The organism is Arcicella gelida (assembly GCF_034931025.1).
In the GTDB taxonomy this organism is placed as follows: domain Bacteria; phylum Bacteroidota; class Bacteroidia; order Cytophagales; family Spirosomataceae; genus Arcicella; species Arcicella gelida.
In genome coordinates, this window is sequence record NZ_JAYGIL010000003.1 from 57,672 (window position 1) to 173,014 (window position 115,343).

Below are 115,343 nucleotides of genomic sequence, written 5' to 3' on the forward strand. Positions count from 1 at the left end.
TTTTGGTCGAGATGTCCAACTGATAAACGGAAATTACCTTTGTCATTTGCACCAGAAATAGCCACATTATTTGTGAAAGCTGTTCCTGTTTGCCAGAATTCTTGATAATTATTAGGTTGAGGTGTTAGTGGTGCAACATCTGTACCAGTCCACCATTGACGAACCAATCTTCCATCCATTGGTGCTCCCCAGCTTTCATCTGTACCTGCTGTACCACTCAAAGGTGCATTAGGTCCATAAGCCGCTCTGTATTGTGCTATTTGATTAGCATCAGTAATTGAACCACTCCAACCATCATTGTACCAAGTACGGTAACCATTTCCACCGCCATAAGTATTTTGGAAGTTAGGAGAAATGAATGGTCTGTCAGCAACAAAGTTTGAGTTTACTTCTACGCCAATGCCTTTTGTTCCTGCACCGTTTTTAGTCGTAATCAAAATAACACCATTGGCTGCTCTGGAACCATACAAAGCCGCAGCGTTTGGACCTTTCAAAACTGCAATATCTTTGATGTTATCTGGGTTTACTTCTGACAAGCCCGAACCGAATTGCTTATCAAATGACTGTTGAATCGGCACACCATCAATAACCACCAAAGGTTGGTTGTTACCAGAAACGGATGATGAACCACGGATTTGAATAGTAGCCGCAGCACCTGGTCCAGAACTTGTATTTACTCTGAAACCAGCAATTTTACCAGAAAGTCCATTGGCTAAATTTGTTGATCTAGCTTCCACAACACTCTCACCCTTAAGCTGTTGCTGAGAGAAGCCCAATGCTTTTTTATCTCTTTGTACCCCTAGTGCTGTAACAACTACTTCGCTAAGTTGCATGACATCAGGTTTCATTTTTACCGAGATTGAGCTTTGCGAACCAACAGGAACTTCATAAGGAGTCATCCCAACGAAAGTAAATACTAGTATATCTTTGGGCTGACATGCAATGCTAAATTTCCCTTCACTACTTGTATTTGTACCACTTGTAGTTCCTTTGATTAATATAGTTACACCGGGCATTGCTGTACCATCTTCAGCGGAAGTGACTGTTCCCGTAACAGTTTGTTTTTGAGAGAAAGCCGTTGATGAAACCAACAGTATTCCCCACAAGAATAGTAAAATTTTGTTCATAAATGTTTGTTGTTATATGGTTGGTAATTCTATTTAATTCAATTGATTTTGATAAAGGAAATAGTATATCATGCCAGTGATTTTTGGTCAAAGGCTAAAATGATTTCTGAGGAATAAAATTTTAAATCTGTATCAAAACAATAGGAACAATCACTACACTTTCTTGATTAAAAGTGGAAATGTGATTTAATAAAATAGTATAAATTGAAGTGTTGTTTTTGGAAGTAATCAAATAAAGGAACTAGTATTGCTTTGTTCGACTTTCGGAAGTCGGGTAATTGTTGTTTTAGTTTGCTGTGTTTTTTGATATAAGAAATTATACTTAATGCAAAATTCAAAGAGTTTTTAAGAAATGCCTAAATACAGTTTTTTATTTTGCTTTTTGTTGATTTCCAAGTACGATTATAATGAATTTATTCAAAAAACCAAACATAATTTTTAAAAAATGTCAATTAATTGGAAGTAAGAAATTATAATTAGTTAAAATTTTATAATAAATATAATTCTTCCAAGAGTTGTAAAAAGTCATGCTGAAAAGTGATAAAAGTTTTCCCTTTAATCAAGGTCTTCAATCTAGGTTTTTTTATATAAGTGCTTATAAGTTAAACTACTTAATTCTTAGTAAGAGAATACTTCATGATTTTATCAATCAAATTTTAGATTATCTTGTATTCGAAAACAATAACAAAATAATATAATGGAAAATCTATCCTTAGAACAAATGCGTTATCCTATCGGAGTGTTTAAGAAACCCAATGAAATCACTGATGATTTATTGAAATCTTGGATTGAAGATATTGAAGAACTACCTACTTTGTTAAAAAAAGCGGTTGATGGTTTGAGCGAAGAACAATTGGAATTGCCTTATCGCCCTGAAGGCTGGACGCTGAGACAAACCGTAAATCATGTAGCAGACTCTCATATAAATGCCTATTGTCGTTTTAAATTGGCATTAACAGAGGATACTCCAACTATTAGACCTTATGAAGAACAATTTTGGGCAGAATTAGAAGATGGGAAAAATGGACCAATTGAATGGTCATTGACTTTATTAGAAGTACTTCATAAGCGATGGATAGTGTTATTAAAGTCGATGACAGAAGAGCAATTTGAAAGAACATTTGTCCATCCTGCTACTCAACAAGCCAATTCACTTCAAACTGTTACAGGGATGTATTCTTGGCATGGCAGACATCACACCGCCCATATTATTGAATTAAGAAAGCGTTTGGGAATTTAATAGTAAGTTTTATATGGATGAAGACAAATATTTCAATCTTGTAAAAATACAAAATTATACACAAAGAATCTTTTAGTTTTTGACAAGTATCGCCTTTCGTCTTTTTTCTCTTATCTTTAACTTTTCATTCAACAACCACATAAAAGATTTGGTATTAACACTTTGTACATGGAACGTTTCACAGGACTTATTGGAATTGTATTAATTTTAGGAATTGCCTATTTGATGTCGAATAATAGAAAAGCAATCAATTACCGCACCGTTGGGGTTGGTTTGGCTTTACAGTTTGGTTTGGCAGTTTTTATTTTACGGACTGATATTGGGAAAACACTCTTTACAAAGTTAGGAGAGATGGTAAATCAGTTACTTGAAAAAGCTGATAAAGGTGCAGAATTTGTTTTTAGTTCTTTGGTTCAACCAGAATTGATGACAAAAGCGTTTGGTCCTGGGCATGATTTTGTATTCTTTTTTAAAGTAATTCCTACCATTGTATTTGTTGCCGTTTTGGTAAATATTCTTTATCATCTTGGTATTATGCAAAGAATCATTGCCATTTTGGCAAAAGGTATGCACTGGCTAATGGGAGTAAGTGGGGCAGAGGCTCTTTCAAATGCAGCTTCGGCTTTTGTTGGACAAGTGGAGGCTCAGATTATGATTAAACCTTATTTAAAAGGAATGACAAAATCTGAATTATTAGCTTCGATGACGGGGAGTTTTGCTTGTATTGCTGGTGGTGTAATGGCTACTTATATCAAATTAGGAGTACCTGCTTCGTACCTTTTGGCGGCAAGTATTATGGCTGCACCGGGTGCTTTGGTGATTTCTAAAATCGTTTATCCAGAAACTGAAAAATCGGAAACACAAGGGTTTGTTCAACTTGAAATCAAAAAAGTTCATTCTAATTTAGTTGATGCCATCGCTTCTGGAGCTTCTGAAGGATTAAAAGTTGGTTTTAACGTAATTGCAATGTTGATTGGTTTTATCGCTTTGATTGCTTTGATAGATTCAATTTTATGGCATATTGGTTTTTACGTTTTCGGAATGCCAAACCTTAGTATGAACTTCCTTTTAGGAAATGTGTTTTCTGTTTTTGCATGGGCAATGGGCGTGCCTGCTAAAGACACGCAAGTTGCAGGGGCTTTGATGGGAACAAAAATGGTAGTAAACGAATTTGTAGCTTATTTGGATTTAGTGAAATTGAAAGAAACGCTTGATGCTAAAACATTGGCTATTACAAGTTTTGCACTGTGCGGATTTGCTAACTTTAGTTCAGTGGCAATTCAGATTGGTGGTATCGGAGAGTTAGCTCCTGAACGCAGAACGGATTTAGCAAAATTAGGTTTCAAAGCTTTGATTTGTGGTACTTTAGCGAGTTACTTGTCTGCAACTTTAGCGGGGTTGCTGCTTTAAGAAATATCAGAAATTCTATAAAAAAGCCTGACGAAGTATTTGCTGCGTCAGGCTTTTTATGTTACTGGTTAATTTTTAATGTTATCAAGATTGTAATGTAAACCTCTGTTTTCTTTACGAGCTCTGGCATCTTTAATAACCAAGTAAGCTACATTAATCATATTTCTAAGTTCGTTTATTTGAACGGAAATTTTTGATTGTCGATAAAGTTCTTCGTGTTCTATATAAATTAATTCCAAACGGTCATAAGCTCTTTTTAGTCGTCGGTCTGTCCTTACAATTCCTACATAATTACTCATGATAGATTCTAATTCCCTAGCCATTTCTGTTACTAAAACTAATTCTTCTGGGTGTGTCGTTCCTTCGTCGTTCCAATCTGGAATATTGTTTGGAATTATATTTTCTTCAAAGGTTTCAATGGATTTCAAGAAGGCTCTATGGGCATAAACAATAGCTTCAAGTAAAGAATTTGATGCCAAACGATTAGCCCCGTGCAAGCCTGTTGAGGAACATTCGCCTGCGGCAAATAAGTAATTAATATTAGTCTGCGAATACTCATTTACCTTAATTCCGCCACATAAATAATGTTGTGCAGGAACTACAGGAATCATGTCTTTTTCGGTAATTTCTAAACCAAGATTTTCCTTACAGTACTCATAAATCATGGGAAAATGATGTTTAAAATCCTCACTGTCTAAATGACGAGTATCCAAGTAAACATGGTCAACTCCATTTTTTTTCATTTCAGAGTCAATCGCTCTGGCAACAATATCTCTTGGAGCAAGCGAAAGACGCTCATCATATTTTTCCATGAAAGTAGTTTCATCAATATTTTTCAGAATACCACCATGCCCACGTAAAGCTTCAGAAATTAAAAAAGAAGGTTTTTTGCCCGGTTGATACAAAGAAGTAGGATGAAACTGAATAAATTCCATTCCTTCAACCAAACCTTTGGCTCGATATGCCATAGCGATACCATCGCCCGTTGCAATCGTTGGATTCGTCGTACTTTGATAAACCTGTCCAATTCCACCAGTAGCTAAAAGAGTAGTTTTGGCTAGAAAAGTTTCAGTTTCTCCCGTTAAAGTATTAAGGATATAAGCACCAAAGCATTTTTTATCAGGAGTATCTTTTGTTACTTTTTCGCCTAAATGATGTTGGGTAATTAAGTCGATAGCAAAGTAATGCGTGAAAAAATCTACGCTTTTAAATGACTTTACTTTTTCTAATAATGCCCTTTCAATTTCATTTCCTGTTGAATCTTTATGATGTAAAATTCTTTGATCAGAATGTCCGCCTTCCTTCACTAAATCATAAGTACCATCATTCTTTTTATCGAAATTAGTACCATAAGAAATTAGCTCTTTTAAGCGTTCTGGGGCTTCGGTTACTACAATCTCAACTGCTCTTTTATCAGACATAAAATCACCCGCCACCATGGTATCATTGATATGTTTTTCAAATGAATCTTCATCTTTCCAAACAGTAGCAATACCCCCTTGTGCATATTTTGTATTACTTTCTTCTTCAATGGTTTTGGTAAGAATAGCAATTTTAACATCTTGACCTTTTTCTTCAAAATAAGAAGCAATTTTTGCTGTATAAGAAAGCCCTGCAATGCCTGAGCCGATAACTAAAAAGTCGTATTGGGGCATAATGATGAAAAACGGCTTGCCGCCCGCATTTTATAAGTTAATGTACAATTTTAATGTCACGAATAAGCAAAGTTATTTTAAAAACTCTTTTATTGATACTTTAAGTTGGAAATTATCTGTAATAATCAAGCTTTTGAAGCTTCTTAAAACTGCAGTATTATCACTCATTGTGTTTTTAATACTGTTTGAGCAAGAAGATTGTTCACAGAGAATTCTTCTAAAAATTTGCATTTCCCAGCATTGAGGTTTTACTTTGCATCATCAAGTCAATTTTCTTCCGAGGTTTTCAGCCTCATCGGAGTAATTGATTTATAAAGAAGAAGGGAGAGAATAGGCTCTATGAACTTCTGGCAACCTACCGCTCGTAAAGGCAAGGTGCTAATTCCTACCTAAAATGAATAGCTGTTTATTGGGCTTTTTTAGGAAATATAAACCAATTACGATTACTCTCCCAGTCATTTTTCATGCTGTAAAGTATTCGTCAGGTTTACGATTCATTTTCGTTTATCGTCATGATTTTTTCATGACCAAATTTGTCAGCATTATGCCAAAATTTATTAAAATCACTACGGGCAATTATCTAATTGTTCATGGTTTCGACGCCAACAATAAGGAAATTATTGAAGAAGTAACTGTGCCTCAGAAAATGATGAAAATTGTCGCTGTCGGGCGTATTCAATCTATTTCAGAGAAATATGTTTTAGTTATAGGCTCACATGGTAGATTGATGTATTGGGAATATGAGGAGAATTTCGAGGACTTGCAAAAGCAATTATTAGATAACGAGCTTTTGATTGCTTAAAATAAAGGTTTCACCCAAAAAGAGTATTGATGCTCATTTTTATCCATTGAATAATCTTTTTAAATATAATAAAGCCTTCACATTAGAAGCTGGAGGCATTTTGCCAGAAATTGAACTAGCGTATCAAACTTTAGGTAAGATGAACGACGACCACTCTAATGTAGTTTGGGTTTGTCATGCCTTTACGGGTAGTCATGATGTAGAAGATTGGTGGCAAGGTTTGGTTGGAAGAGGTAAACTTTTCGACCCTGATAAGCAATTTATCATTTGTGTCAATGTTTTGGGTTCGCATTACGGAAGTACTGGACCGCTTTCTATCAATCCAAATACTGGCGAGCCTTATTATCATACATTTCCATTTATTACCATTAGAGATATTGTAAATTCATTCGATTTACTTCGTGAACATCTCGGAATTAATCGAATTAGAACTTGCATTGGTGGTTCTTTGGGTGGACAACAATGTGTAGAATGGGCGATTTCTCAGCCAGATTTGATAGAAAATTTGATTTTAATTGCGACGAATGCCCAACATTCACCTTGGGGAATTGCTTTTAATGAGTCGCAAAGAATGTCAATTGAAGTTGATCCTACTTGGAAAGAAAGTAATCCACAAGCAGGAATTGAAGGAATGAAAGCTGCACGTGCTACTGCTTTGATTTCATACAGAAATTATGAAACTTATGGTGTAACGCAAGCTAGAAATGATGAACCATTGGGGAAAGTACATCGTGCAACAAGTTATCAGCGTTATCAAGGTGAGAAGCTAGCACAGCGGTTTAATGCGTACTCTTATTTTGTACTTTCACAAGTGATGGATTCGCAAGATGTGGGGCGTGGTAGAGGTGGAGCAATTCAAGCACTTTCGCAGATTAAATCAAAAACGTTGGTGATGGGAATAAAATCAGACGCCCTTTTTCCAATTAATGAACAAGCATTTTTAGCGAAACATATTCCAGGAGCAACTTTTCAAGCCTTAGATTCTTTATACGGTCACGATGGTTTTTTGATAGAAAGTCAATTAATAACTAAAGCCATCAAACTTTGGCAAAAATTTGTGAAGCTGGATGTCAATCCGATGTATGATTTTTTTAAGAAATTGGAAGAAAAATCAGCAGTAATTCATTAATCAGCAATCCAGAACCTTTGTGTTTCAGGATTTTTTTTGATGAAGTAATTTCCGTTTATACCACTCTTTCGGATTATTTTCTAATATCCTATTGATTAAGACATAAACCACAAGACTACTGAAAGTACCAACTAACGAACCCGCCAAAACATCTTCAGGAAAATGCTGAAACAAATAACATCTTGAATAACCCGCTAAACAAGCCAGTAATAGAAAGAGTAAAGACCATTGTTTTTTGCAAAGGAAGACTGTCAGTAACGTAAAAATCGCAAAGGCAGTAGTGGTATGCCCTGATGGAAAACTCAAATGAATATTAATTTGTAACCCTTCTACAAAATGCCAGTTGACATGCTTATCTGCAAAAAAACTAAGTGGACGAAGAGTATCAAAACTAAGTTTTAATGATGATGAAAGTAGTGAACTCAAAGCCAGCGATGCTATTAACATCAAGGCTTTATCGTAACAAATAAATAAGTAAATCAAAATAATAGCAACAAAAAACCAGCCTTCTCCTAATTGTGTTGCTCCTTGAAAAAAATAATCAGCCCACAAACTATTGTGCTGATTGATGAATAGCATTTGTTCAAATTTACTGTGCGTTAATACCCAAATCAGCACAAAAAGCCAAACAACAGCATAGAAGCCTAAGTAAGAAAGATTGTTTTTGATAATTTGTTTCATAAAACAAAGGTCGTTAGCTAAAAGATATTTGCCAATAAGTACTTGTAATATTTTGTTCAATACTTGTCATTGTAAAAAATAGTCCCTAATTTTGCAGTCTTTTCGATGAAACCAAGTGAATAAGAGCATATTAAATACATTTAAGATTGACATCTTCCGCCTTGAAAACAAGCATTATGTGCATGAATTTGAAGGAGGTGATGAATTCTTTGTGGCATTAGAACAAGATTTAATCGAAAAAGGGAATTTTAAAGCAATCGTTACTTTAGATAAATCAGAAGTAATGATTCAATTATTGTACCATATTGTAGGTTCTGTTGAACTAACTTGTGATCGTAGTTTGGATACTTTTGATTTCCCTATTGACATTACTCAGAAAATGATTTTGAAGTTTTCTGATCATACTGAAGAGATTACAGATGAATTGATGTTGATTGATAGAAATACCCAGTACATCAATGTTGCACAAGATATTTACGAATTTATTGGTTTGCAAATTCCAATGAAAAAACTTCATCCCCGTTTCCAAGTTGAAGAAGAAATATTTTTATCAGATTTTGAGGAAGATGATGATTCAGACGAAGACTTAGAAGATTTAGTTTGGGAAGATGATGACGAAGGTGAAATTGTTTACTCTACTTCAACCGCAGATTCAGAAGATGACGACGATGAAGAGCAAGTAAACGAAGATGAACCAGAAATTGATCCACGGTGGGCAATTTTAAAGAAATTGAACAATAATTAATGATTTGTTTCCATACATGCAAATCACATTTTAAATAAATCAAAGAATCATAAAATAAAGAAATAAGCAAATGGCACATCCTAAACGCAGACACTCGACAACTCGTAGAGATAAAAGACGTTCACACGATTTTGGAACTCCAAAAACAATCACTACAGATCCAACTACCGGTGAAATTCACTTACGTCATCGTGCTCACGTATTTGAAGGAAACTTGTTTTACAAAGGTAAAATGGTTGTAGAAGGTTATGCAGTTCAAGCATAATTAGTTGATTTTGGTAATTGTTTATCACTTAATGTGCTGAATATCAATATTCAAGCTAATATTTGATAAAAAACTATCAGTTTTCAAAACTATTTTCAAACAAAAACGCTGTTTCACACTTCATAAAATGTTATTTTTGTAATTCTGTTAATGAATAACGAAAATAATAATTGAATGAAGATAGGGATTGATGCAATGGGTGGAGATTTCGCCCCAAAAGCTATCGTTGAAGGAATAGTATTGGCAGCTCAAGAATTACCAGCTGATGTAACCATCGTTTTGATTGGCCAGACAGCAGTAATTCAGCAGATTATTGATAACCAAAATTTTACGGGTTCTAACATTGAAATTGTGGAAGCTAATGAAACAATAGAAATGGGGGAACATCCTGTAAGAGCATTACAGTCTAAACCCAATTCCAGTATCGGAGTTGGGTTTAAACTTTTAAAGACAGGAGTAATTGATGTCTTTGCTTCTGCTGGCAATACAGGTGCAATGATGGTTGGGTCTTTATTTTCTATCAAAACGATAGAAGGTATTCAACGCCCTCCGATTGCTGGTTTTGCTCCTCAAATTGATGGTAGCCTTGCGGTGATTCTTGACATTGGTGCAAATGCCGATGTAAAGCCCGAAATGTTGGCACAATTTGGTATTCTAGGTTCAATCTACGCAAAAGCTACAATGGGTATTGAATCTCCAAGAGTTGCTTTAATGAACATTGGAGAAGAACCAGAAAAAGGTTCAGTCATCGTTCAGCAAGCTTACAAATTACTCCAAGAAGAAAGGAAAATCAATTTCGTTGGGAACATCGAAGGGAAAGATTTCTTCAAAGCAAAAGCAGATGTTATTGTAACAGATGGCTTTACAGGTAATATTCTCTTGAAAATGGGAGAATCTTTGTACGGAATCTTGTCTGAAAGAGGCGTTAAAGACGACTTCATAGATCAAACAAATTATGAAGCTGTAGGAGGCAGTCCGATTATTGGCGTAAATGGAAACGTTGTTATCGCCCATGGTTCTTCGTCGGCACTTGCTACCAAAAACATGGTTCATCTGTGCCATCGCATAGTTGAATCTAAGCTTACTGAAAAAATTAAAAAAGCGTTTGCTTAAAGTAATACAGAATGAGCGAATCAAAGGTTTTGAATAATCTATTTGCAAAAATCTAATTTCATGATTTGATTTTTCAAACATTTTGTCATTCGATCATTCCCCATATAACCATGACCAAAATCACTGCAGCAATTACCGGAGTACAAGGTTATGTACCCGAAGATATATTGACCAACGATGACCTTGCAAAATTTGTTGACACCACAGATGAATGGATAATGAGCCGAACGGGTATTAAAACCCGTCATATTCTACGTGGCGAAGGTAAAGGGACATCTGTTATGGCAATAGAAGCAGTTAAAGGTTTGTTAGCCAAAACGAATACTAAGCCAGAGGAAATTGATTTATTAATTTGTGCTACCATATCTCCAGACCATTTTTTCCCAGCGACTGCCAACATTATTTGTGAAGCGGTAGGTATTCCTCACGTTGGCTCTTATGACTTAGCTGCTGCTTGTTCAGGTTTTCTAAATGCACTTGTAACAGGAGCAATGTTTATTGAAGCTGGACGATACAAGAAAGTTGTTGTTGTTGGTGCTGATAAAATGTCTTCTATTGTTGATTATACAGACCGAACTACTTGTGTATTGTTCGGCGATGGTGCAGGCGCTGTGCTGTTAGAAGCCAATACTGAAGGATTAGGAATTCAAGATTTTATTTTGAAATCAGATGGTTCAGGGGCTAATCATTTAATACAGAAAGCTGGAGGAAGTGCTTACCCACCAACCCACGAAACAATTGACCAACGTCAACATTATATTCACCAAGAAGGACAGGCTGTTTTTAAATTTGCTGTAACTAGAATGGCAGATGTCTCAGCCGAAATTATGGAACGTAATAATTTGACTGGTGAAGATGTTGATTTTCTTGTACCTCATCAAGCCAATAAAAGAATTATAGATGCTACTGCAAACCGTATGGGTATTGGTCCAGACAAAGTAATGTTAACTATCCAGAAGTATGGCAATACCACTGCCGCAACGATTCCACTATGTTTATGGGAGTATGAATCACAGCTAAAAAAAGGGGACAACCTAATTTTAGCAGCATTTGGTGGTGGTTTTACTTGGGGAAGTATTTATCTAAAATGGGCTTATTAGGCTAATTAGACCAACATTGTAGCTCGTAAAATTTCTGATATTTATTTATTTTACTATTTATCAATAAAAGACTAATTTTGCGAATACTTTATTCTTAGTAAACAAAATTTATTTAAAAAATAATAGAGATTTTGATTGAATAATTTCGTTTTTACGACATTTACTTTTCAATATCAATAATAAAAATGGCAACTACTGCAGACATCAAAAACGGTTTAGTAATTAAATTCAATAATGATTTATTTTCAATTATTGAATTCTTGCACGTGAAACCAGGTAAAGGACCTGCTTTTGTAAGAACAAAATTAAAGTCATTGACTTCTGGAAAAGTTATTGATAATACTTTCAACTCAGGGGTAAATATTTTCCCTGTACGTGTTGAGCGTAGAGTATTTCAATATCTTTATGCTGAAGAATTTGGTTATACTTTTATGGATAACATCACTTTCGAGCAAATCACGCTTAATAAAGAAATGGTTGATGCTGCTGATTTAATGAAAGAAGGACAAGAAGTTGAAATCCTAATTAATGCTGAAACTGAATTGCCAATCTCTTGCGAGATGCCTCCATTTGTAGAATTAGTAGTAACTTATACTGAACCAGGTATTAAAGGTGATACAGCCAATTCTCCTAAAAAGCCAGCTACAGTAGAAACTGGTGCAACGATTATCGTACCATTATTCATTCAAACAGACGAAAAAATTAAAGTTGATACTCGTACTTATGAGTACGCTGAAAGAGTAAAGTAATCCCTATAACAGTCCAAACATGGAAAATAAAGAAATTCAGAAGCTCCTTGATTTTATTGCACAATCAACGCTTGATGAAGTAAACATCGAAACGTCGGAGTTAAAATTATCTGTGAAACGTTATGGTGCAGCACCAGTAATACAGCAAGTTGCGGCTCCACAAGTTGTGGCTGCGGCTCCTGCTCCAGTTGCAGCTCCTGCTGTGTCTTCGGCTGCTCCTGCGGCACCAGCTGCTCCAGCTGCCGCTCCTGTAGTTGCTGCTAATAGAGTAACTATCAAATCACCAATGATTGGAACGTTCTATCGTTCTGCTGGCCCTGATTCACCTTCTTTTGTTGAAATAGGAAAAGAAATCGCAAAAGGTAAAACCGTTTGTATCATTGAAGCGATGAAATTATTCAATGAAATTGAGTCTGAAATTTCAGGTAAAATTGTTGAAATATTGGTTGAAAATGCAACGCCAGTTGAATTTGACCAACCATTATTTGTTGTAGAACTGGCTTAATTTGAAAATTGAATAGGTTGAAAACATTGCTAAATGTTGATTTCAAGTTATAGATTCTCAAGTTTTCAAATGCTCAAATTGAATCATGTTTAAAAAAATATTAATTGCCAACCGAGGTGAGATTGCTCTTCGCATCATCAGGACTTGTAAGGAAATGGGCATCAAAACGGTGGCCGTTTACTCAACTGCCGATCGTGAAAGCCTTCATGTAAAATTTGCTGATGAAGCTGTTTGCATTGGTCCACCGCCAAGTCGTCAATCTTACTTAAATATTCCTGCCATCATTTCAGCTGCTGAAGTTACTGGTGCTGATGCGATTCATCCGGGATATGGTTTCTTATCTGAAAATGCTGAATTTTCAAGAATTTGTGCTGAATATGGTATCAAATTTATTGGAGCTACCGCCGATCAAATCAATTCGATGGGTGATAAAGCAACAGCTAAAGAAACAATGAAAAAATCAGGCGTTCCAGTAATTCCTGGTTCTGATGGTTTGATTGATACTGTTGAAGAAGCAAAAAAATTAGCGAAAGACATTAAATACCCTGTTATCATCAAAGCTACTGCTGGTGGTGGTGGACGTGGTATGAGAATCATTCGTCAAGAAGAAGAATTTGATAAGTTATGGACAGATGCTAAAACTGAATCAGCAGCAGCATTTGGAAACGATGGTCTTTACATGGAAAAATATGTTGAAGAACCTCGCCATATCGAAATTCAAATCGTTGGAGACCAATTCGGTACAGTGTGTCACTTATCTGAACGTGATTGTTCTATTCAACGCCGTCACCAAAAATTATGTGAAGAAACTCCTTCACCAGCACTTACTCCTGAGTTAAGAGCTAGAATGGGTGAAGCCGCTATCAAAGGTGCTGCAGCTATCGGTTACGAAGGAGCTGGTACAATTGAGTTTTTGGTTGACAAAAACGGAGATTTCTACTTTATGGAAATGAATACTCGTATCCAAGTAGAACATCCAATTACTGAAGAAGTTACGGATTTTGACTTAATCAAGGAACAAATCAAAGTTGCGGCAGGTGAAGCTATTTCGGGACAAAATTATTTCCCTAAATTATTCGCTTTAGAATGCCGTATCAATGCTGAAGATCCTAAAAATGGTTTCCGTCCATCTCCAGGAAAAATCACCAACTTGCACCTTCCGGGCGGTCGTGGAGTAAGAATTGATAGTCACGTGTATTCTGGCTATACTATTCCACCAAACTACGACTCGATGATTGCGAAAGTAATCGTATCTGGACAAACTCGTGAAGAAGTATTACTTCGTATGAAGCGTGCTTTGCAAGAATTTGTTATCGAAGGAATTAAAACGACTATTCCATTCCACATTAAATTGATGGATGACGAACGTTTTAAATCTGGTAACTTTACCACTGCCTTTATGGATGGTTTCGACTTGAGTAATTTGTAAAATTATTCATTATTGATAAAGAGAAAGATGGCTTCAATTGTACGCAATTGGAGTCATCTTTTTTTATGCACTTTATTTAACTATTAAATCACTCCATTTATCACAAAATAATTGCGTTTGTAAACACCAAATTGCATCTTTGAAACGTTTTAACGATAAAAACTCAAACCACCTAAACGTATGAATCGAAAACTGTTTACCTTATTATCTTTAATCCTCATTACTACTTCTGCTTTTACCTTTACGGAAGATGGCAACGACTTCATTGAAAAATTAGTCGCAAAATTTGAAAAATACCATCACGAAAATCCACAAGAAAAGGTCTATTTACATCTCGACAAGCCTTATTACATGGCTGGAGAAACGATTTGGTTCAAAGGGTATTTATTTGATGCTACTTATCATAGGATTGATTCAGTAAGTAGAGTACTTTATGTCGATTTGATTGACGAATCGAAAGGGAAAATAATTATCCAGCGTACTTTAAAATGCGATGGTTCAACTTTTGGGGACATTGCACTTCCTGATTCTTTAGAAGAAGGGAGTTATCAAATCAGAGCATATACCAGTTATATGCGAAATTTCTCCGAAGAATTCTTTTTTAGACAAGAAGTAAAAATTTGGCAAGGCACTACTCAAAATCGTCTTACAGAAAGTAATGCGAAAAAATTATCGGAAGTGGCAGATTTACAATTTTTTCCAGAAGGAGGAAACTTAGTCATGGGAATTTCTTCAAGAGTAGGTTTTAAAGCCGTTAACATTGCCGGAAAAGGCGTTGAAAGCGAAGGTTTTGTATTAAGCAGTTCTAAAGACACTGTCACTGCATTTAATTCTGAGCATTTGGGAATGGGGTATTTTAATTTTGTTCCTGAAAATTTAGATACTTATACTGCTTATATCAAACAAAAAGATGGTTCGTTAAAGCCTTTCCCTTTGCCAAAAGTATATGAGCAAGGCTATACAATGGCAATTGATAACCTTTCTAATAAAGAAAAAATCAAAGTTTTTATTTCAAATAGTTCCCCAATTCCAGCTGAAAAAGCGAAGGAAATAGTGATTGTTGCTCAACAAAAAGGACAAATTTTTTTTGTAGCAAAAGGTTCAGAAAAACTGAAATCATTCGGAATCACTATTCCTAAAGATAGAATTCCAGACGATGGAATTGTACAAATTACATTGTTCGATTCAAAAGGCGAACCTGTATGTGAACGCATCGCTTTTGTGAATAAAAACAAGCAGATAAATCTGAAAATCAGTTCAGATAAAGCAATCTATAAAAGTAGAGAAAAAGTAACGCTCAATATAGAAGCGACCGATAAAGAAGGGAAACCCGTTAAAGGAGATTTTTCGGTAGCTGTTACCGATGGCAATCAAGTAATTCCTAATGCTTTTCAAGAAAATTTATTGACTTACTTACTTTTGAGTTCAGATATTGCTGAGAAAAAATCTAATGAATATTATTCAAGTATCAGAGGTACAATTGAACAACCAGCTTATTATTTTGAGTCAAATAATGAAAATGCAACACGCCATTTAGATATTTTGATGTTAACACAAGGTTGGAGAAGATTCGTTTGGAAAGATATTATTGAAGATAGAAAACCGAATTTTCAACATATTTTAGAAACAGGGCTACATGTTACAGGAAAAGCTTTACGTCCGAATGGTAAGCCAGCCAATAATGTAAGCCTTACTTTAATGCTAAAAAGCGAAAAAGGTACGCCACAGATTCTGATGAGTAATGCTGATTCATTAGGAAATTATGGTTTTTATGGAATAGATTTTAACGATAGTACGGAAGTTTTTGTTCAAGGAATGAAAGAAAAGGGAAGCAAAAACCTGCAAGTATCTATTGATGCTCAGAAAAATGCACCTAAAGTACAAATCATTAAAACACCTTTTAATCCAATGGAATTTGATGCTAGAGAGTTAGCTGATTTCCTGAAAAAAGCAAAAGATGCTGTAGAACTTGAAAAGAAATTGAAACTCAATAAAGTTCAGATGCTGGATGAAGTAGTGGTAAAGGCTAAAAAAGAAACACAGGATTCTCGTAAAATTTATGGTAGAGCCAGTAATACGTTAAAAGTTGATGATAGATTATGTGCTGGGGCTACCAATGTTTTACAAATGTTGCAAGGTAGAGTACCCGGAGTACAAGTTTCATCTGATGGAAGCGGTGGATATAAAGTAGTAATCAGAGGAATAAGTTCAATTAGTTTAAGCAGTGACCCATTAGTTGTTTTAGACGGAATGCCTGCTTCTATAGATATTTTAACAGGCATTAATCCTTGTGATGTAGAGCAAATAGATGTATTGAAAGGAGCTGATGCTACTATTTTTGGCTCAAGAGCATCAAATGGCGTGATTTCAGTACTTACTAAAAGAGGCGGACCAAACTATGATTATTCAAAAGACCCAGCGATGGGTGTATCGATACAAAAACGTTTGGGTTACAATGTTCCAAGAGAGTTTTATGCACCCAAATACGATGTAGAGAAACCTGAACATGTTCGTCCTGATTTCCGTTCTACGCTTCATTGGGCACCTAATGTGCAAACGGATTCTACAGGAAAAGCAACAGTAACTTATTGGAATACAGATGCAAAAGCTAATATCAATATTGTAGCAGAAGGTACTGCATATAATGGAGGAATCGGAATTGCAAAACATACTTACCAAGTAAAGTAATATAAATTCACTTTTTAGATTGAAAAAGCTAGTCAACTTGTTTGTTGATTAGCTTTTTTTATGATTCTCCTTTTCTGAAAGTTAGTCTTTCCCTACCTTTGCAAAAATTATTGATTATGCTCAGAATTATTATCCTGACAATTGGCTTGGGTTTGATATTTTATTTTTCTCCTCAAATAGGACTTTCCCAATATCTCCATGAGTATAAATGGATTATTTTGGCTTTCTTTTTTGCGGTTTCTTACCTGAATCATTTCCTTGCACAATTAGGTTTTGCTAATAACCGTGAAAACTTTGTTCAGTTCTATTTAGGTGGTATTGTAACACGATTAATTCTCAGTCTGATTTTCGTAGGAGTAATTGCTTATATGGGTACAAAAGACATCTATATCTTTATTACCAATTTTTTTGTACTCTATTTATGTTACACAGGGTTTGAAATTTACGGATTGTATCGTAACTTGCGACACTTTTAGAGGAGTTCTCGATACTTTTATTTGTAAAGTGTTGATTATCACTCAAAACGATAAAGATTTTATTACAAGCATATTCAAAAAACAACCATATACTTCCAAGAAGCCGTGATGAAGAAAGTGTATTTTTCAAATATTTTAGCTTTTTTATTTTTGTTCTCTTCAGTAACTTTTGCTCAGCATGAGCACAGTGCTGATACAACAGCTACGCCTACTACTGAAACTAGCACAGAAGCCATAGAAGGCAAGCATGAAGAAACTCATGGCGAAGCAAAATTTGAGCCAGGCAAACTTATCCTTGAACACATCGGTGATGAACACGAATGGCACTTTGCTACGATTGGACATTCACATGTTTCAATTTCTTTACCTTGTATCGTTTATACTAAAGATGGATTAAAAGTATTCTCTTCAAGTAAGTTCAAAAACGAACACCATGAGGCAGTTTCTTATGAAGGATTGAAATTAGATCACCACCACATTGTTGCTGAAGATGGGTCTGCTGTTTATGACTTTTCAATCACTAAAAATGTAGCTTCATTATTATTAAGTGCAGTTCTTTTATTAACAATTTTCTTATCAGTAGCGAAAGGTTACAAAGAACGTGAAGGTAAAGCACCAAAAGGTTTACAATCTTTGTTAGAACCAATCATTATTTTTGTTCGTGATGAAATTGCAAAAAATAACATTGGCGAAAAACACTATAGACGTTTTACTCCGTACTTGTTGACATTGTTTTTCTTTATCTGGATTAATAACCTTTTAGGTTTATTACCGGGTGGAGCTAACTTAACAGGTAACATTGCAGTAACTTTAGTATTAGCAGTAATTGCTTTCTTTGTAACTAACCTTAACGGTAAAAGCACTTATTGGGGACATATTTTTGCTATGCCAGGTGTACCGAAATGGTTATTAATTTTATTAACACCCGTAGAAGTTATCGGTTTGTTCATGAAACCTTTCTCATTAATGGTTCGTCTTTTTGCTAACATCAGTGCAGGACACATCATTTTATTGAGCTTAATTTCATTAATTTTTATCTTTGAAAGTATCGCAATTAGCCCAATCATCGTTGGTTTCTCAATTTTCATGAACCTAATCGAATTATTGGTAGCTTTATTGCAAGCATATATCTTTACCATGTTGACATCAACTTATATTGGTTCAGCCGTTGAAGAGCATCATCATTAATATTCAAACGTTTTTCAAATTAATTTAACAAATAAACAATTACAATTATGTCACTTTTGTCAATCTTAGGAGAAGTTTCTTTAGGTTTAGGTCTTGCTGGTTTAGGTGCTGGTGTTGCAGCTATCGGTGCTGGTTTAGGTATTGGTCGTATCGGTGGTTCTGCAATGGAAGCTATCGCTCGTCAACCTGAAGCTTCTGGAAAAATCCAAGGTGCTATGTTGATCGTTGCAGCATTCGTTGAAGCCGTAGCTCTTTTTGCAGCGGTAATCTGTTTGTTGGTAACGTTGAAGTAATTCAAAACCAACTGATTCGCTTTTATCTCCGAAAAAGCTAGTTTCTCGGTAATCAAAACTGAACCAAAGCAAAATTTGAAAATCAGCAAAGTAAGCATTAGGCTTTTGCTGATTTTCATCTCAAAAACTCAAATGTAGCTAAATCTTTTACAACAGTATTTAAGCCTACATTTTCAGAAAGCATTCATAGAAATTTTCACATACAAAATCACAGACAACGATGGATTTAATTACCCCTGGTCTTGGTCTAATAGTTTGGCAATTAGTAATTTTTGGTCTTTTGTTTTTCTTGTTATCAAAATTTGCTTGGAAACCAATCATGGCATCTTTACAAGAAAGAGAACAATCAATTGAAGATGCTCTTTCTTTAGCAGCAAAAACTCGCCAAGAAATGGCTGAATTGAAAGCTGGTAACGAGAAATTAATCGCTGAAGCACGTGCTGAACGTGACAGAGTGTTAAAAGAAGCAAAAGAAGCTAGCGAAGCAATGATTACTCAGGCAAAGGCAGAAGCACAAAAAGCTGGTGCTGAAGAAATTGAAAAAGCTCGTGCAGCATTCAACCAAGAAAAAGTAGCTGCTGTTGCTTCGTTAAGAAAAGAAGCTGCTTCTTTATCTTTAGAAATTGCAGAGAAAGTATTACGTAACCAATTAGCTGACCGTGCTGCGCAAGAAGCCTTAGTAACGAGCTTATTGGCTGATGCTAAATTAAACTAATATCATTATTGATATTAAGATTTGAATAAAGAATGACGATACTTTGGTATCTAAATTCAACCTCAAAAATCCAAAATCGAAATGTCCCAGCAAACCGTTGCGTTCAGATATGCCAAATCTTTACTTGGTTTGGCAATAGAAAAAGGCGTTGAAGCTCAGGTATATGAAGATATGAAACTCTTCAACCAAGTTTGCGACGAAAATCATCAGTTTTTTTTACTGCTGAAAAACCCTATCGTTTCTCATTACCATAAATTGACGATTCTTAGAAATATCTTCAAAGGTAAAGTAGATGATTCAACAATGGCTATTTTTGAAATCATTACTCAAAAAAACCGTGAAGCTGTATTGCCACTTATTGCTGAAGACTATTTAGTGCAATACGAATTGCATAAAGGTATTCAAAAAGCTTATGTTACCACAGCTACTCCTTTGACAGCGTCTCAAAAAGCTGAATTTCAGCAAATTGTTGCAGGAAATACAGGAAAAACTGTAGAAGTAATTGAGAAAATTGATGCTGATTTAATCGGTGGATATATCCTCCAAGTTAACGACCGTCAGATTGATACTTCTGTAAAAGCAAGACTTAATGAATTGAAAATGAAATTTAATAACTAAGTTTCATTGAAAATCATCTAATAAAACCCGTTAGAATCAATCATTCTTACGGGTTTTTGTGTTTAAGTTCAGTTAGTTCTAAGGATATATCGGATAAATTTTAAATCATTATGATATGAATATTTTAGACGAACTCAATCAAGTATCTATTCTTCAAGTGGCAGAAGATTTGGGATTGGATGTAAAACGGCAACGAATGATTTGTCCATTTCATGAAGATGATACGCCTTCGCTTGTACTTTACCCACATAGCAATAGCTTCTATTGTTTTGGCTGTGCTAAAACAGGTAATAGCATCAGTTTATATTCAGAAGTAAAAAAAATGGATATAAAATCTACTATTCAAGAAATGGCAGTAGAATATATTCCAGGTTTTCAACAAGCTAAAAAGTTTGCTAAGAAAAAACTACCAACAAGTAATTTATTTGAAGTTGCTGCCATCAGACGAGTACAAGAGAAAGAAAAACCTACAGAAGAAATTCACTCGCAGATTTATGAAGCCTTTCGTAATTTTTGTTTGCAACAGCAATCCAACGAATTATCACAATCTGCACTTGCTTATTTAAAACAACGTGGTTTTACAGATAAAACCATTAAAGCCTTTAATCTGTTCGTCATTAAAGATTATACAGAAGTAACATGGTATTTAAAACAGCATTTTTCTACTTTAGATTTACAGGAATCGGGCTTATATAATCAGCGCAATAACCTTATTTTTTACGCTCATTCGTTGATTATTCCGTATTATCGAGAAGGGAGAATTGTTTATTTACAAGGACGTGTCATTGGAAAACCCAGCGAAGGTACAAATCGTTATTGTTTTTTGAGCAATCAGCCGCTAACGCTTTTTAATGCTGATGCTTTGAAGAAAACCAAAACAGACGAAACCGTTTATGTAACAGAAGGAGCTTTTGATTGTATGCGTTTAGTACAAGAAGGTAAAACAGCCGTAAGTTTAGGGACAGCGAATATTTTTAAGAAAGAATGGGCAAAGCTTTTCAAAAGAGTGAATGTAGTTTTTTATTTAGATAACGATAAGGCTGGACACAAAGCAGCCGAAGAATTAGAGAAAATATTTACTCATTTCAATATCTCAAGCACACGGAAAAATCTTCCAGATAACTACAAAGACGTTAATGATTATTATACAGGGAAATTAGGAAGTAACGAACAGTTGGGAATGTTTTGAGAAGCTCTTTTCTTCATTTTTTACTCCGCAATAAAAGATAGAATCTATTGAAATAAATAAATTTTGTATTCGGTAAATCAGGATAAAAAACTCGAAATAATAAGAGAGATTTGGATGTGTTTTTAGTGACAAAGTCCTTAAATAGCTGAAATTTAAGGCTTTTTTGCGTTGAACTTTACAGCTAAAAATTTCTCTAATCCAGTCGGAATTACTAAATTCGGAAACTCAATGAAATTATTAGGTTAGCCATTGACTAGTGCTTGCCAAAATTTAACTTATTTATGGAAGAGACATCGCAAAGCAGTGGTTTTTGGAAGGTATTAACTGTTTTTTTAGCTATTATAGTCGCAATTCTTGCCTATTTGTTGTTTGATGCCAACAGTTTTAAGAAATCTCAAGAAGATGTAATTCGTCAAAAAGTTCAAGCTTTATCCTCAACAAGTATTCGTTTAGATTCAATCGGAATACAATTAGACGCTAAAATTGCTCAAATAAAGTCGTTAGGAGGGAAAGTTGAGGATTTGGAAGCTACCAAAAAGCAATTAGAAAACGATAGAATGCTTTTGAGAAGAGCCAATACATTTTCGCTGGCTCAGTATGAGGAAAGAATTAAAGAATATGTAAGTATTTTAGTTAAAAAAGATACAGAGATTGCAAAGTATAAAAAAGAGAATACTAAATTACTTGAAAAGAACAAAAGTCTTGTTTCGGAAAATGTGTCGTTAAGTAGTGAAAATATTCTACTTAAAATGGTAAAACAAGGGTTGAGTGATTCTCTTGAAGTTTATGCAAAAAGAAATCAAGCACTCACAGCAACAGTAAATTTAGCATCCTCTTTGCAAGCACAAGCAGTAAAAGTAAATGCCATTTCAAAGAGAAATAAAGAACGAAGTAACGGAGTTTATAAGGTATCAAAAATTGAGAAGATTAAAATTGTTTTTCAATTACAACCGAATCTGATTGCTAAACAAAATGTAAAATCGGTTTTTGTAAGAGTACTAGACCCAGACGGAGCTGTAATGTTCGATACAAATGCAGGCTCTGGAAATTTTGAGTTAGCTGGAAAGGAAACTACTTACACCGTTAAAAAAGATATTCTGTATCAAAATAATGGACAAGCTGTTGAAATGATTTATGCAAGAGGCGGAGCGACGAAATACAGAATTGGTCATTATACAGTAGAAATATTTTGCGAAGGATATAAAATTGGTTCGGGAAGTTTCGATGTTAAATAATCAGATAAAAACTTAATAAAAAACATTGCCCTTTCTACTTGAAAGGGCTTTTTTATGGAAAAATCACTCAAAACTTACGATTTTAAAACTAATGAAACCATAGCCTCTATTGGTGCTTCTGGCGGAGTTTGGGAAATTTACTTTGCTTCACAAGTTGATGGATTGACTTTTTATCTGCAAGATATTGATGAGGAATTATGTAATGAAGAAGAAATTAATGAAGGTGTTTTGTTCTATGAGAAATTCTTAGGAAAGTCAATTCAAGGGAAATTTATTCCCGTTATTGGTTCAGAAAAAAGCACAAATCTACCTGAAAATACCTTTGATAAAGTGTTGATTATTAATAGTTTTCATGAGTTTTTATTTCACAATGAAATCTTAAATGATTGTAAATTAATACTGAAAAAAGGAGGGGTGCTTTTTATCGAAGAACAATTAGCCAAATATCAAGGCGAAATTCATGAAGGATGTTTAAAGCAACTTTATTTAGAAAATGAATTGATAGCATTTGTTGAAAACTGTGGTTTTGTTCTTCTACGAATTGTCGATAAGGGAAATGAAGTAAAGATTTTTTGTTTTATCTAAATGCTAAACTATTAATTTGAAGAACTATTTACCTGAGTATCTTGTGGATAAAACTAAAAAAACTAAATTTACGTTAAATGGTATAAAAAAATCATAAAACTATGTATTCAGCATTAGTAATAGCAAGCAAATTTGTGAATAGGGCTATTGATAATGGCAAACCTGTAACGCAAATGAAGTTACAGAAAATGCTTTATATAGCACATGGTTTACATTTAGTGTATTCTGGTAAGCCATTAATCAATGAAAATATTGAAGCTTGGAAATACGGACCAGTTATTCCTCAAGTTTATAATTATTATAAAAACTGGGGAAATCAACCGATTGTAGAACCAACCTTAATTGGAGCTTTATCTAATCAAGCAATTGTTTTAAAATTAGATGTCCTTTGTGATTCAGCCGAACAAGCGATTGATTTAACATGGAATATTACTAAAGATGTAGATGCGGTACAATTATCAAATTGGACACATATTGAAAATTCACCTTGGTTTAAAGTATTTAAAAACGAAGGCTTAGAAAATTTTAGCAATGCCAAAATTGAGAATGACCTAATTGCAGATTATTTTAAAGAAACCTTTGATATAAAAGTTGATGCACATGACGCCTTTGCAACAGCTTGAAGAAAAAGCAAAACTAGCTTTTGGACGAGTTGAAACTAAACCTGATCAATACACTTTATCTAATTTAGATGATTTAGCGAAAGCCACACAAATTCAAGGAAAACAGCAGGATATTTCTGAGAGAAAGAAGTTTGCTAAGTGGATATTTTTTATGGTAGTAGGTTGGCTAATCTCAATTGTTGCTATTATTGTTTTTGTTGGATTGAAGCTTTTAGTGCTATCGGATTCCATCATTTTAGGATTAATTGGTTCGACTACCATCAATGTTACAGCATTTTTCTTAGCAGTTACCAAATATCTTTTCCCAAGTAAATCAGAAGATTGATTAAAAATATCATAAAAAAAGGCGATTCCGTTTAACAGAATCGCCTTTTTACGTTTAATCTAATGTTTACTTCTTACTCAAAGAGCTAATCCAAGTGGCAATTTTCTTCACATCACCTTTTGGTAAATGTGCCATCGGTGGCATTGGAGTAGCGAACTCTGGCCAGTTAGAAGGCTTTGGTTCATAAATCAAGGCTTCAATTTGAGCTACTGTATATTTGCGTTTTGAAATCTCTTGATACGAAGGTCCAACTGCACGTTCGTTTACTTTGTGGCAGGCCAAACAAGTACTTTTGCTTAATAATTTCATCGCCTCAGCATCTGAAATTACACTTGATGTCATTTTAGCTTTTGCTTTTTCACCAGCTGCTGTTGGCATCGCTTCTTTCATTTGATTATCTGGCGTATTTACTTTTGCACCAGCATCAATGCGTTCACGTTGAGCACGAGTTTTGGGTGTTACTAAAGTGATATTTGCTTTAGCACCTTGTGGAATACTATTTAAAGTATAATATGCCGAACCGTGCAATACATTCAAACGAGAATTTGCCGAAAGTACGCCTTCTGGTTTAATGTCATGAATATACCCTTCACGTAAATTATCAACTACAATACGTACTTTCAAACCATCTTCGCTTGCTTTTGCACCTCTTACTGCATTGTCTTTTCTATCTACAATTGGGCTACCATATACTGGATGATACTTGTATGTATAGCTAGAAACGTCATAATTGTTTACATCTTCAGCCGTCTTTTTATCAACTGGTAATGTAAATTCAATTTCAAAGCCATCTGGCATGGCTCTAACTGCTTTCATTTCGAAAGGCATTTTTCCAGAGAATACTAATCTTTCTAAACCGAAAGCTTCTTTCCCTGTAGAACCCCAACCACGATTTGTTCCGCCTACAAACATTGCTTTGTCTGTTCCCCAAGCCATTCTTAATACGCCTGAACGGAAGCCGCTTCTAAAATCGAAAGAAGCACCTTGGAATTTACCATTTACTTTTTCTAAGAATACTCTGGCAATTTTAGACATCCCTTCGTCACCAACGAAAATTTGACCTGCAAAAGGGCCAAAACCACCTTGTGTTTCATCTTGAATGATTTCTGAAGTAGAAACGCCCAATACTCCGTGAGGCAACCATACTGCGGGCGATTTAATGCCCATGTTTGGATACGTAGTTTTGCCCATTTCGTAAATCGTAGTCATTGGCTCATTTTTTACGTATTCTGGTTTTACTCTTGGATTATCTCTTGGATCAACCTTTGAATAAATCATGTCCGCACGCATTTTCACAGGAGAATCTGGACGGTCTGCCCAAGCTAATGAAGCTGGATGACCCATGAAATCACCTTTTTCTACTTGTGAAATAAAACCAGAACCCATCCAGTCACCTTGGTTATCTCCGTAGAAGAATTCTCCGTCAATCATACCGATTCCGCAAGGAGAACGCATACCCGCAGCAAATGGAGTCATTTTACCATCCTCAGTAATTTTCATTGTCCAACCTCTCCAAGGCACAAATGATTTTCCAGCCCACCAGTCAGAATTTCCAAAACCTACGTTTCCAGTTACATAAAATGAACCATCTGGACCGATTTTAGGGCCAAAAGAGTACTCATGATAATGTCCAGAAATTGGCCAAGAATAAACTGTTTCGTAGCGATCAGCTTTGCCGTCGCCATTTTTATCAACCAATTTGGTTAATTCACCTCTTTGCGCACAATACAGATTACCGTTTTTGTAAGCAAGTCCTAAAATTTCGTGCAGACCGCTCGCAAATTTGCGAAATACTGGCGAACTAGAATTTGGGTTTTCGATGATATAAACATCTCCACGACGAGTAGAGGCTGCTAAATCACCATTGGGTAAAGTAACCAAACCACCAACTTCTAACACGATTCCTTCTGGAATTGGAAGTTTAGCAATTTTATAATAATCGTTTTCAGTAGGAGCATCCTGTGCAAAAGCTCCAGTAGTCATTGCCAATGCCAAACCGATTTTGGTAATTGAATGGCTAAATGACTGGCTTATATTTTTGATATTCATTTGATTTTTCAGATTTAAAACCTCATAATTTTGAGGGATTTTTACCACATTACAGAATATTGTACTTTGTCTTTTACTGGAACAAGTAAGATGGTATTGTCTCCAGATTTTTCAATCGTAGCAGCACTTGATACTTTGATAAAATAGCTTTTTCCGTCTATTTCATACAAATCGTCAGTCAATTTTGTGATGCTTTTTCCAACTGCCAAACGACAAAGTAAAGCTGAATTTGCTTCTGGATTTTTAAGCGTTAAAGTACGAGAAAGGTATTTTCCGTCGATAACTCTCACTTGGTCTTCAACTTCTGTACCATAAATCTGATAACGGAAAGTTGGTAAATTATCAGCATCAACATCATAACCTAAAGTACGGAAGTTGGCATTGCTTGCCACTGCATCAGTCAATGAAGTTTTAGTTTCTCCTGAAACAATCAAAGGAACATCACCAAGATTCAAGATTGGACCTCTTGGACGAGAAGAACCATCACCACGATCATCCCACATTGGTGAAGTATTCAAGAATTCTCCTTTCCAGATTTGTGCGATTGAACCATTATCTAAATCATAAGTATAATGTAATTTGGCAGGATTACCCACATTGATAGCATGAACGATACGTTTTTGCTTTTTACCATCTTTGTAAATATCCGAGAACGAACGAAGTAAAGTAGATTCTGGAGCATCCAATAAAATTGGGTCTGAAGGAGTACCTGCTAATACTGAACCTAAAGAATGGAAAGGAACGGCTCTGAAGTTAGGGCCTTGAACTTCCATACCAAGAATTGGCGAAATCCAACCATCAGTTTTATAAATCGTAATTTCAACGGGAACATTTCCTGCTGGTAAATCCATTGATGCGGTACGTTTGTCACGTGAAGTTGTCCACTCGTCTGCAAGTAATTCTTTCCCGTTTACGTTTACATAATATTTACCACCTGCTTGGAAAGTAAAAGTATGTTTACCTGCTTCAGGTACTTTTAAAGTAGCATTGAAGATTTGAGCGAAATCGTTGGTTTTAGTGCCAACTTCCCAAGTAAGTTTATCTAATTTACCTGTAGCATCAGGTTTTTTGCTCAAGAAATCTTTAGGCTCTCTGAAATTACCATAAAACACTTTGTAAGAAATGTCTGAAAGTTCAGCAGGTTTTCCACCTAAATTTGAAAGCTTAAAATTGCGAAAAGCCACTGCACCGTGGTCGCCCTGAATCATGAATGGACCTGTTGGTGCTTCTGTTTCAGAAATTGGACCGCCCGTTGGACCCGTCAACTCAACATTTTCTTGAATGGTATAGCCATTCAATTTAATAGAAAGTACTTTAGCATTAGCGATTTTTTTGCCAGAAGCATCAAAACGTGGTGCTTGGAATGAAATATCCATGTGTTGCCAAAGACCAGGAGCAAGGCAAGCATTTAATCTTGGAGCATGTCCTTCAAAAAGAATTTCTTTTCCATTTTCATAACGACGACGTTTGTAAATACCGCCACAGTCGCCCGTTGCAGGATTTTTTACACCCCAGCTATCTAATAGCTGAACTTCGTATCTTCCCATCAAGTAAAAACCTGAATTAGAATGCACCGCCATCATAAAATCGAAAGATACATCTACGTCTGCAAATTCTGCAACTGACTGTAAATTAGCACGATTTTGAGGATTTGGTAAATTGGCAAGGACACCCTTTCCTGTTGCCAAAGTCATTGTTTCAGGTTTAGTGATGTCTGCTGTTACGTCACCAGCGATTTGCCAGTTTGTTTTGTCAGATGTTTTCCAAAAAGACATATCGTCTAAGGAAACACTTTGCTGGGCATTTGCAAGCATTGGTAAACATAATGCAGAAACAAGCCAAGCTTTCTTCATAATTTGTAAATTGGACATTTTTATTTGGATAATAATTTTTAAAAACGAGCTTAAATATAGCACTCAAAAACTATACTATTATCCTTTATTGAAGAGATTTTCCATATACTTGTACTCATTGTAGCTCATTTGTGTACCTTTGTTTTAACGATATTAATTGAATTTTTCATGGAAAATAAACCATTTATAGCCCCAAATGCTTCGGTAATGGGACAAGTAAGCTTTGGCAAAGATGTGTCTGTTTGGTACGGAGCTGTCATTAGAGCTGATGTAGAGAAAATTAGCATTGGCGACCGTAGTAATATCCAAGATACTGCTGTTTTGCATGCTGACCCTAATGACCCAACGATTATTGGAAACGATGTAACAGTAGGGCATGGGGCAATTGTTCACGGTGCTACAATCGGAGATTCTTCGCTGATTGGTATGCGTGCAACTGTTTTGAATAAAGCCACAATTGGGAAGTATTGTATTATTGGTGCAAACGCTTTAGTGCCAGAAGGAATGCAAATTCCAGATTATTCTTTGGTGGTGGGCATTCCTGCCAAAATCATCCGACAAATTTCACCAGAACAAGCTGAAAAACTTACCTTGAGTGCCTTGCATTATGTAGCGATGGCAAAGAAGCATCAGGCTGGAGAGTTTCCTTTGATTTAGCATTATCAGAAAATCCTCTCTTATTCATTAGGGCTGGACTTAAGTCCAGCCCTAATGAATAAGATAAGTTGGAATATCTCATCGATGACCTGAAACATCTCTCGTGAATCACAAAATAAGTCTTCGAAGACCTCAAACATCTCTCAGGAATCACAAAATATGTCTTCGATGACATAAAATATCTCTCGTGAATCACAAAATAAGTCTTCGAAGACCTCAAACATCTCTCAGGAATCACAAAATAAGTCTTCGATGACACAAAACATCTCTCAGGAATCACAAAATATGTCTTCGATGACATAAAACATCTCTCGGGAATCACAAAATATCTTATCCATCAAATATAAAAAATGGCTAATGATTTTTATGTCATTAGCCATTTTAGCCTCATTAAAGAGCGTCTATATTTTACTTCTTAAATATCCTACCAAAATTTCAAGTCCTTTTTCGAAGTGAATATTGTTTGGAATCACAATGTCCGATGTTTTACGATAAGGTTTTACATATTTTTTGAAAGCAGGTTCAACATGATTATCCCAACGATACATTACTTCTTCTTTTTCGCCATAACCTCTTTCTTGCGCATCTCTTTTGATACGTCTGTCGAGTCTGATTTTACTTTTAGCATCCACAAAGATTTTCAAATCTAATAAATCAGCAATTTCTTTAAAGTAAAAAACGAATAATCCTTCTACAACAATGATAGGCTTAGGTTGAAATGTTATTATTTCAGGAACAATATCGGGATTATTGAAAGTATATTCTTTTCGTTGGAAAGCTTCACCAGAACGAATCGTTTCAACATCCAGAGCATACTGGTGTAAGTCTAGCGATTCGGGTTCATCGAAATTAATATAACCATGTTTATCGATAACTTGCTCGTGTCGGTTTTTGTAATAATTATCTTGTGAAATCAAACAAATCTCATCTTTTGAAAAAGAATGAAGTAATTGATTGAGAAATAATGTTTTGCCCGAAGCACTGCCTCCGGTGATGCCTACGATAAATGGTCGTTGGTCTGGTCTCATAAAATGATTAAAGTCGTTGAAAAATTTTCACAAAGGTCGGAAAAGATTGTTACAACTTGTATTTTAATGCAGACTCTTTTCTTGTTTCATCTCAGAAAGGCGGCTTTTTCCCTGTAATTGTTTTGCCGTCGAGAATCGCCCAAAGTTGATTTTTATAAGTATCGCCCAGTGGAATATTCAGGTCTTTGTCTAAATAAATCTGATTTCCTTCTATAAACTCTATCTTACTTAAAGAAATTATATAAGAACGATGTACTCTGGCGAAAGCCTCTGAAGGCAAAGATTCTTCTAAATCTTTTACATTCAAGAGTGTTACAAACTTTCCTTTTTCGGTATGAATCGTTACATAATTTCCCAAACCTTCAATAAATAGTATTTCAGATAGATTAATTCTTTGGATACGATTATCGGTTTTTACGAAGATAAAATTATCGGTGTTCACTTGATTCCCAGTATTACTTTCTTGAATAGTATTACTGGCAGAGTGTGGAATTTGTACTTTTTGTAAGGCTTGTAAAAAGCGCTCAAAGGCAATAGGTTTGATTAAATAATCAATGGCATTATTATCAAAGCCCTCAATGGCGTATTGCTTGTAAGCCGTTGTAAGAATAAACTTGCATCTGCCTTTTACAAGCTTTATAAAACTAATACCCGAAAGTTCTGGCATTTGAATATCAATAAAAACTAAATCAATCTTCTGAGTATTTACAATATCCAGTGCTTCTAGTGGGTCAATACTGGTTGCCACAAGATTTAATGAGGGAATGCTTTTGATATAACTTCTTAGAATATCAATCGCAGCTTGCTCGTCGTCAATGATTAAACAATTTATACTCATAGTGGTATTTCGGGTGTAAAAATTCAAGCTTTCTTTTTAAAGGATGAATTCTGTTTTTTATTTATTGCAAAAGGTTTCTGATGCTGATTTATTGGATAATATTTTCAGTAAACCATTTAAATAGCAGTTTGTGAATACTATTTTATAAATATTTTAAAGCAATTTCTGAACGTTCATTTTACAAAATTACAGATTGTATGTTAGATTATAATGTTTGAAATGGACAAGTAAACACTGCGAAATGCCGATAAATGTGTTTACCCTTGAAAAGCTCTAGTTCGTCATTTTTTATAAGGGTTTGGTGTAAATAATTTTTGTTAACAATTCTTTAAGGCAAATTTTGAGGACTAAAGTTTTATACATTAAAGTCATTCTCAGTAAATAGAGCGCCTATTATTTTCAACCAGTTTTCATCTAATTAAGATAATAGAAGGCTCGTCGAAAAGATGTGGCCTTTTTTTATTTTCGACTATCTTGAGAAAACCGTTATACTTTCAAAGAAAGGCTTACTTCATAAAAGCCAGCTTCGTCGGTAATCTTTAAACAATGTGAGCCAGCATAACCTAATAAAAGACGTTTTTTAGTATTTTCTAGTCCAATCTTTCCAGAAATTTCCCTTGGTCCTTCTCGTTTATAATTATGAGTCATAAATCGTAATTCATTTTCTTGAACTTCAACCACAATTCTGAGTGGTCTTTCACAATTGTTCAATTCTCCATGTTTAAAGGCATTTTCTACGAAAGTAATCAGAATTAAAGGCATGATTCGTTTCTCAGATAAATCACCGAAAACACTCAGGATAATTTGTAAACGGTTATCAAAACGTAATTGTTGAATTTCTATATAGTTTTGAATATGTTTTAATTCAGAAGATAAAGGTACTTTTTCTACCTGATAATTATCATGTAAAGCATAACTCATGATGTCTGAAAGTAACGTAATCGCCCTTGATAAATTGGTAGAATATACCTTTGCTTGAACATTGAAAAAATGTAAGGTTTTAAATAAAAAGTCTGGATTAATTTGATTTTTAATACTTGAAAGTTCAGACCTTACAATTACTTTTTCAAGCTCATTTGTTTGCCTTGCTATTTCCTGTTTCCTTTTTTCTTGATTCACAATCTTTTCAGCATACCAATACACAAACGCCGTCGGAATCATCATCATTAAATACCAAAATCTTAGCATTACATTGGTACTCCAAAAAGGAGTAGTATTAATGTTCTCTTCTGTTTTAGGCATCAAGGTTCTGTCAATCAGAACGCCCAGATTTGCTATCAGAAAAATAACTAAAATCGTTACCAGACTCAGCATGATAGGCTTTTTTCTGTCAAGGAGCAAAGGGAAAATTACCTTTAGGGATAAATAGAATACCAACATTTTCAAGAGAATGTTATAGAAAATAATACCTAAGCTAGTAACGTTGATTTTGGTGTCGAAATTTGAATAATGTATAAAAGCATGAAATGAAAAATCCAATATCCAATAATAATAGTGGTATCTAATGTTGATAGAATTCATAAGCTTAATTTCAAGAAGATTTTTTGATTGCAATCAGTATGTTCAAATTTGATAAAATGATTATTAAAGTATCCGATGTACAATCGCCTACGGACATCCATCAAATCATCAAAAATGTATTTTTCACTGATCCCTATCTTCCTTTTGTAAGTAATCGTTAGAAATAAATTGTTGGCCTGTGTTTCAATCCAAATGCTTACGGGGCATTGAATATCATTTAAAACACCATTTTTAAAAGTATTTTCAATGAGTGGGCTTATCGTTAATGGATGAATACGTCTGTAATGAATATTTCCAATGATTTCCAGCTCAACATTGAGTTTCCCATCAAACTGAATTTGCTGGATTGCTACATAGTTTTTAATGTATTGTATTTCTTTTATCAAAGATACTTTGCCTTCATTATTGTTTTCTTTAACAGTATAGCGCATCATTTCAGCCAGTAACATCACAGAATCGGATAGTTTTTTTGACATTGGCAATGCTTGGGCATACAGGAAGTTCAAAGAATTATATAAAAAATGTGGATTAATCTGATTTTTGAGAGAGGATAACTCTGCTTCTAAAATTGATTTTTCTAACATGTTTTTTTGTAATTCGGCTTTACTTTGCTCTCTTACATTTTGGATAAAATTGGTAGCAAACCAATATGCCAAAGCAAAATGTATTGATAGATATAAGTTGTTTAAACCAACTGTACAGGATCTATAAAAATTGAACTTTTCGTGAATAATGGCCCTGTAAAAATAAATAACAAAGGCATTACCAACTGAACAAATCACTGCCAAAGTAATTAATGAAAAGAATAATAATTGGTATTTTTTGGTGGGTAATGTTTCTGGGAAAATTCGATACAAGAGTAGGTAGAAACATGCGATAATTTCTAATACAGAAATAATCACATTTTGAAAAATGTGATGGATTTGAGTAAACTTTTCAGGAGTAGTAATGAATCCAGATAAAAAAAAGTACAAAGTATAGGCTATCCAAAAAAATATATGGTTACTCATTTTTCTCATTTCTTACTTATCCTTTCCTTTTCAAATTTACCAAGTAAGGCATGTTGATAGACAGGTTTTGAGCTGAAACGCTTGATTGTTAGTTTAAATCATCACTTTATAAGGCTTAAACTGCTATTTCGATACATTTGTTATTTATTTGTCTATGGATAAATACAATTAAAATGTATGGTTATGTTTAACAAATGACAATTATAATACATAGGTTCGAAAGTGAATGGACTTAAACAATCAGCAATAAAATATCTTAAAATTACCTTTTTTAAATTCTCGACTTCCAAATCGAAACTTCTAAGCTATCTTTGTCGTTCAATTTTATTAGAAGTGTTTTGTATGATTAATAAAGGTTTTTTCAAATAAAAATTATTAGAATTTTTGAAAAAGCGTAACCTTTAAAACATAAAAATGGGCGATTTAAAAATAAAAAAAGAAGACATCATCAGAGCCTTGTCAACAGTACAAGAACCAGATTTGAAGAAAGATTTGGTGACGCTCAATATGATTAAAGACATTGAATTAGGTGTTGGTGAAGTTCGTTTCACAGTTGTACTTACTACGCCAGCTTGTCCATTAAAAGAAAGAATTCGTAAAGAATGTGAAGAAGCAATTCATACGCATGTTGACGAAAACCTAAGTGTTGTAATTGACATGACGGCAGATGTTACTTCATCAAGAGTAGGAACTGCACTTTTACCAAATGTAAAAAATATTATTGCAATTGCTTCAGGAAAAGGTGGCGTTGGAAAATCTACAGTAACCGCTAATTTAGCGATGGCTCTCAAGCTTTCAGGTGCTAAAGTTGGTATTATTGATGCTGATATTTCTGGGCCTTCTATTCCAGTAATGTTTGGTGCAGAGGAGATGCAACCATTGGTTAGCCAAATTGATGGCAAAAACATGATTCAGCCAATCATGCAATATGGTATCAAAATGATTTCAATGGGTTTTCTTGCTCCACAAGACAATCCAGTACCTTGGAGAGGTCCGATGGCGACTCAAGCTTTACGTCAGTTTTTTAGTGATACTCATTGGGGAGAATTAGATTATTTATTGATTGACCTTCCTCCGGGTACTTCTGATATTCACCTTTCTTTGGTGCAATTAGTACCAGTTACTGGTGCTGTAATTGTAACGACTCCACAAAAAGTAGCTTTGGCAGACGCTACCAAAGGATTAATGTTTTTCCGTCAGCCACAAATCAATGTACCTGTTTTAGGAGTTATAGAAAACATGGCATATTTCACGCCAGAAGAATTGCCAGAGAATAAGTATTATATTTTCGGAAAAGATGGCGGAAAGAATTTAGCAATTAAATACGAAACAGATTTATTAGGAGAAATACCTTTAGTACAAAGTATCAGAGAAGCTGGTGATGAAGGGAAACCAGCCGTAATGAGTGATAGTATTATTGCTTCCGCTTTCAAGCAATCAGCTGAATTATTGGCTCAACAAGTTGCTATTAGAAATGCAACAAAAGAAAAGACCAAGCCAGTACAAGTAAAAGTGTAGTTTTTTCTAGTATATTTGAGAGAAATATTACCATTAAAACGCAATAGAGAGTCTTTTATCTGCGTGATACATTTTATGGAAACAACCGTTGAATATCCTTTACAGGAAAAAATAGAAAAAGCCTTAGATAAAATTCGTCCCTACTTAGTAGCCGACGGAGGAAATGTAAGAGTACTTGAGATTGTAGATGGTAACATCCTTCGCCTTGAATTGGTTGGTGCTTGTAGTGCATGTTCGATGTCTGCAATGACTTTCCGTGGAGGAATTGAAGAAACCATTCTTCGAGAAGTACCAGAAATTATTAAGGTAGAAGCCGTAAATATGTAATTCTGCATGAATTAGTCATAAATCAAAAACCCTTGTAGCGTAATTCTACAAGGGTTTTTTCTTAACTTTGCTTTTAAAGATGCTATCAGTACTCAGTCATCGGTTATCAGTTTTTAGATTTTGTTAATCGTCGATTTTTTTGATAGAAACTAATCGTTACTCTTTTTATTTCATCCATTCAACATCGAAAATCAATCCCTTTTTATGAAAATAGGCATCTTCTTTGGCGGACCTGCTCGTGAGCGTGAAATCAGTTTTGCTGGAGGTAAAACCGCAATGGAAAATATTGATAAAACTCTTTTTGAACCGATTCCAGTTTTTGTGGATGGTCTTGGGAATTTTATTGTTTTAAAACCTGAATTAGTATATTCTGCTTCGATTCGTGATTTTTATCCTCCAAAATCTTATCAAGGCGATTACAGTATTTATGTTGAATCTTTAGGGGAATTGTCTGAAGGTGAATTAAATAAAATTATTACAGAAGTAGGTGAACGCATTTCTCCAGAACAATTTTCAAAGAAATTTGATTTTGTGTTTATCGCCATGCACGGCCCAGCTTGTGAAGACGGAAGTATTCAAGGTTTATTAGAATGGTATGGCGTGCCTTATTCTGGACCAAGTTTGATGGGTTCATCTATCGGAATTGATAAAATTGCCCAAAATGACTTAATTCGTTTGGCGGTTGGTTTAGATAAAAAAACAACCAGTATCAGTCGTGAATATTTTGAAAGTAAAGATGCTACCGAACTTTTTGAAGAAGTAAAAGCTTCTGTAGGTTTGCCTTTCGTCGTGAAAGCTCCGCATCAAGGTTCTTCTATCGGTGTGGCTTTTGTGAAAAAAGATTCAGTGGATGATTTCGTGAAAGCCGTAAAACAATGTTTCTTTATCAGAGAAGTATCTTTGGAAGAATGGAACAGTGTTGAACATCAAGAATTCGTTCAAAGAATGGCAAATTTGGATGAAGGAATCGGTTTGCCAGTTTCGATGAATGGTGAAGTAGTGTATCATCCAGCTGAATTATTAATTAAAATTACTTCACATTTTGAAACCTCGCAGGAAAATGTAGCTTTAATTTCAATGAATTCGGAAGATGCTGTTTTGATTGAAGGTTTTGTAAAAGGACAAGAATTTAGTTGTGGTGTGATTCAAAACCCAGATTGTGAATCAGTGGCTTTACCTCCAACCGAAATCGTTGCCAATGTTGAAGTATTTGATTTTAAAGCAAAATATCAATCGTCGGCTACTCGTAAAAAAATCCCGATTAGAACTTCTTTAGAAAACAACCAACAAGTACAAGCGGATGTGAAAAAAGCTTTTGATTCGCTCAAATTTGGCGTTTGTACTCGTATCGACGGTTTTGTCACGCCAGAAGGGAAAGTACTTTTACACGACCCAAATACCATTCCAGGAATGTCGCCGACTTCTATCATTTTTAAACAAATGGCAGAAATTGGCTTGAATGTAACGGATTCTATTACGTACTTCATTCGTCAGTCGATTCGTGAAAGAATGCGTACAGGAAAAAATACTTTCAAATTTCAGCAGTTGTTAACCAAATTGGATGCTGCCATTGCAAACAGAATCGAAGACCTTGACGACTGCCAAAAAGTAGCTGTTATTTTCGGTGGTTTTTCGGCAGAAGAACAAGAAGAAAGTTTTGTAAAAGCCCGAAAAGTATATTCTAAATTGGCTGCTTCTACGGAGTTTTATCCAGTACCCGTTTTTGTGACAGGCGAAAATCATTTGAACGAAGAACTGTACTTGTTGCCAACTAATTTTATGTTCAAGGAATTTGCAGAAGATATTGTGGCTGTTTTAGATGGTTCAATTCATCCTTTGATTGCTGAAACAAGAATCAAAGCCGAAAAAATCACTTTGCATTATACGGGGAAAAAAGTAGGAACAGTAGAAAAAATCACACGTGAAAAATTGACCGAAATGGCAGATTTATCGTCAATTTGTACGGTTGATTTCAGTATTGATTTGCCCGTATATTTATAAAAAATAACTTTATTTTTTACTTCAAAAGCCAGTGAATATGATTTTTACTGGCTTTTTTGCTTTTTGAAACAAATTAATCTAAAAATAATCACTGTATTCGGATAATTTTCGTTGAAAATACTATGAAAAATACAAAATCTATTAATTTTGCATCTTCGTTTGAACAATCTTTGAGTTACAGGTAAATTTTTACTGCTCAGAATCCCAAAATCATGTCTTCCAAAAAAATACAATCAGCTCTTATTTCGGTTTATTACAAAGACGGACTCGCTCCGATTGTCGAATTACTTCATCAAAATGGCGTAAAATTATACTCGACAGGTGGTACGCAAACTTTTATTGAAGAATTAGGCATTCCTGTTACGGCAGTTGAAGACCTAACAAGTTATCCTTCTATTTTTGGAGGAAGAGTAAAAACACTTCATCCAAAAGTTTTCGGTGGTATTTTGTACCGTCGTGACCATGAAGGCGATGTAGCCACGGCTGCACAATACGAAATTCCTTCGATTGATTTAGTAATTGTTGATTTATATCCTTTCGAGGAAACTGTTGCGAGTGGTGCATCTGAAGATGATATTATTGAAAAAATTGATATTGGCGGTATTTCATTAATCCGTGGTGCAGCCAAAAATTTCAATGATGTTTTGATTGTTTCTTCTCGTACCCAATACGCAGAAGTACTTTCTATTTTGCAAGCAAAAAATTGTGGAACGGATTTATCAGACCGTAAGCGTTTTGCGATGTTGGCTTTTGGTACTTCTTCACATTACGATACTGCTATTCATGCGTATTTCAATGGCAACAAAACTGATATTTACGACTTCAAATCGTTGCCACAAAGTACTCTTCGTTATGGTGAAAACCCTCACCAATCGGCTACTTTTTACGGTGATTTAGCGGCTTTGTTTGATAAATTACACGGAAAAGAATTGTCGTACAACAACCTTGTGGACGTTGACGCTTGTATTACTTTGTTGGATGAATTCCAAGAAACTTCTTTTGTTATCATCAAACATACCAACGCTTGTGGGGTAGCTTCTGCTGAAACTGTTCACCAAGCGTATTTGAATGCTTTTGCTTGTGATACAATTTCTGCTTTTGGTGGCGTTTTGGCAACCAACGGAACGGTTGATAAAGCTGCGGCAGAAGAAATGAATACTTTATTCTTTGAAATCTTAATTGCTCCAGACTTCACAGAAGAAGCTTTAGAAGTATTAAAATCGAAGAAAAATCGTATTTTATTGAAACGTAAACCAGTACAAAATTCAAAAATGATGTTCAAAACATTATTGAATGGTGTATTGGAACAAGATAAAGATTTAGCGACTGAAACCGTAGCAGATTTCAAAACAGTAACAACCAAAGCTCCAACTGATTCAGAATTGCGTGCTTTAGAATTTGCATTGAAAATCTGTAAACATACTAAATCAAACACGATTATTTTAGCGAAAGAAGGTCAGTTGTTGGCTTCTGGTGTTGGTCAGACTTCAAGAGTAGATGCTTTGAAACAAGCAATTGAAAAAGCAGCTGAATTTGGTTTTGATTTACAAGGGTCAGTAATGGCTTCGGATGCTTTCTTTCCGTTCCCAGACTGCGTAGAGATTGCACACAAAGCTGGAATTACTGCGGTAGTTCAGCCAGGAGGTTCAATTAAAGACAAAGATTCTGTAGCATATTGCGATGCCAACGATTTAGCGATGGTGATGACTGGTGTAAGACACTTTAAACACTAAAAATCAGGAATTTAAAACGATTTTCATAGAACCTCGCTCATGTTTTGAGCGAGGTTTTTTGCCTTTTTTTAACGAGTAAAATGCAAGCTAAAATTTCATTTCATCAATTCTAAAAAAAAGCCTCATTTTTAGCCCAATTTCTGCTCAAAAAACCACAAACGTTAGATGATTTGATAGGTTTTTTGTATTTTTACTTTTTAATTGGAAATAAAGCAAATTGCGTAATTAAAAGGACACATTACAAAAATCTTCAAAAAATATAAATGAAAATGGAAGGGGTGATTTTGTCGTTTATATAGAAAATATTAACGACATCTAGGGTCAACCTCCCAAAATCAAATAAAATATGTCAGAATTTCAAGAACCAGAAGAAAACAGTAGAGCAAATTATGATGCCGATAACATACAGGTCCTTGAGGGCCTAGAGGCAGTAAGAAAACGTCCATCCATGTATATCGGCGATACAGGATTCAAAGGTCTTCACCACTTAATTTGGGAAGTTGTTGATAACTCAATTGATGAGGCGCTTGCGGGTCATTGTGATACAATTAAAGTAACTATCAATACCAATAATTCAATTACTGTTGAAGATAATGGTCGTGGTATTCCAACGGGAATGCACACAAAAGAGAAAAAGTCTGCTTTGGAAGTAGTAATGACGGTACTTCACGCTGGTGGTAAATTTGATAAAGACACATATAAAGTATCTGGTGGTTTGCACGGTGTGGGGGTTTCTTGTGTGAATGCACTTTCTACGGATTTGAAAGTTACCGTTTATCGTGAAGGAAAAGTATTTGAACAAGAATATAAAATTGGTATTCCGCAATATGCAGTAAGAGAAATTGGAACAACTGAAAATCACGGAACAACCGTTACTTTCAAACCTGATGAAACCATCTTTTCTGTAACAGAATATAAGTACGAAACTGTAGCAGGTCGTTTACGTGAACTTTCATTCTTGAACGCTGGTATCAAAATCAGTTTAACTGACCTTCGTGATATAGATGAAAAAGGCGAACCTAAAACAGATTTGTTTTATTCAGAAGGCGGTTTAAGTGAATTTGTTTTATACTTGGATGCTACTCGTGATAAAATCATCGAAGCACCCATCTATATGGAAGGTGATAAAAATGGAGTACCAGTACAAGTAGCGATGATGTACAATACTTCGTATTCAGAAAACGTAGTGTCGTATGTAAACAATATTAATACGATAGAAGGCGGTACACACGTAGCAGGTTTCCGTGGTGCTTTGACTCGTACTTTGAAAAACTATGCTGATAAATCCGGAGCTTTAGATAAATTAAAAATTGATATTGTTGGAGATGACTTTCGTGAAGGTTTAACTGCCGTTATTTCGGTAAAAGTAGCTGAACCTCAGTTTGAAGGACAAACTAAAACAAAATTAGGTAACGGTGAAGTTTCGGGTGCGGTTTCGGCGGCAATGTCTGATATGTTGGAATCTTGGTTGGAGGAACATCCAAAAGAAGCACGTCAGATTGTAGCCAAAGTAATTTTAGCGGCTCAGGCTCGTCATGCAGCTCGTAAAGCTCGTGAAATGGTACAGCGTAAAACCGTTTTAGGTGGAAACTCTTTACCTGGAAAATTAGCTGACTGTTCTGATAATGACCCACACGTTTGCGAATTGTACCTAGTGGAAGGGGACTCAGCAGGTGGAACGGCAAAACAAGGTCGTAACCGTGCATTCCAAGCGATTTTACCATTAAGAGGTAAAATTTTGAACGTTGAGAAAGCACAAGAGTACAAAATTTACGAAAGCGAAGAAATCAAGAACATGATTACTGCTTTGGGCGTAAGCTTTGGTAAAGATGGCGACGAAAGAGCCTTGAATACTGAAAAGTTACGTTACCACAAAGTAATTATCATGACGGATGCCGATGTTGATGGTTCTCACATCAGAACGTTGATTTTGACTTTCTTCTTCCGTTATATGAAAGATTTATTGGATAGAGGTTATATCTACATTGCTCAACCTCCATTATATCAAGTGAAAAAAGGACAACAAATGGAATATTGTTGGACAGAAACACAACGTGAGCAAGCTATCAAACGTATTGCTGGTAATGGTAAAGAAGACTCAGTTGGCGTACAACGTTACAAAGGTCTTGGAGAGATGAACGCTGAACAATTGTGGGAAACTACGATGAATCCAGATACTCGTACTTTGAAACAAGTAACCATTGAATCTGCGGTTGAAGCTGATCATTTATTCTCAATGTTGATGGGTGACGAAGTACCACCACGTCGTGAATTTATTGAGAAAAATGCGAAATATGCTAAAATTGATGTGTAGTTAATATTAGTCATGATAAAATATAAAACCCACAAGGATTAAAGTTCTTGTGGGTTTTTTGTTGGAATATCTATCAAAACTTTACTTTCCTAAATCTCTAAAATACCTTAACATTTGCCCATAATCCATACCCATTGCTAGGCTTTGGACAGTCATAGCGATGCGTTTCGTTTTAGTCTCAATAGTTTTTGCAGATTCAATCCATTTGCTGTAATAAAATTGATGACTTTTTGGCATTGAATGAAATGCTTTTGAGGCGATTTCATCATCTTCTAAACAAATTAATAGTTCAGGAGAAATGGTTAATTCACTTTTGTCTTCTTCCAAACTTACTTGTACACTTGCTCCTTCGGATTTGCGAATCCCTTTTCTAATTTCTGCATTAATGGGCAAAATAAAATCGCCTTCACCCATTGGAATAAGAGCGACCAATTTTATCGAAAAATCATCTATTTTTCCTTTCACTCTAAAACTTACACGAGTATCCGCTTTAATTTGCTGTGCAATATCCACTGGTACTTCAAAATAAGTCCAACCAGTTTTTTCACCTTTCTTATCAAACTTTTGAAGTATCGCTGTGAAAGTAACCATGAGTTTTTGTTTTTATAAATTAAAGCTAATCGCTAAAACTAGACGCTGTCCTTTTTAGCAGGTTTACCAAATTTATTGAAAAGCCCATTGATAACACTTTTCTTCTGACTTTCTAATAATTTTTTTGCTTTGTCTGCCGCTGCCTTCTTGATACTATCTGCTGTGGCTTTTGCCTTTGCTTCCATTGCGTCTTTGTCTAAAATTTGTGCAGGCAAAGCATCTTTTTTGATATTGAGTTGATCTAATATTTTATCTTTATTCTCATTGATTTGAGCCTGCAAAGTAGCTTTTGCGACATCTTTTAAAGAATTTGCAGTGCTACTTCCTTTAAAGCCAAAAGCAGGATTCTTGAGTGTTCCTCCTAATTGTAAATCAAATTTTACTCTGTCTGTACCTTGAAGGTTTTTACCAGTCCATTTTTGAAATACATTGCCAAAAGCTTCACCAATTTTTCCAGAAGGTACATCCAAGAGTAAATTATAATCCATCGAACCCGTTAAACCGTGGCGACCACTGGCTGTAATTTTATAATCTTCAAATTTAATATCAAATGGTTTTACGCCAAATGTTCCATCTTTGATTTCAAATTGCATCAATAAATTACTCAATTTGGTTTCTTTCAACTTAGCGATTTTCGTAGTTTCTACCAATTTCTGAACTAAAGGGTTACTTTCAGAGATAGTTGCTTGTAATACTTTCATCAAACCATCGCCAGTCAAGGAATTAATTTTTGGCATCATATCTTGTCCTAATTCACCGCCAATTTGCAGTTTAGAAGTAACATTTCCAATTAAATACTGTGCTACGGGCATCAAGTATTTTACGATATTTAAATGTTGATAAGCCTGAGCAATTTCTATGTTTTCGAGATTCAAGGCGAAGTCAAACAATGGATGTGCTAAATTAGAAGTATTGTAAGTTCCGCTAGTAGTAAATTTCCCTCCCAAAGATTGGAAAGCCACATTTTGCATTTTCACAGCACCATTTCCTACCACCACAGCACCTTTAATATTTTGCATTTTCATCTGACTGTACAAGGCTTCTCCAATATCTGAATCCATTACTAATTCAATATTTTTAGGAATTTCAACTACTTGTAACGGTTGAGCAGTTCCACCAGCAGTAGTAGTTTTAGGACTATCCGTCATCCATTCATTCACATTGAATTTATTTGATTTTACGTTCATTTTGCCTTTTACAGTTCCGTTGTTCAAGGCATAATCCATGTAATTAGTAAATGTCCCGTCAGCCACAAAATCACTAGAACCTAAGAAACCTTTTGCATTGCTTACTTTAATGGCTGTAGGTGTGAAAGTCATGTCCGCAGAAGTAACTTTTACACCTTGTGGGTACTCTTTTGAAACAAACTCAAAATTCTGCATTGTTGCTTTTCCAGAAGTAGGCAAACTAGCATAACGTTTTGCCTTTACGTCCGACATTTTTCCTTTGGTTTCTATATCTGCATCTATTTTTCCCTTCAAAGTCATGTCGGTCAAAGGATAGATTTTAGTCATTTTTGTTAAATCTATTTTTCCCTTCGCTTTAATGTCCCAATTGTAATTTTCGAAGTTTTCAATTACTCCATTAGCCGTGAAAGGTTCGCCGTCTAAAACCATTCTCATTTCTGTAATTGCTAGACGAGTAGAAGCTAAAGCGGCGTTGGTATTTACCAAATTAGCCTTTATATTTAGGTCTTGAATGGGTTGAGGGAATTGGTCTGACTTAATGTATCCGTTTGCTAAACTCATAACCGCATTTACTTGTGGAAATGTTTTTGTCAGGGAATCATAAGTTCCTTTTGCCTTTAAATCCATGCTGTAAAGTCCACGCATTTCTAAGCCTTTCATCGGAAAAATCTGCCCTATTTGCTGTAAATCAATTTTCGCAACCACATCCGCATCAACTTTTGATTTCCCCAAACCTTCTATCAAAGCACGTGCATTGATAGGGTTTTTACCCAAATTCATGTTGAATTTCTTAATGTTCAGTACTGAATTGTTCAGGTCATTTGTTGTATTACTTGCTTTTAAATCCAAATTAATTCCCGTAACTGCCGTAGGTAAATCAGGATATTTGAACATGGCATTTTCTACCAATAAATTAAAAGCATAAGTAGGGAATGAAGTGGCGTTCATCGTTCCTTTTACAAAACCATCAAATTGTACATTTCCATCAGCATCAACGTCTTTGAATTTATCTGTGTAGATGTTTGGGACTAATGAAAGTAAATTTTTAAAGGTATTTTCTGGAGATGAATAAGTAATGTCTAAAACAATATTTGAAGTATCAGGCATGGCTACTGAGCCATCAAAATTCAAGGTAAAATCATTTATTTTCCATGAATTTTTAGCGAAAGAATACTTGCTTTTTGCTTGGTCAATATTAATTTTCATATCTGCCGACAATGTTTTGTCGTTCAGATATTCTGTTCCTCCGTAGCTGATAGAAGCTTTTTCAACTTGAGTATTTGTCGTCAAATCATAGATTTCAGCTCCAATATTTCCAGAGCCTTCGTGTGTAATGTTTTGAAGTAACACATAAGCGTTTTTCAGTTTATCATCATAAGTAATTTGTCCGTTAGTCAACTTCCATGATTCAATTCCAATATTGAAATTACTCTTTGTTTTAGTTTCTTCCTGCTGAACTTGTAGTGAATCAGACTTATAAATATCATAATTGGCAGAGCCATCAGGCAATACTTTAACCAAGATTTTAGGACTTTCAATTGCGATTGAATTAATGGCTACTTTATTGCCAGAAATAATTGATTTTAAATCCGCCGCTAAAGAAAATTCCTTCGCTTGTATCAAAGTATCACTTGAAAAAGGCGAATAGCCAACCACACCAAAGTCTGTCAAAGAAATGGTTAATGAAGGAAAATGCTTGAAAAAAGATAAATCAAAATCGTTATAGTAAACCTTTGCTTTTACTTTTTTCTGAATTTCCTCATTGACTTTTGCTTGAATAGTATCCTTAAAAAAGAAAGGAACAGCAAAAAGAACAACAGCCAATAAAGTAATAATCGAAACTAGAATGATGAAGGCTTTTTTCATGGTTTGGGGAGACTTTAGGATTTTAAGACTAAAAGACTTTAGGAATGACTGGAAGACTTATACTGACTTGAAGACTTAAGGACTAGAGGACTTAGGGACTAGAAACTAGATTTGAAGACTTTAATATTAAGTTTCCAAATCGATAGGAAAATCCTTAGCCCTTCTAATCATTTGTCTTTACGCTTAGTCCTTTAATCTTAAAGTCTTACAGTCTTTAAGTCCATCATTAAACAACTAACTTTTCAATTAATAAAATCAAAATATGAATTACTTTAATGTGTACTTCTTGAATACGGTCGGCATAACCGAAATGTGGAACTCTGATTTCTACATCAGCCTGTCCAACTAATTTCCCACCGTCTTTCCCAGTAAGTAATACAATTTTCATGCCTTTGGCTTTTGCCGCTTCAACTGCCTTGATAATATTGGCAGAATTCCCACTTGTAGAAATCCCCAACAATACATCTCCTTTATTTCCCAAACCTTCTACAAAACGAGAAAAAATATGGTCAAAACCATAATCGTTACTTACACAAGAAATATGGGAAACATCTGAAATGGCAATAGCCGCTAAAGAACGACGGTCATCACGATAGCGACCCGATAACTCTTCAGCAAAGTGCATGGCATCGCAATGTGAGCCACCATTTCCACAAGAAATTACCTTATTGCCAGAAAGAATAGCATCTGCCATCAATTGTGCAGCAACTTGTATATCAGCAAGATTTTTTGGATTAGAAATAAAATTTTGAAGTACTAATTGTGCTTCGTTGAGTTCTTGTGCAATAATATCAATCACGAATTTTTCTATGTTTATTTTAATGTCAATCAAAATTACGAAACATTATTAAAAATCTTGTAGCAAGGGCTGAAATAGAAAAGGCTTCGCCGAAACGAAGCCTTCTTTTATACTTGATTATTCCTAGTAATCTCCACCAGCACCACCACCACCGAAGTCACCACCACCAAAACCACCGAAGTCGAAACCGCCACCACCACTATCACCACCAGAGTGTCCACCGCCAAAACCACCACCAGTAAAAATAATTGGACCGCCCCAACCGCCACTGTTGAAGCCTCCTCCACCTCCTCTACCACCACGTTTATTGATTTTAGAGATTATAAACAATACAATCGCTACCAATACAAAAACGATAAAGAAAAAGCCTAAACCGCCACCATCATCATCACTTTTTTCAGCTTTAAATTCCCCCGAAGCCCTTTTCATCATTTCAGTTGTAGCTTCGTCTAAGCCTTGATACCACAAACCAGCTTTGAAATTGGGTGAAAGCGTTTTATTGATAATTCTTTTGGCTATGGCATCGGTAATCGTTGCTTCCATGCCTCGTCCTGTTACGATTCTGATTTTACGAGTTTCTGTTGCCCATAAAAGTACCAAACCATTATTCTTGTCTTTCTGACCAACGCCCCAATCTTTCGCAATTTTCATCGCAAAATCATAAGGGTCAGATTCTCCTGTGTTTTTTACAATTACAATGGTTAATTGTGTTGAGGTAGAATCGGCATAACCTCTTAGTTTTTGTTCTAAAGATTCTCGTTCTGTACTTGTTAAAATACTGACATAATCGTTTACTAATCTTTGCGGATTAGGTTTTTCAGGAATTGCCTGAGCATTCAAAGTAAATTGGAACGACAATAGCGAAAAGCTAAAGAGTAGCCCAATTACGTAAATGGAAAATTTCTTAAACATCTTCATAAAAAAATCCCTTCCTTCACAGAAAAGGTTTGGACTTATTTAACCAAACGAAATTTCGTCTGGCAATTCGTTTGTATCATCTTTTTGGTAAGGGAAGTATTGTTTCAACTGTTCGCCTGCCAAATGTATCGCTTTGATAAAGCCTTCGGTGAAAAGTCCTTGTGAGAAATGACTTTTCAATAATTCTTTGGTCGATTCCCAAAAATCTTCGGGTACTACTTTATCAATTCCTTTATCGCCAATAACTGCAAATTTGCGGTCTTCAACTGCCAAGTAAAAAAGTACACCATTTTGTTGGGCTGTATTCGTCATTCCAATTTCTTGAAATATTTCTTTGGCTCTATCTAATACGTTTGGCTTAGTACAATTCTTCTCGATATGCAGTCGAATTTCTCCAGAACTATTCAATTCTGCTGCCTGAATTGCCTTTACAATCTGTGCTTTTTGTGCGTCATTAAAAAAGTGCTGAGGCATGAGAATTTTGAGTTTTGAGTTTGGAATGAGGAGTTTTGAGTGATTTTTTAGTTGTGAATTAGAGAATTGTGAATTAGTGATTCTTCAATGAGTGAGTTAATGATTTTTATAAATAAACACAACACATATTCACAATTCACTAATTGATAACTCACAACTCAAAAAAATCACTAACTCACAATTAATCAAAAAAGGCGAAAAGCGAAAATTTATCTTGTTTTCTGCTTTTCGCCTTGTGCGATTCCATTGAAAAACTATTTTCCAAAATCAACCGTTGGCATCTTTGATGCACCTGCATCGGCTTCAAAATAGCCTTTGGTTGTAAATCCTGAGAAGCTAGCAATTAAACTATTCGGGAAAGTAACAATTTTGTTGTTATAACCTTTTACAGTATCATTGAAACGGTCACGTTCTTCTTTGATACGATTCTCTGTACCTTCTAATTGTGACTGTAGTTCAGAGAAATTTTCAGTGGCTTTCAATTCAGGATATTTCTCAGCTACGACCATTAAACGAGATAACGAACCTGACAATTGGCTTTGAGCCTCTTGATATTTCTTCATATTTTCAGGGGTTAAATCCTTTGCGTCTAACTTAATTTGTGTAGCACCTGAACGAGCGTTGATAACATCGGTAAGTGTTTGTTTTTCAAAGTTTGCTACCCCTTTTACTGTATTTACCAAAGTTGGAATCAAATCTGCACGACGTTGATAAGCAGTTTGTACTTTCGCCCAAGATGCTTCAACCTCCTGATTTTCTGTCGCCATGCCGTTTCTGACACCAATACCCCAGAATAACAATAATGCGGCAACACCTAATCCAATAAGAAGTCCTTTTGACATAGTTTTAATTATTTAATGTGAATATGTGATGTAATACAAAGGTAAAATAATTATACCACTCTGTAAAACTGTTTCAAATGTAGATATTTTTTCAGCGTTACGAATACTTCTATGCTGAATATTTATTTTTTGATTTTGAACGGTCAAAAACCCTTTTCATTTATTTTTTGATATTCCATTTTCTTACATCAACTATCGCTTTCGGATAATCTACTCCAATGGTTACTTGATATTTTCTTTGTTCTTCGGCGGTCAACAAAGCCACTGAATGTACTTTTTCGGTAGGAACATCGGCTAATTCTGGCAACCAAAACTTTACATACTCGCCTTTGGGGTCGTAGTTATGGGCTTGTTTCAAGATATTAAAATAACGGTTTTCTCTTGGGTCGTTACCAATACCCGCCACGTAGAGCCAATTTCCCCAGTTAGAACAAACGTCGTAATCTATCAATTGACTTTCAAACCAAGCTGCTCCCCAACGCCAATCTATTTGTAAATCTTTTACCAGAAAACTCGCTACATTTTGTCGCCCACGATTCGACATAAAACCCGTTGCCAACAATTCTTTCATATTGGCATCAATCAAGGGAACACCCGTTTCGCCCAATCGCCATTTTTCAAAAATACTTTTATGCTGTTTCCAAACAACCGTTTTGCCTTGAATACCTTTTTCAAAAAATATTTTGTTGCCATACTTCAAAGCCACAAAACGGAAATAATCACGCCAAAGTAATTCAAAAATCAACCAATAAGTAGAATCATTTTGAGTGCGTTCGGCTTCGTATTTTTTAACTTGTTCGTAAACATATCTTGGCGAAATACAGCCATTTGCCAGCCAAAGCGAGAATTTAGAAGAATAATCCAAGCCCAACATTCCATTGCGAGTTTCTTTATATACTTTCAGCAAGTCTTTTTGCCAAAAATATTCCTCCAATCTTTTTAGGGCTTCGTCTTCGCCACCTTTGTATAATTGTTGATTTGTTTTTGGGAAATCAAGCTTTGGTAATTCACCAATGTCAATCGTGTTTGGGAAATTAAGATTTTTAGGAATCGGGAAAGTACTTCTTACTTTGGTCGCTCTTTCCACTTGATTTCTAAACTGGGTGAAAATATTAGGCAAATTTTCAATTTCCATGGGCAAATCATCCAAATGATAAAGCGTAGCTTGCCAGAAAAACTTCATTTTGATGCCTTCTTTTTTCAAAGCCATTTCTACCGAAGTATCTGTGTCCGTTTCTTCTGAAGTTACTTCTTCCGAAACAAATACTTCATCAATCAACAACTCTTTTGCTAATTGTGGAATGATTTCTTCGGGATGTCCAATCCTGATAATTAAGTTTGAGCCAAAACTTTGAAGGTTTTTACGAAGATTCTCAAGCGATTCAACAAGAAATTGAGTACGCAAATTACCAGTTTTGTGAAAGCCCATCGGCATTTCTTGGAACATTCTGGGGTCGAGTACGTAAAGCGGAAATACTTGCGTCGTTTTTTGTGAAGCTTTAAACAAAGCTTCATGGTCGTGAACACGTAAATCGTTGCGAAACCAAAGGAGTATTTTCATGAAATTTAAGATTGCGAAAATCGGCAATAATTTTTAAAAATGATTGAGCAAAGCCCGAAAACAGTATCAGGGAATTGTATATTAATAGCTAAATTGTATCAACTAATAATTGAGCTGAAAGTTTTTTTGTGATTATTGAGAAGTTCTTGTCAAATTAAGATGCAGGAAAAACCTACGAATAGTTCCAGAGGTAATAACAATCAAAATATAAAAACACTCGTATTTTTACAAGTCAATATTTATCTTACTATGAAGCCAATATCACTAATTTTTGCCCTAATATTTTTAACCTTAAACGCAAAAGGACAATATCCTTTTGAAAAATATCCAGCTATTAAATACCGAGAGTATAAGAACTGGAAATTTTATGATAAGACAGAAAAGGAGAATAAATTTCATTGCACCTTGACAATTCCTAAATTCTTTGATAACCAAGATAACTTAACTATTAGAATCACAACTTTTGGATATAGCGAAGGTGCATTTATACGAATTTATCACAATAAAAAATTGCTTCAAAAAAATAGCGAGCCTATGTTTTTTAATGATTTAAATATTGATAACCAATCCATTCGTGTTGCTGATATAAATGGCGATAGTTTAAAAGACATTAAAATAATTGCTTGGTATATGGGGAATGGTCTAGCAGGATTGTTCGGGCGTACAATATATCTCTTTCAAAATAAAGAAGGGCATTTTACGAAAGTGTCCTTTACTAACATAGCAGGAAATGAAGTGTTAGAGAGAGACTTTGACGGAGATGGGAACTATGAAATTATCACGATGACTTTGAAAGGATATGGGGGACACAATTACTGGCTTTTCAATCTTTTCAATTACCTCAACGGTGACCTCGTGAATGTAAACTCAAAAGATAATTATCCGATAATGATACAATACCTCAATCGTGATAATTATCAAATAACAAAGAAAATAAGTAGGAGTAAAATGAAAGCCTTTACGATGAAACTACCAGAGGGTTATGATAAGAAATAGAGCTTGTTTTGTGATTTCTGAATTACAAATCGAACATGACGAACTTCTTTTCTACTGGTCAAAGAAAAAAAGTAAATAACCCTCTAACGACCCTTTCTAATTCAAGGTTATATTAATTTGAGATGAATTAATGTTAAGCTGTCCTGTATATATTTTACAACTTAATTTTGTACGGTCGGGTGTGAAGTTGATGCTTATTTCGTTATTTTTATTATCTATGTCACAGAATAAATAAGTATCTGCATAGCTTGTATTAACTACCTTATGAGATTTATACAAGTAGATTTTCGTTCGAGATTCAATATCCAAATGCCTGTTTAATTGTAATAATTTCATATCAGAAATTACATAAAGCTTATCATTCAATCTAAATGGATTAGTACAATTACTGTAGCTATTTTTACTTTTGAGAATGTTCTGTTTAAACGAATCAAGAGTAATAATTTTTCCTACTGTGTGCCCATCTTCTGTGAATAAAGAATACTCTACAAAATAGACACCAATGGAGTCCTCATAAATTTTTGATATGCCTTGGCAGATACTTTTGTAAATCAATCTGTTATCTTTTGAGTAAACAGATAATAAATAGTCTGTCTCATTCTTGTTTATTAAGCTTATTCTAAAATTATTAAGTTTAGATGTATGCTTATTATTGGCATCTAACGATGCAATGTGAGAAACGTTTTTCTCTGCTTTGGTATTCAATCTTGAAACAGAGAATGTGTTGTTTTGTGCATTGCAACATAAGACATAGTAGAATAACCAAAAATATATTGCTACAGTGATTTTGAACATTTGAACCATCGTTAGATATTTCATGACATTGAAGACCTGTTTTGTGATTCCTAAATTAAAGAAGGTATAACTCTTTTTGATATTTTAGTCCGTAGGGAAATCCTACTACAAATTTTTCTCTAATCAAAGCCCATTCAATCCCCAATTATAATTAACAAATTGAATTTTGCCATCTGCGGGCATTTTTACTTTGGTGTATTGATTAACAAAAGCTTGTAAAGACATTCTCTTGGTGAAATCGCCTTTGTACCAATCAAAAATACTTGACAGATTTGCTCCTTTGGCTGAGACTACATTTTTCTTGTTATCGTTCAAGAAATCTATTGCTTGGTCGGTTAATTGTTCGTCGAGCGCAGTGGCGGTAAAGGCTTCATTTCTTAGTTTTGGACAAGAAATCGCCGCACAAACTAAAGCAAAATGAATGCGTGGTTCATCAAATTTTTTACGGATAATACCATTTTCTATATCATTCAAATCAAATTTTTTCCCCATCAAATTGATGAATTTTATATCCCAAGGAGAATTGATATAAGTGATATTTACTCTCACAATGTCCTTAATACTTTTCAGAGGATAATTTCTTAGAATCAGTTGTACCGTAAAAGCATTATAGGCATTAATCCAATAAGCCAATTGCTCATCTTTCGTCCAAGTTTTTTCGTTGGGTGTGTTTTTTGAGAGCATTTCCAAATACTTATTCAGGGCAACAGAATCTTTTTGAAAAGCCTTATAATTCACCATGCCGTTGGTGTTTACATACTTTTTCAGCAAGGTCGTCCAAGCATCATGACTCACAGGCTTTGCATCCGAATTTGGCACATTTGAATTAAAACAACTCGCAGAAACAGTAAAAATTGTAGCAAGAATAATGAGTAATTTCATAGTTTTGGGGGATTATTAAAATACTCTTTCATGATAAAGAGTAAAACAAATGTAATAAAATTGGTTTATTCATAGTACTCATGGCATGACCTGTCAATTCATTCATTCAGCCATGCCATGAGTGAATACTCCCGTTTACCGTTATCCTTCACAAACAAAACCACTTCCCAACGAAAAGCCCATTTCCATTTGATAGAAAAGCGAGTGAAGCCTGCTTGTTGAATGATATTTTCTAAATCTGATTTTCGAAAGGCTCGCCATACAGAAAGTTTAGCGTCGTTTTTTACTAAGTATGATTTTAAGAATAATTTGGTAATCCAAGCAATGGAATGATAGGCAAACCAATGTCGGTGAATGTCGTTAATCACAATTGCTACCCGACTTTGCTGTTTAAGTTGCTTGAGTAATTTCACTAAACTTTCATTATCAAAATGATGACAAAAGAGCGTCATCGTAACAATATCGAAGGAATGTTCCTGAAATGCTTTTGCAAAAATGTTTTGATGTAAGTATGTTATTTCTGGGAATTGAGCCGTTCTTTTTCGAGCAAACTCAATCATAAAATCGTTGGCATCAATGCCAATCAGAGTTGTTTTTAATTGTTTTTTTCTTGCCCACTTAGCAATTACCATTAACATATCACCTCCGCCACAGCCTAAATCTGCTATTTTATAAGTACTGAGTGTTGACTTTGAAGCCTTTAGCACAGTCGCTAATCCACTAACCGTTACTTGATTTCCGCCCAAGTATTGATTGATGATTGCCAATTCTTCCAAATTCTGACGGAGGGCATCATTATCTAAATCTAAGTCGTCAATCAGTTCTTTTTCTGTACTTCTAAATGATAAATCTGGCATATCTTTGTTGGTGAATACTTGTTTAAAGTTTATGAGTTTAGAGTTTGAGGTTTATGAGATAATCATATCCATGAGCTATAGTAAAAGTAGTGTAATATATTTAATTTCCTGAAAACATGAATTTAGATTTAACAGATAAAAACGCCATCGTATGTGGCAGTACGCAAGGACTTGGGCGAGCTTCAGCTATTGAATTGGCTTTACTTGGGGCAAACGTAACTTTGGTTGCTCGAAACGAAACCACACTTAAGGAAACTCTTAAAAGCTTAGATAGTTCAAAAGGGCAACAACATTCTTATTTTGTGGCTGATTTTTCTAAACCAGAAGAAGTAAAAGCTGGGATTGAGAAACATCTTGAGGCAAATCCAAACATTCATATTTTGGTGAATAATACAGGCGGGCCAGCAGGCGGAGCGATTTTGGAGGCAAAAATTGAAGAATTTACTCAGGCATTTTCTAATCATTTAATCTGTAATCATATTTTGGTGCAAGCTTGCGTGCCGAGTATGAAGGTCGCAGGTTTTGGGAGAATCATTAACGTAATTTCTACTTCGGTAAAACAACCGATTAATGGCTTGGGCGTATCGAATACTACTCGTGGAGCGGTGGCTTCTTGGTCTAAAACCTTGGCAAATGAATTAGGACAATTCGGTATTACGGTGAATAATGTTTTGCCCGGTTATACCAAAACGGCACGTTTGGATTTTGTGGTAAATGCCAGAGCCAATGCAACAGGTTTGGAAAAGGAAGAGATGGAGAAAGTATTTCAATCGGATATTCCAGCTGGAAGATTTGGTGAAGCCGAAGAATTTGGAGCAGCCGTAGCATTTTTGTGTAGCCCTGCCGCTGCTTATATCAATGGAGTGAATTTGCCAGTGGATGGTGGAAGATTAACTTGTATGTAATCTTGGTATTAAGTATAAATGAGAATATAAACCTGTAAGGGTTTGAGGTTAAAGCTCTTATTGTTAATTAATTATATAAATCTTTACAGGTTTAACTAGACACTTCTGAATACTTATCAATACCAAACTTGGTCTAATCTTCCCAAGTATTCAAAACCTTTGTTTTCTGTTAATATTACTTGTAAATCATCCGCTACATTCGGGTACATTGCTAATTGATTTAATGAAGTAATTGGTTGCCAGAGTACTTCTAAAGCAGAGGTTTCTTTGGCATTTAGTACTGGAGTTCCATCTATGATACTAGCTTTGAAAACACAGTGCAACACATCTGTTTTTTGTTGTGGTAAAATTACTTCGCCAGCCACCAGCATTTCTCCAACGGCGATTTGTATGCCTAATTCTTCTTGTAATTCTCTGATAAGTGTATCTGTAAGCGTTTCACCAGCATCTACATTTCCGCCGGGTAAATTAAAAACATCGGTATCGCCGTAACGATAACGCATCAATAATACCTTTTCATTTTCTATAATGGCTACACTTGGACGTACTTTCATAGGAGTATATAAGTAATAGTTCTGAATTGTGAATGATGAGTTGTGAATTTAATATTGGTGTTTTGGCGTTTAAATTTTCTTCGCATTAATGGTTTTGATTTGGTTATTGTTGAAAATAACCAATTTGCCGTTGTTCTTTTTTTTATTTTCAATCATTTTTTTCGATGAGATTTTCAAGCCCTCAACGATTTTATCTTGTAACGCTAAAATTTCATTCTTTTCCATTTTGAATACTTTTAAATTTTTGAAAGTCTATTATTTCTGCTTCTTCATCCTTTACTTTTTTCATAACTAAAATAGGCATTCTATCTGAGTTATCAAAAAGCATTGTATTGTCGCACAAAGGCAAGTAAATTTCAAAAAGATTTTTAAGACCACGTTCATAGCGTCTTTCAATAACATCTTCTGGAATATTATGTCCTCCTTCACTTACTCTAATTTTCACTCTTTGTTTAGCAAGTTCTGGGCTTTCCAACCAAAAAAATAGCAGTGTAACAAAGTATCCTTTCTCTTTTGCCTTTTTAATTGTTTTAGCATAAGCTTTTGATGAAAGTGTAGTTTCTAGTGCGAAATCAACATCTTTTGCTAACAATTCATCAATTCTATTAAGCATTATTTTCCCAGCTTCAAGGCTTACTTTTTCAGGTTGAAATGGAGATAATCCTTTGGCTATTTCATCAGCGTTAACAAATTCTTTACAATCAAGAACATTAGGTAAAATATAAAATGATGCAGTTGTTTTTCCTGCTCCGTTACATCCCGCAATGATATATAGATTTTTAGATGTCATTCATTTAATGTATTAAAATCCAAAAGTGATTATAGGGGGTAAAGAATATCTCATTGTCTATACTTCACAAACATAAAACTTAAACTGTCAATTTATATGAAAACCTCGCAAAAATCTTTAATAATCGCTATTTCATTATTCATGCTTTCGGCACTTTCTTCTTGTTTTGTTCATATAGAAGACCCAATGCCAGCTTATTATGAACAGCATGATTATTATTACTTCAAAAATTTCGACCAAATAAAACTGGGAAATGCTTTTAAAGTAAACATAAGTCAAGGGAATTCTTATCGCATTGAAGTAATTGGCGACGAAGCCGACCTTGAAGAATTAGATGTGTATGTTCGTAACGGGACTTTATTTGCCGAATATGTAAATTATAGAAATCGTAGATATAATGTTGAGATTAATATCACGATGCCAAGTTTAAGAATGGTTGACCTATCTGGGGCAAGTAATTCATATATTGAAGGTTTTTCATTACGAAATCTGAACATTTACTTGTCGGGTGCTTCGCAATTAAAAACAGACTTAGATGTACAAAACTTAGTTTTTGATATTTCTGGTGCTTCACAGTTATCAATGTATGGCGACGGAGAAAAAATTATCGGTACTGTTTCAGGCTCATCGCAAGTAAACAATTTCAATTTTGTTACCGACGAACAAAATTTAGATGTTTCAGGAGCAAGCAGAGTAAGAGTAAATACGATAAGATTCCTCAGAGTATTAGCTTCTGGAGCAAGTAATGTACGCTACCGAGGAAATCCAACGCTTGAAAGAAGTACTTCTGGAGGCAGTGTAGTTGAACGAGATTAAATTTAATTTCCAAACCAAATCGTAGAAAGGGGCAATAAATTGTTGCTCCTTTTCTATTTTTGAGGCTGTATCCAATTTTCAATCGTTCATACTCATGCCAAGCATCAAAGATATTACCAATTATTTAGAGCAACTCGCCCCACTGGCTTACCAAGAAAGTTATGATAATGCTGGTTTAATTGTTGGTTCGCCACAAACTATAGTTTCTGGTGTACTCGTTACGCTTGACTGCACCGAAGAAATTATCCATGAAGCCATCAAAAGAGATTGTAATTTGATTGTGGCACATCATCCAATTGTCTTCAAAGGTTTAAAACGCTTCAATGGAAAAAATTATGTAGAACGTGCGGTAATGCTCGCCATTAAAAATGACATTGCCATTTATGCCACACACACTAATCTGGACAGCGTAAAAGGTGGAGTGAATTTTATGATTGCTGAAAAATTAGGTTTGGAAAATGTAAGAATTTTTTCACCTAAAAAGCAAATATTAAAGAAATTGGTCACGTTTGTGCCAACAGAAAATGCAGCTAAATTGTTAGAAGTACTTCATGAAGCTGGTGCTGGACAAATTGGAGAATATAAAAATTGTAGTTTTTCAGTAGAAGGAATTGGAAGATTTACACCTTCGGGCAATGCAAATCCAGTAATTGGTACTTTGAACGAAGCCGAAGAAGTAATAGAAAATAGAATTGAAGTAATTTTTGATGCTCACCAAGAATTTAAAATTATCAAAGCCCTAAAATCGGCTCATCCTTATGAAGAAGTAGCCTATTATGTCAGTGTTCTTGAAAACGAAAATCAAGAAGTAGGTTCTGGCGTTATTGCAACATTAACAGAATCTTTACCTGAAATTGATTTCTTAACGATGCTAAAAAGTAAAATGGCATTAAAAGTAATTCGTCATACGCCATTATTAGGTAAAGAAATTAAGAAAGTTGCACTGTGCGGAGGAGCAGGAGGTTTTTTATTGAAAGACGCCATTAATCAAGGAGCAGACGTTTTTATTACCGCAGATTACAAATATCACGAGTTTTTTGATGCCGAAAATCAAATTATTATCTGTGATATAGGACATTATGAGTCAGAAGTTTATACAAAGGAGTTAATTGTTAGGTATTTGTCTGAAAAATTTAGTAATTTTGCGGTTCTCAAAAGTCAGGTCAATACAAACCCTGTACAGTATTTTTGATTTTGTTATCAGTGATTCGTGATTGGTTCAAATTGATTAATTATCTTTCCTGAAAATGCAGGATAATTAGTCCATCTCAACTAATAACTTAATACCGATAGCGGTTACACAGATAAAACCGAATAAAACCAATGGCAGCAGTAGCAACCGAAACAACCATTGCTCAGAAATTAGAAGCTCTTTTGAAGCTTCAAAACATAGATTCAGCCTTGGATGGCATCAAAAAGATGCGAGGCGATTTACCCGAAGAAGTACGTGATTTGGAAGATGAAGTTGCTGGTATCGAAACCCGTATTAGCAAATTCAACAAAGAAATCGCTATTTTGGAAGAAGACATTACGAAAAATCGTAATGCTAAAAAAGAAGCTGAAAAGTTGGTTAATAAGTACAAAGACCAACAAATGAATGTGCGTAACAACCGTGAGTATGATGCAATCTCTAAAGAAATTGAATTGCAACAACTTGAAATGGAGTTGGCTGACAAACGTACTCGTGAATTTGAATTCAAGATTTTGAATAAAAAAGATGATGTTTCTGAAACAGAAACTCGTTTGAATACTCGTAAAAAAGACCTTGATGCAAAAAGAAAAGAATTAAATGTTTTGATTGCTGAAAGCGAAGAAGACGAACAAAAATTAATGAACAACCGTGATAAGGCTGTGAAATTTGTTGAAGAACGTTTATTACGCCCTTACGATAAATTACGTGGAAATTATCCAAACGGTTTAGCAGTTGTTTTAGTTAAACGTGGTGCTTGTGGAGGTTGTTTTAGTGCAGTTCCACCACAACGTCAGGCTGATATCAAAGACAAGAAAAGAATTATTGTTTGTGAACACTGTGGACGTATTTTAGCAGACGTTGAAGACATCGTTTTCATCTCTAAGAAATAAATCATTTTGGTTTGCAAGACAAAAAGCCCGTAACTTCAACGTTATGGGCTTTTTTGATGTTGATAAAATCGTTTAGGATTAGTCTGATAGCCAACAATTTTCTTAAATATTATTGTATAATTTCCGTTTGTACAATAATCAACGCATTCAATGACACAAATTCCTCAAAACCATATTGATAAGATTCAACTTTGGTTGAGAAAATACGCTTCAAAGAAAATACTCCTTACTTTTTGGATGATTTTTTTGTTGCTAAATACTTCTGGAAAAGCCTCAGATTTCGAGATGAATGGCATTATGCAAAAAGCTCATTCTGAAATTTTGAAAATGAAAATTGCCAATGGTAGAAGTATTTTAGCCCATGATAAATCTATAAATGGTGTAAATATTTATCTAAACAGTTATGCCGATTTAATAGAATTGATGATTACGGAAGATAAATCGCTTTATGAAAAGTTTATCAATCATCAAGACGAACGCATGGATTTAATAGAAAACCTTGATAAAAAATCACCTTATTTTCGTTTTTTATTAGCAGAACTTCATTTGCATTCAGCTTTTGTAAAGTTGAAATTCGGACATGAAACCAAAGGAAGTTGGGAAATCATTAAAGCCTACAAACTTTTGGAAGCCAATGCTAAAGAATTTCCTAATTTTTTACCCAATCAAAAATCACTTGGTTTATTGCATATTTTGATTGGCTCAACGCCAGAAAATTATCAATGGGTTATTAAACTGATTGGCTTGAAAGGAAATATCAAACTCGGATTAAGTGAATTACAAAATGTGATTCATAAAGACAGTGTTTTTAAAGAGGAAGCACTGTTTTTAGATTTTGTCGTCCATGCTTACATCTTAAAATTCAATCCTAAAAAACTCAATGAATTTCAGCAATTCATCCATCAACATCAGGATAATTTACTTTTTCAGTTTTTCGGCGTAACTACTTTTATGAAAGAAGGTAAAAGTGAAATTGCTTTCGATATTCTTGAAAATCGCCCAGAAAGTACAGAGTATTTAGCTTTTCCATTTCTTGAATATCTTAAAGCAGATATTTTATTACAGAAAGGACAATACCAATTGGCTTCAAAAGGTTTTCAAAGTTTTTTAGCTCATTATAAAGGTTTTAACTTTGTAAAAGATACTTACTACAAAATATTTCTTTGTTATTGGTTGAATAATGAAGATGCTAAAGGAAAAGCTTTTTTAGAAAAAGTAAAATCAGTTGGCGAAAACATTGTTGAAGCCGACAAAGCTGCTACTAAATTTGCAGATAACTTTTTAGCATTAAACCCTAAAAAACCGATTAGTCAGAAAGTGCTGATGAAAGCCCGTTTGGCTTGTGATGGCGGTTTTTATGACAAAGCTTTGATGCTGCTGGAAAAGTATTCAGAAAGTAATTTTGAACAAATTCAAGACCGAATGGAATTTAACTACCGAAAAGGAAGAATTTTTCAACTGTCGAACAATATTCTACAAGCAATTCCTTTTTATGAACGTGCCATTGTTTTGTCAGCACAACAAATAGTTTCTTTTGGTGCCAATTCAGCTTTACAATTAGGCTATATTTACCAAGCAAAAGGCGAAAAAGTAAAAGCAAAAAACTATTTTGAAAAGGCTATTTCTTACAAAAAACACGAGTACAAGAATTCTATCGACAACAAAGCAAAAGCTGCTTTGAATGAATTAGGATACTGAGGAATGTGGAGTTTTGAATTTGGAATACGGAGTTTCAAATGAAAACAGATGAAGTTACTTCAGCTTTTTACAGACAAGTATCATCAGCGAAAATCTGCGAATATAATCTCTGAATACCTGCGGGATAAAACTCTCAGAAGTAAATTTTTAAAATCATAACAAAATAATAAGCCAAAAGCTAATTGCTCAACGCTAAAAAACCTAACAATCAAATTCATGAAACTACTTAAGCTATTTTTATTATTCCTTACTTTTCAATTTATCAATCACGCTGTCAAAGCACAAGCCATTAGCTATTATCCTTTCAATAGCCAATTGTCGATTGCTACCAATCCTACTAAAGTCGTTTGGATGGATTTTCGTTTTCAGATGAATTCCTTTACTTCTTCTTTAAATACTGAACCAGCCTTGATGGTTAATCTTGGTTATACCAAAAATGCTTTTATTTATGCTGGCGGTGGAGTAAACTTTGGAATTGTGGCTTCTATTGTTGACAATCAAGATCTTGTAAAAGGTTACTTTGGAAGTGTTGGAATGCGTGCTTATCCTTTTGAAAAAGCACCCAAAGTGAGTGTCAATTTTGAACTTAGTCCTTATGTAAATTATGACGGAACAAGTGGAGTTTTCAGAGCTTGGCTAGGTGTTGGTTATCATTTTGGTGGAAAGAAATAATTTGTAGAGTTTTAAAACAGAAAAGACTTCGTTTTTGGCGAAGTCTTTTCTGTTTTAACCTAATTGATTTTAAACTGCACTCTTCTATTTTTTGCTTTATTTTCATCAGTATCATTAGGCACAAGTGGTTGCGTTTCGCCATAGCCTTTTGCAATCATTCTGTCGGCTTTGATACCTTTGGTCGTTAAATAATCTACCACAGCTTTTGCTCTTTTTTCTGAAAGTTTCAAGTTTGTATCATCATTTCCAACATCATCAGTATGTGCTGAAATTTCTACTTTAATGGTTTTATTACCATCTAACAAAGCCACCAAACGGTCTAATTCTTCTCCAGATTCAGGTTTTAATTCGGCTTTACCAGTTTCAAAAGTAATATCTTGTAATTGTACGACAACATCTTTCTTCAAAACTGCCAATGGTATTTTCTTCAATCTATCTTTAAAAGCATCCACAGTATCAGGCTTGAATGAACGGGAGAAAAACGAATAACCCAAAGTATTGGCTGCAAATTTGTAAAGCTTGCCAATTTCAAGTGTAACATTGGCAATGTCTTTATCCACTTTTACTTCTAGCAACTGTTTCGTTTCAGCATCCATTACTTTTACTTTCGGGTCTTTCAAAATAGCCTTTGTATCTTTATCAAGCAGCTGAAATTGGAACTGTAGTTTCTTTGGAATCAATTCAATGTTTTTCTCAATGTTATCTGTTTCTTTGGCTGTACTCATGTCCATTTTACCACGATAAGGCAAATAATCTGCCAATGGCGAAGTCGTCACATCGTACTTACTTCCAACACGGTAAATGATAGAAAACAAACCGTTGGCATCTACAGTCGTATTGATTGCTCTTTCTTTGGGATTTGAGCTTTTTGAAGTTAATTTTGTGGCAATTGGTTGTTTAGTAATGGCATCAATTACTTTCCCATCAACCGTTACTAATTTATATTTTCTGTATTTATCAGGAATGGTTACGGTATAAATATCGCCAGCAGTATGATAATACATTAAATCACCAGCGGCCGAAACCGATGCAAATTGGTCGTCTTCTTCAGTATTGATGTATTCCAAGTTGATAGGAGTACTCCAAGAACCATCATCTTCCTGAAAAGATTGATACAAATCAAAACCACCAACGCCGTCTTTTCTCACAGAACTAAAAATCAAAGTACGGTTATCTGCCATGATTCTTGGAGCTTTCTCACAATCCATATTGATTGGAGCTGGTAATTTTTCGGCAACTCCCCAAGTTTCATCATCTTGTTTTTTAGAAACCCAAATGGTATAACACAAAGCTTTGTCTTTTCTTTTAGAAAAATTATCACGGATAAAATACATAGATTTTCCATCAGCAGAAACCGAAGGAAAACCTTCATAGGCTTTGGTATTGATATTACTCCCAAACGTTTTTGGTTCTGACCAATCAGTGCCATTCCAAGTAGAATGATAAATATCCATATCGCCTTGTCCACCTTCAAAAGAAGCAAAAAAGAAAAGGGTTTTTCCGTCATAGCTAATAGATGGTCCACCGATTAAATCATTGTCTTTCCCGATTTTATTAATATTTACAATGGGTTTTGGAGGAGTCCATCTATTTTTTTCATTTTTTGTGGTGTAATACAATTCCCATTTTCCTTCGCCAGCACGGTCGGTTTCAAAAATCATCGTTTTGTTGTTGGCACTGATGGAAGGAGCATATTCATTAAATGTTGGGTGATTAACTGGAGGACCTAATGAACGGCGTACTTGGGCAAAATTCATAGAGATATTGCACAATAACAATATCATAAAAAATAGTAACGAGCTAAGACGATTCATTGAAATTTCGGGTTTGGTTGTATGAAATTTTCTAGGCTTAAAGGCAAAATCCAAAGATTAATAAATACCAAATGAGCGGCATATCTTGGCTGGATTTCTAAACAAAACACATGAATTAATATATATAGAAAAGTGCTTATTAAAGTACAAAAAGCAAATACTTCAATGGCAATTAACTGTTTCTTTCTGAATAATTTAAAAAGATAAATCGCATTGCTGAAATAACTAATCAAAACTGTAAAAGTTGATAAAAGAAAAATCGCCTTCATCAATAAATTCCAAATAGGGTTTCTATCTGGTGGATTACTCTTTGCAAAAAACCAATAAGAAGTAAAATAAGGTACTAACAAACGGATCGCTCGCTGTAGCGATTGACGAATGTTGGCTTGCCAATTGGCTTTTACTCTTTCAATCGTTATTGGTTTTAATATTGTTCGCAAAGCTTCTCCATTCCACTGAAGTGGTTCTGCTATTTTTTTAAATTGTGTAATGTCTTCGGCATTATAACTTCCTTTCGCTTTGGCGTTGAATCCTACATAAATACTCCAAATTCCATTTTGTGGAGGCTGATAAGCCAATTTTTCAGAAATGTTTCTGTATAAATTCATTGAAATAAACAAGAATAAACTAAAGACAAGTCCATACTGCACAATTGTTGCTTTACGAGTACTGGTTAATGTTTTTTTACCAATTACTTTGAGGTAAAAAAGACCAAAACCAAAAAATAATAAATAATAGAAACTCAAAGGACGAACAAACTGAGCCAAGCCAAAAGTAAATGCAATGCCTAAAATCAGTAAAGTTCTTGGTAAAATACCAAAAGTATTTTCATTTTGCAAATACCTGATTAATAGAAAATTACCGATTGCAAAAAAGAATAAAAAATTAAACTCAGCTGCCAGAAAACCCATCAAGCTTAAATAGGATACACAGATAGAAAGGCTAACTGTTCCGATGTATTTTATCCAAGAAAATTGCGTTTTGAAACTTAAATGGGCTAAAATAATTGCCGTGAGATATTGACAAATATTAAGAAATTGTATGATTGCTGGATTAACCGAATGAAAGATGTTAAAAACTTTGCTGATTAAAAATGGATGTCCAGGTGCTTGAAAGAAAAGAAATTGTGGAGACATTTTTGCAGTTGCTAAAAACAAAACACTTTCTTCATAATAGTTTTTAAAATCTGAAATCTGAGTGTAATTCCAAAGAGTAATTAAGCAGGAATAAGCAATAAAAACGAACGTAATAAAAAGTAAAAAAATAATGAATGATGGTGATTGCGACGAGATACTCGTCCCCAATAAAGGGAATTTAAACTTTAAGTTTTTCATTCGTTAGATTTGCGAAATAAGACAATATTGAGGCACAAGCAAAATCAAATTTTTTGAGCTATCTTAAAATCTGTAACTTTGTAAATACTTCAAAATAACCATTAGTAAAAGATGACACAAATTAACAAAAATAGTGTGCTGAAAACAATTTATCAGAATATCCCTTTTAAAAGACAAATATTTGAGCTCATCAGAACCGTCTATGTTCCTTCAAAATCTGTTTATCGTCATCTTTTTTTTGATGGAAAATTTAAAGTAAAAGTAGAAGGTGATAAATCTTTCTACATCAATCATTACAATACACACGGTTTTATTATTGAAGACGGACTTTTTTGGGTTGGTTTAGGCGTTGGTCGTGAAGGTTATTCTTTAAGATTATGGACGAAACTTTCTAAATCGTCAAAAGTAGTTTTTGATGTGGGAGCAAACACTGGGATGTACTCTTTGCTGACCAAAAGTGTGAATCCTTCGGCAGCCGTTTACGGTTTTGAACCTGTAAAAAGAACACACGATAAGTACGCTGCCAATTGCAAATTGAATAATTATGAAGTAAGAGCAGAATGGATGGCGGTTTCGGATTTCACGGGCGAACTTACTTTGTACGATATTCCAGAAGCCAACAATTATAGTGCTACTTTAAACAAAGAGTTTTCGGATGTACGTCATGTTTCTCATAAAGACACTCGTTTTGAAACAAAAGTACCAGCTACTACGCTGAAAGATTATATCGAAGCCAACAACATCACTAACATTGATTTAATGAAAGTGGATGTGGAAATGCACGAACCAGAAGCTTTACGAGGCATGGGTGAGTACTTGCAGAAATTCCAGCCAACTTTGTTAATCGAAATTTTTACAGATGAATTAGGCAAACAAGTACAAGAAATTCTGAAAGGTTGTAATTATCTTTTTTACAGTATCGACGAGGATGGTACAACAACTTTACAAAAAGATATTATTGCTACCGACGAATCAAATTATTTGATTTGTCGCCCAGAAATTGCTAGAAGCTTGGGCTTGTTGGAAGTATAATTTTTATGAAGATGGAAGGTATCGTTCATAAAAATACTTGGGTAATTATTGTGTATTATAATGGTTTGGAATGGATTGAAAGCTGTTTGAAAAGTTTTGAAAACAGTTATTTCAAAGACCAAATTATTGTTGTGGATAATCATTCGCCTGAAAAAACTGGTATTGAGCTGATTAAAAAGCAATTTCCTGCTGTTAAACTCATTGAACTAAACGAGAATATTGGTTTTGGAAGAGCCAATAATTTGGGTATTGAATATGCTATTGAACGGAATGCGGAGTATGTTTTTCTATTAAATCAAGACGCTTGGTTGATTGAAAATGACTGTGTAGAACGTTTGGTAGAAGTAGCAGAACGCAATCAAGATTTTGGTATAATTAGTCCAGTGCATTTTAATGCTGCAAAAACGGCTTTAGACGAAGGTTTTGGCATTTACTTGTCGAGTTCAAAAAACTGGCGATGGGCATCGGATACTTTTTTTGAAAAGAAGAAAGAAATTTACGAGTTATCTTTTGTAAATGCCGCTGCTTGGTTGCTGAATTTGAAAGCATTTCATAAAATCGGTTACTTCGACCCAGCTTTTTTTATGTATGGTGAAGACGTTGACCTTGTGAATCGTACGTTGTTTCATCGTTTTAAAATCGGTTTCGTTCCTAATGCAAGTATTGTTCATGCACGAGAAAATCGTCCGAAAAGTATCAATAAAGCGAGTCTTTCATACTCAGAAAAAATGCAATTTTACGGACAATACTTGGCTTTGCTCAAGAATGTTCGTTGGGGTTTAGGAAAAGCTTTTGTGAAATTTCAAACACTTTGGTTAACTCATATTATTGAGCAAATTGCTCAGCAATCTTGGAAAAGAAGCTGGCAAATACTATTCATCGGCTTCGGAATGATGGGTAGATTGATTCAACTCTATTCATCAAGACAAAAATATAAACGAGGTTTCTCGAAGTAATTTTGTTGTTTAATCTTTATTTAATGGGCATCGTCATTCGTCAAAGCATCAAAAGTTCGATTGTCACCTACGTCGGAGTAGTAATCGGAACGGTTAATGTTTTGTTTCTTTATAGTAAGTTTCTTTCACCTCAGCAATTAGGTTTATATACGGCTTTAATTAGTTTTCCTCAAGTATTTGCAGCATTTTCAAATTTAGGAACACCCCACGTTGGCGTTAGATTCTTTAGCCGATTTGCTGATCCAGAACGCCAACACAATGGCTTTTTTGGCTATTTATTGTTAGCTCCTTTCGTTGGTTTTTTACTGTTTTTACTCGCTTACGTAGGTTTAAAAGGTGTTTTTCAGTCAGTTTATATGGATAATTCTCCATTACTGATTCAATATTATTGGTACTTGCCTCTAATCACTTTTTTCCTGCTTTATGCTACTACTTTAGAAACTTATAGCAAAGTACATCTTCGGATTGTTGTACCAACGATTCTCAGAGAAATTTTCTTGAAATCATCTAATTCAATTTTAGCGATATTATTTGGCTTTAAGTTTATTACTTTCGACCAATTACTGAATGGCATTATTCTGGTTTATTTCTTGAATATCTGTTTCTTGTTAATCTACATCAAAATCTTAGGGAAACTTTACCTTCGTTTTAATTTTAGTTTCTTGAAACAACCGATTTTCAAAGAAATGTATATGTACGGACTTTGGACGATACTTGGCGGAGCAACGGCTACGCTTTTGCCCAATATCGAAAAATTGATGCTTCCTGCTTACAAAGGAGGTTTAGATAGTACTGCAATTTTCTTTATTGCTTCAAGCATCGGGATGGTGATTGCCATTCCTCGAAATGCCATTGCGTCAATCACAGAGCCACTTTTGGCGGAATCTTGGAAGAATAATAACCTTGAACACATTGAAGAAATTTATCAGAAATCTGCCCTGAATTTATTGATTGTTGGTGGATTTTTGTTTTTAGGAATTTGGACAAATATTGACGCTGTTTTTCAAATTATTCCAAATGCGGCTGTGTATAGTCAAGGGAAATTTGTGGTTTTAATGGTCGGTTTGTACAGCGTTTTCGACATGGCAACGGGATTAAACTCTGAAATTCTGAAGAATTCTCCTTACTATAAATATGATTTTGGATTTTATATCATCCGTTTTGTAGTACTCTTATTGGTGAATTTAATTTTTATTCCAATTTATGGCTACAATGGTGCGGCTTTGGCGATGCTCGTTTCGGTGGTAGTGTATAATTTGGTGAAATTCTTTTTTATCAAGTATAAACTTAATCTACAACCATTCAATTTAGCGACGGTAAAAACACTTTTATTAGGCTTTTTTACTTATGGAATCACACTTTTTATTCCAAGTTTTGAAGGTGATATTTGGATGAGTTTTGTGAATATCTCCATAAAATCCGTTTGTATTACGATACTCTTTGGTGGAGGAGTATTGTTCCTTGAAATATCCGAAGATTTGAATAGAACTGTAAAATCGTTGATAAAAAAAGTGATTGGTAATTAGTATTTTACTTAATCATATAAATAACTAATAGAAATTTGTCCAGTGAAGATTGACCAATCACCAATTTCTAATCACTAAAAAACAATGAAAATATTATTTACTTTTGGTGGCTTGCCACATTATTATAACTTGGTTCTCAATCGCTTAAATCGTATTGAAGGACAAGAAATCGTTGTGATTGCTCCAAAAAGTGGTGGAAAAACCGTTGGTTCTGGCGTTCATCAAACCTTAGATGGCATTGAATTCAAAGTACATTTCTTAGAAGAATACAAAACGCTTTGGGGCAAACCTTTCTTCAAAAATTTTATCGAAACTATTGAAGCTGAACGCCCAGACGTAATCGTTACGATTTGGCCTTATATTTTGGCTTTTGTGTATAATCCGATGTTACTTTGGAAAATAAGAAGCATGGGAATAAAATTGATATTGAAAGAAATTCCATTCAATATTCCAAAATTCAAAGAAGCGCTTGATTATTATGCCAACGGCGGTGTAGCGTCAGAAACGATGCAAACCAATTTGAAACCCGATAGTTTGGCTTTCAAATTAAAATATACTCTGCTAAAATATTCGTACAAAAGAGCTTTTAATTTGGTTGATGCTCACGTAGATTATACTGAAGAAGCTTACGAAGTATTTGGTAGTTATGGCGTTCCGAAAGAGAAAATCTTTGTTATTTACAATTCGCCAGATACTGATTTGATTTTGGCAGATAAAGCCAAAATTGAAGGGATAAATACTGTTTTGCCCGAAAATCCACTGCGACTTTTACACGTTGGAAGATTAGTAAAATGGAAAAGAGTAGATATGTTGATAGAAGTTTTCAGTAAACTCTTGGTGCAATTCCCAACGGCTGAATTAGTGATTGTTGGTACTGGACCAGAAGAGGAAAATCTCAAAGAACAAGCTATCGCTTTGGGCATTGAAAAGCAAGTAGTGTTTACGGGTGGTGTGTATAAAATGACTGAACTTGGACAATACTTCAACGCTTCGCTGGTGTATGTTTTGGCAGGAATGGGCGGTTTGTCTATCAACGATGCGATGTGTTTTGATAAACCTATCGTTTGTGCAGTGGCGGATGGAACAGAGAAAAAATTGGTAAGAGATGGCTACAACGGCTTTATTTTTGACGATGGTAATGCAGATGATTTATTTAAAAAATTAGCCGTACTTTTGTCTGACCCAGCAAAAACTCGCCAAATGGGACTTAATTCTGGTCAAATTATTCGTGATGAAGTAAATATTCATGTAGTAATTAAAAATTATCAAAGAGCTTTTGAAAGCTGTCGGTCATCGGCTGTCAGCAATCGGCTTAAGTAGTTAAATTAATAGAGTTGATAAGCTATTTTTGACAAATCAGCGTAAATCAGTGGGAAATAATAGGTAAAATATCAAAGAAAAGCTGAAAGCCGAAAGCTGAAAGCTGATGACCATATCAAAATGTTTGTTTTAAAATACATATTAAAAGGACCATATCATGCTTTCAGAACTCCTGAAAGTCGTGAATTACTCAAGCTTTTCAGAAAATATGGAGATGTAAAACGCTACGAAGCTCGTGAAGTAACATTTCAAAGAATGACATTCCAAGTCCCCGATTGTATGTCTTTTCTTTTTCAGTTTCAAGAAATTTTCGTTGAACAGTTTTATAAATTCAATACCAATTCGACAAAGCCAGTGATTTTAGATTGCGGAGCAAATATTGGTTCAAGTTGTGCATTTTTCAAAAGAGAGTATCCAAATGCACAAATCACTGCTTTTGAAGCCGATGCTAAAATTGCTACAATACTCCAGTCAAATCTCAGTAAAAATGGATTTTCGGACGTAGAAGTAATCAATAAAGCCGTTTGGATTGATGACGAAGGCATTGAATTCGCCTCTGAAGGTTCAGACGGAGCGTCGATTTATGGCGAAGGTGATAAAGTAAAAGTTGCTTCTTTTCGGTTGAAAGATGTACTTGATAAAACGCCTTCGGTAGATATGCTAAAAATGGATATTGAAGGGGCAGAAACAGCCGTTTTGAAAGACTGTGCCGATTCATTAAAGCAAGTAAAAAACATCTTTATCGAATATCACGCTTTTCCAGAACAAACTCAGGAATTAGGCGAAATTTTGAATATTTTGGTCAAAAACGGTTTCCGTTACTTTATCAATTCTGCACAAGACCGCACGAAGCCGCTCGTTAATCATCGCTATAAAGGTAACGACTTGATGGATTTGCAACTAAACATTTTTGGCTATCGTCCATAATATGAAAATTACGATATTAAGCACTTTTGATACTTTTGGCGGAGCGTCAATCGCAGCATTTCGTCTGAATAAAGCCTTAAATGACAATGGCTTAGACTCAAAAATGCTCGTTCAAGATAAAAAAGGTAAAGCTCCCAACGTTGAAACGATTGCGACAAACTGGTTTTTGAAAAAAGTAGCTCTTGCAAGATTCGCTTTCGACCGCTATCAATTTGCTTTTTATGAAAAGTCCAAAGCTGTAAGATTTATCTTCTCTCAAGCAAAAATTGGTGTTGATATTAGTCAGAATACTTTGATTCAAAATACAGACATTATTCATTTGCATTGGATAAATTTTGGTTTTCTCTCTTTAGATTCTATTCAAAAATTGATAGCCACACAAAAGCCAATCGTTTGGACTTTACATGATATGTGGGTTTTTACGGGAGGTTGTCATTATTCAAGAGACTGTACTCATTATCAACAAAGCTGTGGAAATTGTACAGAATTTCTAAAAAATCCTTCTTCAACAGATTTGTCAAATCAAGTCTGGAAAGCCAAGAAAACAATTTTTCAAAATGCCAATATTACCATCGTTGCTTGTAGCAATTGGTTGGCAGAAAAGGCGAAGACGAGTACTTTATTAGAAGGTAAGAAAATTGTTTCGATTCCAAATCCAATTGATACTTCATTGTTCAAGCCAACCGAAAAGGCCATTGCACAACAACATTTTCAATTAGATAATAACAAACGTTATATACTTTTTGCCGCCGCTAAAATCAGTGATATTCGGAAAGGTTTTATCTATTTTAAAGAAGCTTTAGAGATTTTAAAAAAGGAGTATTCAGTTGATAATAAAGAAGTTGAACTAATTATTTTCGGACAAGCGAATGCCAATGATTTTGAAAACCTTCCTTTTAAAGTAAATGTTTTAGGCAAACTTTCAGATTTATCCGAAATTGCTTTGGCGTATTCCTCTGCTTCCGTTTTTGTAGTTTCTTCTTTAGAAGATAATTTGCCGAACACCATTATGGAATCTTTGGCTTGTGGAACGCCCGTTGTTGGTTTTGAAACAGGTGGTATTCCTGAAATGATTGGACATCAAAAAAATGGATATTTAGCCACTTTTAAATCTGCTGAAGAGCTAGCAAAAGGCATTTTTTGGACATTGTTTCAGGCTGATTATCAATCACTTTGCCAAAATTCCAGACAAAAAGCTTTAAATAATTATGCTGAAGAAGTAGTAGCGAAACAGTACCAAGCTTTATATGAATCATTATTATGAAATTAAGTATCATTACCATTACTTATAACGCTGAAAAATTCCTAAAAAGAACCATTGAAAGTATTTTGGCTCAATCGAACCAAGATTTTGAGTACATAATTATTGATGGGAAATCGAAAGATTCAACCTTAGAAATTGCGAAAGCTTATGGCGAAAGAGTAAACCTTTTGGTATCTGAACCCGACAAAGGTTTATACGATGCCATGAATAAAGGTTTGGGTTTGGCAAAGGGCGATTTCGTATGGTTTATGAATGCTGGAGACGAAATTAATGATGGTGAAGTAGTGGCAATTTTCATGAAAGTTTTAGCAGAAACCAACGCTGATGTGTTTTATGGCGATACTTATTTTGTAGAGGAAAATGGTACAATTCAAGGCTTGCGTTCAGAAATTACGCCCCATCGTTTGCCTAAAAATCTTACATGGCAAGACATGAATTTAGGAATGTTAGTTTGTCATCAAGCTTTTATCGCTCGTAAATCCATCGCTCCTTTTTACTTAGAAAATAACCTCAGTGCTGATATTGATTGGGAAATAGAATGCCTGAAAAGATCGAAAAAAGTACAGTTTTTGGATACAGTCGTGGCAAAATACTTGGTCGGAGGAATTTCAAATAAACAGCTAAAACGTTCTTTAATCGACCGCTACGAAGTGTTAAAAAAGCATTTTGGTTTATTGGGTGCAATCTTGGCTCATATAAAAATTACCATTCGAGGAGTAAAATTGATACTTAAAAAGGGCGGGAAGTATTGGTAGGCAATACCAAAAATGCCCGTGCTTCCAGCGACATGACTTCTTCTTTTTGATAAAATAATAAAGCTCTGTCACGCAAGGCGTATTCACTACTTAAAAAAACATTGCACGTTTCTAGTAATGTTTTTTCTCGTCCAAATCTATCCAAAAAAGCTTCAACGGTTTTCAACCAAAACCAAGTAAGGGTTTCGTGATAACCTCTTTCAAAACTCACCACTCCACCCACCGAGCTATTGAATAAAATAATTCTTTGTCTTACCAAAAGCATCGCCTGCGTAAGGTTGTATTGACGCAAATGCCAAACACCCATTGCTAAATGTGCTTCATGCGTCCAAGCCTCTGCTGGCAAAGTAGCATTATTGAATTTTTCTATTAGGGATTCTATTTCGGATTCTGATTGAAAAAGTTGCATGATAATTTGGGGCTTTTTCGGGCGAATAAATTCACCCGCTAAGTGGAACGTTGGGTTTTGAATGTCAAAATTGAGGATACTGATTAAAGGAGCTTGATTTATCAAGTTCAAATAATATTTATATTCATACATTTCAACAAATTCCTAAATATGATATAAATTTCATAACAAAAATAACTTTTTTTTGTGAAAATATAAATAAAATTGACGATATTATGTCAAAAAGAAGACCTCAATAGCAAAATTATGAGGTTTTTTTCTCTTAGCGGACGAATTAATTCGCCCGCTAAGAGAAAAACTATTCAGCTAATAAATTTACCATTTCAAGAAGTTCTTCGTCAATTTTTTTAACCTTGTGATGGCTTTCTTGATTGAAGATATATCGTTTTACTTTTCCTACATTTTGTGGACTTACCGAAAATACTCCATACCCGTCTTGCCATTGGAAATGACTATTAAGTAGTCCAGACTCGTTTATCCATCGTGAAGATTCACCTTTCACGTTTTTAATGATTTCAGCAATACTTTGAGTGGATTTCATCTTGAAAAGGCAATGTAAATGGTCTTCTACGCCATTGATTATTTCAAGTTGTATGTCTTTTTTCTTGGCGTGATTTCTAATATGCTCAAGAAGTTGATAGCGAAGGGATTTGTTTAAGCAAGGTTCTCTGTGTTTGGTTGTCCAGACAGCATGGACATATAGGTATATTAGATTTCCTGTCATCGTATTATTGTATTTATAAATATAGGCATAAATTACGTTTAGCAGGCGAATTTATTCGCCTGCTAAATGTAATTTAAGTCAAAATCGCTTTGCTTAATTCTTTTCTTTCCAATATTTTGCTTCTAATTCTGCTTTTTCTTTTTCTATTTTTAACTTTTCATTTTCTAAAACTAATTTTTCAATTTTATGTTGAAGTTCTTTAGCATCATAATAATTGACATTATTACTTCCATTTCCTGTTGAAACATTAGAGTTTTGACACTGGTCAAAAAAAAATGAAACTCTGTCACCAAAGGCTAAGATATCATTTAAGGTTACACCTAACTTATCAGCTATTTGTTCTAAGCGTTTAATCGTTACGTCTTTTTTCCCCCGCTCTATATCTGCATAAGCAGGTAAGGAAAGCCCTAACATATCAGCTAAATTTTCTTGAGAGAACCCTTTTAATGTTCGGATACCTCTTATTTTTTCTCCGATGTCTTTCATTTTTCTAAAATGTAAAGTTTTACTTTCTATTTTGTCTATTATAAACGTAAACATAATAAAAAAACTCTACTAAATTGCATTGATCATATCTTAAATACTAAAAAGCAAAAACACCATATACTACTTATCGACATGGAAATATTGTACATCTTCATTATTATTGCTCTTATTCTTGCATCAATTATTTCTCAAAATTTACAAATCAAAAGAAGTATATTAACAATTCTCCTTATTTTATTCTCTTTAGGAGCTATTACTCAGTTTATGAGGGTAGGTTTTGAAAAAGGACTTGCAGGAGTATTAGGAATGTGTCTACCAGCAGGCATTACTGCATATTTTTTAAATAAAATAATTCAAAAAAAATAGTCATGAAAAAGAAATATTATTTTTTCAATATACCTCTTATCATATTGATTTTTATGATAAAAAATATTAGTATATACGCACAGAGAAGTAGAGATTTTGGTAGAGATTACTCTGATATGCCAATACAATCATATTCTGTCAATAATATTATTGCATCTTTTATATTGGGTCCAGTATTATTTATGATAGGACAAGCCTTACTGAAATACCATGTTGATGAAAAAGGAAATCCTAAATCATTTTTTGGAGTAGTTATTACTTGGGCTAGTATTATCTGTTTTATTCCAGCATTACAATTTTTGTTTTCTTTGAGTCTAATGATTTTTGCGTTAGTAATTTTAGGTGTAATAATATATGCTTTTTTTTCTACTCTATTAAAAAAATAAAGGTTTGAAAAAGTCTTTTTTTAGATTAATTATATTGAAAACTTAATTATTATATAACATGATGACTAAATTTAAAGTAACCATTCTTTTAATACTATTTTTCTTCATATCTGAAATGTCCTTCGCACAAGTAAGTTCGAGAGCAAAACAATTTGGTTATAGAGGGTATCCAAGTGTAATAGACGCAGATGGAGTGTCCAATGCAATAAAACAACGCACGCAGTCTGTATATGCGAATACAAGTAATATTCAAGAAAAAATAAATAGATTATATGACTTGAATGAAAACCTGCAATACGTTGATAGCTCTAAATATGCGATGATAAATGATGCAATTGGACAACTTATTGGCTTTCTTAATAGTAAAACTATTGACATTACAAATCCTCAGAATAACAGATTCATAGATAATATGCTGAGAAATTACGAAGATGGAATAAAAAAAGCATTTAATAAAGAACAAATTATTATTCCTGTCATGGTATTTGAAAATGGACAATGGATTAAAAAAAACTTTCAATCCAATTAAATGTAATCTGTTTAAACTTTCTTGTTTTCTAATTAATGGATTAATTAGTTCATAGGTTTATAAGAAAATATTGATTTAATTAATCTAATTTACTAAACTGCAAATAAGCTTAAAGAGCTTCATTTAATGTAAAGCTATTATCCAAAAATCGTACTAATACTCACTTTTGAATTCCATAAAATCATGTTTAAAATTCTTCAAATAACGGAATCTAACATAGAAAAAGTTCAGTTATTACTATTACAGAAAGGTAATGAAATCAGACCGGGTCGTTTCATAGAGGACATAGAACTCAAGAGATTTAGTACTTTTGATGAGGCTACTAATTTTATAAATAGCTTAGATAATGATAAGTTACAAAGTATAGTAGAGTATATAGTATTTAAAGAATAAATATATAATAGAGATAACAGATGTTAAAAATCGAACTATATGTCGTTTATTTTATTCTTGATGTAAAATCAAATCAGTGCTTATACACAATATTCCACTTTGGATACAAATTAATTCATACCCTAAGTGGAATATCTTTTAGCAAGATTATCAAATATAAAAACCTCATGAGGTTTTTATATTTACGAAATTAGCAATCCAAAATCAAATTAAATTCCTAAAATCTTCTTATTCAATTCTATATCAGCACCACCACCAGCAAAATCATCAAAAACTTTAGATGTCGCTTGGATGATGTGAGAATCAATAAATGGAGCACCTTCAGTAGCACCTTGAACGGGGTCTTTAATAGCACATTCCCATTCTAACACAGCCCAGCCATCATAACCGTATTGTGTAAGTTTAGAGAAAATAGAGCCAAAATCTACTTGTCCATCACCCAAAGAACGGAAACGACCAGCACGATTTACCCATGACTGATAGCCACCATAAACACCTTGTTTTCCAGTTGGATTAAATTCAGCATCTTTTACATGGAACATCTTGATTCTTTCGTGATAGAAATCAATGTATTGTAAGTAATCCAAACATTGCAATACAAAGTGAGATGGGTCATAAAGTAAGTTGGCACGTTTGTGACCGCCTACTTTTTCCAAGAACATTTCAAAAGTAACGCCATCGTGCAAATCTTCGCCTGGATGAATTTCGTAACAAAGGTCCACACCAGCGTCCTCAAATGCATTCAAAATTGGTAACCAACGGTTTCCTAATTCTGTAAAGCCTTGGTCAACCAAACCAGCAGGACGTTGTGGCCAAGGATAAACTGTATGCCACATCAAAGCACCCGAGAAAGTAGCATGAGCGTTCAAACCTAAGTTTTGCGAGGCTTTCGCAGCATATTTCAATTGTTGCACAGCCCATTCAGTACGAGCTTTCGGATTTCCTTTTACTGAATCTGGTGCGAAACCATCGAACATTACATCATAAGCGGGGTTTACTGCCACCAACTGTCCTTGTAAGTGCGTTGAAAGTTCAGTGATTTGGACACCTTTATCCGCCAACTTCCCTTTCAATTCATCGCAATAGGTTTTTGATTCTGCGGCTAATTGAAGGTCAATCGCACGAGCATCCCAAGTAGGAATTTGTACTCCTTTATAGCCTAAATCAGCCACCCAAGACGTGATAGAATCAAGCGAATTAAACGGCTCAGTATTATCTAAAAATTGTGCTAAAAATATAGCAGGACCTTTGATTGTTTTCATGAAAAATTGTGAGTTGTGAATGAGTGAGTTAAGAGTTAATACCCTTTTTTTTCAATAATTCTCCTGTTGTTTTTCTGGATTTTGAAAGAATCTTCAAAATTTCATGTCCTTCATCCATTAAGCTTTTTAGCTTTGCTTCATGGAAAAAGTTGGCATCTATTGAATATTCCAACCAAAATATACTTTCATCAAGTTCTTCGATGACAATACTTAATTTGGCAAAAAACTCTTTATTACTTCTGGCTCTTCTTACAGCTCGATAGTTTGCAACTGAAGATGCTGACGAACGAGCTAATTGTCGAGCAATATTTTTAGCAGATAGAGATTTTGAAAATAGTTCATCACATACAGGAATACATCTGAGTCCAAAGTTTTTAACTCTTTGGAACATTCTTTCTGCAAATTCGTGCTGTGCATGACTATTTTCCATCAATCATCTGTTTAGTGTAGTTCAAAAGAGTGAGCTGTGAATTAATGAATGTAACTACAATATTCACTAACTCACTAATTCACAACTCACTAAATATCTATACCTTCACCCAGCTTTGACTTCTATGGCTATCAAGGATTCTTTCGCAGATTAATAATTCTCTGTAACCATCCGCAAAAGTTGGATAGTTTGGTTTTTCTGGTTGTTTTCCAGCGGCTACCGCAGCATATACCTCTTTGAATAATTGTTTTGAAGTATCAGGGAAGCCTTCGTTGTGTCCACCCGGGAAAGTCATTAAAGCACTTGCTTCTGGATAAGCCAAAGAAGGATCACGCATTAACGATTGGTTGTAACCATCACGATTACCAATCCAAAGTTCGTTTGGTGCTTCTGAGTTGAATGCAAATGTTTTCTTCCCTCCAGAAATCTCTAATTTCAATTGGTTTTTACGTCCAGCCGAAACTTGAGAAACTGTTACAGAGCCACGATTTCCGTTATCAAAACGCAATAAAACGTTGGCTGTATCTTCCGTAGTAATTGTTACATCAGCGTAATCTTCTGGTTGAAGCATTTTGCCTGAATACGTTTCTACTGGTTTCAAAGGCTTCTTACGAGTTTTGTGAATGGTATTAAAATCCGCCATTACTTCTACCGTTTTCAAGCCAGTGATATACTCGATAATATCCATCAAGTGTGACCCAATATCAGCAATCGCACGAGAATCTCCAGATTTATCTGGTTCTAAACGCCAGTTATAATCAGTTTCATAAAATAACCAGTCTTGTAAATAAGAACCAATTACTGAATACACATCTCCTAAATCTCCTTTTTCACGCATGGTTTTCATTTGGCGAACCAAAGGATAATAACGCAAATTGAAGTGAACTGCATTTACCAAACCTGTTTCAGCAGCTAAGGCTACTAATTCTTCAGCCTCGTGTAAATCTTTAGCTAATGGTTTTTCACAAACAACGTGTTTCCCAGCTAATAAAGCTGCTTTTGATTGTGAGTAATGTAAAAAGTTTGGAGTACAAATATGAACACAAACAATGTCTTCCATTGCCAATAATTGATCAAACGTACACGGACGCTCGATACCTAATTGTGCAGCCTTAGCAGTCGCTAATTCAATATTTACTTCACAAAGTGCTGTCACTTCTACATTTGGAAGTCTTCTTAATGCCTCAATATGAGCAGGTCCGATAAACCCAGTTCCGACTACGCCGACTTTGATTTTTTCCATGGTTAAATAATTGTTATTTGGATAAGTATTCTCTTTTGATTGAAATTATGTGGGATAATAATATTTTTCTACATTCAAATCCTTCAAATATAATTAACATTTATCAGGAATATTGAGGTTTTGTACTGTTTAGATTGGATTTAGTTTTATTGCTTATTTTTTAAACAATGCCACATCTGCCTGCATCATATCGTCAACTAATCCTTTTAAATCGTATTTAGGAGTCCAACCTAATTTTGATTGACATTTTGCAGGATCTCCAATGAGTAATTCTACCTCAGTTGGACGGAAATATCTTTCATCTACAGAAACTACTACTTTCCCAATTTCTACTTGGTATTCAGGATTGTGACAAGCTACTACTTTCCCAATTTCATTGACTCCATCTCCTTCAAATCCAATTTCAATACCTAAATAAGCAAATGCCATTCTTACAAATTCACGCACACGAGTGGTTACTCCAGTAGCTATGACAAAATCTTCAGGTACCTCTTGTTGTAAAATTAACCACATGGCTTCTACATAGTCTTTGGCATGTCCCCAGTCACGTTGAGCATCCAAATTTCCTAAGTATAATTGTTCTTGTTGTCCCAGAGCAATTTGCGAAACAGCACGAGTAATTTTACGGGTTACAAAAGTTTCTCCACGCAAAGGCGATTCATGGTTAAATAAAATACCATTTACGGCAAACATTCCATAAGCTTCACGATAGTTTACTGTAATCCAGTAAGCATATAATTTAGCAACAGCGTAAGGTGAGCGTGGATAAAATGGAGTAGTTTCAGATTGTGGAACTTCTTGAACCAAACCGTATAGTTCAGAAGTAGAAGCTTGATATATTTTAGTTTTTTTATTCAAACCCAATAATCGAACAGCCTCAAGAACTCTTAAAGTACCAATACCATCAACTTGAGCCGTATATTCGGGTTCATCAAAAGAAACCTTTACGTGCGACATCGCCCCAAGATTATAAATCTCATCTGGTTGAACTTCTTGAATAATTCTGATAATATTAGTTGAATCACTCAAATCACCATAATGAAGTATAAATTTTACTCCATCTTCATGTAAATCTTCATAAAGATGATCAATCCTTTGTGTATTAATTAATGAACTTCTTCGCTTGATACCATGTACTTCATAGCCTTTAGAGAGGAGTAATTCTGCTAAATATGCACCGTCTTGACCGGTGATACCTGTAATAAGAGCTTTTTTCATGTAGTCCAACCCCTGCCCAAGAGGGATTTTAATTTTGGGGGCAATTAAAAATTAAATGTGATTTTATTCAATACAAAAATACTAAACCAAAAAGCTAAAACCCAAGTTCTTACCTTATTTAACTAGGATTCCTCTTTTTATTTCTACTCTGTCGGGCAATATCATTGCCGAAGGAAAATTTTCTTTAATCGTCACAAAGTATCTTTCGGCATCCATTCTGTTTAGAAAATCACCAATTTTTACTTTGTAAATCGGTTGTTGATAGCTAATATAAGGGTATATTTCTGGATAAGTTTGGTAAGTATAAATCTTGGCATCATCAGCGGCTTTTCTGTCATTTCCTACATAAATCTGGATTCTGAAACCATTTGCGTAGCGAATACTTTTATTTTTAAGCGAAATAGTATCTAAGATAGCATCCAGTTTTTTATTGATGTGCATAGGCTCTTCGGTTAAATAAGCCTTTTTTGTATTCTTTTTCGGATAATTTAGCGTATCATTTGCCTCGTTTAGTTGTTTGTATTTAGGCAAATATTGCGATAAATCTTCTTCGTAAATTTTATCTATTTTTTTATGGGATGATTTTGTGCTGGCAGAAGTAGAGCCACCTTTGCTAGAAACAACCTTGGAGGAACAAGCACTTAGAATTACTAAAAATATGGATAGACAAATAAAAAGAAAGCGTTGCATATAATATTGAGTTTTTCAGATAGACTTTTGGTGGCTTGAAAAGAAGTATTCATCAAAGATACAATTTTTGACAAAAACTTGAAATATCCTTTTTCATTGTAACTTTGTTTCCGCTATTGAGCATCCTTAATTCTGATTTTTTGATTTCTAAAAAACCCATGAATATTCAACAAAATATTTCTTTAAAACCCTTCAATACTTTTGGTCTGGAAGCTTCTGCACAATATTTTGTTGAAGTAAATACTGTTGAAGAACTGAAAGATATTCTCCAAAATCCTAATTTCAAGAACCTTGATAAATTGTTTTTAGGAGGCGGAAGTAATTTGCTACTTACCAAGAATTACGAAGGATTGGTGATAAAAATTGCCTTAAAAGGAATTGAAAAGGTTTTTGAAGACGAAAAATCTGTTCATATCAAAGCGGGTGCAGGTGAAGTTTGGCATCAATTTGTAATGTTTTGTGTAGAGCATCATTATGCGGGTATCGAAAATCTTTCCCTCATTCCGGGTACAGTTGGTGCTGCACCCATGCAAAATATTGGTGCTTATGGCGTAGAAATCAAAGATGTTTTTCAGGAATTAGAAGCCCTTAATCTGGAAACGCTTGAAATTGAAACCTTTAGTTTAACCGATTGTCAGTTTGGTTATCGTGAAAGTGTTTTTAAACATTCTTTGAAAGGAAAATATGTGATTACTTCCGTCACTTTTCATTTGAATAAAGTGCCTACTTTCAAGACTGCTTATGGCGACATTCAAAAAACGTTGGCAGAAATGAATGTCACGGCACTTTCAATCAAAGCCGTAAGCGATGCCGTCATTTCAATTCGTAAAAGTAAATTACCAGACCCAGCCGAAATTGGTAATTCTGGAAGTTTTTTCAAAAATCCAGAAATTCCGATTGAACAATACAAACAAATTTTGATAGAATATCCAACCTTACCAAGTTACCCAATCAATGAAAGTACTGTAAAAGTGCCAGCGGGTTGGTTGATAGAACAAGCAGGTTGGAAAGGTTTTAGAGATGGACAAATTGGCGTTCATGCTCGTCAGGCTTTGGTTTTGGTAAATTATGGCGGTGGCAATGGCAACGAAATCAAGAAATTAGCAGAAAAAGTACAGGAATCAGTGTTGGATAAATTTGGCATCAAATTAAGTCCAGAAGTAAATTATATATAAAACATCTCAAGAATGAACATCCCAAAATTAAAACATACCGACACGAATAATTTCTTCTTGATGGCAGGAAGTTGTGCCATTGAAAGCCGTGATTTGGCTTTTGAAATTGCTGAAAAAATCAAAGGTATCACCGACCAATTTGGCATTCCTTATATCTTCAAAGGTTCGTATCGCAAGGCAAATCGTACTAAATTAGATTCTTTTACAGGGATTGGAGACATTACTGCTTTAGAAATTTTACAAGAAATTGGCAATCATTACGATTTGCCAACCGTAACCGATATTCACGAATCGCAAGAAGCAGAAATGGCAGCCAAGTATGTGGATGTATTGCAAATTCCAGCTTTTTTGTGTCGTCAAACAGATTTATTGGCTGCTGCTGCTCGTACTGGAAAAGCGGTAAATATCAAAAAAGGGCAATTCATGGCAGGTGTTTCTATGAAATTTGCCGTTGAAAAAATCTTGCATGAAAACCCTTCAGCACAAGTATTTTTAACAGACAGAGGAAACTCTTTTGGTTACGGTGATTTAGTGGTTGACTATCGTAACATTCCTGAAATGCAAGCACATGGTGTTCCTGTGGTGATGGATTGTACACACTCTTTACAAAGACCAAACCAAACAACTGGCGTAACTGGTGGACAACCAAAAATGATTGAAACCATTGCTAAAGCAGCAATTGCAGTAGGAGCGGATGGTATTTTTATCGAAACGCATCCAAATCCTGCCATCGCAAAATCTGACGGAGCAAATATGTTGCCTTTAGATAAATTGGAAGAATTATTAGAAAAACTGGTAAGAGTACGCCAAGCGGTGATATAATTTAGTGATTGAGTGAGTTATGAATTAGTGATTGTTTTCACTCACTCACAATTGAAAACAATTCCTCAAAGTTTGTTTACATAAAATCTTTTTCCAAAAACAATGTTCAGAAAAATTTTCATTCCAACTTTTCTTGGCGTAATGATGTCTTTGTTTTCGATGTCTGTTCCTGCATCGTATGCTGTTGAAAAATCTTTTCAAGAACCTGTTACAAAAGTGGCACAAAACTTTCCTGAAAAGTTTGAAACGGCTTCAAAAAACAGCTACGCAATTGATGTTGTAAGTACTGCTTCGGGAGAATGGACATTTGACAATGCGATGATTGGAGGTTCTGATAACGACGCTAAAAATGGAGAAAAGTCCGTCAGAATGAAGGAAAAGGCTAAACTGACAATGAATTTTGATATTCCGACGGGTATTCAGCAAGTAAAGCTAAAGTACGGTGTTTATCAAACAGATGAAGAAGCTAGCTTTGAACTATGGGTTTCAACCAACGCTGGCAAGGCTTGGATGAAAATGGGAAAAGCCATAAAAGCAACGAATAAAAAACTAAAAATAGTAACCTTTGAAGTACTTACCAAAAAGCCAAGTAGAATAGAAATCAGAAAAACCGACGATACAGAAAACCGCCTAAATATTGATGATATTAGTGTTGTTACTTATTCAAGCACTGTTAAATCGCCGAATATTTCTACTACTGTTCAAGAGCCAATATTACTTATTTCAAAACCTACACGTGATAATAATTTAGCTTTAGGAAATCCGTCAAAAGCTGTTTCTAGTACTTCTTCACCGAATAATTTTTTGATGACAAAAACATCCTATTCGCTTTCTTATAATAAAAGTAAAAACATTGCGAATTGGGTTTCTTGGCATTTAAGTAAGGCTTGGAAAGGTGATGCGGCTCGTCAGAATAATTTTCGTGCTGATAATACATTACCAGAAGGATGGTATCAAGTAAATCCGAGAGATTATTCAGATACAGGCTTTGATAGAGGTCATTTATGTCCTTCAGATGATAGAGATGGCAATCCCGAAGAAAACCAAGAGACTTTTTTTATGACCAACATGGTGCCACAAGCTCCTGAAAACAACAGAGGGATTTGGAAACATTTAGAAGAATATACAAGAACATTACTCGACCAAGGAAATGAATTATACATTTTAGCAGGAACGCTCGGACAAGGTGGAACAGGAACAAATGGCACAACAAAAACAATTGGCAAAAATAACAATGTTGTAGTGCCAGCCACTATTTGGAAAGTAATTGTAGTATTGCCAGTTGGCGACAAAGATGTTGTGAGAATCAACACCACAACAAGAGTAATTGCGGTAAATATGCCCAATCAGAATTCGGTTGGAGCGGAAGATTGGAAAAAATATAGAATATCTGTAGATGAATTAGAACGCTTGACGGGTTATGATTTTCTATCAAACGTTCCTACAAATATTCAACAGGTAATTGAGAATGTTGTTGATAAGGAGTAATTATACCTGATGATTTACCTTATCTTTATTTTTGAAATCAATTGTCAAAACCTGTTGCTTTGCACGCAAAGCTCATCGCTATTTAACAACTTAATTTAAGTTTTTTTAAGAATTTTTCAGGGGAAAACTATTTTAAATTGTCGTGATTTTGACAATTTAAAAATTAATTTTGCGTTTGAATATAATTGATGAAAATGAGATTTCATTTTTGCCCTTGTCCTATGAAACGATTTATACATTTAACCATAATCTTATGCGCTACATCTTTGGGTGTAAGGGCTCAATCTGATAGTCTCAAATTTATTACGATTTCTCCAACAGGTTCAATCAAAAATATTGACTGGTTAGAGAAAAATACTGTTGGTCAATTTGGCATCGACTTCAAAATTCAACCCAATAAAAAAGTTAATATTACACTTGGCTCAGCACTCTTCAGAACAATCGGAGCAAGTGTTTTAACTCCTTCAAATCCAGCGGCTTTTTATGCTAGTTACGATAAATTTGGTACTAATCAAGGTTTTGTAACTGCAACGCCCAAAACTACATACAGTGGAGGTTTTATCAATGCAGATGTGGGAATTCCATTCAAATTAAAAGATAGTTCAAACATTAGTATTGAACCGTTTTTGGGTTTGGAAGGAAAAATTTGGCAACGTACTACCGATTATGGAACAGAAGGCGGGCCTTTATTGGTAGAAGAAAAGTATAAATTCCTTTCACCTTCTTTTGGTGCAAAATTGAATTATTCAACGAAGTCTAAAGTGAAACTTACTTTAAGAATCTCTGGAAGTTATCCGATTGTTTCTAAATTGAAATTGGACGAAAAGAATCTTAATTTACCTAATGCTGAATTAGACTTAAAACGACAGTTATCTCCATCCGTTGAAATTGGTGCAAAAATCAAAAAGCTAACCATCAAGCTCCGTTACGAAAGAATCAATTTTGGTTCTTCAGATTCTTTAAGAGGTTTTGCAACACCATCTTCAAGAGCCAATGTATCAGGAGTATCAGTTAGCTATGATTTTTAAAGCTTTTTATCAAATGTGGAGAAGTCCACAAGATTTTAACTAAAAATATCTTCAAAGCCGAAAGCTCAAAGCTGACGGCTGATAGATTATAATTAATTCTGCGTTCCCTGTTTAATCGCTTCATAATCCGTTTTTAGCCGTCCCATTTCTCTAGCAATAAAGGTCTGTAATTGGGAGTTGAAAGTTTTTTTATCTTCTTCGTTCAAAGAAGCATAAAAATCTTTTAATTCTTGATTGATAGCTGCACGTTCTTCGGCTGAAGCAGCGTTGATTGAACGTACATGATATTGTTTAAAATTGAAATCCATGATTTTGACTTGTGAATTGGGATGTTGGATTTCGGATTGATTATGTCAATCAAAACCCCTTTTATTTCTTGGATTGACAAATTTACTATTAAAAATGAAACAAGGCATTTTCATTTCTTTAGTAATTGTTGAAATTGCAAAAATACTCTTCTAATTAATACTTCTTCAAAAGAAAAGAGCGAAGCGTTCTCTTCAACGCTGAATGCTGAAAAATTTTGTTGTAAATTGCAGGCTAATTAAAAATTTCCCATCAAAGTTTGGGCTTCTTGAAATGAAAACTAAAACATTACGTAAGAATAAAGTAAATATCGTAACGCTGGGTTGTAGTAAAAACTTGGTGGATTCAGAAGTAATTTACACGCAATTGAAAGGCAATGGCATGAATGTTACGCATGAATCTAAAAAGGACGATGCCAACGTTGTGATTGTAAATACTTGTGGATTTATTGATAATGCCAAACAAGAATCTATTGATACAATTTTGAGATACGTGGATGCCAAAGAATCTGGTATTATTGATAAATTGTACGTTACGGGCTGTTTGTCGCATCGCTATAAAGATGAATTAGAGACTGAAATTCCAGCAGTTGATGCTTTTTTTGGCACAAACGAATTGCCTCGTTTGCTAAAAACGCTAAAAGCAGACTATAAACACGAACTCATCGGCGAGCGTTTACTCACTACGCCAACGCATTATGCGTATTTGAAAATTGCAGAAGGTTGCGACCGTCCTTGTTCTTTTTGTGCTATTCCTTTGATGCGTGGCGGACACGTTTCTCGTTCTATCGAAGATTTGGTCGTTGAAGCAAAATCATTAGTAAAACGTGGTACAAAGGAATTGATATTGATTGCCCAAGATTTAACTTATTACGGATTAGATATTTATAAAAAGCGTAATCTTTCTGAATTGTTAGAGCAATTTGCCGACATTGAAGGACTTGATTGGATTCGTTTGCAATACGCTTATCCAGCAGGTTTCCCGATGGATGTTTTAGACACAATGGCAAAACATCCGAACATTTGTAAGTACTTGGATATGCCTTTACAAAGTGGTTCTACGGAAGTATTGAAAAGAATGCGTCGTGGAATTACTCGTGAGAAAACCGAAGATTTAATCAATGCGATTCGTGATAAAGTACCAGAAATTGCCTTGAGAACAACGTTGATTTCTGGTCACCCAGGAGAAACCGAAGCAGATTTTGAAGAAACTTATCAGTTTGTTGAAAAAATGCGTTTCGACCGTCTGGGTGTTTTCACTTATTCACATGAAGACGATACGCATTCGCATACTTTTGAAGACGACGTGCCTGCGGAAGTAAAACAAGAACGTGCCGACGAAATTATGGCTCTGCAACAAGATATTTCGATGGAATTGAACCAGAACAGAATCGGGAATACTTATAAAGTATTATTCGACAGAAAAGAAGGTGGATATTTTATCGGAAGAACACAATTCGACTCGCCAGAAGTGGATAATGAAGTATTAGTTCCTGCTACGCAATACGTGCGTTTGGGCGATTTTGCCAATGTAAAAGTAAATCGTGCAGAGGAGTTTGATTTGTATGGGGAAGTAGTTTTATAATTTGAAAATTTGGTAATTTGAAAATTTGAAGATTATAAGGGAGAAAGGATTTTAAAAACCATAGTTCATACTTTACAACATTTTCAAATTTTCAAATTACCAAATCTTCAAATCCTTATTTGATTTTCAAATCCTCAAATTTTCAAATCAATTTATATTATCCTACCAAGTTACGGTAGTCTTCTCTTGATTTTAGAATGATTTGGTGAGCTACTTCTGCACCGTAAACCTCATCAATATCAACCGCTACTTTTTCTTCTCCAGGAATATTCTTGTAAGTTAAGAAGTAGTGAACCAAACGGTCGATAATTGGTTTTGGACATTGAGAAATATCTGTCCAGCCACCGTACATTGAATCGCCTTTCAATACTGCGATGATTTTATCATCGGCTTCTCCTTTATCAATCATTCTAATTCCACCGATTGGAATCGCCTGACAAATAATATCACCATGAGTGATAGTACGTTCAGAAAGAACCAAAATATCTAATGGGTCACCATCACCTTTTTCGATTTCTTTTCCTGATTTCTCACGAGCAAATTCTGCTGTGATTTCTCCACAATAAGTTTGAGGAAGGAAACCGTAAAGGGCAGGAACGATGTTAGAGAATTTTTGAGGACGGTCGATTTTCAAATAACCAGTCTCTTTGTCGATTTCATACTTTACAGTATCAGTCGATACAATCTCGATGAAAGCAGTCACTACTTTCGGCATGCCGTCTCCAATCTGGATACCATGCCACGGATGGGCTTTATAAAAGTTTCTTTGCATACTAATTGGTTGGTAGTGGATGGATGGTGGTGTGTGAGGAATACCTGTTTTAATCACTTTCTCAACCGGTTTTTTTACTCTTGATGTTTTTTTCATACCACGCTCGAATCGGCACTTACTACTCTTTTGAAATTTTGTAATATTTGTTCTTGTAAAACTTCAACAGGCTCTGTTAAATAGGTTGAAGCATGGGCAAATATAGTCGAAATAAAGCAATTTTTGTCGTCTGTTTCTAAAAATAACTGCTTAATTGGAATAGTTAAAATGTTTTTACTGGCATTGGATTCTGGATTCAATAAAGCACTTCCCAATGAAATATAAAACTGATGATTTATCAATTGTTGACAAATCTGAGTATTGTTATTAAAGCCATGCACTATCATCGGAATACGTGGTTTTAACTTTTTTTTCAGTGCAATTAATTCCGAATATGCTTTTACACAATGTATGATTATAGGTTTTTGTAAACTTTCCGCCAAATGAATTTGTCTGATAAATACTTCTTTTTGAAAACTCATCTCCAAATTAATTAATCTATCCAAACCACATTCGCCAATGGCTAAAATGTTTGGCTGACGAGCCAATTTTTCTAATTGTGCAAAATCCTCATCAATACTTTCAGGTTTGATATACCACGGATGCAAACCAACCGAAAATTTACCCACAGCCATATCCATCCAACCTGAAACAGTTTGAGCATTCTTAATACTCAAAGTATCTTTTTCTGTTGAAGGATGATGTGTGTGAATGTTTAGATAGATTGGCATTAAAAAGTCAGCTTAACGTTTAAAATAAGTATGAGTGATTTTATAAATTTAATCTCATTCTCAAAACAAATATACTCCTTTCAAGATTTATAAAGTACTCAAATGTCCTATCAAAATTAGTGATTAATATCTTGTGGTTTAAACGTGACCTTCGTTTGAGAGACAACGAAGCCTTAAAAGCAGCATTGGCGGATAAAAAACCGCTTTTGATGCTCTATTGCTTTGAACCTTCGCTGATGCAAGATGCCCATTATTCTGCTCGTCATTGGCAATTTGTTTGGGAATCTTTACAGGATTTGAACCAACAATTACAAAGTATTCATCCGCAACTTTCTATTAAAATTATTCATGGAGAAGTAATCTCTTGCTTGGAAACTTTGCATGAAAAAGAAACGATTTATAAAATCTTTTCACAACAAGAAACGGGGCTTAAAATTACGTATGACCGAGATAAATCTGTTAATACTTTCTGTAAAAACAACAACATTACTTGGTTAGAATTTCAAAGTAATGGTATCACCAGAGGCAAAAGGAATCGTGAAAACTGGGTAAAAGAGTGGCATCAGTATATGAGTAAGCCATTGGCAGAAGCTGATTTCAGCAATATTGAATCGCATTTGAAATTACCAGAAGATTTGCCTATTCAAGTAATTAACAATCCTGCAATACTTTTCAAAGATTATACTTTCAATAAAGCACAACAGCCCGGAGGAGAAAGTTTTGCTCATCGTTATCTTCATTCTTTTCTGAACGAAAGAGTAAAAAATTATGCAAAATCGCTCTCAAAACCTTTGGCTTCTCGCAAAGCTTGTAGTCGGCTTTCGCCTTATATTGCTTGGGGTTGTATCAGTATTCGGCAAATTTACCAAGCTCACATAAAGGCTTCAAAGGCAAATCCTACGCTCAAGTGGCAGTTGGATAATTTTGGTTCAAGATTGCGTTGGCATTGTCATTTTATCCAAAAGTTTGAAATGGAAGACCGAATGGAATTTGAAAATCTCAATCGTGGCTATGATTCGCTACTTATTGCGAAAAATGATGATTTCTTTAAAGCTTGGGCAGAAGGCAGAACGGGTTTTCCGTTGGTGGATGCTTGTATGCGTTGTTTGATTGAAACGGGTTACCTTAATTTTAGGATGCGTGCTATGTTGGTTTCGGTGCTTACTCATCAACTTTTTCAGCATTGGAAAGAAGGAGCTTTGCATTTGGCAAGATTGTTTTTAGATTTCGAGCCGGGCATTCATTATCCACAAATCCAGATGCAAGCGGGTGTTACGGGGATTAATACAGTCAGGATGTACAATCCTATCAAGCAGTCGCAAGAACATGACCCCGAAGGAATTTTTATCAAACAATGGCTTCCTGGATTAAAGAATTGTCCTTTGGCATACCTTCACGAACCTTGGAAAATGACGACCTTGGAACAAGATTTTTACGGTTTTCATCTCGATGTGGATTATCCTTTGCCACTTATCAATTTTGAAGAAAACACCAAAATTGCAAAAGAACGAATATGGGGACATCGCAAAACTGATGAAGTAAAAGCCTCAAAAAAGCAAATTTTAGAAAAACATACCATTCCGAAGAAGGAAGCCGTACAACGAAGAAAGAAAAAATAAACCTTTTCTGTAACTTTGTGGAAAGATTTGCGAAAGCCAATCACATACATAACCAATCGGTGAGTTTTGCCGAATTCAGAAAATACAGAAAATGATTTATCCTATAGTTGCCTACGGTGATTCCGTTCTCAGAAAAGTTGCCGTTGATATAGAAAAAGGCTCAATTGATGTTAAGAAATTATCAGAAGATATGTTTGAAACCATGTACAATGCTTCTGGTGTAGGTTTGGCTGCTCCGCAAATTGGCTTGGCTATCAGAATGTTTGTGGTGGACGGTCGCCCTTTCAACGAAGGTGAAGATTTGGACGAACGAGACAAAGACCCTTCTTTAGTAGATTTCAAAAAAGTATTTATCAATGCTGAAATTTTGGAAGAAGACGGCGACGAATGGGCTTTTGAAGAAGGCTGTTTATCAATTCCGAATATCCGTGAAGATGTTTATCGTCCTGAATTTGTGAAAATTAAGTATGTAGATGTTGATTTCAACGAACACATCGAAGAATACGAAGGCTTGGCAGCACGTATTATTCAACACGAATATGACCATATCGACGGAATTCTTTTCACCGACCATTTAAGTCCTGTGAAAAAGAGAATGTTGAAAAATAAATTAGCGAATATTACAAAAGGAAATATCAAAGTAGATTACAAAATGAAATTCCCGAAGTAATTGTTTATAGTTATAAAACTGTTCAAGCTTTTGTAATTTTCCAATTAGCTAGCGAATTAATTCGCCAGCTAATTGGAAAACAAATTGAGGAAACTTGATTAAAATATCTCTTACTCCTTATTCCCTTGAATTTTTGAGCTTGATTTTTTCTCTAATCCCGGTTGAAAAATCTCGAAGTTTTCTTTTTTCTTAGCTTCAGCTACAATTTTACGAACGTCTTCTAATAATTTTTTTGCATCATAAATTACACCATCTTTAATCGTGTATTTCACACCGCCAACTCGCACAACTTCATTATTTTCTGTTAATCTGATTGCACCAGTTCCATAAAGATTTTTTAGATTTTTCAGTGGATTTTCTTCTAAAATTACCATGTCTGCTAATTTCCCTACTTCAATACTTCCGATTTTATCAGCCATTCCCAAAGCCTCAGCTCCTTTTAAGCTTGCCGCACGAATTACTTCTAAAGGATGAAAACCAGCTTCACGCAATAATTCCAATTCACGAATATAAGCAAAACCGTATAACTGAAAAATAAAGCCTGAGTCCGAACCAGCAGTTACTCTGCCTCCTCGGTTTTTATATTCATTGATAAATGCCATCCAAAGTTTATAATTTTCTTTCCACTGCACTTCTTGCTCAGTTCCCCATTCTTGCCAATACGAACCATGTGAAATACGTGAAGGCTGATAAAAACGCCATAATTGTGGCATGGTGTACTCTTCATGCCATTCAGCACGACGGGCTAACATTAATTCACGATTGGCTTCATAAATATTAAAAGTTGGGTCGATGGTGAAATCCAATTTCAATAATTCATCCATTACTTCATTCCAACGTTTTGAACCGGGTTTTGCAGCTTGTTTCCACAATTTCCCTGCTTCTTCAAATCGATTTTGTTCGTTGCTATAATTATAATCGGCTGGATAATCCTGAATTGTTTGACTTTCAAAAAGTGCTTCTGGCAAACCATACCAATGTTCCATCGAAGTAAGTCCTGCTCTGGCAGAATTCAAGACATTCCAACGTGCCACATCTACTTGTGCATGATGATATGCCGAACGTAAGCCTAATTCTTTATTTCTTTTGATGGCGGTTTCGATTACTTCTGGTCTTGCTCCAAAAAATTTAATGCCATCAGCTCCTTTTTTGGCATTTTCTTCTACCCAAGTTTTTGCCTGTTCTGCGGTTGAAATAGTTTCTTTTGAACCCATTCCAAATGCAGTATAAGCTAAAATTCTTGGTGCAGTAATTTCATTTTTTAATGATTTGGCTTTTTGTTCTAAAACCCAATCCAAACCATTTCCTGCCGATGGGTCACGAATGGTGGTGATACCATGTCCAAGCCATAATTTATACACATATTCTGCGGGTGTTCCTTGCGATTTTCCACCAATATGTCCGTGCATATCTACAAAACCTGGCAACATATACATGCCTGTACAGTCTAATTCTTTATCGCCTGGATTCAATTTTGGGCGACTTTTGGGGTCAATCGGAACGCCTGGGTAGCCTACAACTTTTATTTCTACAATTTTATTTTTTTCAACGACAATATCACAAGGTCCTTGCATCGGCGAGCCTGTTCCGTTGACTAGATTTACACCTCTGATAATCATGCGGTTGAATTGTCCTTCGCCTTCTGCTCGTGGAGGTGCTTTTTCAATTTGTGCGATGGATTTTAGGGAAAAGATTAATAAACAGCAAGTAAGGAAACTTGATAAATGTTTTTTCATGGTTTGAATGTTTGATGAATGTTGATAATTTAAATTAGTAAGTACCGAAAACGATACGATGTTTATTCTTTTCTAAGATACGGAATTTATGATTATGCTGTGAGGAATGCTGTATTTTCCAGTTTGATACTTTTGTACTTGCTCTAAAATAATAAAAGCTCATAGATTACGAACCTATGAGCTTTCAATCAACTATTATACCCCAAAATACTTTCTGGAGAATCATAAAATATCAAATCTCCTGATTTCTTCCCTACTTCTGCCCAAGCTTGATTTTCTATTTTCATGCCTACCACTGCACAAGTTGGCATTGCACCAATATCTGCGTGGGTTAAGTATTCTGCAAAATAACTAATACTTGGATTATGCCCCACAATCATCACATGATTCAGATTGGCAGGAATCGCATTCACCGCATCTAAATAATGCTTTGGCGAGCTTTCGTATAAATCACTCAATACATAAACTTTCTCTTCTGGAATACCCAATTGTTCACAAAGTACTTTTGTTGTCATTTGCGTGCGTTCGGCATTTGAAGTAATGATTAAATCAATTTGGCTGATTTTGGTAGATAAATTTCTGCCCATTCTGGCGGTATCAATCATCCCACTGGAGGTAAGCGGACGAACAATATCGGGACTTACTGAATCTGAAGCTTTGGCATGGCGAACCAAATATAATGTCTTTGTCATGTTGATTAATTAATGTCTATCTACCTACAACCGTTCCTAATTCTTTGGCAATTTCTTTTTCTATTTGCTTGGCTTCCATAAATAAGCCTAACAGATGTGTTTGTTCGTTGGCATCTGAAGTTTTGGCAAGTTTTTGCATCAAATCCTTCATTTGCTGTTCGTTATAAGCTTTTTTTAAGCGTAAAATATTCTGAAAAGCTAAATCCGCTAATTTATCGTCTTCTGTCGGAACGATGATTTCGTGTTTCAACCAAGCCTCAGAAGCAGCATATCGTTCAGTGACTAAATTGATGGCTTCTTGTTGAATAGTCGGGTTACTATGGGCAATAAAAAACTTGGTATCTAAAACAATTCCCTGAATGAATTTTTCACGACACATTTGTAAAATAGTATCATAAATTGGCGTTGTAAAATTCATGCCATCAATTTCTGATAAAATATATTGCATCAAAGTAACACCGGGAGCAACACCCGGATCTACTTCTTTTACGCCATGACTTACCAATAATCGTACACATTCTCTTTCTTGCAAAGCAATTCCAGTTGGGATTACTTTATTGTTTGGCGGAATATTGGCAGGTGTGTTGGATACTGAAGTATTTGTACTTGGAACAAAATCTGTTGGAAAACCAGAAAATTCATCCTCTTCCGTAAAACTTGGTAAATCATCGAAATTTACATTCGGTTGCGAAGTTGGTTGGCTAAGTGTTACACCAGCAGGTAAATCATTTTGCAATCGCTGACGATTAGCATCTCTTTGATTGTCTTTTTCTCGCTGTTTGCTTCTTTCTAAGGTAATTTTGTTACTTTCTGTAATCAAAATTGCTTCGTCAATTTGCATTAAACTAGCTGTTTTTTGAAAGAAAACAGACCTTGTGATGGTATCAGGTATTTTAGAAATACTCCCCACCATGTCTTTTATCAACTCTGCTCTTTTGAAAGGGTCGCTTCCAGCTTCTTTGAGGAATAATTCCGCTTTGAAAGTAATAAAATCACTGGCGTTTTTGTGAATATATTCTACAAAAGCCTCTGAACCGATTTTCTGAACATAACTATCTGGGTCTTCGCCTTCTGGAAATACGACTAATTTTACATTGAGTCCTTCTTCCAAAATCATGTCCATTCCTCGCAAAGATGCCTTGATTCCCGCAGGGTCGCCATCGTACAAAACGGTGATGTTTTGCGAGAAACGAGCGATTAATCGAATTTGTTCTATCGTCAGAGAAGTACCCGAAGAAGCAACCACGTTTTCAATTCCTGCCTGATGCAATGAAATAACATCCGTATAACCTTCTACCAAATAGCAGACATCCTTGGTTCTGATGGCATTTTTGGCTTGGAAAATGCCATAAAGTACATTCGATTTATGATAAACTTCAGTTTCAGGAGAGTTCAAATACTTTGCCTGAGATTTATCATTTTTCAGAATTCTTGCTCCAAAAGCAATTACTTTTCCCGAAACATTATGGATAGGAAATGTTACTCTATTTCTAAAACGGTCGAATGTTTTTTGATTTTGCTGAGGATTTTCTTGCTCATTTTGCTTCAAAATCGTCAGCCCAGCCTTCACCAAAATATCTAAATTATAGCCATTTTTCAGGGCTTCTTTGGTAAAAGCATCCCAGTTTTCAAGGCTATAACCCAATTCGAAAGTACGAATGGTTTTATCTGAAAAACCTCTTTCTTTAAAATAAGGATAAGCAATCGACTGCCCTTCTTCGTGTTGAAAAAGGTTATTTTGGTAATAATTCTTAGCGTAATTAAGAGCAATCAATAAGCTTTCACGCTCGTTTTGGGCTAATTGTTGTTCATCGGAAAGCTGTGTTTCTTGGATTTCGATGCCGTACTTTTTGGCTAAATGTCGAAGTGCTTCTCCATAACCTAAACCTTCAATATCCATAATAAAACGGATTGAATCACCTGCTTTTCCACAACCAAAACATTTATAAATTCCTTTCGCTGGCGAAACAGAAAAGGAAGGAGACTTTTCGCCATGAAAAGGACAGCAAGCCCAAAGGTTTGCACCTTTTTTCTTCAAAGAAACATAATCGCCAATTACATCGGCAATATCAGCACTTTGTCGGATTCGTTCTATGGTGGCTTCGTCTATTCGCATAATTCAAAATTACATCTTTTTGTGTTGTACAAATCATTTATGAGTTAAAATCATAAAGAATCTGTATTTTTGAAAAATTTCAATTCAACATCAACAACATGAATTTATCCTGTCAAAAACATCTTTTTAGCCTCGAAGAAGGCATTCATTATATCAATTGTGCCACGATGGCACCCAATTTGAAATCGGTAGAAGAAGCTGGTATTCAAGGAATTTTACGCAAATCACAACCGCAATATATTACTTCTCAAAGTTTTTTTGAAACGGTAGAACCCGTAAAAGAAGCTTATGCAAAATTGATTAATTGTTCCGAACCCGAACGCATCGTTATTCTTCCCTCATCATCTTACGGCATGGCGATTGTGGCAAAAAATCTTTATCGAAAACCTAATTTGCAATCGGGACAAGAAATTGTGATGGTCAGTGAAGAATTTCCTTCGGATGTATATGCTTGGGAAGAAGTTTGTGCAGAGAAAGGTTTGGTCATGAAAGTAGTACCTCCGCCAGTAGGATTAGAAAATCGTGGAAAAATTTGGAATGAAAGATTGCTAGAAGCCATTACGACTAATACTTGTTTGGTGGTTGTGTCGCCAACGCATTGGGCAGATGGTACTTCGTTTGATACTGAAATTATCGGAAAGCAATGTCGTTCAGTAGGTGCATTACTCGTTTTAGACGGTACGCAAAGTATCGGAGCGATGCCTTTTGATGTACAAAAAGTACAGCCAGATGCCATTATTAATCCCGGATACAAATGGCTTTTAGGACCATATTCGGCTGGAGTGGCATATTTTGGTGCTTTTTTTGATGAAGGAACGCCTTTGGAACGCAACTGGATTAATAGAGTAGGTTCAGAAGATTTTAAGAACCTAATCAATTACCAAACTCAGTATCGAAGTATGTCCGACCGATACAATATGGGCGAAAAAAGTAATTTTATTTTGAACCCAATGTTAGCTGCTGCACTCACTCAAATTAATACTTGGGGCGTTGATTCAATTAATCAATATTGTGATAAATTGTTGAAAGAACCTTTAACACTTTTACAAGAAAAAGGCTATTGGGTAGATGAAAAGCCCTACAGAAGTAACCATTTGGTAGGTATCAGGATTCCGCCAAAAGCTGATTATTCAACCATACAAAAGGCTTTGCAAGAGCGAAAAGTACATGTCTCGTTCAGAGGAGAAGCCATCCGACTAGCTCCACATGTTTATAATGATGGCAATGATATTGATGTGTTGATGGATGGATTATTGAAGGGGATTTAAACAACAAATTTCACTCATGGTATGACTGACAGAATACTTTGATGCTCAATATAACTCAATGAGTCATGCCATGAGTATTTTAAATTTCAAAGAGTGTGAGTGTAAACGGACTCGGTTGCGTTCCAAGAACGCCTGACACTCTGACGTAGTGAAAACACTACGCCAAACTAGGGTAAATATGGTCACTCACCTAAATTTCTTGCCTTCATTTCTTTTTGTACTGATTTATAATTTATCCAAAGTACGATTGTGATAAGTGCAATAAAAGCTGGCATATAAAGTAAAGAGAAACTCAAACCGTTAACTACAGCCCTAATAATTGTAAATAGAACTGCCACAATCATTGTCGCAACAGTAATCTGATGGGAGGATTTGATGTTTTTCCACTTTTTTTGCAATTCCTCGTCTGTTAAATCAACAAGTTCTTTTTCTTTCATTTTCTTAATATCATTTAATTGTCAGGTTGTGATTATTGTGTCGTTCTGAAATATCTGCCAACGGTCTGGGTTGCGTTCCAAGAACGCCTGACACTCTGACGTAGTGAAAACACTACGCCAAACTAGGGTTTTGTTAGGACGTCGATTGTTATTCCAATGGCAAAAATGACAATATAAAAAGTTATTGTACCTAAAAAAAATGAAGCAAATGCTTTTAAATAATTTCCAATTTTCTTGGCTTCATAGAAATTTCCAATTGCCCAAACTATATAAGTTACGCCAATAATTCCTGCAATATTTAATAATTTATAATGTAAAAGTCCTTGTGCAAATGCGAATATTGCAAAAATTAACATTGAAATACCTTGTACAAAACACAACATTATAAGCAATTCAAAAAAGTTATATCCATATTTTTTGAAAAGTACTTTAAGCCAAATTGCGATAAATATTCCTGCTACTATACTTGTATATCCGTAATGTGCTTGCATCCATTTTAAGATAGCTCCAATAGCCGAATTCTCTGTTACTTGAAAATTTATGACTTCCTCTTCAATGTGAAAAAAGTGACTTATCAAGGTGTAAATTAGAGAAGTCAGAATAATAAAAATTACAGGTTTTACTAGTCGGCTTCTATTTTCCGAAAGATATTTTCGTATATTCTGTCCTGGTTTTGTGATAAGTTCTCTTACAGTATATAAAATTCCACGTTCAAAATGCAATACGTGTTCAATTTCATGAATTATGTAATGTCCGTCAATTCTTTTTAGACTTGTCGGTTGTCCACAGTCAGGACAAAATTTTGAATTTATTTCGGTGTTACAGTTTTTGCAATTCATTTATTTTTGTCTGATGATTTTGTCAATTTGTTTGTTTACAGTCGGCTTGGTAAAATTGTAACCAACGAACATGGCTTGTGGCAGGTGAGAAATTTGAAACTCATCTGCCCGAAGGTTTAATGATATAAATAACTGTTGGTCAATTGCTTACAAAATGTTAATGGATTCCCATCAGGAGGGTCAAAGACCAAATTGGGAAGTGTGTAAAACGGACTCGGTTGCGTTCTAATAACGCCTGACACTCCGACGTAGTGAAAACACTACACCAAACTAGGGTTTTAAACAATAAATTTCACTCATGGCATGACTGACAGAATGCTTAGCTATTAGCTGCTGCTCTTTTGTTCGTGGATGTCGTCAAGTATTGAATTATTATTATTTTCTTCCAACCAATTTAAAAAACTTCCCAAATCAGAACCACCATATCCTATTGTATATTCAATTCCCATGATAGCAATTACAAAATAGTAATGGTTTTCTTTTGTAATTAATATTCTAAACTCGTGAAGTACTTCATAATTTTCAATTGATATTTTGGAATGATTAAATCTTGTTTCTTCTGAGTAAATTCTTCTTTGATTGTATTTCCAAAAATCAATACCAACACCATTTCGAGCATAATTTTTTATCTCATCAAGTTCTGGTTTATTCATTACTTCTTCTATCCAACCATCTTCTTTTATTAAATAATAAAGCAATGCTTCAACTGCAACCTTTGCAAGAAATCTTGACAATATTTTATTATTTGGTTCTGGTTTGTCAAATGCGGGAATTATCATCGAACCTTTTGATTTGGAAAATATTTTGTGTGCATTTTTTTCATCTTGCTCACTAAAAACAATTGAAACTCTTCCTCTTTTGTCAATAATTACTTCTGCTTTTGCAAGTTCAGGTGAAATAAAAATAGCATTTTCTATTGGTATTCGCCCCTTTTTACTTTCAATTCCAGCTCTGTGTCTTACATTTCTAAAATAAGGTTGTTCAAGTAAGGGCTTTTCTATTTTCAAAGCAAAATATTGATTACACTTATCACAAACAAATCCTTTGTCCAAAATATGTTCTTTGTTTCCTAAACTTTCAGGAATAATGTGTTCAACGCTTTTAGAGTTGTCAGAGTTTTGTTTGCAAAAAAGACAATTCATTTTCCTTTCAGTTTAATTGTGTCGTTATAGAGTTACAGCTAACGGTTTGGGGCTTGGCGAAGTGGGAAATTAGAAGTACAAATGCTCAATTTAGTACTTCTGCCCCCATTTTGCCAAACCCTTGTTAGCTGCTGCTCTTTTGTATTCATTCTAAGTCTGATTTTATTCGTTTACTTTTCAACCATTTAAGAAGTTTGTCTCTTATTTCCGATTGTTGTCCAAAGGCAAAAGGCTCATTCTTAGGTATTGTCCAACTTCTTAAAGTGTCAAAAAATAGCAAGATGTCATATTTTCTAACTCCTGACATTTCAAAATCAATTTCAAGAACTTTTCCGTTGTCAATGTAATAAATCATTCCAGCTCTTCCGTGATATTTTATGTGAAATCCGTTGTCTTTTACAAGTTCGTTGAACTTATCTTTTTGATGTCGTTCAGTTGTACAATTATCTTTTACTATTTCTGCTATTTGGTTTTCAAAATGAGTGTCGTCAATTTTTATAGTTGTCCAACCCTTAGGTGTTTTCTTGCCAATTTCTTTTTCATTCTTTATTATTTGTTTTCTGCAAAATTCGGCTTGTTGTATCATTTCCATTTTGTCAGCACAAGTTGCCAAATCAAGCCAAAAGTCTTCTGAAAAATAATGTCCACTTTCGTCAGCCATTTCAATAAGGGTTTCAAGTGAAAGTCCCCATTCGTTATGTTTCAAAAAATCTTTACTTTCTTTAAATTTTTCACTTTCTTTATAAAACTCTGGCACATACTCTTGTGTCAACCTAAGAATTGCAACTGGTGTCAATTCAGAAGTCTCTGTTTTTCGTCTTTTAAATATTGAGAAGATGTCCATATAGAGTTGCAGCCAACGAGCATATAACCGCCATACGCTCTGTAAAAATAACTACCTATTGCGTCTATCCAACCGGTTTGGAATATGACAGCAATAATTAAATAGTTCTCTAAATATAAGGCATTTTGTCATACTCCCCAATAGTATTCTTCTGTTATTAAGGTTTATGGATATTTACTGCATTTACCCAACTTACAGCACAGGATTATCGGATATAAGTATTAGCTTTAATTTGTTTAAAAACAATCAAATTTCATCTTTAATCATCTTCTTCGATAATGAGAAAAATCTTACTTTTCCTCTTCGTTAGTATTCAGTTGTTGGCTCAAAAGCCTGTTACGCTTCCAAGAAGTACGCCAGAAGCAGAAGGCGTTTCGTCGGAAGCTATTATCAATTTTCTGGAAGCCGCTTCAAAAAGTAAACATGAGTTTCATAGTTTTATGTTGCTTCGCCACGGGAAAGTGGTGGCAGAATCTTGGTGGAATCCTTATCGAAACGATTTGAAGCACACCATGTATTCGGTCAGTAAAAGCTTTACGGCTACGGCGATAGGTTTTGCAGTTTCGGAAAAGAAAATTACGGTGGAGGATAAAGTGATTTCATTTTTTCCAGACGATTTGCCCACACAAGTAAGTCCATTCTTGGCTGAATTGAAGATTAAAGATTTGTTGACGATGAGTGTGGGACATCAAACTGACCCAACTGGTGAAATTGGTGCGAAAAATGAAAATTGGATAAAGGCATTTTTGCGTACTCCGATTGTGAATAAACCGGGTTCAAAATTCTTGTACAATTCAGCCGCTACTTATATGCTTTCGGCGATTGTTCAGAAAGTAACTGGACAAAAAGTAATTGATTATTTACAACCAAGATTATTTGAACCTTTAGGAATTACAGGAATTGACTGGGAAGTTGACCCCAAAGGCATCAATACTGGTGGTTGGGGAATCCGTTTAAAAACCGAAGATATGGCAAAATTTGGGCAATTATTTCTGCAAAAAGGAATGTGGAAAGGCAAGCAAATTTTACCTGCTGCTTGGGTAGAAGAAGCAAGTACCATGAAAATCATGCAAGACCCCAATGCTACACAAGCTAAAAAAGACTCAAGTGATTGGCTTCAAGGTTATTGCTATCAGATGTGGCGAAGTAGAAATAATGCTTACAGAGGCGACGGAGCAAATGGTCAATTTATCATTGTATTGCCAGAAAAAGATGCAGTAATGATTGTAACAGCCGAAGCACCCGATATGCAAGGTGAATTTAATTTACTTTGGAAATATATTTTCCCTGCTTTGAGCGATAAAAAATTACCTGCTAATCCAACAATGCTTGCCAAATTGAAAGAAAAATCAGCTTCGTTGGCTTTAGCGATTCCGAATAAAAATGTTAGTTCAAGTACCGAAACAAAAGTATCAGGTAAAACTTTTGGGATGGTTACGGGCGATAGAAGTTTTGAAAATGTAAAATTTGATTTTAGTAATGGTATTTGTAAAGTAAGTTTTAAAACAGATTCAACTACACACCAAATCCCGTTTGGAGCAGGTAAATGGGATTTGTCTGAAACTACCAAGTTTGGTCCATATTTAGTGGCAGTGGCAAAAGCCAATAGGGTAGGGCTTCCAGCTTTTAAAGTAGCAGGAAGCTATACTTGGAAAGACGAAAACACGCTTGAACTAACGCTTCGTTATATTGAAAGTCCACATACAGAAACAATCGTTTGTACTTTTGATGGCGATAATGTTTCGATAGATTTTCAAAGTATTTTCAATATCAATCGCAAAAGAACTATTTCAAAAGGCATTGTATTTACGCCAAAAGCCAATGCACCGAAATTAATCGTCAGAGGTGATGACATGGGTTATGCACATTCGGGTAATGAAGCCTTGATAAAATCGTATAAAGAAGGCATTGAAACTTCAATAGAAGTAATTGTAGCTTCGCCATGGTTTCCAGAAGCGGTGAAATTATTAGCTGAAAACAAAAGAGTAGATGTTGGTTTGCATTTTGCCATTACGAGCGAGTGGGATAATGTAAAATGGCGACCACTCACCGAAGCCAAAAGTTTAAGAAATGCCGATGGATACTTCTATCCAATGCTTTTCCATAACAACAATTATCCAAAACAAGCTGTGTTGGACAATGATTGGAAAATTGAAGACATTGAAAAAGAGCTGAGAGCTCAAATTGAAATGGCATTGAAGTACATTCCAAGATTAAGTCACGTTTCTGGACACATGGGAAGTACCGCTTTTACTCAAGAAGTAAAAGATATGGCAAGAAGAGTAGCCAAAGAATACAAACTGACAATGGTGGACGTAGATTCGATGAAAGACATAAAAGTAGCTTATACGGGTTTTGATTTCAATAATAAAAATACGGAACAAAGAATAGAAGGTTTTATTGGAATGTTGGATAAACTAGAAGACGGAAAAGCGTATGTTTTTGTAGAACATCCCGGTTTGGATAATGACGAACTCCGTGCAATTTCACATATTGGTTATGAAGACGTAGCCCAAGGTCGCCAAGATGTAACGACGATTTTTACCAGTGAAAAAGTAAGAACTGCAATTCTGAAAAAAGGAATTCAATTAGTAAGTTATAAAGAAGTAATAGAAGGAAGTAAATAATTGTCGGGAAAAAATAGACCTTTTGCATCGATAAGGTAATGTTTTAAACTAAAAGTATCAATTTTGCCAAAATATTGAAAAAGCGAATAGTTTAAAATGAAAAATTTCTTAGCAGGATTATTCTTTGCGATGCTTTGGGCTTCCGCTTCGGCGGCCACCAAAATAGGGCTTTTATCGGCTCAACCCTTTGTAATTGGTACTTGTAGATTTTTCTTGGCGGGCATATTAATGATGATTTACAGTCATCTCGTCAAGAAAAATCCATTACCAAAAGCCAAAGAATGGAAACAAATTGCTATTTATGGTTTCTTGAATGTTACTGTTTATTTAGGTTGTTTTGTAGTAGCACTCAAATACGTTTCTGCTGGAATCGGTAGTTTGGCAGTGGCGACCAATCCATTAATCATCAGTATTTTGTCTGCTTTTTGGTTAGGTCGTTCGGTAAAACGTACTGAGATAGTTGGTTTAGCTTTGGGAATTATTGGGGTGGCAATTGCTACATACCCACTTTTTCAACAAAGTTATGCAAATGTTGAAGGGCTACTTATTCTTTCTGCAAGTATGATTGCCTATTCAATAGGAACGGTTTATTATTCAGCTCAAGAATGGCATTTACCTTTGTTTACCATCAATGCTTGGCAAGTATTGTTAGGTGGAATCTTCTTATTGCCCATTACTTATTACTTCACTGATTGGTCGCAGAATGTTTATGATGTTAATTTTAGCATGTCTGTACTTTGGTTGGCTATTCCAGTATCTATTGGGGCGGTACAATTGTGGTTATATCTCCTCAAAATAGACCCCGTCAAAGCCTCACTTTGGCTTTTCCTCAATCCCATTTTTGGGTTTATTTATGCGGCTGTTATTTTAAATGAACCCATCAGTAGTTTCACTTATATCGGTACATCTTTAGTGATTGCGGGTTTATATTTGGCACAACGAGAAAAACTAAATTCCTAAATACATTAGAATTCCCTGCTATTTTTTGTATTTTGGTATTTATAATCCTTCATACTTTATGATTTTATCTGCCTTAGTCTTTAGAAATTTCCTTAAAATATTCTTTACTTCTGTTTCTTTATTTGCCTGTAATTTGATAGACAAAACATCAAATTTATTTGAAGATACTTCTTGGAAAGATTTTACTTGCGATACTGCCCAGTACGTTAGTGAATTAAAGATTTATACTTTAGCACAGCCATATTACTTAGCTGATACTTTGCTGAAACAAGCCTTGAAACCCAGAAATATTTATGTAGCTCTTGCAGATGCTACAGGCAATATTCAAACAATGGCTTTGCAAGCTGACGGAGAGGAGGCTGCTCAATTGATTCAAACAACAGCTTTTCCTACTTTAAATACTTCTTGGCAAGAACAAGCTTACCTTTGGGCGTTGGTCAAACAACCCAATTATTTATATAATCGTTGGGAAAATTTATTGGCTGATGAGCGTAAGGTTTTTCTGGAAAAAAGAGATTCTATCGTGGCGATTATGAAAGAGAAGCATCGTTCTATCAAAGTAATTTCTGATTTACGTTCTACAAGTCGCCAATTACATTATTTAGGAAAAAAAAGGACAGCGACACCACTTTCAATGCATAATTTTGGCTTGGCGGCTGATGTCGCCATTTATACTCGTCGTAAAAGAATTTCTAATAATCTTAGCCTTTATCGTCCATTAGATAGTTTAACCGAAGCTTATGGATTGACTTGGGGCGGGAATTTTGTAGGTTTTATTGATTCTGGACATTTACAATTGTATAAAAATGGAGCAGAATTATTAAGAAAACACCCTGAATTAGTCTTTGAATTTGAGCCTTTCAGACCACAGTATAATGCTTGGATGAATAAAATGATAAGCTTAGGAAAAGAAAGTAAAGCAGAAGATACTAAAGAATTATTGCAGGAATTGAATAAAATCAAACAAGACCAGCCTTGCCAATGTTTGAATATACAAGGTAAAACGCCTTATGCTTTGATGGAAAAAATTCAGACACAATTGGCAAATTCAGATGATTATCAATACGAGAATGACTTATTGTTGATTGGTGATTTAACTTCGCAAACGGTGACTTTGGTAAGTGCAAAAAACAGAATCACTTTTCCTTTGGGTTTGTGGAAATAGAAGCAGTTGATAGATATAGATAGCTTTTTATGGCATGGATGACGGTTTCCGATGCCATTTTATAAAGCCATTGACTTTTCGATTTTGTTAAAATCAAGAGGTTTTTCAATAAAAGAATCAGCACCAACACTTGATGCCAGTTCAAACAAATTCCCCATCGCACTAATCATAATAATCTTAGAATTTGGTGAAAGAGATTTAATTTCTTTTACACGGTCAATTCCAAAACCATCAGGCAAGTTATTATCTAAAAATAACCAATTTGGTTTTACTTCTAAAGCCTTTCCAATTCCTTCTTGAAGCGTTAGTGCGTAGTATGAAGAAATTCCTTTTCTTTTAAGAAAATGTTTTAATAAAAGACAGGTGTCTTTCTCGTCATCGATAATTAAAGCTACATTTTTCATGACATTTGGCAGTCCAAATCGTTTCGTCTTGTCAGCCTTTTAAACAAAATTGTTATAGGGAACAGCATAAGATTTCTGATGAACTCTTTTAGTTACACTTTTTGAATAGACATTGTTAAAAAATCGTGCCAGAGATTAATTGATTAGGCAGAATTAAAAAGATAAATTCCACAATTTGAGGATACTGTACCTCAAAACTATCCAAAAAATCAAGCAAAAGGTTTAGGTATGAAAATTTTGAGATTTAGAGAAGAAATGATGCAATTGAATAGATTTGATAAACTATTCAGCTAAGGTATTAAAGATTCACGCTAAAACAATTTTTATCATGTCAAACAACGCAAAAATTATTATTGGAATTGCTGCCGCCGCAGCGGTAGGTGCAGCAATTGGATTAGTGTTTGCCCCAGAAAAAGGTGCTGATTTGAGAAAAAAAGTAAAGAAAAATGCCAACACTTGGGCGGATGAATTGCTTACGTTGATCAAAAAAGGCGAAAATCAAGCTAAAGGTTTAGTAGATGATGCTGAAAACCGAGCAAGAAATTGGAAGAATAAAGCGAAAGACGAATTTGACGAAATCGCAGAGACGACAACGGGTTCTGTAAAATCAATTCAAAGAGATGTAGCAGCGATATAGTTTTTTAAGCTGACCAAGTACAAGTAATTAAGAGTTGTGAATTATGAAATTAAAATACAGTGATATTCGGTAATTTAATTTATTCAACAAAGTAGCTTTTTTTCGCCGACTACTTACCAAAGGCTTGGTCAGCTTATCATAAACTTTTTATTTTCCTGAAAATTAGTCTCTAACTTAATTTTAAAACGATGGCAGCCTTTGAACAAACAAAAGATATTGCGGAAGACATCTTCGAACATGCTAGTGATTATGTGGAGGCTCGCTGGAAGTTAGGAGTATTGAATACTTCATCAAAAGCAGCCAATGGTATTGCAGACCTTGCAACGACTTTACTTTTTATTTTACTTTTTATGATAGTCTTATTATTTATGAGTTTGTCGGTGGCTTGGGTGCTGGGACAATACTTTAACAGTGTAGCATTGGGCTTTTTTGGTGTAGGTGTTTTTTATGTAATAGCAGGAATTTTACTTTGGTTTATCAAAGACGAATATATTAAACTGCCTTTGGTTAATTCTTTTTTAAAGAAATTTTACAGCGAAGATGAAGATAGAAAATATTGAGCAGCTAAAAGTCGAAAAGCTAAGGCTTGAAAATGATATTTTAATAGCCAAAGGAAAACTTACTGAAGATATTAAAATGCTTCAGGCTGAAATTCAACCCGTTCGACAGATGGTTGATGTTTCTAAAAATTTATTTGTGGAGAGTAACCGCAACAGTAGCCTCGTAAATATTGGGTTAGATTTAGGAGTGGATATGCTGTTAAGAAATACTCTTTTACGTAATTCATCTTGGTTGGTTCGACTTGCCGTTCCTTTTTTTGCCAAAAACTTACTGAGTAATTATGTTGACAAGAATAAAGATGAAATGGTGAATCAGTCGGTTGCTTGGTTCAATGAAAAGACTAAGCCCGAAAATACTTTGCAGGTTCAGCTACCCAAAGCAAAGCAAGGCTTGCTGGAAAAATCTTTACTTTGGGTAAAAAAAGTTACCAGCGAAAAGCCTACAGAAATGATTGAGCATTCGGGAAGTCAACCTAAACTATCAATTTCTACATAATTGTGGGTGGAAGTGTTACGATTTCCAACCAGAATTTTGTCATTGTTGATAGGATTTCAGTGAGTTCAGTAAACGAATTAGGTTTTACGATATAAGCGTTCGCACCCGAAGAGTAACATAAATTTACATCTTCTTCCGCTTTTGAAGTCGTCAAAATGATGACTGGGATTTTTTTGAAAAGTGGATTTGCTTTGATTTCTTTCAAGGTTTCTCTGCCATCTTTTTTAGGCATATTCAAATCCAAAATGATGATTGAAGGCTTAGGGAAATTATATTTATCGGCAAATTGTCCTTCATTTTTTAGATATTCTAGTACTTCAACGCCATTTTCAACAAAATGAATAGGAGTGTTCGAGGTACAATCCTCTAAGGCAGATTTTACCAAAAATTTATCATCATCATCATCGTCAGCAATTAAGATATTACATCTTTTGTTCATTTTATCAATTTTTAAGCAGTTATCGGGAAATAGACACTGAAAGTGGCTCCTTCGTAGGGATTGCTATCGGCAAAGATAAAACCATTGTGGTTTGTCATCACTCTTCTGCAAATCGCTAAGCCAACACCAGTACCTTGATAGGTATTACGGTTATGTAAACGTTGGAAAATTACGAATATTTTCTCGGAATATTCACCTTCAAAGCCAATTCCGTTGTCCTGTATAGAGATTTTATGGAAAAAACGCTCTTCATGAATACTAGAAAGCTGAGGTATCGTATTGCCTTGAACGGTAGAATATTCGATGATAGTATGTGGATTTACGCCTTCTTTCGTATATTTTAAAGAATTACTGATTAAATTCATAAAAAGTTGATTCATCTGAAAGTTATAGGCTTTCAATTCTGGGAGCTTTGCAATAGAAAATGTAGCTTTTTTCTGAGTAATGATTTCAGAAAAATCACTCAAGACATCATCAATAATTTGGTTGAGATTCACCGAACTTAAACTATGAGTTTTATGATTTACTAATCTTGAAAAGTTTAGTAAATCATCAATCAGTACTTGCATTCTGGCTGCTGAAGTAGAAACCTTATCTAAAGTTTCTTTTCCATCATCGTTCAAAACCATTTTTTGTTTTACTTGTAGTTTATCACAAAATGCTCTGATTTTTCGGAGTGGCTCTTGTAAATCGTGCGAAGCTACATAAGCAAATTGCTCTAGTTCAGTATTCGAACGGTTCAATTCTTCAATTTTATTTTCTAATGCTTTCTGGAATTTAAAACGGTTTTTAAGTTCAGTATAAACCAAGTAAAAGGAAATTAGCAAAAGCGTAAAAGAAGCAACAGCCAACATGATTTGATAAATTGGCAAAAGCGATTGTCCATGTATTTTTGAACGTACTCTGGTTTCAAGAATTGATTTTTCATTATTTTGAAAAGTGGAAATCCAAATTCTGAGGTTATCCATTGCTTTTCGACCTTGTTCAAATTTACTGATTTCTAAAGGTTTATTGTTTTTGATGGTTTGAATATTATAGTCAACGTACTTAATTTTCTCATAAACCATTTCTTTAATTTTCGCCAAACTTCTTAACTGTACAGGATTATCTGACACCAAAATCTTTAGTGTATCCAATCTTGAAAATACTTTTTCTTTCCCTTCATTGTAATGAATTAAATGGCTTTTTTTACCGGTAATGATATAACCTCTTTGCCCAGTTTCCACATCTTTCATAGATGAAATTAGTTCTTCGCTTACCCATAAAACCGATTGGGTGTGTTCAACAAGTTGGGTGTATTCAGTATTCTGAGCGATTTGTTCGAAAGAAACCCATGATAAACCGCCAAGCATAAAGGCAAAGCCTATAAATGAAGCTATGATGAACTGTAGGGTCTGAGATTTCTGCATAGTTGATAAATTGCTTGATGAAGCAGTATTTTGATTAAATAGTAATTGAAAATATTTAAAATTTTTTAAGCGAGAACGAGTAATAATGAGGAATCTTCTTTTTAACAAATAAGTTAATTTAAAAACACTTTCTACAAAGTGTGGATTTTTTTGCACAACTTGTACCAAAGTATTGCAATGTGCTATTTGTTAGTTTTTTGAAACAATAAAATATTTTATTGTTAAGTTTCTGTTTTTTAGGTACTTAAATTTTTTTATTTATTTTTTTCAAAAAAATAAATAAAAAACAAAATTACGGCTCATTAATTGAAAATAGGTAGTAGTCTCCTAAAACTATATCAACATGATGAATTTATCACAGAGCCAGCGTCAGACTTTCAAAATTACGCCTTTGCAAATACAAATGCTTAATTTTTTGCAATTATCAACGCTTGAGTTAGAAGAGCGGATCAAAACGGAATTAGAAGAAAATCCATTATTGGAGGAAGGTGCTACAATTGCTGACGATTCATCCGAAGATTTTGATGCTGATAGCGATTCAGATGAATTCCCAACACTTACCCAACCCGATAATGATTATGCCGATTGGGATGAGTACGCTCATGATGATATTCCAGACTATAAAACCAAAGTAAATAACCATAGTGAAGACGACGAACTCTACAGTTTGCCTATAGCACAAAATACAGATTGGCGAAGTGAACTGAAAAGTCAAGTACACTTTTTGCCACTGACCGAAAAACAAAGTATTCTAATCGACTATATCATTGATTCTTTGACTGATGAAGGTTTTTTAACTTATTCAGCAGAAAACATTGCCGATGATTTTTCTTTTGCTAATGGTGCTTATGTAGATGTTGATGAAGTAGAAAAGTTATTGAAGGTACTCAGATTGATGGAACCTGTTGGAATCGGTTCGGCTGATTTACAGGAATGTTTGATGAGACAGCTTCAGCATAAAAAAGAAAAAGGCTTAGAAGTATCTTTGGCAATTGATATTGTGGCTTTTAATATGGACGAACTTGCGGTGCGTAATTATGAAAAAATTATGCGTTTAAGAGAAGTAAGTTCGGATGAATTAAAAATGGCTCTTGCCCAAATCAGTGCTTTGAATGCCAAGCCAGTAATTGATGGAGAAACATCGTCGATTGCCATTAAGGATAATATCATTCCGGACTATATCATTACTTATGAAACCAATATGTATGGCGATACGCAAATAGATATTGCATTGAATAATAGTAGAATTCCATCTTTGAAAATTAATCAATATTTTGCCAGTTCAATTGCTTCTAGTAAAGATAAAGCTGCTAATCAATACGTTAACAGTAAAATTAATACGGCTAATTGGTTAATCGAAGCCATTCAGCAAAGAGAAATGACGATGTTGAAAACGATGCAAGCCATTGTTTCTTTTCAGAAAGAATTTTTCAAAAATGGCGATGTCAGTAGTTTAAAACCGATGATTTTAAAAGATGTGGCGAGCCAAATTAATATGGATATTTCAACGATTTCAAGAGTAACGAGTGGCAAGTATGCACAGACGCCTTTTGGGATTATCAATTTAAAAGATTTATTTTCAGAAGGAATTAGAATGGATTCTGGCGGCGAGGTTTCAAATCGTGAAATTCAGCAAGCTATCGCCAATTTAATTGCCAATGAAAACAAGAAAAGTCCATTCAATGATTTTCAATTGATGGAATTGTTGGCTCAACAAGGCTATCATATCGCTAGAAGAACGGTAGCTAAATACAGAGAAAATTTGAATATTTCTTCAGCACAACTCAGACGACAATTATAAAATGCTGAAGAGTAATAACATTACGAAGTTGATTCTTGGAAATACGGTTTGTGGTAATTTCATAATTGTCTCTTTCCTTTAATAATAAAACTATGCAACGGATTTTAGTAATCGACGATGATACAGATATATGTTTACTCCTTCGTCGTTTTTTGACCAAAAACAATTACGAAGTTGCTATCGCTCATGATGGCAGTACTGGCTTGGCTTTGCTTCAAGAATTCAGACCTGATTTAATTATGACTGATTTTAGATTGGGCGATACCGATGGCGGGACTATACTTCTGAAAATTAAAGAAAAATTTCCTTTTGTACCTGTATTGATTATTACGGGTTATTCAGACATAAAAATTGCAGTAAATGTCATGAAAATGGGTGCTTATGATTATATCACAAAGCCACTTTTTCCAGACGAAATTTTACTGACCATCAAAAAAGCCTTAGAAAGTGTAGAAACTGAAAAAGGAAGTATGCAAGATTTGGGTGAAGAACATGATGGTACAACGACTTCTCATCAAAAAAAGAAAAACTCGAAACCTGCCAATTATATTTTTGGAGATGGGGCAGAATCAAAATTCTTGATTCGTCAGATTGAACTTGTTGCACCAACCAATTATAGTGTACTGATTTATGGTGAAAGTGGCTCTGGAAAAGAAGCCATTGCTCAAGAAATTCATTTGCATAGCAAAAGAGCAAATCAGCCTTTTGTGGCGATGGACTGCGGTGCTATTTCTAAAGATTTAGCTGGTTCAGAATTGTTTGGACACGAAAAAGGTTCGTTCACAGGGGCATTAAACCAGAAAATCGGACACTTTGAAATGGCAAATGGTGGAACGATTTTTTTGGATGAAGTAGCTAACCTTCCTTACGAAGTACAAGTACTTTTATTGAGAGTTGTTCAGGAAAGAAAAATGAAGCGAATTGGAGGGACAAAAGAAATTCCGTTGGATGTTAGAATTTTGGTTGCCTCTAATGAAAAACTAATTGAAGCTTCTAAAAAAGGTAAATTCAGAGAAGATTTATATCACCGTTTTAATGAATTCAGCATTGATGTTCCGCCACTTCGTGAACGCAAAGCTGATATTATGACTTTCGCTCAATTTTTCTTGGACCAAACCAACGAAGAGCTTGGCAAAAAAGTAAAAGGTTTTTCGAGTGATGTTATTGATAATTTCATGAATTACGCATGGTATGGCAATCTGCGTGAAATGCGAAATGTCATAAAAAGAGCCACTTTATTAACCGACGGAGAATGGATTGAATCAAAAACATTGCCTTTTGAAATTTCTAATTACACAAAATTACTCTTTACTGAAACGTCAACTCCGCCAGTTACTGTTTCAGCACCAGTTGTTGAAGTTGTTCAAAATATTCCAGAAAGTATTTCTTCGAACGAAGTTATCTCTAAGCCTTCCTTGAAATCGGCAGCGATTGAAGCAGAATACGATATGATTTTGAAAGTACTAAAAGAAGTAAATTTCAATAAAAGTAAAGCCGCTAGAATTCTTGGAATAGACAGGAAAACACTTTACAATAAAATGAAAGTTTTTGAATTGTAAGTTGCTGCAAAGTTGGATTATTTCCTTGCTCAAGTTTTCTGAAATTACATAAGTAGTTTCTTTAATAATAGAAATTAATGGACGTGCCTAATCATTTTTTTGAAGTATTTAACACTGATAATCAGTCTGATTTTTTGAATGGTTTTCTGGAAGCCATACCAAGTTTCGTTTATCTGTTAGATTTAACAGATAAAAATGCTGTTTACCTCAATGCAAAAACGGAAGTTGTTGCCAACTATTCGCCAGAGGAATTATTCACGAATGACCTTTCTGTATTTCCAATCGAAAACTTCAGTTCGTCCGAACATCTGTTTCAATATTTACAAAAAAAATTTGAAGAAGTAGCCATTAATGCTAGCGAAAACTTTATCCTGAAAATAGTCAGTAAATCGGGCAAAAATATCACGATTAAGAATAAATGCACTTTAATTAAAAAAGATGCTTCGAATCAGCCAAGTATGTTATTGATTTTGGCGGATGATATTACGGTTGAAAATGAATTGCTTGAAAAAACTAAGCAAGTGCAAAATCAATCGAATGAAGCCGAACGTTTGTTTAATTATGGAAGCTGGGAATGGAAACTAAATAATGATTACGTTATCTGGTCGAATGGTTTATTTGAAATATTTGGCTATGACCAATCAGCTTATGAAGGTTCACAAATGCCTTATGGTACTTATCAAAAGCATGTTCCAGAAGATGATGTACAGCGAATAAGAGATTTGTCCTTGAGTGCGATAAAAGAGAAAAAAACTATTTATGAGTACGAGCATGAAATCATAGATTTAAAAGGAAATAGAAAACAAATAGCAGTAAGAGGAAGGTGTTTTTTGGACGATAAAGGTGAAGTAATACGAGTAATTGGTACTTCGCAAGACATTACCGAAATCAAACAAATTAAAGGAGAATTAGAAACCAAGGTTGAGGAACTATCGTTAGCTTACGAAGAACTCAAGAAAAATAAAGATTTGTTCAAAGAAGCAGAAGCTTTGATGAGTTATGGCAGTTTTGAATGGGATGTTAATAAAGATGAAATACAATGGTCGGATGGTTTGAAAAAATTGTATTCGGGAAGTGATATTTCTAGGCTACCAGCAAAAATCAATATTGAGTTTTACTATGCCAGAGTACATGATGATGATATTGCGAATGTTAAAAAAGTAATTCAAGAAGCAGCGGAACAAAAACAACCTTATGCCTTTGAACATAAAATTGTTGATTTAGACGGCGTTGAAAAATATGTTCAAACAAAAGGTTGGGTAAGTTCAGACGAAGCTGGGAAAGTACTGAAATTTATAGGAAATACAGTTGAAGTAACAGAACTGAAAGCTTATGAAAAGGAATTAGAACGAAAGTTAGAAGAACTCAATCACTCCAATCAAGAATTAGAACAATTTGCCTATGTGGCTTCGCACGATTTGAAAGAACCATTGCGAAAAATAACAGCTTTTGGTGATAGGCTCAATCAAAAGTACAAAAAACAGCTAGACGATGATGCTAGTTTTTATTTGACAAGAATGATTGATTCTGCCAATAGAATGGAAGTACTGATGGAAAACCTACTTTCATATTCTCGTTTATCAAGAAAATTAGTCGCTTTTGAACAAGTAAATTTGAACAAAACGCTTGAAAATGTTTTGAGCGATTTAGAACTTAAAGTAGGTGAAACAAATGCACAAATTCATGTAGGAATAATGCCAACACTGGAAGCTTCTGTTCCGAAAATGCAACAATTATTTCAAAATTTAATAAGTAATGCACTGAAATTTGTAAAGCCTAATCATTCACCAAACATTTGGGTTGATGCCAAAGAATCCACAAAAGGAGAGTTGAGTAAATTGGGCTTAGATTATAAAAACAAGCGTTATTATAAAATTACTGTTAAAGACAATGGCATTGGCTTTGAGCCAGAATATGCTGAACGAATATTTGTGATTTTTCAAAGATTACACGGAAGATCAGAATTTGAAGGAACGGGATTGGGTTTAGCAATTTGCAAAAAAATTGTTGAAAACCATCAGGGAATAATCTATGCTGAAAGTGAACTAGGAGCAGGTGCAACGTTCATTATGTATTTGCCAATACGCCAGGCATAAATAATAAAACTATGAATCAAAAAAAAAGTATCGTAATTCTCGTCGCTGATGATGATGCTGACGATAGAATGATGACTCAGGAAGCCTTAGAAGAGAACCATATTGTCAACCAAATTAAATTTGTGGAGGATGGAGTGGATTTGATAGATTACCTTCGACAAAACGGCAAATTCAATAACCCAACAGAATTCCCACGCCCAGATATTATCTTGTTGGATTTGAATATGCCTAAAGTAGATGGGAGAGAAGCACTTAAAATCATAAAATCGGACCCTGATTTGTGCAAAATTCCTATCATTGTGCTTACTACTTCAAAGTCGGATGTTGATATTGTAAAAAGTTATGATTTAGGTGTAAATTGTTTTATCTCAAAACCTGTAACTTTTACCCGTTTTTTAGAAGTAATTCGTACAATCGGACAATATTGGTTTGAAATTGTTCAGTTACCAGATTGATAAAAATAAATCATGAGAGATAGTACTATTAAATTATTATTGGTTGATGACGACGAGGATGATTTCTTGCTTACAAGCGATTATCTGAAAGATATTGAAAGTCAAAAGTTTGATATAGATTGGGCGTTTTCATTTGATAATGCCATAGAGAAAATCAAAAAAAAGCAATACGATTTATGCTTTTTTGATTTTTTATTGGGTTCTAAAACGGGTATTGATTTACTCAGAGTTGGCATTGAGCATGGTTTGAAATCGCCAGTGATTTTATTGACTGGTAAAGGCGATCAACGCATTGATGTTGAAGCTATGACACTTGGTGCTTTTGATTATTTAGTAAAAAGTGAATTAGATTCTGAAAAGTTAGAACGTTGTATTCGTTATTCTCTCGAACGTTCCAGTACACTTTCTACTCTTCGTGAAAGTGAGCGAAAATATAGAAATATTTTTGACCAAACCAAAGAAGCCATCTTTACTGCTCGTTTAGATGGTACATTCAATTACTTCACGCCCTCTACAGCCGAACTCTTTGGTTATACCGAAGAAGAACTCTATCAGCTAAAAAGCTATTCCGTTTTTGTTCGTGCTACCGACCGTCGTCAATTCATTAATCAATTGGAAGCTGAAGGAGAAATTAGTGATTTTGAAGTACTTTTGGAAACCAAATTTGGTGAAAAAAAACAATGTTCAATTCACTGTAATCGCCAATTAGATAGTGATGGAAATCCATATTATTTAGGTATTATTCATGATATTACTGCTAGAAAAAAAGAAGAGCGAGATTCTTTACTTTTTCAAAAAATGGCGGCTACTGGGCGTTTAGTTCGTACTTTGGCACACGAAGTCCGTAATCCTTTGACGAACATAAATCTGTCAATCGAGCAAATGGAAGTTGATTTTGAAGATGAAGACGCCAAATTTTTTATTGATATTATCAGAAGAAATAGCCAGAGGATTAATGATTTAATAACCGAATTGTTGAATACTTCAAGACCTTCAGAAGTAACTTTTAGTCGATATAATTTACAGGAAATCCTGGAAAGTACTATCGAACAAGCAATCGATAGAATTAATCTGAAAAACATTAAATTAATCAGTGATTATCCTTCTGATATTTGGATTGATGTTGACAAAGCCAAAATTCAAATTGCACTACTAAATATTATTATCAATGCTGTGGAGGCAATGAAAGAAGGAGATGGTATCCTGAAAATTAATGCTACTCAAAGAAATAAATCTATTATTGTTTCCATAGAAGACAATGGCGTAGGAATTAGTCAAGAGCATATTGAACGCCTTTTTGAACCTTATTTTACTTCAAAAAACAATGGAATTGGTTTAGGTTTAGCTGCAACGCTGAACATTATTCAATCTCATAAAGCTAGAGTAGAAGTTGAATCTGAATTAGGAAAAGGTACAAAATTTATTGTCACTTTTACTCTGGCATCGTAGTTTCTTCGGGTAGTTTTTTCTTGCGAGTAAACATTAAAATAGTTGAAGCCATAATTGTACTGGCAACAACGATGACGATTCCTAACATAGCACTAAAAGCAATATATTTATAAAATACTTCTGCTTGATAACGAGCTAAAAGAATACCCAATAATGCCCAAATGACGGCTAAACCTACATAACCATTTCTTAATTCAATCACGAGTAAGAAAGTAATAAAACTACCCGCCAAAATCATGATACTTGCCCAAGATTGTCCAAGTATATAACCGTCTGTCCAACCAAAATATACTAAAAGAGCTGTTACGTTGGCAATTGTCGCAATACAAATCCAACCCAAGTACATTCCGAAAGCAGCTTTCAAAATAATCTTTGTATAGCCACTAAGGTACACCTGAGTGGTTTTTATATGAAGATTTACTTTAACTAATGATATTAAAATTCCAGTCATGATAAGCATTGACGCAATCATGAACTCATAATGCCAGGCTAAAATCCAAAGGGAATTCAAAACAGCATTAACGATAAACCAATAACCAACTCCATTCACAACAAGTCCTAAAATAGCATCAGGTTTCTTTTGAAAAAGAGATTTAGACTGCTCAATACAGAAAAGTAATAAAAGAAAGTAAATAATTCCCCAGATAGAAAAAGTAATACCAGCAGGAACGAACAAATTAGGATATTGATTCGATAATTGTCCCGTTGTTTTACCATTCAGCGGTAAGCCATTCGCCAAACCATTCATAATTACCATTACAATAAAGAATACAAAATTCAGTACTTGTAATGCTTTTATTTTAATAGGATTAATTGTGTTAGTTTCCATAAAATTGTATTTTTTATTGAACGGTGGACTGTTTTTTCTTTACTTCAAGTTCTTGTTTTAAGATAAAAA

111 protein-coding genes and 1 riboswitch (2 of these 112 cut by a window edge) are annotated in these 115,343 nt (G+C 34.7%); of the genes, 64 read left to right on the forward strand and 47 right to left on the reverse strand.

Going from position 1 to position 115,343, the window contains the following annotated elements; translation table 11 throughout:
- On the reverse strand, positions 1-1,127 hold the 5' portion of the coding sequence (locus VB776_RS02070; protein ID WP_323325542.1) for a SusC/RagA family TonB-linked outer membrane protein. It extends 2,053 nt beyond the left edge of the window; the window shows 1,127 of its 3,180 coding nt (coding positions 1-1,127); it begins with the start codon at positions 1,125-1,127; its stop codon lies off the left edge, out of view.
- 697 nt (positions 1,128-1,824) lie between these two features.
- Here VB776_RS02070 and VB776_RS02075 point away from each other — a divergent pair.
- Positions 1,825-2,367, forward strand: coding sequence for a YfiT family bacillithiol transferase (locus VB776_RS02075; protein ID WP_323325544.1), 543 nt, complete (start codon positions 1,825-1,827; stop codon positions 2,365-2,367).
- Positions 2,368-2,535: 168 nt separating this feature from the next.
- Positions 2,536-3,777: a NupC/NupG family nucleoside CNT transporter gene (locus VB776_RS02080; protein ID WP_323325546.1), complete on the forward strand. Its 1,242-nt coding sequence runs from the start codon at positions 2,536-2,538 to the stop codon at positions 3,775-3,777.
- Positions 3,778-3,845: 68 nt separating this feature from the next.
- Here the strand turns inward: VB776_RS02080 and nadB are convergent, their stop codons facing one another.
- Positions 3,846-5,432 carry an L-aspartate oxidase gene (gene nadB, locus VB776_RS02085; RefSeq protein WP_323325548.1) on the reverse strand — a complete coding sequence of 529 codons (1,587 nt, stop codon included), beginning with the start codon at positions 5,430-5,432 and terminating at the stop codon, positions 3,846-3,848.
- A gap of 306 nt (positions 5,433-5,738) precedes the next feature.
- A riboswitch (SAM riboswitch) is annotated at positions 5,739-5,867 on the forward strand.
- Here nadB and VB776_RS02090 point away from each other — a divergent pair.
- Both VB776_RS02090 and VB776_RS02095 read left to right on the forward strand, forming a co-directional pair.
- The gene (locus VB776_RS02090) at positions 5,827-6,234 is read left to right on the forward strand and encodes a hypothetical protein (protein WP_323325550.1); all 408 of its coding nucleotides are present in this window, start codon (positions 5,827-5,829) and stop codon (positions 6,232-6,234) included. (Overlaps the previous riboswitch by 41 nt.)
- Position 6,235: 1 nt before the next feature.
- Positions 6,236-7,363 carry a homoserine O-acetyltransferase family protein gene (locus VB776_RS02095; RefSeq protein WP_407653787.1) on the forward strand — a complete coding sequence of 376 codons (1,128 nt, stop codon included), beginning with the start codon at positions 6,236-6,238 and terminating at the stop codon, positions 7,361-7,363.
- 24 nt (positions 7,364-7,387) lie between these two features.
- On the opposite strand, the gene VB776_RS02100 is transcribed toward VB776_RS02095, so the two are convergent.
- Positions 7,388-8,104 (reverse strand): phosphatase PAP2 family protein, encoded by a 717-nt coding sequence (locus VB776_RS02100; RefSeq protein WP_323325552.1) that lies wholly within the window; start codon positions 8,102-8,104, stop codon positions 7,388-7,390.
- 55 nt (positions 8,105-8,159) lie between these two features.
- On the opposite strand from VB776_RS02100, the gene VB776_RS02105 reads away from it, so the two are divergent.
- The 18 genes from VB776_RS02105 to VB776_RS02190 all read left to right on the forward strand — a co-directional run bounded on the left by VB776_RS02105 (position 8,160) and on the right by VB776_RS02190 (position 23,885).
- Positions 8,160-8,789: a YceD family protein gene (locus tag VB776_RS02105; RefSeq protein ID WP_323325555.1), complete on the forward strand. Its 630-nt coding sequence runs from the start codon at positions 8,160-8,162 to the stop codon at positions 8,787-8,789.
- Between the two features lie 70 nt (positions 8,790-8,859).
- The gene (rpmF, locus tag VB776_RS02110; protein WP_184129002.1) at positions 8,860-9,054 is read left to right on the forward strand and encodes a 50S ribosomal protein L32; all 195 of its coding nucleotides are present in this window, start codon (positions 8,860-8,862) and stop codon (positions 9,052-9,054) included.
- A gap of 174 nt (positions 9,055-9,228) precedes the next feature.
- Positions 9,229-10,167: a phosphate acyltransferase PlsX gene (gene plsX, locus VB776_RS02115; RefSeq protein WP_323325557.1), complete on the forward strand. Its 939-nt coding sequence runs from the start codon at positions 9,229-9,231 to the stop codon at positions 10,165-10,167.
- A 110-nt stretch (positions 10,168-10,277) separates the two neighbouring features.
- Positions 10,278-11,267, forward strand: a complete 990-nt coding sequence (locus VB776_RS02120; protein ID WP_323325559.1) for a beta-ketoacyl-ACP synthase III — start codon at positions 10,278-10,280, stop codon at positions 11,265-11,267.
- A gap of 185 nt (positions 11,268-11,452) precedes the next feature.
- Positions 11,453-12,016, forward strand: a complete 564-nt coding sequence (efp, locus tag VB776_RS02125; protein ID WP_323325562.1) for an elongation factor P — start codon at positions 11,453-11,455, stop codon at positions 12,014-12,016.
- A gap of 19 nt (positions 12,017-12,035) precedes the next feature.
- Complete coding sequence (gene accB / locus VB776_RS02130) at positions 12,036-12,521, forward strand: acetyl-CoA carboxylase biotin carboxyl carrier protein (RefSeq protein ID WP_323325564.1); 486 nt, start codon at positions 12,036-12,038, stop codon at positions 12,519-12,521.
- An 85-nt stretch (positions 12,522-12,606) separates the two neighbouring features.
- Positions 12,607-13,950: an acetyl-CoA carboxylase biotin carboxylase subunit gene (gene accC, locus VB776_RS02135; RefSeq protein WP_323256446.1), complete on the forward strand. Its 1,344-nt coding sequence runs from the start codon at positions 12,607-12,609 to the stop codon at positions 13,948-13,950.
- A gap of 180 nt (positions 13,951-14,130) precedes the next feature.
- Positions 14,131-16,638 carry a TonB-dependent receptor plug domain-containing protein gene (locus tag VB776_RS02140; RefSeq protein ID WP_323325566.1) on the forward strand — a complete coding sequence of 836 codons (2,508 nt, stop codon included), beginning with the start codon at positions 14,131-14,133 and terminating at the stop codon, positions 16,636-16,638.
- Positions 16,639-16,754: 116 nt separating this feature from the next.
- Positions 16,755-17,114: a hypothetical protein gene (locus VB776_RS02145; RefSeq protein ID WP_323325568.1), complete on the forward strand. Its 360-nt coding sequence runs from the start codon at positions 16,755-16,757 to the stop codon at positions 17,112-17,114.
- 108 nt (positions 17,115-17,222) lie between these two features.
- Positions 17,223-18,302: a F0F1 ATP synthase subunit A gene (gene atpB / locus VB776_RS02150; RefSeq protein WP_323325570.1), complete on the forward strand. Its 1,080-nt coding sequence runs from the start codon at positions 17,223-17,225 to the stop codon at positions 18,300-18,302.
- Positions 18,303-18,349: 47 nt separating this feature from the next.
- Positions 18,350-18,595: an ATP synthase F0 subunit C gene (gene atpE / locus VB776_RS02155; RefSeq protein WP_184129022.1), complete on the forward strand. Its 246-nt coding sequence runs from the start codon at positions 18,350-18,352 to the stop codon at positions 18,593-18,595.
- A gap of 220 nt (positions 18,596-18,815) precedes the next feature.
- Positions 18,816-19,310 (forward strand): F0F1 ATP synthase subunit B, encoded by a 495-nt coding sequence (gene atpF, locus VB776_RS02160; protein ID WP_323325572.1) that lies wholly within the window; start codon positions 18,816-18,818, stop codon positions 19,308-19,310.
- A gap of 81 nt (positions 19,311-19,391) precedes the next feature.
- On the forward strand, positions 19,392-19,928 hold the full coding sequence (gene atpH, locus VB776_RS02165) for an ATP synthase F1 subunit delta (protein ID WP_323325574.1): 537 nt from the start codon (positions 19,392-19,394) through the stop codon (positions 19,926-19,928).
- 115 nt (positions 19,929-20,043) lie between these two features.
- Positions 20,044-21,117 (forward strand): CHC2 zinc finger domain-containing protein, encoded by a 1,074-nt coding sequence (locus VB776_RS02170; protein ID WP_323325576.1) that lies wholly within the window; start codon positions 20,044-20,046, stop codon positions 21,115-21,117.
- Positions 21,118-21,398: 281 nt separating this feature from the next.
- On the forward strand, positions 21,399-22,352 hold the full coding sequence (locus tag VB776_RS02175) for a hypothetical protein (protein ID WP_323325577.1): 954 nt from the start codon (positions 21,399-21,401) through the stop codon (positions 22,350-22,352).
- Between the two features lie 54 nt (positions 22,353-22,406).
- On the forward strand, positions 22,407-22,937 hold the full coding sequence (locus VB776_RS02180) for a methyltransferase domain-containing protein (RefSeq protein ID WP_323325579.1): 531 nt from the start codon (positions 22,407-22,409) through the stop codon (positions 22,935-22,937).
- Positions 22,938-23,038: 101 nt separating this feature from the next.
- Positions 23,039-23,560, forward strand: coding sequence for a Panacea domain-containing protein (locus tag VB776_RS02185; protein ID WP_323325581.1), 522 nt, complete (start codon positions 23,039-23,041; stop codon positions 23,558-23,560).
- Positions 23,538-23,885 (forward strand): hypothetical protein, encoded by a 348-nt coding sequence (locus VB776_RS02190; protein WP_323325583.1) that lies wholly within the window; start codon positions 23,538-23,540, stop codon positions 23,883-23,885. Before VB776_RS02185 ends, VB776_RS02190 begins: the two co-directional genes overlap by 23 nt.
- A 66-nt stretch (positions 23,886-23,951) precedes the next feature.
- Here VB776_RS02190 and VB776_RS02195 read toward each other — a convergent pair whose 3' ends face one another.
- Together VB776_RS02195 and VB776_RS02200 are read right to left on the reverse strand one after the other, a co-directional pair.
- Entirely contained in the window at positions 23,952-25,934 is a 1,983-nt protein-coding gene (locus VB776_RS02195; RefSeq protein ID WP_323325585.1) for a c-type cytochrome, read from the reverse strand.
- A 41-nt stretch (positions 25,935-25,975) separates the two neighbouring features.
- Positions 25,976-27,805: a family 16 glycoside hydrolase gene (locus tag VB776_RS02200; protein ID WP_323325587.1), complete on the reverse strand. Its 1,830-nt coding sequence runs from the start codon at positions 27,803-27,805 to the stop codon at positions 25,976-25,978.
- A gap of 150 nt (positions 27,806-27,955) precedes the next feature.
- Here VB776_RS02200 and VB776_RS02205 point away from each other — a divergent pair, with 150 nt between their 5' ends.
- Positions 27,956-28,444 carry a gamma carbonic anhydrase family protein gene (locus VB776_RS02205; protein ID WP_323325589.1) on the forward strand — a complete coding sequence of 163 codons (489 nt, stop codon included), beginning with the start codon at positions 27,956-27,958 and terminating at the stop codon, positions 28,442-28,444.
- Positions 28,445-28,845: 401 nt separating this feature from the next.
- Here VB776_RS02205 and VB776_RS02210 read toward each other — a convergent pair whose 3' ends face one another.
- The 4 genes from VB776_RS02210 to VB776_RS02225 all read right to left on the reverse strand — a co-directional run bounded on the left by VB776_RS02210 (position 28,846) and on the right by VB776_RS02225 (position 32,841).
- The gene (locus VB776_RS02210; RefSeq protein WP_323325591.1) at positions 28,846-29,472 is read right to left on the reverse strand and encodes a uridine kinase family protein; all 627 of its coding nucleotides are present in this window, start codon (positions 29,470-29,472) and stop codon (positions 28,846-28,848) included.
- Between the two features lie 91 nt (positions 29,473-29,563).
- Positions 29,564-30,310, reverse strand: coding sequence for a LytR/AlgR family response regulator transcription factor (locus VB776_RS02215; protein ID WP_323325593.1), 747 nt, complete (start codon positions 30,308-30,310; stop codon positions 29,564-29,566).
- 486 nt (positions 30,311-30,796) lie between these two features.
- A complete protein-coding gene (locus VB776_RS02220) occupies positions 30,797-31,831 on the reverse strand; it encodes a sensor histidine kinase (protein ID WP_323325595.1) in 1,035 nt (344 codons plus the stop codon).
- On the reverse strand, positions 31,828-32,841 hold the full coding sequence (locus VB776_RS02225) for a sensor histidine kinase (RefSeq protein ID WP_323325597.1): 1,014 nt from the start codon (positions 32,839-32,841) through the stop codon (positions 31,828-31,830). The genes VB776_RS02220 and VB776_RS02225 overlap by 4 nt, the downstream gene beginning before the upstream one ends.
- A gap of 414 nt (positions 32,842-33,255) precedes the next feature.
- Between VB776_RS02225 and VB776_RS02230 the strand changes: the two genes are divergently transcribed.
- The 5 genes from VB776_RS02230 to gyrB all read left to right on the forward strand — a co-directional run bounded on the left by VB776_RS02230 (position 33,256) and on the right by gyrB (position 40,734).
- Entirely contained in the window at positions 33,256-34,359 is a 1,104-nt protein-coding gene (locus tag VB776_RS02230; RefSeq protein WP_323325599.1) for an Mrp/NBP35 family ATP-binding protein, read from the forward strand.
- 75 nt (positions 34,360-34,434) lie between these two features.
- Positions 34,435-34,686 carry a NifU family protein gene (locus tag VB776_RS02235; RefSeq protein ID WP_184129078.1) on the forward strand — a complete coding sequence of 84 codons (252 nt, stop codon included), beginning with the start codon at positions 34,435-34,437 and terminating at the stop codon, positions 34,684-34,686.
- A gap of 204 nt (positions 34,687-34,890) precedes the next feature.
- Positions 34,891-36,687 carry a D-alanine--D-alanine ligase gene (locus VB776_RS02240; protein ID WP_323325601.1) on the forward strand — a complete coding sequence of 599 codons (1,797 nt, stop codon included), beginning with the start codon at positions 34,891-34,893 and terminating at the stop codon, positions 36,685-36,687.
- 212 nt (positions 36,688-36,899) lie between these two features.
- The gene (gene purH / locus VB776_RS02245) at positions 36,900-38,420 is read left to right on the forward strand and encodes a bifunctional phosphoribosylaminoimidazolecarboxamide formyltransferase/IMP cyclohydrolase (protein WP_323325603.1); all 1,521 of its coding nucleotides are present in this window, start codon (positions 36,900-36,902) and stop codon (positions 38,418-38,420) included.
- Positions 38,421-38,766: 346 nt separating this feature from the next.
- Complete coding sequence (gene gyrB / locus VB776_RS02250; protein ID WP_323325604.1) at positions 38,767-40,734, forward strand: DNA topoisomerase (ATP-hydrolyzing) subunit B; 1,968 nt, start codon at positions 38,767-38,769, stop codon at positions 40,732-40,734.
- Between the two features lie 81 nt (positions 40,735-40,815).
- Here the strand turns inward: gyrB and VB776_RS02255 are convergent, their stop codons facing one another.
- The 7 genes from VB776_RS02255 to VB776_RS02285 form a co-directional block, all read right to left on the reverse strand.
- Positions 40,816-41,325, reverse strand: a complete 510-nt coding sequence (locus VB776_RS02255) for a YdeI/OmpD-associated family protein (protein ID WP_323325606.1) — start codon at positions 41,323-41,325, stop codon at positions 40,816-40,818.
- 38 nt (positions 41,326-41,363) lie between these two features.
- Positions 41,364-44,378: an AsmA-like C-terminal region-containing protein gene (locus VB776_RS02260; RefSeq protein ID WP_323325608.1), complete on the reverse strand. Its 3,015-nt coding sequence runs from the start codon at positions 44,376-44,378 to the stop codon at positions 41,364-41,366.
- Positions 44,379-44,604: 226 nt separating this feature from the next.
- Positions 44,605-45,177 carry a D-sedoheptulose 7-phosphate isomerase gene (lpcA, locus tag VB776_RS02265; protein WP_323325610.1) on the reverse strand — a complete coding sequence of 191 codons (573 nt, stop codon included), beginning with the start codon at positions 45,175-45,177 and terminating at the stop codon, positions 44,605-44,607.
- 123 nt (positions 45,178-45,300) lie between these two features.
- Positions 45,301-46,089 (reverse strand): TPM domain-containing protein, encoded by a 789-nt coding sequence (locus tag VB776_RS02270; protein ID WP_323325611.1) that lies wholly within the window; start codon positions 46,087-46,089, stop codon positions 45,301-45,303.
- A gap of 45 nt (positions 46,090-46,134) precedes the next feature.
- Complete coding sequence (locus VB776_RS02275) at positions 46,135-46,569, reverse strand: TPM domain-containing protein (RefSeq protein ID WP_323325612.1); 435 nt, start codon at positions 46,567-46,569, stop codon at positions 46,135-46,137.
- 254 nt (positions 46,570-46,823) lie between these two features.
- Positions 46,824-47,411, reverse strand: coding sequence for a LemA family protein (locus VB776_RS02280; RefSeq protein ID WP_323325614.1), 588 nt, complete (start codon positions 47,409-47,411; stop codon positions 46,824-46,826).
- A gap of 160 nt (positions 47,412-47,571) precedes the next feature.
- Positions 47,572-48,972, reverse strand: a complete 1,401-nt coding sequence (locus VB776_RS02285; protein ID WP_323325616.1) for a DASH family cryptochrome — start codon at positions 48,970-48,972, stop codon at positions 47,572-47,574.
- A gap of 249 nt (positions 48,973-49,221) precedes the next feature.
- Here VB776_RS02285 and VB776_RS02290 point away from each other — a divergent pair, with 249 nt between their 5' ends.
- The gene (locus VB776_RS02290; protein ID WP_323325618.1) at positions 49,222-49,968 is read left to right on the forward strand and encodes a hypothetical protein; all 747 of its coding nucleotides are present in this window, start codon (positions 49,222-49,224) and stop codon (positions 49,966-49,968) included.
- A 96-nt stretch (positions 49,969-50,064) separates the two neighbouring features.
- Here VB776_RS02290 and VB776_RS02295 read toward each other — a convergent pair whose 3' ends face one another.
- The 3 genes from VB776_RS02295 to VB776_RS02305 form a co-directional block, all read right to left on the reverse strand.
- Positions 50,065-50,787, reverse strand: a complete 723-nt coding sequence (locus tag VB776_RS02295; RefSeq protein ID WP_323325620.1) for a hypothetical protein — start codon at positions 50,785-50,787, stop codon at positions 50,065-50,067.
- 99 nt (positions 50,788-50,886) lie between these two features.
- Positions 50,887-51,645: a DUF547 domain-containing protein gene (locus VB776_RS02300; RefSeq protein WP_323325622.1), complete on the reverse strand. Its 759-nt coding sequence runs from the start codon at positions 51,643-51,645 to the stop codon at positions 50,887-50,889.
- 98 nt (positions 51,646-51,743) lie between these two features.
- Positions 51,744-52,502: a methyltransferase domain-containing protein gene (locus VB776_RS02305; protein WP_323325624.1), complete on the reverse strand. Its 759-nt coding sequence runs from the start codon at positions 52,500-52,502 to the stop codon at positions 51,744-51,746.
- A 116-nt stretch (positions 52,503-52,618) separates the two neighbouring features.
- Here VB776_RS02305 and VB776_RS02310 point away from each other — a divergent pair, with 116 nt between their 5' ends.
- Positions 52,619-53,407 (forward strand): SDR family oxidoreductase, encoded by a 789-nt coding sequence (locus tag VB776_RS02310; RefSeq protein ID WP_323325626.1) that lies wholly within the window; start codon positions 52,619-52,621, stop codon positions 53,405-53,407.
- Positions 53,408-53,523: 116 nt separating this feature from the next.
- Here the strand turns inward: VB776_RS02310 and VB776_RS02315 are convergent, their stop codons facing one another.
- The 3 genes from VB776_RS02315 to VB776_RS02325 form a co-directional block, all read right to left on the reverse strand.
- Entirely contained in the window at positions 53,524-53,961 is a 438-nt protein-coding gene (locus tag VB776_RS02315) for an NUDIX hydrolase (protein WP_323325628.1), read from the reverse strand.
- 69 nt (positions 53,962-54,030) lie between these two features.
- Positions 54,031-54,186, reverse strand: coding sequence for a hypothetical protein (locus tag VB776_RS02320; RefSeq protein WP_323256380.1), 156 nt, complete (start codon positions 54,184-54,186; stop codon positions 54,031-54,033).
- Positions 54,173-54,751, reverse strand: coding sequence for a zeta toxin family protein (locus VB776_RS02325; RefSeq protein ID WP_323325630.1), 579 nt, complete (start codon positions 54,749-54,751; stop codon positions 54,173-54,175). The genes VB776_RS02320 and VB776_RS02325 overlap by 14 nt, the downstream gene beginning before the upstream one ends.
- Before the next feature lie 96 nt (positions 54,752-54,847).
- Between VB776_RS02325 and VB776_RS02330 the strand changes: the two genes are divergently transcribed.
- The 5 genes from VB776_RS02330 (at position 54,848) to VB776_RS02350 (ending at position 60,019) form a co-directional block, all read left to right on the forward strand.
- Positions 54,848-55,567 (forward strand): head GIN domain-containing protein, encoded by a 720-nt coding sequence (locus tag VB776_RS02330; protein WP_323325632.1) that lies wholly within the window; start codon positions 54,848-54,850, stop codon positions 55,565-55,567.
- Between the two features lie 94 nt (positions 55,568-55,661).
- Positions 55,662-56,759, forward strand: coding sequence for a Nif3-like dinuclear metal center hexameric protein (locus VB776_RS02335; RefSeq protein ID WP_323325634.1), 1,098 nt, complete (start codon positions 55,662-55,664; stop codon positions 56,757-56,759).
- 131 nt (positions 56,760-56,890) lie between these two features.
- Complete coding sequence (locus VB776_RS02340) at positions 56,891-57,649, forward strand: zinc ribbon domain-containing protein (RefSeq protein WP_323325636.1); 759 nt, start codon at positions 56,891-56,893, stop codon at positions 57,647-57,649.
- Positions 57,650-57,799: 150 nt separating this feature from the next.
- Complete coding sequence (locus tag VB776_RS02345; RefSeq protein WP_323325638.1) at positions 57,800-59,347, forward strand: tetratricopeptide repeat protein; 1,548 nt, start codon at positions 57,800-57,802, stop codon at positions 59,345-59,347.
- Positions 59,348-59,563: 216 nt separating this feature from the next.
- Positions 59,564-60,019, forward strand: a complete 456-nt coding sequence (locus VB776_RS02350) for a hypothetical protein (RefSeq protein ID WP_323325640.1) — start codon at positions 59,564-59,566, stop codon at positions 60,017-60,019.
- Between the two features lie 59 nt (positions 60,020-60,078).
- Here VB776_RS02350 and VB776_RS02355 read toward each other — a convergent pair whose 3' ends face one another.
- Together VB776_RS02355 and VB776_RS02360 are read right to left on the reverse strand one after the other, a co-directional pair.
- On the reverse strand, positions 60,079-61,776 hold the full coding sequence (locus VB776_RS02355; RefSeq protein WP_323325642.1) for an OmpA family protein: 1,698 nt from the start codon (positions 61,774-61,776) through the stop codon (positions 60,079-60,081).
- 53 nt (positions 61,777-61,829) lie between these two features.
- Complete coding sequence (locus VB776_RS02360; RefSeq protein WP_323325644.1) at positions 61,830-63,167, reverse strand: hypothetical protein; 1,338 nt, start codon at positions 63,165-63,167, stop codon at positions 61,830-61,832.
- Between the two features lie 111 nt (positions 63,168-63,278).
- Between VB776_RS02360 and VB776_RS02365 the strand changes: the two genes are divergently transcribed.
- From VB776_RS02365 to VB776_RS02395, 7 genes are all read left to right on the forward strand, one after another.
- Positions 63,279-64,199: an FkbM family methyltransferase gene (locus VB776_RS02365; protein ID WP_323325646.1), complete on the forward strand. Its 921-nt coding sequence runs from the start codon at positions 63,279-63,281 to the stop codon at positions 64,197-64,199.
- Positions 64,200-64,210: 11 nt separating this feature from the next.
- Positions 64,211-65,155, forward strand: coding sequence for a glycosyltransferase family 2 protein (locus VB776_RS02370; RefSeq protein WP_323325648.1), 945 nt, complete (start codon positions 64,211-64,213; stop codon positions 65,153-65,155).
- 23 nt (positions 65,156-65,178) lie between these two features.
- On the forward strand, positions 65,179-66,681 hold the full coding sequence (locus VB776_RS02375; protein WP_323325650.1) for an oligosaccharide flippase family protein: 1,503 nt from the start codon (positions 65,179-65,181) through the stop codon (positions 66,679-66,681).
- Positions 66,682-66,765: 84 nt separating this feature from the next.
- The gene (locus VB776_RS02380) at positions 66,766-68,001 is read left to right on the forward strand and encodes a glycosyltransferase family 4 protein (protein WP_323325652.1); all 1,236 of its coding nucleotides are present in this window, start codon (positions 66,766-66,768) and stop codon (positions 67,999-68,001) included.
- Between the two features lie 120 nt (positions 68,002-68,121).
- Positions 68,122-68,928, forward strand: a complete 807-nt coding sequence (locus tag VB776_RS02385; RefSeq protein WP_323325654.1) for an FkbM family methyltransferase — start codon at positions 68,122-68,124, stop codon at positions 68,926-68,928.
- Position 68,929: 1 nt separating this feature from the next.
- The gene (locus VB776_RS02390; RefSeq protein ID WP_323325656.1) at positions 68,930-70,192 is read left to right on the forward strand and encodes a glycosyltransferase family 4 protein; all 1,263 of its coding nucleotides are present in this window, start codon (positions 68,930-68,932) and stop codon (positions 70,190-70,192) included.
- Entirely contained in the window at positions 70,189-70,947 is a 759-nt protein-coding gene (locus VB776_RS02395) for a glycosyltransferase family 2 protein (protein WP_323325658.1), read from the forward strand. The genes VB776_RS02390 and VB776_RS02395 overlap by 4 nt, the downstream gene beginning before the upstream one ends.
- Here VB776_RS02395 and VB776_RS02400 read toward each other — a convergent pair.
- The 3 genes from VB776_RS02400 to VB776_RS02410 form a co-directional block, all read right to left on the reverse strand.
- On the reverse strand, positions 70,922-71,461 hold the full coding sequence (locus VB776_RS02400) for a hypothetical protein (protein ID WP_323325660.1): 540 nt from the start codon (positions 71,459-71,461) through the stop codon (positions 70,922-70,924). The two genes, VB776_RS02395 and VB776_RS02400, sit on opposite strands and share 26 nt — an antisense overlap.
- Before the next feature lie 193 nt (positions 71,462-71,654).
- A complete protein-coding gene (gene tnpA / locus VB776_RS02405) occupies positions 71,655-72,080 on the reverse strand; it encodes an IS200/IS605 family transposase (protein WP_323325662.1) in 426 nt (141 codons plus the stop codon).
- A gap of 93 nt (positions 72,081-72,173) precedes the next feature.
- Positions 72,174-72,566 (reverse strand): helix-turn-helix domain-containing protein, encoded by a 393-nt coding sequence (locus tag VB776_RS02410; protein ID WP_323325664.1) that lies wholly within the window; start codon positions 72,564-72,566, stop codon positions 72,174-72,176.
- Positions 72,567-72,698: 132 nt separating this feature from the next.
- Between VB776_RS02410 and VB776_RS02415 the strand changes: the two genes are divergently transcribed.
- From VB776_RS02415 to VB776_RS02425, 3 genes are read left to right on the forward strand one after another with little or no spacing between them, the layout of a single operon-like run.
- Complete coding sequence (locus VB776_RS02415; RefSeq protein ID WP_323325666.1) at positions 72,699-72,932, forward strand: hypothetical protein; 234 nt, start codon at positions 72,699-72,701, stop codon at positions 72,930-72,932.
- A 2-nt stretch (positions 72,933-72,934) separates the two neighbouring features.
- Positions 72,935-73,318 (forward strand): hypothetical protein, encoded by a 384-nt coding sequence (locus VB776_RS02420; RefSeq protein ID WP_323325668.1) that lies wholly within the window; start codon positions 72,935-72,937, stop codon positions 73,316-73,318.
- 58 nt (positions 73,319-73,376) lie between these two features.
- Entirely contained in the window at positions 73,377-73,847 is a 471-nt protein-coding gene (locus VB776_RS02425) for a hypothetical protein (RefSeq protein ID WP_323325670.1), read from the forward strand.
- Positions 73,848-74,449: 602 nt separating this feature from the next.
- Here VB776_RS02425 and VB776_RS02430 read toward each other — a convergent pair.
- From VB776_RS02430 to VB776_RS02450, 5 genes are all read right to left on the reverse strand, one after another.
- Positions 74,450-75,502, reverse strand: coding sequence for a sugar phosphate isomerase/epimerase family protein (locus VB776_RS02430; protein WP_323325672.1), 1,053 nt, complete (start codon positions 75,500-75,502; stop codon positions 74,450-74,452).
- Between the two features lie 28 nt (positions 75,503-75,530).
- Entirely contained in the window at positions 75,531-75,932 is a 402-nt protein-coding gene (locus tag VB776_RS02435) for a four helix bundle protein (RefSeq protein ID WP_323325674.1), read from the reverse strand.
- 97 nt (positions 75,933-76,029) lie between these two features.
- Positions 76,030-77,175: a Gfo/Idh/MocA family protein gene (locus VB776_RS02440; protein ID WP_323325676.1), complete on the reverse strand. Its 1,146-nt coding sequence runs from the start codon at positions 77,173-77,175 to the stop codon at positions 76,030-76,032.
- Between the two features lie 153 nt (positions 77,176-77,328).
- Positions 77,329-78,393, reverse strand: coding sequence for a GDP-mannose 4,6-dehydratase (gene gmd / locus VB776_RS02445; RefSeq protein ID WP_323325678.1), 1,065 nt, complete (start codon positions 78,391-78,393; stop codon positions 77,329-77,331).
- Between the two features lie 114 nt (positions 78,394-78,507).
- Positions 78,508-79,083 carry an SPOR domain-containing protein gene (locus VB776_RS02450; RefSeq protein ID WP_323325680.1) on the reverse strand — a complete coding sequence of 192 codons (576 nt, stop codon included), beginning with the start codon at positions 79,081-79,083 and terminating at the stop codon, positions 78,508-78,510.
- A 158-nt stretch (positions 79,084-79,241) separates the two neighbouring features.
- On the opposite strand from VB776_RS02450, the gene murB reads away from it, so the two are divergent.
- The 4 genes from murB to VB776_RS02470 all read left to right on the forward strand — a co-directional run bounded on the left by murB (position 79,242) and on the right by VB776_RS02470 (position 83,596).
- Positions 79,242-80,258: a UDP-N-acetylmuramate dehydrogenase gene (gene murB, locus VB776_RS02455; protein WP_323325682.1), complete on the forward strand. Its 1,017-nt coding sequence runs from the start codon at positions 79,242-79,244 to the stop codon at positions 80,256-80,258.
- 12 nt (positions 80,259-80,270) lie between these two features.
- Positions 80,271-81,080, forward strand: coding sequence for a 3-deoxy-8-phosphooctulonate synthase (gene kdsA / locus VB776_RS02460; RefSeq protein ID WP_323325684.1), 810 nt, complete (start codon positions 80,271-80,273; stop codon positions 81,078-81,080).
- 102 nt (positions 81,081-81,182) lie between these two features.
- A complete protein-coding gene (locus tag VB776_RS02465) occupies positions 81,183-82,568 on the forward strand; it encodes a DNA/RNA non-specific endonuclease (protein WP_323325686.1) in 1,386 nt (461 codons plus the stop codon).
- 221 nt (positions 82,569-82,789) lie between these two features.
- Positions 82,790-83,596, forward strand: a complete 807-nt coding sequence (locus tag VB776_RS02470; RefSeq protein ID WP_323325688.1) for a hypothetical protein — start codon at positions 82,790-82,792, stop codon at positions 83,594-83,596.
- Between the two features lie 92 nt (positions 83,597-83,688).
- Here VB776_RS02470 and VB776_RS02475 read toward each other — a convergent pair whose 3' ends face one another.
- On the reverse strand, positions 83,689-83,904 hold the full coding sequence (locus VB776_RS02475; RefSeq protein WP_407653777.1) for a hypothetical protein: 216 nt from the start codon (positions 83,902-83,904) through the stop codon (positions 83,689-83,691).
- A gap of 271 nt (positions 83,905-84,175) precedes the next feature.
- Here VB776_RS02475 and rimO point away from each other — a divergent pair, with 271 nt between their 5' ends.
- Positions 84,176-85,486 (forward strand): 30S ribosomal protein S12 methylthiotransferase RimO, encoded by a 1,311-nt coding sequence (gene rimO, locus VB776_RS02480; RefSeq protein ID WP_323325690.1) that lies wholly within the window; start codon positions 84,176-84,178, stop codon positions 85,484-85,486.
- Between the two features lie 157 nt (positions 85,487-85,643).
- Here rimO and VB776_RS02485 read toward each other — a convergent pair whose 3' ends face one another.
- Complete coding sequence (locus VB776_RS02485; RefSeq protein ID WP_323326109.1) at positions 85,644-86,258, reverse strand: inorganic pyrophosphatase; 615 nt, start codon at positions 86,256-86,258, stop codon at positions 85,644-85,646.
- A gap of 92 nt (positions 86,259-86,350) precedes the next feature.
- Positions 86,351-87,025, reverse strand: coding sequence for a TatD family hydrolase (locus VB776_RS02490; protein WP_323325692.1), 675 nt, complete (start codon positions 87,023-87,025; stop codon positions 86,351-86,353).
- 119 nt (positions 87,026-87,144) lie between these two features.
- Between VB776_RS02490 and VB776_RS02495 the strand changes: the two genes are divergently transcribed.
- A complete protein-coding gene (locus VB776_RS02495; RefSeq protein ID WP_323325694.1) occupies positions 87,145-88,644 on the forward strand; it encodes a cryptochrome/deoxyribodipyrimidine photo-lyase family protein in 1,500 nt (499 codons plus the stop codon).
- A 91-nt stretch (positions 88,645-88,735) separates the two neighbouring features.
- A complete protein-coding gene (def, locus tag VB776_RS02500) occupies positions 88,736-89,314 on the forward strand; it encodes a peptide deformylase (RefSeq protein WP_323325696.1) in 579 nt (192 codons plus the stop codon).
- Positions 89,315-89,424: 110 nt separating this feature from the next.
- Here the strand turns inward: def and VB776_RS02505 are convergent, their stop codons facing one another.
- The 3 genes from VB776_RS02505 to dnaG all read right to left on the reverse strand — a co-directional run bounded on the left by VB776_RS02505 (position 89,425) and on the right by dnaG (position 93,858).
- Positions 89,425-91,050, reverse strand: coding sequence for an amidohydrolase family protein (locus VB776_RS02505; protein ID WP_323325698.1), 1,626 nt, complete (start codon positions 91,048-91,050; stop codon positions 89,425-89,427).
- A gap of 188 nt (positions 91,051-91,238) precedes the next feature.
- The gene (locus tag VB776_RS02510; RefSeq protein ID WP_323325700.1) at positions 91,239-91,742 is read right to left on the reverse strand and encodes a SixA phosphatase family protein; all 504 of its coding nucleotides are present in this window, start codon (positions 91,740-91,742) and stop codon (positions 91,239-91,241) included.
- Positions 91,743-91,758: 16 nt separating this feature from the next.
- Entirely contained in the window at positions 91,759-93,858 is a 2,100-nt protein-coding gene (dnaG, locus tag VB776_RS02515) for a DNA primase (RefSeq protein WP_323325702.1), read from the reverse strand.
- Positions 93,859-93,956: 98 nt separating this feature from the next.
- Here dnaG and VB776_RS02520 point away from each other — a divergent pair, with 98 nt between their 5' ends.
- Positions 93,957-95,126: an aminotransferase class V-fold PLP-dependent enzyme gene (locus tag VB776_RS02520; RefSeq protein WP_323325704.1), complete on the forward strand. Its 1,170-nt coding sequence runs from the start codon at positions 93,957-93,959 to the stop codon at positions 95,124-95,126.
- Positions 95,127-95,308: 182 nt separating this feature from the next.
- Here VB776_RS02520 and VB776_RS02525 read toward each other — a convergent pair whose 3' ends face one another.
- From VB776_RS02525 to VB776_RS02540, 4 genes are all read right to left on the reverse strand, one after another.
- Positions 95,309-95,563, reverse strand: a complete 255-nt coding sequence (locus VB776_RS02525) for a hypothetical protein (protein WP_323325706.1) — start codon at positions 95,561-95,563, stop codon at positions 95,309-95,311.
- Between the two features lie 122 nt (positions 95,564-95,685).
- Complete coding sequence (locus VB776_RS02530) at positions 95,686-96,402, reverse strand: DUF3667 domain-containing protein (RefSeq protein WP_323325708.1); 717 nt, start codon at positions 96,400-96,402, stop codon at positions 95,686-95,688.
- A gap of 326 nt (positions 96,403-96,728) precedes the next feature.
- A complete protein-coding gene (locus VB776_RS02535; RefSeq protein ID WP_323325710.1) occupies positions 96,729-97,544 on the reverse strand; it encodes an HNH endonuclease in 816 nt (271 codons plus the stop codon).
- Positions 97,545-97,689: 145 nt separating this feature from the next.
- Positions 97,690-98,388 carry a hypothetical protein gene (locus VB776_RS02540; protein WP_323325712.1) on the reverse strand — a complete coding sequence of 233 codons (699 nt, stop codon included), beginning with the start codon at positions 98,386-98,388 and terminating at the stop codon, positions 97,690-97,692.
- 278 nt (positions 98,389-98,666) lie between these two features.
- Between VB776_RS02540 and VB776_RS02545 the strand changes: the two genes are divergently transcribed.
- From VB776_RS02545 to VB776_RS02555, 3 genes are all read left to right on the forward strand, one after another.
- On the forward strand, positions 98,667-101,015 hold the full coding sequence (locus VB776_RS02545; protein WP_323325714.1) for a ChbG/HpnK family deacetylase: 2,349 nt from the start codon (positions 98,667-98,669) through the stop codon (positions 101,013-101,015).
- 96 nt (positions 101,016-101,111) lie between these two features.
- A complete protein-coding gene (locus VB776_RS02550; RefSeq protein ID WP_323325716.1) occupies positions 101,112-101,975 on the forward strand; it encodes a DMT family transporter in 864 nt (287 codons plus the stop codon).
- A 58-nt stretch (positions 101,976-102,033) separates the two neighbouring features.
- Complete coding sequence (locus tag VB776_RS02555; RefSeq protein WP_323325718.1) at positions 102,034-103,140, forward strand: M15 family metallopeptidase; 1,107 nt, start codon at positions 102,034-102,036, stop codon at positions 103,138-103,140.
- A gap of 59 nt (positions 103,141-103,199) precedes the next feature.
- On the opposite strand, the gene VB776_RS02560 is transcribed toward VB776_RS02555, so the two are convergent.
- Positions 103,200-103,544: a response regulator gene (locus VB776_RS02560; protein WP_323325720.1), complete on the reverse strand. Its 345-nt coding sequence runs from the start codon at positions 103,542-103,544 to the stop codon at positions 103,200-103,202.
- 328 nt (positions 103,545-103,872) lie between these two features.
- On the opposite strand from VB776_RS02560, the gene VB776_RS02565 reads away from it, so the two are divergent.
- The 3 genes from VB776_RS02565 (at position 103,873) to VB776_RS02575 (ending at position 105,237) form a co-directional block, all read left to right on the forward strand.
- Entirely contained in the window at positions 103,873-104,181 is a 309-nt protein-coding gene (locus VB776_RS02565; protein ID WP_323325722.1) for a YtxH domain-containing protein, read from the forward strand.
- Positions 104,182-104,369: 188 nt separating this feature from the next.
- Positions 104,370-104,741 (forward strand): hypothetical protein, encoded by a 372-nt coding sequence (locus VB776_RS02570; protein WP_323325724.1) that lies wholly within the window; start codon positions 104,370-104,372, stop codon positions 104,739-104,741.
- On the forward strand, positions 104,722-105,237 hold the full coding sequence (locus VB776_RS02575; protein ID WP_323325726.1) for a hypothetical protein: 516 nt from the start codon (positions 104,722-104,724) through the stop codon (positions 105,235-105,237). Before VB776_RS02570 ends, VB776_RS02575 begins: the two co-directional genes overlap by 20 nt.
- On the opposite strand, the gene VB776_RS02580 is transcribed toward VB776_RS02575, so the two are convergent.
- Positions 105,230-105,676 (reverse strand): response regulator, encoded by a 447-nt coding sequence (locus VB776_RS02580; RefSeq protein ID WP_323325728.1) that lies wholly within the window; start codon positions 105,674-105,676, stop codon positions 105,230-105,232. The two genes, VB776_RS02575 and VB776_RS02580, sit on opposite strands and share 8 nt — an antisense overlap.
- A gap of 11 nt (positions 105,677-105,687) precedes the next feature.
- On the reverse strand, positions 105,688-107,085 hold the full coding sequence (locus VB776_RS02585; protein WP_323325730.1) for a sensor histidine kinase: 1,398 nt from the start codon (positions 107,083-107,085) through the stop codon (positions 105,688-105,690).
- Between the two features lie 343 nt (positions 107,086-107,428).
- Here VB776_RS02585 and rpoN point away from each other — a divergent pair, with 343 nt between their 5' ends.
- The 5 genes from rpoN to VB776_RS02610 all read left to right on the forward strand — a co-directional run bounded on the left by rpoN (position 107,429) and on the right by VB776_RS02610 (position 114,445).
- Positions 107,429-108,886 (forward strand): RNA polymerase factor sigma-54, encoded by a 1,458-nt coding sequence (gene rpoN / locus VB776_RS02590; protein WP_323325732.1) that lies wholly within the window; start codon positions 107,429-107,431, stop codon positions 108,884-108,886.
- 92 nt (positions 108,887-108,978) lie between these two features.
- Positions 108,979-110,445: a sigma-54-dependent transcriptional regulator gene (locus VB776_RS02595; RefSeq protein WP_323325734.1), complete on the forward strand. Its 1,467-nt coding sequence runs from the start codon at positions 108,979-108,981 to the stop codon at positions 110,443-110,445.
- 77 nt (positions 110,446-110,522) lie between these two features.
- Positions 110,523-112,541: an ATP-binding protein gene (locus VB776_RS02600; protein WP_323325736.1), complete on the forward strand. Its 2,019-nt coding sequence runs from the start codon at positions 110,523-110,525 to the stop codon at positions 112,539-112,541.
- An 11-nt stretch (positions 112,542-112,552) separates the two neighbouring features.
- Positions 112,553-112,996: a response regulator gene (locus VB776_RS02605; RefSeq protein ID WP_323325738.1), complete on the forward strand. Its 444-nt coding sequence runs from the start codon at positions 112,553-112,555 to the stop codon at positions 112,994-112,996.
- Positions 112,997-113,008: 12 nt separating this feature from the next.
- Entirely contained in the window at positions 113,009-114,445 is a 1,437-nt protein-coding gene (locus VB776_RS02610) for a hybrid sensor histidine kinase/response regulator (protein ID WP_323325740.1), read from the forward strand.
- On the opposite strand, the gene VB776_RS02615 is transcribed toward VB776_RS02610, so the two are convergent.
- A complete protein-coding gene (locus VB776_RS02615; protein WP_323325742.1) occupies positions 114,429-115,274 on the reverse strand; it encodes a hypothetical protein in 846 nt (281 codons plus the stop codon). The two genes, VB776_RS02610 and VB776_RS02615, sit on opposite strands and share 17 nt — an antisense overlap.
- A gap of 13 nt (positions 115,275-115,287) precedes the next feature.
- On the reverse strand, positions 115,288-115,343 hold the end of the coding sequence (locus VB776_RS02620) for a YihY/virulence factor BrkB family protein (protein WP_323325744.1). The gene runs 886 nt beyond the window's last position; the window shows 56 of its 942 coding nt (coding positions 887-942); its start codon lies beyond the right edge, outside the window — the gene reads right to left on this strand; it ends in the stop codon at positions 115,288-115,290.

Bases quoted from the DNA above. Each gene is read 5' to 3' on its own strand.
- VB776_RS02535 (WP_323325710.1), bottom strand. From the start codon at position 97,544: ATGAATTGTCTTTTTTGCAAACAAAACTCTGACAACTCTAAAAGCGTT.
- VB776_RS02315 (WP_323325628.1), bottom strand. From the start codon at position 53,961: ATGAAAGTACGTCCAAGTGTAGCCATTATAGAAAATGAAAAGGTATTA.
- nadB (WP_323325548.1), bottom strand. From the start codon at position 5,432: ATGCCCCAATACGACTTTTTAGTTATCGGCTCAGGCATTGCAGGGCTT.
- VB776_RS02565 (WP_323325722.1), top strand. From the start codon at position 103,873: ATGTCAAACAACGCAAAAATTATTATTGGAATTGCTGCCGCCGCAGCG.
- VB776_RS02580 (WP_323325728.1), bottom strand. From the start codon at position 105,676: ATGAACAAAAGATGTAATATCTTAATTGCTGACGATGATGATGATGAT.
- VB776_RS02280 (WP_323325614.1), bottom strand. From the start codon at position 47,411: ATGTCAAAAGGACTTCTTATTGGATTAGGTGTTGCCGCATTATTGTTA.
- VB776_RS02090 (WP_323325550.1), top strand. From the start codon at position 5,827: ATGAATAGCTGTTTATTGGGCTTTTTTAGGAAATATAAACCAATTACG.
- VB776_RS02510 (WP_323325700.1), bottom strand. From the start codon at position 91,742: ATGACAAAGACATTATATTTGGTTCGCCATGCCAAAGCTTCAGATTCA.
- VB776_RS02560 (WP_323325720.1), bottom strand. From the start codon at position 103,544: ATGAAAAATGTAGCTTTAATTATCGATGACGAGAAAGACACCTGTCTT.
- accB (WP_323325564.1), top strand. From the start codon at position 12,036: ATGGAAAATAAAGAAATTCAGAAGCTCCTTGATTTTATTGCACAATCA.
- VB776_RS02215 (WP_323325593.1), bottom strand. From the start codon at position 30,310: ATGAGTATAAATTGTTTAATCATTGACGACGAGCAAGCTGCGATTGAT.
- VB776_RS02485 (WP_323326109.1), bottom strand. From the start codon at position 86,258: ATGCAAAGAAACTTTTATAAAGCCCATCCGTGGCATGGTATCCAGATT.
- VB776_RS02575 (WP_323325726.1), top strand. From the start codon at position 104,722: ATGAAGATAGAAAATATTGAGCAGCTAAAAGTCGAAAAGCTAAGGCTT.
- VB776_RS02475 (WP_407653777.1), bottom strand. From the start codon at position 83,904: ATGGATTTCAATTTTAAACAATATCATGTACGTTCAATCAACGCTGCT.
- VB776_RS02440 (WP_323325676.1), bottom strand. From the start codon at position 77,175: ATGGAAAAAATCAAAGTCGGCGTAGTCGGAACTGGGTTTATCGGACCT.
- VB776_RS02205 (WP_323325589.1), top strand. From the start codon at position 27,956: ATGGAAAATAAACCATTTATAGCCCCAAATGCTTCGGTAATGGGACAA.
- purH (WP_323325603.1), top strand. From the start codon at position 36,900: ATGTCTTCCAAAAAAATACAATCAGCTCTTATTTCGGTTTATTACAAA.
- VB776_RS02185 (WP_323325581.1), top strand. From the start codon at position 23,039: ATGTATTCAGCATTAGTAATAGCAAGCAAATTTGTGAATAGGGCTATT.
- VB776_RS02225 (WP_323325597.1), bottom strand. From the start codon at position 32,841: ATGAGTAACCATATATTTTTTTGGATAGCCTATACTTTGTACTTTTTT.
- VB776_RS02240 (WP_323325601.1), top strand. From the start codon at position 34,891: ATGAAAATAGGCATCTTCTTTGGCGGACCTGCTCGTGAGCGTGAAATC.
- VB776_RS02375 (WP_323325650.1), top strand. From the start codon at position 65,179: ATGGGCATCGTCATTCGTCAAAGCATCAAAAGTTCGATTGTCACCTAC.
- VB776_RS02540 (WP_323325712.1), bottom strand. From the start codon at position 98,388: ATGGACATCTTCTCAATATTTAAAAGACGAAAAACAGAGACTTCTGAA.
- VB776_RS02320 (WP_323256380.1), bottom strand. From the start codon at position 54,186: ATGGAAAAGAATGAAATTTTAGCGTTACAAGATAAAATCGTTGAGGGC.
- VB776_RS02350 (WP_323325640.1), top strand. From the start codon at position 59,564: ATGAAACTACTTAAGCTATTTTTATTATTCCTTACTTTTCAATTTATC.
- VB776_RS02390 (WP_323325656.1), top strand. From the start codon at position 68,930: ATGAAAATTACGATATTAAGCACTTTTGATACTTTTGGCGGAGCGTCA.
- VB776_RS02430 (WP_323325672.1), bottom strand. From the start codon at position 75,502: ATGAAAACAATCAAAGGTCCTGCTATATTTTTAGCACAATTTTTAGAT.
- rpmF (WP_184129002.1), top strand. From the start codon at position 8,860: ATGGCACATCCTAAACGCAGACACTCGACAACTCGTAGAGATAAAAGA.
- VB776_RS02310 (WP_323325626.1), top strand. From the start codon at position 52,619: ATGAATTTAGATTTAACAGATAAAAACGCCATCGTATGTGGCAGTACG.
- VB776_RS02210 (WP_323325591.1), bottom strand. From the start codon at position 29,472: ATGAGACCAGACCAACGACCATTTATCGTAGGCATCACCGGAGGCAGT.
- VB776_RS02470 (WP_323325688.1), top strand. From the start codon at position 82,790: ATGAAACGATTTATACATTTAACCATAATCTTATGCGCTACATCTTTG.
- VB776_RS02610 (WP_323325740.1), top strand. From the start codon at position 113,009: ATGAGAGATAGTACTATTAAATTATTATTGGTTGATGACGACGAGGAT.
- VB776_RS02525 (WP_323325706.1), bottom strand. From the start codon at position 95,563: ATGAAAGAAAAAGAACTTGTTGATTTAACAGACGAGGAATTGCAAAAA.
- VB776_RS02300 (WP_323325622.1), bottom strand. From the start codon at position 51,645: ATGAAATTACTCATTATTCTTGCTACAATTTTTACTGTTTCTGCGAGT.
- VB776_RS02410 (WP_323325664.1), bottom strand. From the start codon at position 72,566: ATGAAAGACATCGGAGAAAAAATAAGAGGTATCCGAACATTAAAAGGG.
- VB776_RS02075 (WP_323325544.1), top strand. From the start codon at position 1,825: ATGGAAAATCTATCCTTAGAACAAATGCGTTATCCTATCGGAGTGTTT.
- VB776_RS02415 (WP_323325666.1), top strand. From the start codon at position 72,699: ATGGAAATATTGTACATCTTCATTATTATTGCTCTTATTCTTGCATCA.
- VB776_RS02180 (WP_323325579.1), top strand. From the start codon at position 22,407: ATGGAAAAATCACTCAAAACTTACGATTTTAAAACTAATGAAACCATA.
- VB776_RS02435 (WP_323325674.1), bottom strand. From the start codon at position 75,932: ATGGAAAATAGTCATGCACAGCACGAATTTGCAGAAAGAATGTTCCAA.
- VB776_RS02600 (WP_323325736.1), top strand. From the start codon at position 110,523: ATGGACGTGCCTAATCATTTTTTTGAAGTATTTAACACTGATAATCAG.
- VB776_RS02120 (WP_323325559.1), top strand. From the start codon at position 10,278: ATGACCAAAATCACTGCAGCAATTACCGGAGTACAAGGTTATGTACCC.
- VB776_RS02305 (WP_323325624.1), bottom strand. From the start codon at position 52,502: ATGCCAGATTTATCATTTAGAAGTACAGAAAAAGAACTGATTGACGAC.
- VB776_RS02340 (WP_323325636.1), top strand. From the start codon at position 56,891: ATGGCAGCAGTAGCAACCGAAACAACCATTGCTCAGAAATTAGAAGCT.
- rimO (WP_323325690.1), top strand. From the start codon at position 84,176: ATGAAAACTAAAACATTACGTAAGAATAAAGTAAATATCGTAACGCTG.
- VB776_RS02425 (WP_323325670.1), top strand. From the start codon at position 73,377: ATGATGACTAAATTTAAAGTAACCATTCTTTTAATACTATTTTTCTTC.
- VB776_RS02490 (WP_323325692.1), bottom strand. From the start codon at position 87,025: ATGCCAATCTATCTAAACATTCACACACATCATCCTTCAACAGAAAAA.
- VB776_RS02605 (WP_323325738.1), top strand. From the start codon at position 112,553: ATGAATCAAAAAAAAAGTATCGTAATTCTCGTCGCTGATGATGATGCT.
- gmd (WP_323325678.1), bottom strand. From the start codon at position 78,393: ATGAAAAAAGCTCTTATTACAGGTATCACCGGTCAAGACGGTGCATAT.
- VB776_RS02080 (WP_323325546.1), top strand. From the start codon at position 2,536: ATGGAACGTTTCACAGGACTTATTGGAATTGTATTAATTTTAGGAATT.
- VB776_RS02385 (WP_323325654.1), top strand. From the start codon at position 68,122: ATGTTTGTTTTAAAATACATATTAAAAGGACCATATCATGCTTTCAGA.
- VB776_RS02355 (WP_323325642.1), bottom strand. From the start codon at position 61,776: ATGAATTTTGCCCAAGTACGCCGTTCATTAGGTCCTCCAGTTAATCAC.
- plsX (WP_323325557.1), top strand. From the start codon at position 9,229: ATGAAGATAGGGATTGATGCAATGGGTGGAGATTTCGCCCCAAAAGCT.
- VB776_RS02520 (WP_323325704.1), top strand. From the start codon at position 93,957: ATGAATTTATCCTGTCAAAAACATCTTTTTAGCCTCGAAGAAGGCATT.
- gyrB (WP_323325604.1), top strand. From the start codon at position 38,767: ATGTCAGAATTTCAAGAACCAGAAGAAAACAGTAGAGCAAATTATGAT.
- VB776_RS02285 (WP_323325616.1), bottom strand. From the start codon at position 48,972: ATGAAAATACTCCTTTGGTTTCGCAACGATTTACGTGTTCACGACCAT.
- dnaG (WP_323325702.1), bottom strand. From the start codon at position 93,858: ATGCGAATAGACGAAGCCACCATAGAACGAATCCGACAAAGTGCTGAT.
- VB776_RS02195 (WP_323325585.1), bottom strand. From the start codon at position 25,934: ATGAATATCAAAAATATAAGCCAGTCATTTAGCCATTCAATTACCAAA.
- VB776_RS02545 (WP_323325714.1), top strand. From the start codon at position 98,667: ATGAGAAAAATCTTACTTTTCCTCTTCGTTAGTATTCAGTTGTTGGCT.
- VB776_RS02140 (WP_323325566.1), top strand. From the start codon at position 14,131: ATGAATCGAAAACTGTTTACCTTATTATCTTTAATCCTCATTACTACT.
- VB776_RS02555 (WP_323325718.1), top strand. From the start codon at position 102,034: ATGATTTTATCTGCCTTAGTCTTTAGAAATTTCCTTAAAATATTCTTT.
- kdsA (WP_323325684.1), top strand. From the start codon at position 80,271: ATGAACATCCCAAAATTAAAACATACCGACACGAATAATTTCTTCTTG.
- atpH (WP_323325574.1), top strand. From the start codon at position 19,392: ATGTCCCAGCAAACCGTTGCGTTCAGATATGCCAAATCTTTACTTGGT.
- VB776_RS02615 (WP_323325742.1), bottom strand. From the start codon at position 115,274: ATGGAAACTAACACAATTAATCCTATTAAAATAAAAGCATTACAAGTA.
- VB776_RS02585 (WP_323325730.1), bottom strand. From the start codon at position 107,085: ATGCAGAAATCTCAGACCCTACAGTTCATCATAGCTTCATTTATAGGC.
- VB776_RS02395 (WP_323325658.1), top strand. From the start codon at position 70,189: ATGAAATTAAGTATCATTACCATTACTTATAACGCTGAAAAATTCCTA.
- accC (WP_323256446.1), top strand. From the start codon at position 12,607: ATGTTTAAAAAAATATTAATTGCCAACCGAGGTGAGATTGCTCTTCGC.
- VB776_RS02420 (WP_323325668.1), top strand. From the start codon at position 72,935: ATGAAAAAGAAATATTATTTTTTCAATATACCTCTTATCATATTGATT.
- VB776_RS02260 (WP_323325608.1), bottom strand. From the start codon at position 44,378: ATGAAAAAAGCCTTCATCATTCTAGTTTCGATTATTACTTTATTGGCT.
- VB776_RS02290 (WP_323325618.1), top strand. From the start codon at position 49,222: ATGAAGCCAATATCACTAATTTTTGCCCTAATATTTTTAACCTTAAAC.
- murB (WP_323325682.1), top strand. From the start codon at position 79,242: ATGAATATTCAACAAAATATTTCTTTAAAACCCTTCAATACTTTTGGT.
- VB776_RS02295 (WP_323325620.1), bottom strand. From the start codon at position 50,787: ATGAAATATCTAACGATGGTTCAAATGTTCAAAATCACTGTAGCAATA.
- VB776_RS02325 (WP_323325630.1), bottom strand. From the start codon at position 54,751: ATGACATCTAAAAATCTATATATCATTGCGGGATGTAACGGAGCAGGA.
- VB776_RS02570 (WP_323325724.1), top strand. From the start codon at position 104,370: ATGGCAGCCTTTGAACAAACAAAAGATATTGCGGAAGACATCTTCGAA.
- def (WP_323325696.1), top strand. From the start codon at position 88,736: ATGATTTATCCTATAGTTGCCTACGGTGATTCCGTTCTCAGAAAAGTT.
- VB776_RS02335 (WP_323325634.1), top strand. From the start codon at position 55,662: ATGCCAAGCATCAAAGATATTACCAATTATTTAGAGCAACTCGCCCCA.
- VB776_RS02275 (WP_323325612.1), bottom strand. From the start codon at position 46,569: ATGCCTCAGCACTTTTTTAATGACGCACAAAAAGCACAGATTGTAAAG.
- VB776_RS02200 (WP_323325587.1), bottom strand. From the start codon at position 27,805: ATGTCCAATTTACAAATTATGAAGAAAGCTTGGCTTGTTTCTGCATTA.
- atpB (WP_323325570.1), top strand. From the start codon at position 17,223: ATGAAGAAAGTGTATTTTTCAAATATTTTAGCTTTTTTATTTTTGTTC.
- VB776_RS02220 (WP_323325595.1), bottom strand. From the start codon at position 31,831: ATGAATTCTATCAACATTAGATACCACTATTATTATTGGATATTGGAT.
- VB776_RS02235 (WP_184129078.1), top strand. From the start codon at position 34,435: ATGGAAACAACCGTTGAATATCCTTTACAGGAAAAAATAGAAAAAGCC.
- VB776_RS02360 (WP_323325644.1), bottom strand. From the start codon at position 63,167: ATGAAAAACTTAAAGTTTAAATTCCCTTTATTGGGGACGAGTATCTCG.
- VB776_RS02175 (WP_323325577.1), top strand. From the start codon at position 21,399: ATGGAAGAGACATCGCAAAGCAGTGGTTTTTGGAAGGTATTAACTGTT.
- VB776_RS02530 (WP_323325708.1), bottom strand. From the start codon at position 96,402: ATGAATTGCAAAAACTGTAACACCGAAATAAATTCAAAATTTTGTCCT.
- atpF (WP_323325572.1), top strand. From the start codon at position 18,816: ATGGATTTAATTACCCCTGGTCTTGGTCTAATAGTTTGGCAATTAGTA.
- VB776_RS02595 (WP_323325734.1), top strand. From the start codon at position 108,979: ATGCAACGGATTTTAGTAATCGACGATGATACAGATATATGTTTACTC.
- VB776_RS02145 (WP_323325568.1), top strand. From the start codon at position 16,755: ATGCTCAGAATTATTATCCTGACAATTGGCTTGGGTTTGATATTTTAT.
- atpE (WP_184129022.1), top strand. From the start codon at position 18,350: ATGTCACTTTTGTCAATCTTAGGAGAAGTTTCTTTAGGTTTAGGTCTT.
- VB776_RS02365 (WP_323325646.1), top strand. From the start codon at position 63,279: ATGACACAAATTAACAAAAATAGTGTGCTGAAAACAATTTATCAGAAT.
- rpoN (WP_323325732.1), top strand. From the start codon at position 107,429: ATGATGAATTTATCACAGAGCCAGCGTCAGACTTTCAAAATTACGCCT.
- VB776_RS02190 (WP_323325583.1), top strand. From the start codon at position 23,538: ATGACGCCTTTGCAACAGCTTGAAGAAAAAGCAAAACTAGCTTTTGGA.
- VB776_RS02255 (WP_323325606.1), bottom strand. From the start codon at position 41,325: ATGGTTACTTTCACAGCGATACTTCAAAAGTTTGATAAGAAAGGTGAA.
- VB776_RS02170 (WP_323325576.1), top strand. From the start codon at position 20,044: ATGAATATTTTAGACGAACTCAATCAAGTATCTATTCTTCAAGTGGCA.
- VB776_RS02370 (WP_323325648.1), top strand. From the start codon at position 64,211: ATGGAAGGTATCGTTCATAAAAATACTTGGGTAATTATTGTGTATTAT.
- VB776_RS02465 (WP_323325686.1), top strand. From the start codon at position 81,183: ATGTTCAGAAAAATTTTCATTCCAACTTTTCTTGGCGTAATGATGTCT.
- VB776_RS02505 (WP_323325698.1), bottom strand. From the start codon at position 91,050: ATGAAAAAACATTTATCAAGTTTCCTTACTTGCTGTTTATTAATCTTT.
- efp (WP_323325562.1), top strand. From the start codon at position 11,453: ATGGCAACTACTGCAGACATCAAAAACGGTTTAGTAATTAAATTCAAT.
- VB776_RS02450 (WP_323325680.1), bottom strand. From the start codon at position 79,083: ATGCAACGCTTTCTTTTTATTTGTCTATCCATATTTTTAGTAATTCTA.
- tnpA (WP_323325662.1), bottom strand. From the start codon at position 72,080: ATGACAGGAAATCTAATATACCTATATGTCCATGCTGTCTGGACAACC.
- VB776_RS02550 (WP_323325716.1), top strand. From the start codon at position 101,112: ATGAAAAATTTCTTAGCAGGATTATTCTTTGCGATGCTTTGGGCTTCC.
- VB776_RS02380 (WP_323325652.1), top strand. From the start codon at position 66,766: ATGAAAATATTATTTACTTTTGGTGGCTTGCCACATTATTATAACTTG.
- VB776_RS02330 (WP_323325632.1), top strand. From the start codon at position 54,848: ATGAAAACCTCGCAAAAATCTTTAATAATCGCTATTTCATTATTCATG.
- VB776_RS02230 (WP_323325599.1), top strand. From the start codon at position 33,256: ATGGGCGATTTAAAAATAAAAAAAGAAGACATCATCAGAGCCTTGTCA.
- VB776_RS02270 (WP_323325611.1), bottom strand. From the start codon at position 46,089: ATGTTTAAGAAATTTTCCATTTACGTAATTGGGCTACTCTTTAGCTTT.
- VB776_RS02345 (WP_323325638.1), top strand. From the start codon at position 57,800: ATGACACAAATTCCTCAAAACCATATTGATAAGATTCAACTTTGGTTG.